This window comes from Tissierella sp. P1 (assembly GCF_002266425.1).
Taxonomy (GTDB): Bacteria; Bacillota; Clostridia; order Tissierellales; family Tissierellaceae; genus Tissierella; species Tissierella carlieri.
Window position 1 is genome coordinate 57672 of the sequence record NZ_NPMN01000010.1, and the last position, 86935, is coordinate 144606.

Genomic DNA, 86935 nt, shown 5'->3' on the forward strand with positions numbered 1-86935 from the left:
GATGACTATTTAACATTTGAAGTTGTGGGAGAAACTATTATTCCTTCATATAATGAGGTGACAGTAGAAGGAATAACAAGAAGAACTTACTATTTGGAATTCCAAGATAATATAAATCTTTCAGATGTACCGCTGAAAACTAGTTTTAACCTTCCAGGATATACTTTATATGTTGATGGAGTACCAACCACATCTGGAACAGTAAGAAACGTAGACTTTTCAACTGGTTATGTAGAATTCTTATTAGATAATGGATTGGGCAGCGAATATGAATATTATGTAAATGCTGGCGTAAATGGTGTTGATGTTCTAATATCTGTCAGCATTGATATTCATAATGTAAAAGATTGGCTCAATGGAACTTATGATGGTGCATTTCCAGCACCAAATCCTAATGCAGATTTAACTCTAAAGGATAGGATGCAGGATGCAGTAGATGGCTTTGAACAGTTGCCAGTAGTAATGCCAGTAGTGATGAAGGTAGGAGATTCAGCAATGGATGCTTTAATAGAAGCAAGAACTAACTATGGGTTCTATACAGTAGGAGCAGAAAGTAATTATATCTCCGCAATGGGAAAGACTTCATCCACAACATTATCTGCATTTGATATTAACAGCTATTCAGGCTGGATGTATAAGATGAATGGTGAGATGCCAAATGTAGGAGCGGGACAATATACTTTAACCAGTAGTGATGAAACTATGGAATGGGGATTCACCTTAGATTGGGGACAAGATTTAGGAGGAGCACCTTGGTAAGATTTATATAATAGTGGCTGATATAGCTTAAGGTTAGGAAATGCTATCTGGACTAAAGTATGATAGCATTTCCTAATTAAAATAATGGAGGAAAAAATGTATAAGAAAAATAAAATAAATTCTAAAATCATTATTTTTACAATATTATTATCAATTATTTTAAATACATTTGGTAATTTAGTGTTATATGCTGAAAAAATTGAATGGTCCTTATTTAAATTTACTACTATAAATGCCAAGGAATACAATAGAATTTTGAACGGAAATTTAGAAAGTATTAATATAAATTCAAATTTTTTAAATTCCCTGGCAATAGGTTTAGAAATCCAAGGACAAGGAGGAAATTATGTAGGTATTCCATCTGATAAAGATATTAATTCATATGAACTGACTCTTACAAAAGCAGTGGTGCCTTCTTATTATTCTAATCCAGGTGGTTTGCCATTAGATGGAAAAAAGACAGATTATTTTTTACCTGTACCTCATCAATATACTTGGACATATGATAATGGAAATAAATTAGATACAATGCCAATCTGGTTTATGCTTAAAATAAACAGAGGTGACGATCAGTCTAAATGGACAGATGTAAAGGATGTAGAAGACTTATGGACTCCTTTTGTAAATGCATATGATGATTTGATGACTTTAGCAGAAGAAATAGAAGCGCAAGGTTTACCAAGAAATGTAAACGACTATCACCCTAATCATGCTGGATACTTAAAGGCTGCGGCCAATGATTGGTCAAAGATTTTACAAAAAAATTATTTTGATCCTCGGTTAGATTTTGATGAGAAGGGTAATCCATACCCTAAAAAATTTGATCGTGATTTAAGAAGAGAACAAATAGAAGCTGCAATTGAAACTATGTATACCCATGCAGATTATGTAAAAAGCCATAGGGTAAATGAGCCTGAGATACTAGATTTTGAAGTAGATGGATATCACGGAATTATAGATAAAAAGAATAACAAAGTAACTCTATATGTTGGAGATGACACCTTATTAAGTTTAGATAATGTAAAGATAACTACTCCGGATTGGGTAGTAGCCAAGTATAAAAGCGGAGAATTGAAATCGGAAAAAATTGCCATATATAGCGTACAAGCCATAGATGCACTTTATGAAAAATATGGTGCAAAACCTTATGATAATATAAAAAAGGACTGGAAAATTCAAGTCGTTGAAGGAGAACCACAGGTTATTATAAATTCTGTTAGATATACTAGTCCTGAAGGAAAAAAAGTAGAAGGAATTATAGAAGATAATGAAATAACCTTAAATATCCCTTTTGGAGTGGATTTAGAGAAGCTTCCGTTGGAAATATACTATTCTGGAGATGAAATATACTACATAGATAAAAATGGAGATGAAGCAATCTTTAAAAATAAGGATAAACTTAATGCAAGGAATCCTATAACTTTAAAAGTAAAACAGAATGGAATAATAAAGGAGTATATATTAAATGTAAATACTTCTAAAGCCCAAGGAAATAAAATATTATCCTTTAAAATAGGAGAATATCTTGGAAGTATAAATCATGAAGAAGGGACCGTAGAAGTAAAGGTTCCTTATGGAACGGATTTAACAAAGTTAAAGCCTATCATAGAGATAGATTTTCGTGCAGCCATAAGTCCAAGGTCCAATGAGTTGCAAGATTTGTCTAAGGAAGTTCAATATAAGGTTACATCAGAATACGGCGATACCAAGACTTATAGGGTTAATGTAATATATGAAAATTCTGCAGAAGGAAATGAAATATTGTCCTTTAGAGTTGGTAGTATAGTGGGGATTATCAATGGGAAGGACATAACCTTGACTGTTCCTTCTAATAGAGATTTAAAAAATATAAAGCCATCAATAGAAATTTCTCCATACGCTAAGGTAGTGCCTGCCAGTGGAGAAGCTGTAAATTTTTCAAAGGGAAAGGTTACTTATACAGTAACAGCACAAAATGGGAGCTCTAAATTATATTATGTTGAGATAAAGTCAGATGGAGAAGAAAAACCAGGTCCTGATAAGGGATATTTAAATAAGTTAAAAACTATCAGAACTAATATAAAAAACAGATATGAGTCCAGTGCATCAGATGATTGGGAGTGGATGAATCTAGGGTTTTATGAGGGAATAGAGAATGGGTTTGAAGATGGCATAAGAAAAAATGCAGAAGATTTACCTAAAAGATTTGATTTATATAAGGAAATTAGAGATTTAAAAACTATAAAATTGACAGACATGGCAAGGGGAGTAATGATGCTTACCGCCATGGGAATAGATGCAAGTAATTTAGAACAGTATAAAATAAACGGAGAACCGTTTAAAACTGGAAATGGTGTGGAAACAGTAGATTTAACAGATAATATATATAATTATTCCCGTGACAGCGGGACAGTAAATGATTTCATATTTGGACTAATCTCGTTAGATATGGGAAATTATTCTGTTCCAGATAATGCAAGATATACTAGAGAAAATCTGTTGGATATTATTTTGGATCATAAGTACGGTACAGATGACTTTGGTATAGACATGGTTGCAATGCTTATGCAGTCCTTATACCCTTATAGAGATGATCCCACCTATGGAGAGAGAGTCAGAGACAAATTGGATGAGGGTTTAGATATCATATTAGGTCATAAAACAGTTCTAGGGGTAGAGTCAATGAGAGATGATTATATGTTCGAAGCTTGGGGAGCTATAAACAGTGAATCTGCGGACCAAGTAATTATAGCTCTATGTTCCATGGGAATAGACCCTTATTCTGATGAAAGATTTTCAAGTGGATCGGAAGATAATTTAATATATAATGTGATAGATAAATTTGTAACTAGAAATATGGATGGATTTGGTCATGACAGTAATGGTTATAATTTTATGGCAACTTACCAAGGAATGTATATGCTTCAATGGTATATAAACTTTATAGAAGAGGGAAGTAAGCCTTATTCCCTATATTATGATGGAGTGCCCTTTGATTTTAGCAAAAATTTTAGCAGTGAGACTGAAATTATCTATTTTGAACTTCTAGGCAAGAAGGGAAATATTCACCATGAAAATGGTATCATAAAAATCGAACTGCCAATAGGAACCACAGATGAGGAATTGAATACGATGCCTATTATAGAGATTTCTGAAAATGCATCCATTAGTCCTTCCATAGATATAGCTCAAGACTTTACAAAGGAGATTTCCTATACTGTAACTGCTGAAGACGGGAGTACAAGAAAGATATATAGGATTATAGTGGAGAAGAAAGAAGATGTATTAAGTGGGGAGAAAGAAATAGAATCCTTTATTATAAGGGAATTCTCTAAGGCTAAAGTCAATATAAATAAACAAAAAAGGGAAATAACTGTAATTCTCCCTAGTGATACGAAAGAATCCAAGCTGAAGAACCTAGTAGTATCTATGGAGTACAAAGGTGAAAGTATAACTCCTGATCCCAATGAACATCGAGATTATACTCAGGATGTAATATATACTGTAACAGCCAAGGATGGATCTACGGCTGACTATATTGTAAAGGTATCTATAGAAAAGGCAGATGAATATGAATTTACGAAGTTTGTACTTCGTGGTGTAGAGGGAGAAATAGATACTGTTTTCAATGAAATAAAGATAAATCTTCCCTTTGGAGCTTATGTAGAGAATATAAAGCCAAATGAAGTGGAGTATGAGCCTAAGAAGAGTACTACATCCATAGTGCCTGCACCTACTATTTTAAGAAGCTTTGAAGACGAAAATATATATAAAATAGTACCTTATCCGGCAGATAATACAGTGGAATACAATATAAAAATAAACTATGTGGAAGCAGGGGGAAACAGTGAGATTACTGGATTTTCTATAGAGGGACATACTGGGAAAATAGATAAAAATTCAATAACTCTCAATATACCAGAGGACAAGACTGAAAAGCAATTTAAAGAGGAATTAAAGGGTAAAATTCCAAAGATAAATTGGACAGGAAAATCAATAGACCCTATGCCTAATGGAAAAAATAACTCCCTGGAAGATTATTTAAAGGATTATGTCCTCTCAGATGAAGCAGGTAATGTGAATACCTATATTGTAAAATTCATCGGAGGCAACGGAGGGGTAGCCCCTGAGAATCCAGATAAAGATAAGATAGAGATTATCTCCTTTACTATAAATGGAATAAACGCAACTATAGACAACGAAAGTGGAAGGATTTTCATAGAGATTCCCTTTGAAATGGAAAATTATAGGGTGTTTCCTATAATCGTAGTAAGTAAGGATACTAGCATATATCCTGACTTAAGTCAGTCCATAGATCTAAGAAAAAATAATGTATATACCCTCCAAAAAGGAGATATCTATAAGCAGTATAGCCTCATAGTAAGAAGAACGGAACCAAAGCCTTCTACATTACTATGGAGGTATATGGAGGAAAATTTGGATATACCCTATTATCAAAGAGTTGATTAAAAAAGTATAAAGGATGATGTTAGATGAAAGAGAATATAAGAAAGATTCTTAGTTTATTTTTGACGGGAATATTGCTTTTTGGTAGTATTCCTACATATGCTAATTTCACAGAGGGAAATATAATCTTAAACAAAGAAGAATTAGGACCTCGTGGAATTACAACTCTCAGCAAAGAAGGATTTACATTAAAAATAAAAGTAACCATTGCAAATGGGCTTAAATCACAAGTATATGTAAATGATGAATTATATAGTTCAATTGTAACTATGACAGTGAAGAATGGAGATAAGATAAATCTAAAAGCAGGACAAGGAGAAAATGAAAGATTTGTTCAATGGACTGCTCAGTATAAAAAAGGAATGAATACCGTTAGACCAAATACTTCATTTGGGTCCCAGAAGGATTTAGAAACTACATTTACTGTAACTGATGATCTAAAGAATGCAAAGAATAATGAGCTTACAATAATTGGAAATTTTACAGCAGTTAAGCCTGTGAGTATAAGGGTTGAACCATTAGATGTAGAAGGATTGAGCGCTGAATCCGAACAGAATGGAGTGATAGTTGGGGAAGATATAGTATTATCGGCAAAATGTGAAAATGAAGACTATCAATTTTCATTTTGGGAATTGGATAAAGCTGCAATACATCCTGAACTTATAAATAAAGATGTGAATATAAATGCCCCAAACATGAAATTTATAATTGATCCAATCATAGGGAGATATAATGAATTTAATATTATTGCACATTTTGAAGAAAAATCAAATCCTAAAGTGAAGATAAAGGATATGACAACTAAAGATGTAGAAATATATTATGCAGAAGAATATAAATTACCTAAAACTGTTGAAGTGGAAATGACCGATGGAAAAAAAAAGAATTAGATGTAGAATGGACAATGAACCTTGTTGATTCTTACAGAATAGGAACACAAACCTTTTATGGAGCTATATTTGGATATGGCGGAAATCCATATGTTGTATTAAACCTAACAGTAAAGGAAAGAGATAAAACTAATTCTCAAATACAATTAAATATAAATAGTATTGACAAGGTTAAAGATCCCACATTAAAAATAGGAGTTGTTTCGGGAGAGGAATTAAAAGGAACTATAACTCTGGAGAAAGGTAAAAATGAAATAGCAGAGATAAAAGCAATAGATGGCGAAAAAACTAGGTTTAGAGAATGGAAGGCCAGTGGTCTACGAGCTTATGAAAATGAAGAGTTTAATGATCTTTTAGGGAATCGCTTAGATCCTATGACTACATTTAGAATAGATGATAGATTATTTGGGTTAGATAAAAATAGAGTTGATATTAAAGCAAATTTTGATTTTTTTAATAATATTAAGGTTGCAACTAATTATCCCGATATTCCTGAACTTAAGGCAACTTCTAGCCATGAAAAGGCGGTTAAAGGGGATAAGGTCAGATTAACAGCTACCTCTGACAATAAGAACTATAAGTTTTCAGGGTGGAAATTTTATCCTATTATTGTAGGAACAGGAACGCCTAATCCTGATGTAGATTTGAAAGCTTCAGAAATAGAATTTGAAATGATAGAGATACCTGGACTCGAATTAGAAATAACTGCATACTTTGAAGAAAAACAAGATTTGACAATAAAGCGAATAGATGGAATAAAGGCAGAAGCATATGTAGGAGAGGAGTATAAATTACCGGAAGAAGTAAAAGCAATAATGAGTGATGACAGTGAAGCCTTTGTAAAAGTAACAAGTTGGAATCCTGAGAAAGCAGATACAAGTAAAGCTGGAACTCTACCGTTTTTCGGGAAAGTAGATGGTTATAGTCCTGTTGTAAGTTTAAAATTGACAGTGAAGGAAAGGGAGCAGGAAACTATAATCTCCATAGAGGATATTGAAACAAGTATAGAAGTAGGTGAAGGCTATCAGCTTCCTAAAACAGTAACTGTAAAGATGAGTGACAAGACAAATAGAGAAATGCCAGTTATATGGACGCCAGATACTGTGGATTTAACAAAGATAGGAGAGCCACAGATATTTACTGGAACAGTAGCAGGATATGATAGAGAAGTTAAATTAACATTAACAATAAAAGAAAAAGAGCCTATAGAAGAGATTTTGGAAATAAAAGCAGTAGAACTTTTAAAAGATGGACAACTTGTTGCAAAAGGACAGATTAGTGGTAAAGAAATTACCATTCCCCTTCCAAAGGATATGAATCAAGAGGAAATAGATAGCATAGGTATAGGAGGATATGTTCTTAAAATTACAGCTACAGATGGAGTAACTATAGAGCAGGAAGATGGATATAAAGGGCCATTCTGGCAAGAGGGAAAGGCAATTAATATCATATATGCAGATACTCCGACTAAGTTCATACTTCATGGTGAAAACAGTACAGAAGAATATGTTCTAACTATTAAAGTTTCGGCAGAGGAAAAACAAAAATACACAATAAACTTCAACACCAATGGGGGAAATAGTATTTCATCTCAAGAAATAGAAGAAGGTAATAAAGCTATAAGACCTAGTAATCCCATTAAAAATGGTTATACATTTGTAGATTGGTATAAGAATTCAAACTTAACTCAAGTTTTTGACTTCAATACTCCTATAAATGAAAATATAACCTTGTATGCAGAATGGGAAGAGGTTAAGGCTGATCAGAATGAATTCATAATTATATTTGATAGTATGGGGGGAAGTAGTGTCAGTTCACAGAATGTAATAGAGGGACGAACAGCTATCCAGCCAAAGGACCCGATTAGAAACGGATATAGGTTTATAAACTGGTATACAGAATCCAGCTTAAATAATATATTCAATTTCAATACATCTATTACAAAGGATATAAGTCTATATGCAAAATGGGAGAAGGCAGAAGAACCTACAACAGAACTTCCTAGAATCATAAGATTTTCATTGCTAGGATATGAAGGTTCAATAGATGATAGAAATGAAAGAATTACAATAAGTCTTCCATATAATATAGAGCTTAGAAATTTAGTACCAAGTATAACTATATCAGAAGGAGTTACTATTTCACCAAGTAAAGACGTAGCACAAGATTTTAATAGAACTGTTTATTATACAGTATATGGAGCAAATAATACTCAGAAGACCTATAGGGTGGTAATAAATATGCCAACAGAAAGAGAAGAGTCTCGCTATTGGGATGATTATTATGAAAACTATAAGAAAGAGCGAGACGATTATTACAAAAAAAGGGGAGAAATTTCTTGGTGGGAATTAGCTAAGGAAGCTAAAGAAAAAAGAGCAGAAGAGGAATTAAAAATACAAGCAGAAAGAGATGAGAAGCTAATACTGAAAGAGAGGGCAAAGATTTTAAATGATGTAGGTAAGATTGGGTCAAGAGCTAGAAATAGTCGTAGCTCCTTGATGATAAATGATCGCTTTAACCATATAGAGATTATGCCTACTGTAGCTGACTTTAAACCAGAATTCAGCAATATAATAACTATACCTAAGGATGTTCTGACAGTATTGTCTAATGGAGAATATGAATTCATAAAATATAGCACTGGAGTTGTAAATATAGAGATATACCCCTTTATGGAAACAGCATCTGGATTAAAACTAAATCTATGTGATGTATCTAAGGATATACGAGATAAATGGAATAAAGTAAAGGGGAATGGCTATATATTTCAAGTAGAATCAGATTCTACTAAGGGCGGATTTTCCTATGAATTGAATTTGGAAAAACAATATCCGGCTGAAAAGCTTAGATTTGTAAAATATAATTATATGAAAGGCAACTTTGAAGATGTTCCTCCAGAAAAATGGTATGTATTCGGTGGAAAACTCCGTTGCGACAAAGTTTCAGCAGGGATTTACGGAATAATCTATAAAGACTAGAATATCAGTAATGCACAATTCACAGTTCACAATGCACAATTTAAAAGATATAAAGATTAAATTCGCTGTTTTAATTGGGCATTGTGAACTTTAAGCAAGGTACTAAAATGGTAGTTTCCAATTTTGTGTATATTGCTTAGCTATTTATAGTTGTCTCTCGGGATGTAATTCTGTAGTTCTTTATGGGTTTTTCATCTAATAAATTGTGAACTGTGCATTGTGAATTGTGAATTTAAATATGCAGATAAGGAAGGTTTTTATATGAAAAATAGAATAAAAAGATTATGGTCAATTATTTTCATTATAATAATAAGCACTAGCCTTATATCATGTGCTTCTCCAACATCTTCGACTGATTATAATATAGAAGAAAGAATAGCAGAAACAGCTAAGTTTATGCAGGAGATTATACCTAATCCAACAATATCCTCAATAGGAGGAGATTGGACTGTAATGTCTCTAGCAAGGGCGGATATAGAAATTGATGAAAGCTATTTCGAAAATTATTATGATAACGTTGTAAAGACTCTAGAAGAAAATCAAGGTATACTTCATGAAAGGAAATATACAGAATATTCTAGAGTTATCCTTGCTTTGACTGCCATTGGAAAAAATCCGGTAGATGTTGCAGGATATAATCTGCTTGAAAAGTTAGCAGATTATGAAAAGGTGATATTTCAAGGAATAAATGGTCCAACCTTTGCCCTATTAGCTTTAGATTCTAAAGACTATGAGATTCCTTTAACTCCAGAGGTGAAGATTCAAGCAACAAGAGAAATGTATATAGATAATATTTTAGAAAGACAATTAAAAGATGGGGGATTTTCCATAACAGGGGATGATAATGCAGATCCTGATATGACAGGAATGGTATTGCAGGCTTTAGCCAAATATGAGGATATCCCTAGAGTGAAAGAATCCATAGATAGAGCAGTTGAATGTTTGTCTCAGATTCAGTTAAAGGACGGAGGGTACGAGAGCTGGGGAGCTACTAATTCCGAATCTGTGGTACAGGTAATTATGGCATTGACAGAGTTGGGCATTGAGCCAAATGACAGCAGATTTATAAAAAATGGCAAAACCTTAATAGATAATCTGATGACCTTCTATGTAGATGGCGGAGGGTTTATGCATATAAGAGAAGGAGAAAAGGAAAACGGTGGAGCACAAGCAGGAGCAGTAGACCCTATGGCAACGGATCAGGGGATGTATGGAATAGTAGCATATGAAAGGTATATGAACAAGAGGAATAGCTTTTATAACATGACTGATGCCAATTAGCTATAAGTTAAGATATAGATTAGGGTGATAAAAAGATGAAAAATAGAAAATTTAAAATAGGAATATTTTTAATTTTTGTATTGACTATTACTTTCTTTTACGGTGGAAATAAGGAAATTCATCCCCTTGATTATACTGAAATCATAAATCAAGATAGAGTAAATGAAGAGCAAAAATCCGAGAAAGAAAAAGTAATAGGAGAAGACAATAATAAAGATAATAAGGATAAATATTTAACAGACCCAGTTCCAGAAGGAAAGCCGAAACCCGTTGAATGGCAAGATATAACCATAAATAAAGAAAAGCAGCTAACTACAACTTTGTCCGTCACATGTAAGACCATATTAAATAATATGGGGCTGTTTAATGAGGATAAGATGGAGGTATTACCAGAGGATGGAATTATTTATCCGCCTCAGGAAGTGAACTTCTATGAAGGAGAATCTGTATTTGATGTTCTTCTCAGAGAGATGAAAGAAAACAAGATTCATATGGAGTTTGTAATGACTCCAATATATAACAGCCATTATATAGAGGGAATAAATAATATATATGAGTTTGACTGTGGAGAATTAAGCGGATGGATGTATAAGGTCAATGATTGGTTTCCCAATTATGGAGCCAGCAGATATCTATTAAAGGACGGAGATGTAATAGAATGGATTTATACTTGTGATTTAGGCAGGGATATAGGCGGCAGCCTCACTGTTACAGGAGGAGAAGAATAATGTATGATAGTTTTTCTAGTTTTCATCCTATAGTAAATTTTTTATATTTTTTAGTTGTGTTAATCTTTAGTATGTTTTTTATGCATCCCATATTTCAAATCATAGCCTTAATATCGGCTATTACCTATTCAATGATGATAAAGGGATTAAGAAAAGGTATAAAAATCAATATTGTATATATGCTCCCTATGCTGTTGTTTATGGCATTTCTAAATCCTTTGTTCAATCATGAAGGAGTTACCATATTATTTTATCTAAAGGATGGAAATCCTATTACATTTGAATCCATACTCTACGGCATAGCTTCAGCAACCATGTTTATTACAGTTATTATATGGTTTTCCTGTTATAATGCAGTTATGACATCAGATAAGTTCATCTATCTCTTTGGTAGGATTATACCTTCATTATCTTTAATTTTTTCAATGATTCTCCGATTCGTCCCAAGATATTTAGAACAAATAAAGATAATTTCCAATGCTCAGAAATCCATTGGAAGAGATTTGTCTCAGGGAGGGATTATTAAAAGGGCTAAAAATGGAATAAAGATATTATCCATAATGACCACATGGGCATTGGAGAACTCCATTGAAACAGCAGATTCCATGAGAGCAAGGGGCTACGGATTATCTGGTAGGACTAGTTTTTCTATATTTTCTTTTGATAATAGGGATAAGATAGGAGTTTCGGCTATAATATTGTTGGTATCGATTATCCTGATGGGTGCTTTTAAAGGTGAAAATACAATTAAATTCTTCCCATCTATTAAATTTAGCGAAATAACAGAATTCAGCATATTCATATATATAGTATATTTAATATTATGTATGCTGCCAGTGATTATAAATATTCAGGAGGCAATTCGATGGAAATCTATAAAATCGAAAATTTAAGTTTTACATACCCTTTAATGGAGAAGAAGGCATTAGATAATATAAATCTTACAATCAATACAGGAGAATTTTTAACTATATGTGGGAAATCAGGCTCAGGGAAGAGTACCTTTATTAGACAATTAAAAAGCATACTTGCGCCTCATGGAAAAAAGGAAGGTGAAATATATTTTTTTGGACAAGTTTTATCAATGGTAGAAAATCGAATTCAGGCTTCTCAAATTGGATATGTACTTCAAAGTCCAGATAATCAAATAGTAACAGATAAAGTTTGGCATGAATTGGCATTTGGTCTTGAAAGTCTAGGCTATGATAATAGGACTATCCGAATTAGAGTAGCAGAGATGGCTAGTTTTTTTGGTATCCATACATGGTTTCATAAAAAGGTAACTGAGCTTTCAGGAGGACAAAAACAGATTTTAAATTTAGCAGGGATAATGACAATGCAGCCTTCTGTATTGATATTAGACGAACCTACCTCCCAGTTAGATCCTATTGGAGCCTCTGAATTCATCGGAATAATAAAAAAGATTAACCAAGAATTGGGGACAACCATAATAATAACAGAACATAGGCTAGAAGAAATAATTCCAATATCTGATAAGGTTATAGTTATGGATGAAGGACGTATTATCAGTGAAGGTATGCCAGAAGAAGTAGGTAAGGATTTACATAGAAATAATAATCCAATGTTTTACAGTATGACATCAGCTATGCAGATATACACGGGAGTGAAAAATCAATTGCCCTATCCTATTACTGTAAATGAGGGAAGAAGGTGGATTGATTCTTTTATGAAAGGAAAAAAAGATATAAGAGTTCAACCTTCAATGGAAGGGCAGGGGGAGAAAAAGAATACAGTAATAAGTCTCAAAGAGGTGTGGTTTAAGTATGATAAAGGTATGCCAGATACTATTAAGGGTATGTCTATAGAAGTAAAAGAGGGAGAAATCTATTGTATTTTAGGAGGAAATGGTACTGGTAAGACTACTACATTATCAATTATCTGTGGAATATTAACTCCCTATCGAGGTAAGGTATTTATATGGGATGAGAATTTAGCAAAGATGAGTACCAAGGAAAAATTTATCAACAATTTAGGAGTATTACCTCAAAATCCCCAAAGTCTATTTGTGAAAAAGACAGTTGAACTGGATTTATATGAGATATTGTCAGACTTAAAACTTTCTAAGGATGAGAAGTCTCATAAGATTAAAGAAATAGCAAAACTCACTGAAATTGAGAATTTACTGAATCAGCATCCCTATGATTTAAGCGGAGGAGAACAGCAGAGGGCTGCTCTTGCCAAAATACTATTATTAGAACCTAGAATACTACTGCTGGATGAACCTACTAAAGGCCTAGATAATTTTTTCAAAGATAAATTGGCAAGAATCTTAAAGGCTCTAAGTAATAAAGGAGTTACAACTGTAATGGTATCTCATGATATAGAGTTTTGTGCAAAGTATGGTGACACCTGTGCTATGGTCTTTGATGGAAATATAGTTAGTTCTAAGCCTACAAAGGAATTTTTCGCCGGAAACAGTTTCTATACCACATCTGCCAATCGTATTGTAAGACATATTTGTCCAGAGGCAGTAACTATAGAGGATGTGATTAAATTATGTCAAGAAAGTATCTAGAAAGTGATTCTTTAAATCCTAGAACCTTGGTCTCAGCAATGATTATTTTATTGCTGATTCCGATCACCATTTTTTTTGGAATGTACTTTTTAAATGACAGAAAATATTATTTTATCAGTGTTTTAATTATCATTTACACCATGATTCCATTCATAATGATATTTGAAAGTCAAGAGCCTCGGGCTAGAGAATTGGTTCTTATTGCAGCATTAACAGCTATAGCTGTAGCAGGAAGAGGTGCCTTTTATATGATCCCTCAATTTAAGCCTGTCGTGGCTATTGTAATTATTACTGGAGTATCACTTGGAGCAGAATCGGGTTTTCTTGTAGGTGCAATGACTGGATTTGTGTCTAATTTTTTCTTTGGGCAGGGTCCGTGGACACCATGGCAGATGTTTTGCTTTGGAATAATAGGATTTCTAGCAGGTATATTGTTTCAAAAGAGAATTATCAAGAAAACAAGATTTTCTTTATGTATTTATGGTGGATTATCTACACTTTTCATATACGGTGGAATTATAGATATTGGAAGTCTTTTAATATTTACTTTTAATTTTTCATGGAAAGCCTTATTAGCAACTTATATTTCAGGGTTTTGGTTCAATATTGTTCATTCTATTTCTACAGTTTTTTTCTTATTCTTTATTTCTCAGCCAATGATTGAAAAGCTAGATAGAGTCAAAATTAAATATGGTCTTATTGAGATAGAGTAGTATTGGAGATAAATTTTTATTAGTTTAGGACCGTGTATATTTGATAATAATAGGGAATATACACATTATTATTTCATATGTACGAGTTCATATGCTATTGATTTTATGCTCTCACTATGTTAAAATAGTAATGTTTTAGGGGATATGTTACTATCTACTATATTTGTAGGAGGTGTAAATATGACAACATTCTTTTCAGTATTAGTTCTTGCTTCAAGCTTATCTTTAATAGTTTCTGTAGTATTACAAGAGGGTAGTGAACAAGGGATGGGTACTTTAGCAGGTGGTTCAGCGGATTCATTATGGGGTAAGTCAAGAGGAACAAGCCGTGAAGACATGCTTAAGAGAATAACAGTAGTGTCAGCTGTTATTTTTATAATATCTACTTTAGTTTTAGCAGCTAAATAACAAAGGAGGAATAGGAGATGAATTTGGCATTAATTGCTGCGCCAGTAGTGGGTATATTGGCGTTATTATTTGCTTTGTATAAGGCAAACAGTATCAATAAAGTTAGCCCTGGAAATGATAGGATGAAAGAAATATCAACCTATATTCAAGAAGGTTCTATGGCTTTCTTAAGTAGGCAATACAGATCTTTAGCAATTTTCGTAGTAGTACTTTTTGTTATTTTAACAATTGTGCCTGGTCTTGGTTTTAAAACAGCTATTTGTTTCTTACTTGGAGCATTATTTTCAATATGTGCAGGTTACTTTGGTATGAAGGTAGCTACAAAAGCAAACGTAAGAACTGCAAATGCTGCAATGGAATCAGGTATGACTAAGGCGTTGAATGTAGCATTTTCAGGTGGAGCAGTAATGGGAATGTGCGTTGTAGGGTTAGGAATTTTAGGAGTAGGAGTACTTTACATAATATTTGGTGATGCAAATATTATAACAGGTTTTGGATTAGGGGCTTCATCCATAGCATTATTTGCTAGAGTAGGTGGAGGTATCTATACTAAGGCAGCAGACGTTGGTGCAGACCTAGTAGGTAAAGTAGAGGCAGGAATTCCAGAAGATGATCCAAGAAATCCAGCAGTTATTGCAGATAACGTTGGAGATAACGTTGGAGACGTAGCAGGAATGGGTGCGGACTTATTTGAATCATATGTAGGAGCAATTATATCAGCTATTACCTTAGGACTTGTAGCATATGGAGAAAAGGGAGTTTATTTTGCACTTGCACTTTCAGCAGTAGGAATTATCGCTTCAATCATCGGTGTTTATTTTGTTAGAGGAGATAAAGATCCTCAAAAGGCATTAAATAATGGTACATTAGTTAGTTCATTGATTACAGTAGTTGCAGGTTTTTTCTTGAGCAATTATATATTAGCATCATATAAGCCATTTATAGCAATATTATCTGGACTTGCAGTAGGACTTATCATAGCTAGAATAACTGAATATTATACATCTGGAGATCATAAACCAGTACAAAGAATAGCAACTGAATCAGAAACGGGAGCATCAACTAATATTATTGGTGGACTTTCAGTAGGTATGATGTCAACGGCTGGACCTATTGTTATAATAGCTATTGGTATTTTAGTAGCTTATTATATTTCTGGCGGATCAAGTGATGCTGCTCAAGGGCTATACGGAATTGCTTTAGCAGCAGTAGGTATGCTATCAACAGCAGGTATGACTATAGCAGTAGATGCTTATGGTCCAATAGCTGATAATGCTGGTGGTATTGCAGAAATGTGTGAATTACCAGATAACGTTAGAAATATAACAGATAAATTAGACTCAGTAGGTAATACTACAGCAGCTATAGGAAAAGGATTTGCAATAGGCTCAGCAGCACTTACAGCTCTTGCATTATTTGCTTCCTATACTCAAGCAGTAGGACTTTCTAGTATAGACATGACAAAACCAACTGTTATAGCAGGTGCATTTATAGGTGGTATGCTACCATTCCTATTCTCAGCAATGACTATGGATGCAGTAGGTAAAGCAGCTTTCTCTATGATTGAAGAAGTAAGAAGACAATTTAGAGAAATTCCAGGTATCATGGAAGGAAAAACAACTCCTGAATATGCTACTTGTGTAGATATCAGTACAAAAGCAGCACTTAGAGAAATGATAATCCCTGGACTATTAGCAGTAGTTGTACCTGTAGCTGTAGGTTTATTATTAGGAGCTGAAGCTTTAGGTGGGCTATTAGCTGGTTCATTGATTACAGGAGTATTAATGGCTATATTCATGTCAAATGCTGGTGGAGCATGGGATAATGCTAAGAAGTATATTGAGGAAGGAAATCATGGTGGCAAAGGTAGCGAAGCCCATAAAGCAGCAGTTACTGGAGATACTGTAGGAGACCCATTCAAAGATACTTCAGGACCATCATTAAATATCTTAATAAAACTAATGACAATAGTAGCATTAGTATTTGCACAAATATTTGGAAATGGAATTTTATTCTAATTAAAAAGGATTCTATCGAAGAATTATACGGATTATAAAAAGTCCCTCTTTTAGAGGGACTTTTTTATGCTGGAAAAATATATAATGAATAAAAATGTTTTAGTAGAAGAGCTTGTTTTACTGTAAATATATGTGTTTATATGATATAATCATATAGTTAAGGGCATAATAATATATAAAAGAGTTGAGGTATATTAGTATGAATATTGAAGGTATAAATCTAAATTATATAGTAGAAGGTGAAGGGAAAGATGTACTCGTACTTCATGGCTGGGGTGCAAATATCAATACGGTACTTCCAATAGTTAATATACTAAAGGAAAAATTTAAAGTACATGCACTGGATTTACCGGGTTTTGGTAAGTCTCAAGAACCAAAAGAACCTATTGATTCTTTTAAGTATGCAGATATAGTAAAAGCATATATGGATAGTATGGAAATTAAAAATGTGATTCTAATAGGTCATTCCTTTGGGGGAAAACTATCAATTATTTTAGGAAGCAAATATCCAGAGATGGTAGATAAGATTGTACTTGTAAATAGTGCAGGGTTAATACCAAGGAGAGGGGTTAAATACTATATAAAGGTTTATAGCTTTAAAACTTTAAAATTCTTATATAAAAGTCTTTTCTTTTGGATAAAAAATGAAGAAAAGATGGAGAAGTTTTATAAGAAATTTGGGTCAACAGATTATAAAGATTCATCAGGTATCATGAGGAAAATATTAGTTATAGTAGTCAATGAAAATTTATTACCTTTACTAAACAAAATAAAAGCACCTACGCTATTGATATGGGGAGATAAAGACACAGCTACGCCTTTATATATGGGAAAAATAATGGAAAAAGAAATAAAAGACTCAGGTTTAGTAGTACTAGAAAATACAGGACATTATTCATATCTAGATGATTATCAAAGATTTACATTAATACTAAGAAATTTTTTGCAATATAATAAATAGTAAAATCAGTTCACAGTTCACAATTCACAATTCACAGTTAAGGGAATAAAAAAATAACTATTTTATTTTTTAAAATTGTGCATTGTGCATCGTGCATTGTGCATTGAATTGTGGGGGGATTATTTTGTTAATTATAGTAATTATAATAGGTATTATGGCTTTAGTTTTTATAGCAAATAGATCAAAATATTTTTTACATATGCTCCAACTTGAGGGATATAACTCAGAGCAATTTCAGAAGTGGATAAATAGCAATAAAGAAAAAAGTTTTTTCTCTAAAAAATGATAATAACGAAATTAAAAAACCATTAGTATTTACTAATAGAGCAAAGAGATTATATCTAACTAATATGATATTTAATATAATATTAGTAGCATTATTTGTCTTGAAGACTCGTAATTTTCTTGAAGCTCCGCCTGCCTATGCATTCTTTGCATTAGTAATATTAATTGTCTTATTAGGGATACTCTATTATCTTCAAGCATTTCTTATGTTAATATCAAACAATTCACTGAAACCCATAGAAAAAAGAATTAATATGGGTTTTTATGAACAGGCTCAGGAAAAGATAAAAAGTAGAGCAGATTTAATCGTAGTAGGTATTACGGGAAGTTTTGGAAAGACTAGTACAAAGTTTATAGTTGGAAATATATTGGAAGAAAAATTTAAAGTACTTAATACTCCTGAATCTTATAATACTCCTATGGGACTATCAAAGGTAATAAATAATGATTTAACTCACGAACATAATGTGTTTATTGCAGAATTAGGAGCAAGAAATATTGGAGATATAAAGGAGGTAGCAGAATTAGTTCAACCTAAAATAGGAGTTATCACATCCATTGGGCCAACACATATAGAGACATTTAAAAATATAGATAATATAATGAAAACAAAATACGAATTAATTGAAGAATTGCCTACAGATGGAGTAGCCATATTTAATTACGATAATGAATATATAAAGAAATTAGCTGATAAAACATTTAAAGAAAAAATCCTTTATGGACTGGAAGATATAGAGAATCTGGATTTATATGCAGAGGATATAGAGGTATCCGAATTTGGATCTACTTTTACAATAAAAGACAAAGACGGTAATTCTATAAGATGTACTACTAAACTCCTAGGAAAGCATAATGTCTATAATATCTTAGCAGGTGTTGCAGTGGCTAGATTATTAGATTTATCCTTTGATGAAATAAAAAATGGAATAGAGAGTCTAGAACCAATACCACACAGATTAAATATAATAAATCCAGGTACGGGTGTTATCATAATAGATGATGCTTTTAATTCCAACCCAATAGGGTCTAAAGCAGCCTTAGAAGTATTATCACAGTTTAAAGAAGGGAGAAAGATAATAGTAACACCTGGCATGGTAGAATTAGGTGCAATGGAGATAGAAGCCAACAAAGAGTTTGGTACAAATATAGGGAAGGTCTGTGATTATGTAATACTTATTGGAGAAAAGAGGACTAAACCGATATATGATGGATTAATGGAAGTGAATTACAACAAGGATAACATATTTATAGTAAATACTTTAGATGAAGCGACATCTCATATTCAAAAATTGGCAAGACCAAAGGATATTGTTTTATTTGAAAATGATTTGCCAGATAATTATAGTGAGTAAAGTAAAGAATCGGAAGGGGGTTATCTCTTGTGAAAAAAATCGGGGTAATATTTGGAGGACTAAGTGTAGAGCATGAGGTATCTGTAATTACAGGAATGCAGGTAATAGAAAATATTGATAAGACAAAATATGAAGTGATACCGATTTATGTAAGCAAAGATGGAAAATGGCTGACAGGAAGTAGCTTAATGGATTTTAGAAACTACAAGGATGGAAATTTTAAGGATGCTAAAGAGATTATATTATCTCCTAACCATGGAGATAACAATATCTATTCACATCCTAAGACAGTAGGATTATTTGGAAAGAAGATTCTTGGAGAGATAGATATAGCGTTTCCAGCATTTCATGGAATGAATGGAGAAGATGGAACAGTGCAGGGAATATTTGAACTTATGGATATACCCTATGTAGGTTGTGGTGTATTAGGTTCATCAGTAGGTATGGATAAGATATTAATGAAAGATGTATATAAGGCTAATGAATTGCCTGTAGTAGATTATACCTGGTTCTATAGATCTAAATGGTTGAAAGATAAAGATTTAATTATAAAAGATATAGAAACAAAACTATCCTATCCATTATTTGTGAAACCAGCTAATTTAGGATCAAGTATAGGGATATCAAAGGCAAAAAATAGAGAAGACCTTGTTGATGCTATAGAGGTAGCTATTAGATATGATAGAAAGATAATAATAGAGCAAGCAGTGGAAAATTTAAGAGAAATAAATTGTGCAGTCTTAGGATTTGATGATGAAGTAATTACATCTTTATGTGAAGAACCAATTGGTTGGGAAGAGATTCTAAGTTTTGAAGATAAATATGTAAAAACTAATGAAAAAGGTGGAAAATCCAGTGGTGAAAGAAGAATAATACCAGCTGGAATTGAAGATAATATTAGACAAGAAATAGAACAATTAGCAAAGAAGGCGTTTATAACTATTGATGGTAGAGGAGTATCGAGAATAGACTTTTTATTAGATGCCAATAATAATGTATATATCAATGAAATAAATACTCTGCCTGGTTCAATTGCATTTTATTTATGGGAAGGCAAAGGATATTCTTTCAAAAAATTAATAGATGAATTAATATCTATTGCAATAAAAGTTCATGAAGAAAAGAAAGAAAATATGTACTCTTACGAGGCAAATTTATTTAATAGGACACAATATGGTTCAAAAGTAAAAAAAGTGTAAGATATTTTTAATATCTTACATTATTTTTATATAATATGGGTAAATACTAATGATAAAGAAAGAATATATAAAAATATAAACCCCAGATAGAGGAATAAAGATGAGTATTAGAGAAATGATTATAGAGTTTATGGAAGAAAAGAAATATAAACCTATGTTAAAAGAAGAATTAGCCGTACAATTTGATATAGAACGTAGGGATTTAGAGAGTTTTTATAAGATATTAGAGGGATTAGAAAGAGAAGGTATAGTAATAAAGGCCAAGAATGATAAATATGGTTTAATTGATAATGATTACTTAGTTGCTGGTATTTTAGAAGGAAATGAAAGAGGATTTGGATTTGTTATTCCTAATGATAAAATTAGAGAAGATATATTTATTCCTGCTGAGAATATGAATGGAGCAATGCATGGAGATAGAGTAATAGCCAATATTACTAGAAGGCAAGAAACGGATAGACGAGAAGAAGGAGAAATAATCAGAATTCTAGAAAGAAATAATAAAATCATTGTAGGTACCTTTGAAGACAATAGGAATTTTGGCTTTGTGGTACCAGATGATCATAAGATTGGATACGATATATTTATCCCAAAGGCAAAGACTCGCAATGCAAAGACAAATCAAAAGGTGGTTGTGGAGATAACTACATGGCCAGAGCCTAGGAGGAATCCAGAGGGCAAAGTAATAGAAGTTCTTGGATATTTAGATGAAAAGGGAACAGATATTTTATCAATTATTAGACAATTCAATTTGCCAGAGGAATTTCCAAATAAGGTACAAGAAGCAGCCAAGAATATTGAACAAGAGGTAGATCCTAAAGAAGCGAAGCGTAGAGTTGATCTAAGACATTTAAATACTTTTACAATAGATGGAATCGATGCAAAGGATATAGATGATGCTGTATCTATTGAAATGAAGGATAATGGAAACTATTATCTTGGAGTTCATATTGCAGATGTTGCTCACTATGTAAGAGAGAAATCAACTTTAGATAAAGAGGCATTGCAAAGAGGGAACTCAGTGTATCTAATAGATAGGGTAATACCTATGTTACCAAAGGAACTATCTAATGGAATATGTTCATTAAACCCTAATGTAGATAGACTTTCATTATCTGTATTTATGGAAATAGATAGAAAAGGTAAAGTAGTAGACCATGAAATAGTTGAAGGATTAATAAATAGTAAACAAAGATTAGTATATGATGATGTTTCTGATTTCTTAGAAAATGATGATGAAGTGGCTAAGGAAAAATTGTCTAAGGTTGCAGAGGATTTAAAGCTAATGGAAGAATTATGTCATATATTATATGAAAAGAGAGAAAGAAGAGGAAGTATAGACTTTGATTTTCCTGAAGCAAAGATTATCTTAGATGAAAAAGGAGTACCTATAGAAATAAGAAAAGAAGAGAGAAGAATAGCAAATAGATTAATAGAGGAATTTATGTTAGTTTGCAATGAAACAGTGGCAGAACGATTTTTCTGGTCACAAACTCCATTTTTATATAGAATACACGAAGAACCTTCAGCCGAAAAAATAGCTACTTTTAGTAAGCTAATACACAATTTTGGATATACATTAAAAGGGCAGCAAGAAGTCCATCCAAAAGAGTTACAGCTATTGACTAAGGAAATAAGAGGCAAGAAAGAAGAAACGCTAATTAGCACATTAATGTTGAGGTCATTGAAAAAGGCTATATACAGTAATGAGCCAGGTATACACTTTGGTCTTGCTGCGCAGTATTATTCTCATTTTACAGCACCTATTAGAAGATACCCAGATTTAGTAATACACAGAATAATAAAAGCATATTTAAATGGGAAACTAAGTGACCAAGTTCAAGGAAAACTAGAAGCAAACTTACCTGAGATAGCAGAACATACTTCTATGACTGAGAGGAGAGCAGAAGAAGCGGAAAGAGAAGTTGAAGATATGAAAAAAGCTCAATATATGACTAAACATATAGGAGAAGAATTTGAAGGTATAGTATCTTCACTAACTAATTTTGGTATGTTTGTGCAGCTGGAAAATACCATAGAAGGATTAGTTCATTTTAATAATATGCTAGATGATTATTATCATTTTGATGAAGAAAAATACTATATAATAGGAGAAAGAACAAATAAAATATATAGATTAGGAGATATGATTAAGATAAGAGTAATAGATGCTGATGTAATGAGGAGAAACATTGATTTTGAATTGCTATAGGAGATTGACATCACCATATATATTTGTTAAACTTAATCATAAGAAATTATAATGTGGTGATAGAATGAAAAAAATAGGAACTAAGGTAGTTGCAACTAATAGAAAAGCAAGATTTGAATATTTCATAGAGGATACTATGGAAGCTGGACTAATATTAACTGGAACAGAAGTAAAGTCCATTAGACAAGGGAAGTTAAATATTAAAGATAGCTATGCTTCCATAGAAAAGGGAGAATTATTTATAAATAATCTCCATATTAGCCCATATGAGCAGGGAAATATATATAATGTAGATCCTCTTAGAAAGAGAAAATTATTATTGCATAAAAGGGAAATCAGGAAGTTAATGGCTGCCATAACGCAAAAAGGCTATACCTTGGTTCCTTTGTCTGTATATATAAAGGATGGGCTAGTTAAAGTAGAACTAGCGACTGCAAAAGGAAAGAAGCTATATGATAAGAGAGATGATATAGCGAAGAAGGATGCAGAAAGAAGAATGCAACAACATTCATCTGAGAAATACAAGTAGACGATTCACAATTAAAAGGACTAGAAGATTATAAGTTTTGTGGTATTAATTGTGAACTGTGCATTGGTTAATGGTTGACATAATTCAATAAATTTGCTATAATTAATTGCTAATTAAATATGGGGGCGAATTTGGTTTCGACGGGGATGTGGAATCAGGAGTAGCGAGTCGTTGTCGCCAAGCAACGCTAAAAGTGGCAAACTAAATTAAACGCAAACGATAATTACGCATTTGCAGCTTAATTAAGCTGCTCGTCCTACTCGAGTAACCCACGGCTTGAGATAGGGCGTCAATCTAGTGGGGCACCGCACTTAGCAAAGCTTTGAGCTAAGGACGGAACTTATGAAGCTACTGAAACTTGAATCCTGTCAGTAGGGGTCAAGTAGAGGGAATGTCAAATTACTGACTGCACTCGGAGAAGCTCTTGTGGAAATGTTTTCGGACGTGGGTTCGACACCCACCGCCTCCACCATACATATTATAGAAAAAATAATAGGAGTGATCATATGAATAAAGAAGATCAGATATTTGACCTATTAGAGAGACTATATATAGAGTTACAAGATACAAAGAAAGAATTAAAAGAAGAAATTTCTAACGTAAGAACTGAACTTAAAGAAGAGATTTCCAATGTAAGAACTGGGCTAAAAGAAGAAATTTCTAATGTAAGGGTTGAATTAAAAGAGGATATAGGAGTTCTTAATGATAATCAAATGATTATATTTGATAAGTTAGAGAAAATGGGATCGGATATAGAGGGTATAAAAGAAGATATGTCAGATGTCCAGATGATTACTGCCAATAATTATAAAGATATAGTTAGACTTAAATCAGTCAGATAAAATAAAGCTCTAATGAATAAAATCATTAGAGCTTTTATAATGAAATAGTTTTTAGCTCTAGATTCACGATATCTATATTGTAAGAAACCTAGTAAAAATCTTTCATTGACTTTTCGTAATATATAATATAAAATCAACGATAATTAATAAAATTAGAAATTCTAGGAAGAGAAAAGTAATCATTTGAGTTTCTAACAGCGAGCAAGAACAGAGTGAGAGTCTTGTAAGAAAGCTGATGGTGAAAAGGGCCTCGGAGAATATGTCTGAGCAATTGCAAGGATAATACGTTACTGCGTTAAAGTATTTAAGTGGACTTATGTCAATTTGAGTGGTACCGCGGATTTAAACCCGTCTCAGTATATGAGACGGGTTTTTTTATCATTATATATATTTTGATATTTTAGTAATAATTTGATCTAATAAAATATCGAATATAGTCTAATTTAAGGAGGTAATTCATGGAAAAACTAATTAAAATATTAAGTAAAATGGTTGAGGATGCTTTTGAGCAATGTGGATATGAAAGAAATTTTGGAAATGTTACTATATCCAATCGTACTGATTTATGTCAATTTCAATGTAATGGAGCTTTACCTGCATCTAAGAAGTATAAGAAGTCACCTATACAAATTGCTAATGAGATATTAGAAATATTGAAGAATACTAATGTTTTTAAAGATGTTTCTTCTGCTGGACCTGGTTTTATAAACATAAATATAAAGGATAACTTCTTGGTTGATTACCTAAATGATATGAGTAAAGATAAGAAATATGGTTGTTCTGAGCCAGCAAAGCCTATGACAATTATAGTAGATTATGGTGGAGCAAATGTTGCGAAGCTCTTCATGTTGGTCATCTTAGAGCTGCAATTATTGGTGAAGCAATAAAGAGAATTTCTAGATTTCTAGGGCATAATGTAATAGGTGATGTTCATTTAGGTGATTGGGGCTTGCAAATAGGAATGGTAATATCTGAGCTTAGAAGACGTATGCCTGAGCTGTCTTATTTTGCTGAGGATTATAAAGGGGAATATCCTGAAGAAGCCCCTTTTACAATAGATGAACTTGAAGAAATATATCCAGCGGCAAGCTCCCTAGCAAAAAGCAATATTGAAGCGATGGAAGAAGCTAGAAAAGCTACCTTCGAGTTACAAAGCGGGAGGAAAGGATATATAGCACTTTGGAAGCACATTTTAAATGTTTCTGTAGAGGATTTGAAGAAAAATTATAGCGCTTTAAATGTAGAGTTTGACCTTTGGATGGGTGAAAGCGATAGTCAGAAGTATATTGATGAAATGATAAATTATCTAAAGGAAAACAACTATACCTATGAAAGCAAAGGAGCATTGGTTATAGATGTTGCCAAGGAAATTGATACTTATACGATTCCCCCAATAATAATATTAAAATCAGATGGTGCTATATTATATAGTACTACGGACCTTGCTACTATTTGGCAAAGAGTAAAGGATTATAATCCAGATCAGATAATATATGTTGTTGATAAAAGACAGGGACTACATTTTGAACAAGTTTTTAGATGTGCTAAAAAAACAAGAATTGTAAATGAGAATCTATTCTTTGATTTTATTGGCTTTGGAACAATGAATGGTAAAGATGGGAAACCTTTCAAAACTAGAGAAGGTGGTGTTATGAGACTACAGGATTTGATTAGAATAATTCAAGATAATGTAGTGAATAAACTCGATAACAATAAAGGTTTTAGTGAATCTGAAATATATGATATAGCAAGAAAGGTCGGACTGTCTGCATTAAAATATGGTGATTTATCTAATCAGGTTACTAAAGACTATATATTTGATATGGAAAAATTCTCATCCTTTGAAGGAAATACAGGGCCATATATTTTATATACTACTGTAAGAATTAAATCTATTTTGAGAAAAGCTAGTGAGGAAAAAATGAACAATATGGATGCAATACATGAGCCATATAGCCAAAGTGAAAGAGATTTAATGCTAAAGCTTTCAAAGTTTAATGAGGTCATAGAGTTTAGTTTCTTAGAAAAGGCACCAAACAAATTATGTGAATATATTTATGATTTATCTAATCTATTCAACAAATTTTATCATGAAAATAAAATTATAAGTGAGGAAAATATTGAAAAGAAAAATTCTTGGTTAAGTCTTATTACCTTAACAAAAAATATTTTAGAAACTTCCCTTGATTTACTTGGAATTGAAGTACCTGATAGAATGTAAATGAAAAAAGTGGGAATTAAATAAAACTTTAGTGATAATAAACAAGTTAAAAAATATAGCAAAATATCAAGCAGGGAAGTCCAACTTGACTTCCCTGTTAAAGTACTTAACTAGATTAATATCTATCCCTTTATTTTTAGCAATTTTATAAAGTTAGATTTTGATAGCTCATTTAAACGTGTTTTTTATTAAGAATAGTATGAAACTTATAAAGAAATCTTATAAAAGCAAGCTAATATCAAGAGATTCTTGGTAAATTTATGGTTAATAAATTATTCATGGTAAAGATATGATTTATATTAAGATATAAAAATATTAAAATCAATATATCTTCTTAACATATTTATGATAGTAATATTTTATTTTACCCCAATACTTTTTTAGTCGATTTTCCATAATGTTTTTATATTTTTCTAGTTCTAATACATCTTCATTCGAAGAAGGAAAGCTACTGTACTTACTTTTTACAAAGATTTCTGTAATTTCTTTTATTCCTATTTCATCATAGGAATAGAATTTATACGCAATACGATTTGCATATTCATAGTGAGTTTCTCCATATAGTTGGGGATAACCCATTAATTCCTTGATCCTTAGAATTTGTCGATATAGATAAATAACCCTTTTATTATTGGATAACTTTTTAGCTTTAGCTTCCCGATAGCTATATTGTAAAAATCCTACTAAAAATCTTAGAGGGATTATTAATAATAAAATGATTATAAATAAGTCAACAGTATTACTTGTTAAACCAGTAGATGTATCTTCATAGTCTTCCTCATAGTTTGGTTTCCTTCCATCGACAGTAGTTTGGTCGCCATCAATATTTTGATCATCAATATCATTTCTAGGACCTCTAATATTTTCCCTAGCTTCATTTAACTCCATATCCTTGTCGGAATCATTTAGCTGATAATTTTCTAATCTAGATTCTACAGGGTAAGCAGGTGTAGGCTCAAAGGTCATCCAACCAACTGGTTCAATAAATGCTTCTACCCATGCATGAGCATTTTCATGTTTTACCTCATATACACCAGTTTCAATAGAATCCTTAGCTAAGTAGCCTTCCACATATCTGCTTGGTATTCCTGATAGACGAAGCATCACAGCCATGGATGTTGCATAATAGGTGCAGTAACCCTCCTTTTTTTCAAATAGAAAATAATCTATAAACTCTTGATTTTCTGGTAAATATTCCACATCTAAGCTATATTTATAATTATTTCTAAGATAATTCTCAATAGCCACCGCTTTTTCAAAATCATCTTTAGTATCCTTTACTATTTCCCTTACTAGATCTTTTGTCCGTTCAGTTATTTTATCTTTAGGTATCTGTAAGTATATATTTAAGTCAGTCATATCTTTCTTTTTCTGGTCTATACCTAGAGATACTAACATCCCATATGGAAGAGGTTTTTGTACTAGGACAAGATAGCTTTCACCATTATAAACTCCATTGGAGAATACCAAAACATCATCACGGTTTACTTTTAGCATATGATTGTCTGAGAAGCTAACTTTAGCTGGTTTATAAGGACTAAAAAGGGTAGTTGATGCAAAATCATGATAGGTAATAGTAATATATTCTTGCTTGTAATAAATTTTCTGTTCTTCCTGCGAAAGACCACTGAAGTCTTGTTTCAATCCATAGTTTGCTGAAGGTTCAACTATAGTATCCCAAGAATTCCCCGTATAAACTTGCTTTACATTTCCCCTTAGATAAGTACTATCACTTACACGTACTGTCATAATTCTCTTATCACTTAAGTTTACAGGACCTCCTAATTTTGAGTTTTCACTTTGATATCCTGTAATTGAAAAATTGAATAGTGTAGCGTTTCCAGATTTCCGGCTATAGATATCATAGGAACGTAAGTCTTCGATAAATGGGAAGATGGTATAAACTTTTCGCTGCAACCAAGGCCATTCGATATAATTGTAACTCTTTGGCAATAGTAAAGCTATGAAAACAATTAATATGCTATAGGTAGTTAATGTGTGGAGCCATGGATTGTAAAGGTTCTGTATCTTTTTCTCATAATACTTATTTAATCCTATGAGAATAAAAAAGGCTAATAGGAATATGGAAATCATCCAATATGCTTGATTAAAAAAATTATACCAATAGTAAAGGAAGAAAACTATATAAATAGGAAGCAATAGATAAATATTTTTATTCCTAAATAAGATGAAAGCAGTAAACAATGATACTAAAATTATAAGCATTGCCCAAAATAACAACATATTATCTAATGCAATACTTTCTTTCCCTTGGAGATGAGCAATTATGTTACTGAATAAAGAAAGAATTCTTTCTATTATGTTAAATAAAATGGGAGAAACGAAACGGTGTATCAAGATAGTGATTAGAGAACTAATAGCTAAAAGTCCATATAGAATTAATGGATTTAGTAGAAAGAATTTAACTATCATACTTCCTAGCAATACTATTAATACTTGCAGCATAATATTTAGTTTTAATCCCATCCCCAAACCAAAAAGATATACTAGACAAAATACAAAAGAAGCATAAATCAGGTTTAAAAGTAACTTTTGACTTTTATTAGATGTTCTATCCATGATAAACCTCCAATGCTTCCTTGATACTATTGTTATAATCTAATATATATATGGGGATTCCTTCCTGTCTTAATCTTTTTTCAACTATTTGGTCTATATATCCTGTTCTGTTATCTAAATCAGTTATAACTATAAATAATGGATTAAGATTTCTGATTTTTAGTTGAATTCCTTGTGCACCAATAGCCTTATCTAAGTTTGGAGTAATAATTATAACTGTTGAATTTTTATTTAAAGTCTCAATCTTTGACGCGACAATAGATTTAAATTCAAGAGTTCCGTTACCCTTAAATCTAGCTAAGGTTTCCAAAAAAGGTTTTAAGTCAGACTTTTGTTGACCTTTTACTTCTACTTGGTTTTGATCATTCTGAGTTTCCAAGTTTACTTCTATATTTTGACTTAAACAATAATTTACTATGCTAAGAGCAACATCAGCAGTCTTATCTTCAAGACGACGATCTACATCATCTTTAAAGATATTTGCTTCATTGTCTAGGAAAATGATAACATATGTATCTCCTCGATTTTCATAGTCTTTAACTATAGGAATATCCTTTTTTGCAGATAGTTTCCAATGAATGGCTTTAACGGAATCACCTTCTCTATATTCCCTCAAAGAAGTAACTCGGCTTTTATCTTGAAAATCTGAGGTCTGCACTAGAAGTTCTCCAGATTGATGGCTGGCAGTTATTTTGAAAGTAGATAGGATAATGGTTTCTGGATAGACTAGTAGAGAGGTAGGACTTGTAATTTTTTTCTTAAAAGAATAAAATCCAAAAACATCTCCCACTGTTACCTCTATTTCTCCAAACTGGTAATAACCCCTTCTTCTTAGGATTAGAGATTCACTACTGCTGTAGGATTCCTTTTTTTTCAGTGCTAATGTCACTTTAGGAGAATTAATCCCTGTTAATTGTTTTGAAATATCAGATTGAATTTCTAAATAGGGTATGTGAAGAATACTATTATTTTTTACTTGATAATTTATATTGAGCATTTCGGCAATGAATAGAGATTCTCTTGGAATCTCTATAGAACCTTTTAGCCCTTTAAGGGTAATTAAACAGTGAATTAAAGGAAGAATGAATGTCAGCAATAGTATATAAAATAAAAAGTAAGGCAAGGTTCCTCCAACCAACAATACAAAGGCAATTATAATCATAAGGAAGATTAATGGAAGACCAATTTTCATATTATTCATCTGTCATCACCGGTACAAATACACGACTAAGAACTTCTTTTAATATATCTTCAATACCCTTTTGCTCTATTCTGGCCTCTGGGGAAAGAATTAGCCTATGTCCCAATACAGGTACTACCATTTTCTTTACATCATCATGAATAACATAGTCTCGACCTGCTAAAAATGCCTTTGATTTTGCAGCCTTCAACAAATCAATAGAAGCTCTAGGACTAGCTCCTAAACGCAAATCTTCATAAATTCTAGTTGTATTAGAAATATTAACAATATAATCTATAATATCACGGTGAACTGTTATTTCATCTACCATGGATTGCATTTCTAATATATCTTCCTGAGATACAACAGGCTCTATAAGATTAAGATTTTTTATGGACTGATAATTTTGGAGTATTTCTATTTCAGACTGTTTTTCTGGATATCCCAGAGATAAACGCATTAGAAAACGATCTAACTGTGCTTCTGGCAGAGGAAAAGTTCCTTGGTATTCTAGTGGATTTTGAGTTGCCAGTACCATAAAAGGTTTCTCTAAAATATAATGACTTTCTTCTGTAGACACTTCCCCTTCCTCCATAGCCTGTAATAAACTAGACTGAGTTTTGGGAGAAGTTCTGTTGATTTCGTCAGCTAAGAATACTTGATTAAATATTGGACCTTTTTTGAAAAAAAAGGCTCCAGTATTTTTATCATAGACACTAATACCTATAATATCAGAAGGCATCAGGTCTGGTGTAAACTGGACTCTTTTATATGATAAATCCATACTTCTAGCAAGTGCTTTAACTAAAGTAGTTTTTCCAACTCCAGGTACATCTTCAATTAAAAGATGGCCTCTGGCAAATAATGCTATTAAAACCTTCTCTAGAACTTCATCTTTTCCCATAATTACATTTTTTAAGTTTTCTAAAATATCTAATGCTTTTTTATTATCCATATTTACCTCCATTACTCTTTTATAGAGATTAAATTTATTAATAAATTTTATGGCTGCAGATAATTTATATGTTACATTAATTATACCATTAAAACTATTATATAATCTACAAAATATAAGGTAAAATATAATTTCAAAACTAGCCAAATAACTATTTTATAAACAATAGAGAATACTATCTATAAGAGATTAATGGGATGAAAGAAAATGGAAATAACTAACTGTAAGGTAATTGATGTTTTCATATTTTGCTGAAAAAGCCTTGATTAGAATCATATCTAATCAAGGCTTTCTATTATTTTTCCAATCCATATTCATTAATTTTATTAAAAAGTTGACGAGAACTAATATCAAGCCTGCGAGCTGCTTCAGCTACATTTCCATTTACTTGATTTAGAACCCATTGTAAATATTTAGATTCAGTATTTTTTCTAAACTCTTTCAAGCTAACGATAGATTCAAATCTATCACTGGTCGAACTAGGTTTCACTCTAACAATAGAATGCAAAATAGGAAGATCGTCTTTTTTAATAACGCCATCTTCTGATAATATCACTAATCTATCGATAGTATTTTTAAGTTCCCTGACGTTTCCAGGATAATCATAATTATATAGAAATTCATTAACCTCAGGTTCAATATAAGTGATTTCACGTCTATTTTCAATGCAGGACTGTTCTAGAAAAAAATTAATCATATCCATAAGATCCTCCTTACGTTCACGGAGAGGTGGGATTCTAATGGCGATAGTGCTAATCCTATAAAAAAAGTCTTCTCTAAAAGTAGCATTTAAGATGTTTTCTTCAAGATCTTTATTAGTAGCACAAATTAGTCTAAAATCTATTAGCATAGGTGTGTTAGAACCAATTCGTTCAAATTTTTTAGTTTCAATGACTCTTAAAAGCTTCACTTGAGTAAGTAGACTGGTATCTCCAATTTCATCTAAAAATAAAGTACCTTCATGTGCCAGTTCGAACTTCCCCTTTTTTGCTTTTAAAGCTCCCGTAAATGCTCCCTGTTCATATCCAAAAAGCTCAGATTCTAAAAGGGTTTCAGTGAAAGCACTGCAATTAACTGCTACTACATCATTAGAAGCCCTTTGGCTACATAAATGAATATATTTAGCAGCAACTTCTTTTCCGGTTCCAGATTCACCTATCAAAAGAACATTGGAATTAGAATTTGCAACCTTTTCACAGTATCTTAAGGTTTCTGCAAAAACTGGACTTTTAGTATTCAATAAAAACTTTTTATGCATATCATCTATATCTTTAACATCCATAGGTTCAATTGCTATGTTTTTTTTATTAAAGGCGTGGTTCATATACAACATCTCCTGACTATATTATAGATACATAATAAATGAAATTTATTTCTCGGTCAAGAACTAAATTTCGCGATAATATAATTAACAGTGTAAGATTAGCATTTGATAAAACTAAGAAGATAATACTTTGAATTATAAAATGGGCTTTTCATAAGCTTTCAATATTGTAATATTAAGAAATATAGCCTATATGTAAAAATTAGATTAAATTTAAATAAAAAGCAAAAGCTGGCAAGGTAATTGCAATTATTAATTGTATAAACAAAAAAACTAACAAATAGATTGATATTATTTAATATATAGGAGGGATATGTATGAAAGGTTTTGCAATGCTTGGATTAAATAATGTAGGATGGATTGAAAAAGAAAGACCAGTGGCAGGACCTTATGATGCAATACTTAGACCTTTAGCTTTAGCCCCATGTACTTCTGATATTCAAACAGTATATAAAGGTACATTAGGTGATAGACATAATTTGATTCTAGGTCATGAAGCTATAGGCGAGATTGTAGAAGTTGGCCGTAAGGTTAAAGATTTTAAACCAGGTGATAAAGTAATAGTACCAGCTGTAACACTTGATTGGAGAAATATTGATATGCACAGCAGCAGTCAACAATTAGTAGGAAGAAAATACTCAAATATAAAGGATGGAGTTTTTTCAGAGTATTTTCATGTAGATAATGTGGATATGAATGTTGCCTTACTTCCAGAGGGGATTTCATTAGAATCAGCTGTTATGTTGACAGATACAGTATCTACAGGATTTCATGCTGTAGAATTAGCGGAAGTAGAATATGGAGATACAGTGGCCGTTTTAGGCACTGCTTCTATAAGTTTGATGGGAGTTGCGGGTGCACATTTAAAGGGAGCAGAAAGGATTATTGTAGTTGGTTATAGTCCTGATTTAGTTAAAGCAGCTAAATTCTATGGCGCAACAGATATAATAAATCATAATGATGGGCCCATTGTGGAACAAATTTTAAAAATCACAAAAGGTACAGGAGTAGATAAAGTATTGGTTGCAGGGACTGATTCAGATGCAATTACCGATGCTGTGAAAATTGTTAAATTAGGTGGACGTATTGGAAATGTAAATCACTTTGGTAGCGGGGAGACATTTTCAATTCCAAAGATTGAATGGGGAGCTAATACGAGTCATGCTAACACCATTAATAAAGAAATTCCAGGCGGCAGAGCTAGAATGGAAAAACAAATTGAATTAGTTAAGTATGGTAAACTTGATCCGAGTAAGATAGTTACACACGTTTTTCATGGATTTGAAAAAATAGAGGATGCATTAGCAATGATAAAAACTAGACCATTTGATTTAATTAAACCAGTAGTAATTATGTAGCAAGAAAATAAAACTCTAATGATAATTTATCGTTGGAGTTTTATTTATTATTTTTGTATATCATTAACGTATCTTTGAACTCTCAATAAAAAACCTACTACCTATGTATATTTTACATTGCCATTTTATAGTATTTGTCAAATTTATTAACATATCTCTTTTAATTTTAATATGTTATAATTGTAAAGAATAATTTGTCGAAATTTAGCGAATTATGACTATAAATAAAGTGAGGGAATTATATGATCAAGATAATGGCTGATTCTACTTGTGAACTTATCAAAAAAAATAGTCGAGAAATATAATATAGGAGTTGCACCCCTTAATATTATCATAAGTGGTACAACCTATAGGGATAAAATAGATATTGAGACGGATGAATTCTTTAAAATTTTACCAACTTTAGAGGAATTACCTACTACATCAATGCCAAGTCCAGAAGAATATTTAAAAATAATAAATAAAGCCATTGAAGATGGATATAAGGAAATTTTATGCATTTGTATGTCTAGTGGTACAAGTGGCTCTTACCAATCAGCAGTTTTAGCAAAAGACTACTTTTTTGAAAATAATCCAAATTCAACTGTGAAAATATATGTAGTAGATTCATTATCTATGAGTCATGGAAGTGGATGGCTGATATTGAAAAGTGCTATGCTATTGGAATCAGGTTATAGCTTTGATGAATTAATTCAATTCAATGAAAATTATAAGACTAGGGTAAAACATTTTCTATGTGTAGATGATTTAAATAATTTGATTAAAAGTGGTAGATTAACCAATGCCAGTGCATTTATTGGTAAACTGCTAAGAGTAAAACCTATTATGTCCATGAAAAAGGGCAAGGGAGCCATAGTTGCTAAGGAAAGGGGACGAAATAGAGTATTTAAATTTTATATAGATGAGTTTATTAGAAGGGTTGATAATGAGATTACAGATTTTGTCATTATCGGATATACTTCAGATATGAATATTGCTAAGGATTTAGCGGAAAAAATTAGATTAGAGACAGATTTTAAAGATGAAATTTATATAATGCAAATGGGTGCGGCAGTAGGTACTCATGTAGGATTGGGAGGACTATCCATGTTCTTTGTAGAAAAAGAGCATCTGAAAGATGGTTTAGTTAAAAATGAAATAAGAAGTATTAAAAACAAGAAAGATGAATTAATTGAGAAGATAAGAGGTTAATACTAGTAGCATCAGGAGAGATTTAAACATATATGGCAAGTTGTTTTATAGAAAACTATAAAGTTAGCTCTAGTGAGGGAACTCATTGGGGCTTTTATTGTACTATGATATAGATAAGCAGCAAATCTTGAAAATAGTATAGAAGATTGATAAACTATTAATAAACTGCCAGGTATATTTCAAGTAATTATTATTAAAAAATTCTAAAGAACAAGCAGGAGTAACAGGTGGAGGTTATAAAATGAAATATAAAATAAGTGATGTAGCTAAACTATTAGATATAACACCAGAGGCGATACGTTACTATGAATCTAAAGGAATTATAGCTCCAGAAAGATCAGAAGCTACAGGCTATCGTTATTATGGCGGCTGGGAAATTCATATGTTAATTAGGGCAAGGATATATCGTCAATTAGGATATACACTAGACGAAACAGCCAAGCTTCTTAATAATTATGAAAATGATGATATCATTTCTAATTTATCTGATAGAAAAGAAGATATTAAGAAAGAGATAGTATGGAAGAGTAATATTCTCAAGCATATAGAGAAAGAAGAGCAAAGCATGATAGCTTCCAATGAGTTAATTGGAAAATATCGAATTGAATACCGTCCTGATATTTATCGTCTAGAAATGCAGAATGGATATGTATTACATCCAGATAAATACATACAGAAAATAATTTTTGATTGGCTAAATAAAATTCCCTTTGTATTTACAAGCACTTTATTCTCATTAGTAGAAGTGGAAAGTAGCGGAAAGAATTTTTCTGTTGGGCTTGGTGTTTATAAAGAGTATGCAGAGTTATTAGATATTGAGGAGTCTGATTATGTGAAATTGTATCCTTCTAGACTATGCATACAAACAGGAATTCAATCAAAATCTAATCGAACTATTACTCCGGAACTCTTGGCGCCTGCAATTGAATATATGAATTCACAGGGAATGGAATTATCAGGGGATGTTTTAACTAAAAGTGCTTTGATGCGTAAAGTAGGTGACGACTATATAAATTGGCACCAAGCTTGGTTACCATTTAATCAAAGTGAGTGATAAAAAAATATCATTGACTTTAAAGCTCCTTTAGACCTTATACTTATAAATGTAGATGAATTCAGCATTTATATAAAATAATTGAAGGGAGCATGAAATATGAAAAGAGTAATTGTTTTTGTTTTAATTTTGACAATAATCACGTCTGCATTAGTAGGATGTAGCCAAACTTCAGAACCGATGATTTCCGAAAAAACAGAGATGGTCTTTACTCCAGGTGTATATGATGGTGAGGCTAAAGGAATGAAAAGTGTTATTAAGGTTCAGGTTACTGTTGACGAAAAAAAGATAACAGAAGTAAAGGTAATTGAACAGGCTGAATCCGAGAGATTATTTAGCTATGCAAATGATTCTGTACCAGCGGCAATTGTTCAGCATCAAAGTGTTTCTGTTGATACTGTAGCTGGCGCTACGATGTCAAGCATTGGTATTATCCAAGCTACAAAAGATGCTTTAAAAAAATCTGGTGTGAATATGGATTTATTAAATATTAAACCAGAGAAACCAGAATTAGTCGAAGGTGAAGATGAGGAATATGACGTAGTAGTTGTTGGTGCAGGAGCTGCTGGACTATCAGCAGCCATCGAATTAGGGAAAAATGATAATATAAGTATTTTAGTTCTTGAAAAAATGCCATTTACTGGTGGATCGCTTGCTTTGTCAGGTGGATTATTTTGGACAGGTAATGGTTCTAAGTATGTACCAGAAGAAAGCTTCACTCCAGAATCACTTTTACAGTGGTTTGAAATGAGATCTGAAACAAAGTCAAATGAAGCATTGGTTAAACATATAGCAAATATTGCAGGAGAAACCTTTGACTATTTAATTGATAATGGTGCACCATGGGATGTTGAAAGTGCAACTGAAACATACCCTGATTCAGGAATATATAGATTTGAAACTAATAGAGGGGCTAAATTAACAAAATTTAGAGATGATGCTGCAGGTAATCAAGCTGCTGAATTCTTATTAAATTTTGCCAAAGAAAACGGAGCGGAAATAAGAGTAAATTCAAAAGTAACTTCTCTAATAGTTGATGATAATAACATTATCAAAGGTGTAAATGTTGAAGATAGAGAAAAGAAATATACAGTAAATGCTAGGAAAGTTATTTTAGCAACAGGAGGATTTGGAAATAATCGTAAATTACTTGAAGAATTTGATCCGGATTCAGCTGGAAAATGGCCATTCCTTGCGGCAGGTTCTACAGGAGATGGAATAGAAATGACTAGAGAACTTGGAGTGAAAATAGTTGGTAATGGTGTAATGTCCTATGAAGCACTTACTCCAAATATGGGATATAAAGGTGAGGTAGGAAGTCTTGTATGGGTACCAGAATTATTTGTAAACAAAGATGGTAAGAGGTTTGTAGATGAAACTGGACAAAGTACAGATATTGCGTTACAGATATATTTACAGCCTGAAGATATTGGATATGGTATAGACGATTCTAAGAGTGATAGAGTTGAAGATTATGAAAAAGGTGTTGAACAAGGACTTATACTTAAAGGAGAGACCTTGGAAGAACTAGCTGATTTAATGGGAGTAAATAAGGAAAACTTCCTAGTAACTGTTAAGAAATACAATGAAGCTGTTGAGAATGGTACTGAAGATGAATTTGGAAGTATTATCGAAAAAATGAAGCCACCAACTAAAGGGCCTTTCTATGCAGTTCCGACACGGGCATGTATTATTGGCACAATGCCAGGATTAATGGTAAATGAAAATTGTGAAGTCTTAGGTAGCAATGGACAGCCTATTGAAAATCTTTTTGCAGCAGGAGAATTAGTTTTCGGTAATATATTTAATAGAGTATATCCTGCAACAGGAACAGCTATAGCACAAGCAATATATACAGGTAAAATAGCTGGAGAAGCTGTAAACAGCCAATTAAAATAATTAGGAAATATCAAAGATTAAGATAGATACTCATTCTTATTTTAAATAGATTATTAAAGATGTTTTTCAATATAATTTAGAAACATAGTAAAAAGCAGAAAAGACTTTAATTAAGATAATTAAGGTCTTTTTTCTATTTAATGGAATACAATTATAAAAAATTAAGAAAATTATCAATTGTTCGTTAAATGATTCGCAAAGACTGTTAAAAACTAAACTTTCCCTGAAACTATTGACATATATATAAAGTTGTAATAAAATTTACAAGACTCAGAAAATATTGCATAAGGAGGATTTTTAACGTTGAAAAAGACAGCTCGAAAACCATATCTTTGGGAGGCGTTGCTATCATTCGCATTCTTAATTATTGTCATGGGGGTTAGTATTTCTATATACGAAGCTGATCCACATATTCCAATGCTTGTAGGTACATTATTTGCGGCACTTATAGCCGTTAAGATTGGATTTACTTGGAATGAAATTGAAAAAGCTATGTTTGATGGTATTTATCAAGCTTTACAAGCTATAATTATTTTAGCAATTATTGGTGTTCTTATTGGATTATGGCTATTATCTGGTGTTGTTCCAAGTATGATTTATTATGGATTAGGAATTCTAAAACCGGGAATTTTCCTAGTTGCTACTGTTCTAATATGTTCCATTACATCTTTAGCTACGGGGACTAGCTGGGGTACTGCAGGGACTATTGGTATTGCATTAATTGGAATTGCTAAAGGATTAGGCATACCTGCTCCAGTGGCTGCAGGAGCTATTATTTCAGGAGCATATTTAGGAGATAAGATGTCTCCATTATCAGATACAACCAATCTAGCACCAGCAGTGTCTGGAACTGACGTATTTACACATGTTAAAAATATGGTTCCAAGTACATTTACTGCATATGGTATTACATTGGTAATATTTTTAATTATGGGTTTCAAATATGGTGGAGGAAGCGTTGATATATCAGCTATAGATGCTATTAGAGATGGAATCACATCTTCGTTTAATGTGTCACCGTTATTACTAATACCACCTTTGGCTGTAATCGTAGCAATAGCCTTTAAGGTACCTGCTATACCAGGAATTACAATTGGTATAATATTAGGTGGAGTTCTTGGTGTAGTTATGCAAGGTGCACATTTAGGAGATTTATTAACTGCTGCATTTAGCGGATATACATCCCAAACAGGTGTTGAAATGATAGACGAACTATTAACAGCCGGTGGATTGGAGAATATGATGTTTTCTATTTCACTTACAATTATAGCCATGATGTTTGGTGGCATAATGGAAAAGACTGGTCAACTTGAAGTTATAGTAGGAGCACTATTAAAGAGAGTAAAGCGTGTAGGTACATTAGTTACTACTACAATATTAACTTGTGTATTCAGTAATGTGACAATGCCGGAGCAGTATATTTCAGTAGTGGTACCGGGAAGAATGTATGCTAAAGCATATAGAGAAAAAGGTCTTCACCCTAAGGTATTGTCCAATGCTTTAGAGGGTGCTGGAACTATTACTTCTGCTCTAATACCTTGGAATACATGTGGTGCTTTCCTTTACAGCGTTCTTGGAGTAGCTACTCAAGATTATGCTAAATATGCTTTTTTTAACTATATAACTCCGATAGTAATTATTATATTCGCATATATAGGGATTAATCTGCCTAAGATAGAAGATGACCCTGATACTGTAATAGGCTTAGAAAACTAAGATATTGAAAATTATATTATATATATGATAAATAAAAAGCTCTGATAGGGAAACTTATCAGAGCTTTTTAATACAAAAAATTACTTTCCACATTTCTAAATGATAATGTTTATCATTTAGAAATGTGGGCATATATATAATAAGCTAATAATAATAAAATTAATATAGATAAAAAAGGAGAGATACAATGAAATTTTTACTACCAGAATTAAAATATTCATATGATGCATTAGAACCACATATAGACCAGTTAACAATGGAGACTCATCATTCAAAACATCATCAAACTTATGTTGATAATTTAAATAAGGCTTTAGAAGGTCATGGAAAACTCCAAGAAATGGAAATAGAAGATATATTGAAATCTTTAGATGATTTACCAGAGAACATTAAAACTGCTGTAAGAAATAATGGTGGAGGTCATTATAATCATACATTATTTTGGGATATGATGTCACCAAATGGTGGAGGTAAACCAGAAGGAGAGCTTGGAAAGAAAATTGACGAAGAATTAGGAGGATTTGATAAATTAAAAGAAGATTTCAAAAAAGCTGCATTAGGTCAATTTGGTAGTGGTTGGGCATGGTTAGTACTTGATAATGGAAAACTTGCAATACTTTCTACACCAAATCAAGATAATCCAATCTCACAAGGAAAGATACCTCTTCTTGGTATAGATGTATGGGAGCATGCATATTATCTAAAATACAAAAATAAAAGAGCAGACTATATAGATTCTTGGTGGAATGTAGTTGATTGGAACAAGATAGAAGAAATATATAATAAAGCTAAATAATGAATAACAGGCCCTGCATATGCAGGGCCTTTAAATTTAGAAATTAAATTTGTAATATTTAACTAGATTGATAATATTGAAAAAACAATGTAATATATTACTTAGGTACTGGAACAAATATGGAGTTATAGAGAATAGTAAAATAATAGGTATTACAGATGGAGGGATATATGGAAAAGATTAAATTACTATTGAAAAAGAATGGAACAAAGATTTCAAGATTAATATTTATAATATTCATGATGGGAATTATAATCGCTGGAGGAGTGAAGGAATTAAAATCAATAGATTTTGCTAAGACAATATCTATAATTAGGGAATTTCCTATGTCTCTTATATTTATATTTACTATTTTAGGAATAGCAGCAGTATCATCAATGAGCTTGTATGATTTTGCAATAATAAAATATTTAAATCTTAATATTAAAAAAATAACTATATTTAGCATTACTTTTGTAACTAACACAATAAATAATATTTCAGGACTAGGAGGATTGACAGGAGCCTCTATTAGGTCTGTACTATTTAAAAAGAGCACCAGCAATAAAGAAGATATTATAGATTATAATTTATTATTAATTCCAGCAACGGGCATAGGACTTTCACTTATGACCATTATTGCATTGTTTAAATATCAATATATAGCTCCGCTTATAGAGAAATATAGATGGATAATTATAACCATTGTTGCTTTCATAATATACTTCATTATTTATTTTTTAATAGATAGGATTTTTAGTACTTTAAGAAAAAATTCAATAGAAACAAGCGATCATAATAAGATTATATTAAGAGTGAAACTATTATTTTTATCCTTTATAGAATGGATGGTTGCTTTCACTTTATTTTTTGTTATCGTGAGACAATTTAGTCAAAGTGTAGATCCTTATATTATATTTATCGTATTTACCTTAGGCTCCATAGCTGGTATTCTAAGCTTATTGCCTAGTGGAGTTGGGTCTTTTGATTTAGTTGTATTACTTGGATTTCAATATTATGGTATAGGAACTGAAAATGTTTTAGCCATATTGATATTATATAGAACTTTTTATTATATATTGCCTTTGATAATAGGAATAGTTTTTACTTTGATAGTACAATCTCAAAGTGAAAATAAATTAATTCAATTTATTGGCTTCTCAAAGATAAAAGATTTTATCAATAAAACATCTAGCATTACAAACCTATTGTTAGCTATATTGATATTAGCATCTGGAGTAACCTTATTATTATCTGCATTAGTTCCGGGAGTAATTGAACGAATTAAAATAGCTTCAAGACTTTTATCATTTCCAATTTTACAGTTATCAAGGCAGTTATCAATATGTATAGGAATACTATTGATAGTTATTTCTAGGGAAATAAGAATGAAAGTAAAACGCAGCTACAAAATTACTATGTGGTTATTGTTTTTTGGTGCTATATTTGCTTTCATTAAGGGTTTTGCCTATGAAGAAGCAATTTTTTTGATTTTAGTTCTGATAATATTAAAAATGTCTAAGCATAGCTTTTATAGAAAAAGTTTACCAATTGATTGGTTTAAAGCCATTATGACTTTGCTATTGGCCTTTATCGGAATTTTAGCTTATATGAAAATGTCTCATATAATATTGAGAGATTTTATAAAAATTAAATATTTCAAGTCCTTGATCTCAAAGGGAATTTCTTGGCCTATATCTAGTGGTGTTATTGCTTATGGCTTTCTCATTGTTTTTGTTATCTACTATGAATTTACAAAGGAGAAGATAACAAATGATAAGATGTATGAAACTGTTAATGAAGAAAGGGTAAATAAATTTCTGCAGGAATATGATGGGAATTTCTTAACTCACCTTATATTTTTAAAGGATAAACATTTATTTTGGTCTAAAAATAATAGTATTTTGATCCAATATGAGATAAGTCATGGTCTTGCAGTAGTTTTGGGAGATCCTATTGGAAACCCAAAATACTTCGGAGAAGCTTTAACAGAATTTCAGACATTCATAGATGAATATGGATATAAATCAGTTTTTTATCAATCCAGTGAGAAATTATTACCTTTTTATCATGATCATGGGTATTATTTCTTTAAATTAGGTGAGACAGGATTAGTGGAACTTGATAATTTTGATATAAATAGTTCAAAAAGTAGAGATTTTAGAAATACACTTAGACGATTTGAAAAGGATGGTTTTACTTTTGAGATGTATTATGATAACTCTATAGATGAAAATCTATTTTTAGACCTAAAGAAAGTTTCTGATGAATGGTTAGCTGATAGAGAGGAAATGGGCTTTTCACTTGGATGGTTTAGTAGGGAATATTTAAACAAATCTAAAATAGGAGTTGTAAAGAAGGAAGAAACAGGAGAAATAATAGCATTTGCTTCTATAAGTCCTAGTTATGATGATCATAAATCAGCTTCTATTGATTTAATGCGTTTTAAAAAGGAAGTACCTAATAATACCATGACTTTTCTTATACTAAATTTGATTTTGGCATTTAAAGAGGATAATTATAAAATATTCAATCTGGGAATGGCACCACTTTCAAATGTAGGGATAGCGCAGAGTGCACATATTCAAGAAAGGATTGCACATTTAGTATTTAAATATGGTAAACATTTTTATAGCTTTGATGGACTAAGGAAATATAAAAATAAATTTGATCCAAGGTGGGAAGGGAAATATTTGGTTTATGAGGATATTATATTGCTTCCATCTTCTTTGATAGAAGTAACCTGGCTGATTCATTCAAAGAAGAAAAAATCTTAAAGAAATGAGTGAAGATATGGAGAGAAAAATATTAAAAACTATAAGTACTATAGATAGCTTAAATATAGAAGAATTTAAAAGACTCAATATAGGTATTGAAATGCAGGATTTTACAGAGCCTAATTTATCCTTGGATGAAGTTAATATGATAATTCACGGATATAAAGCTAAACTTAAAGGGTTTAAAAATATAAAAGCTTTACATGGACCTTTTTTAGATTTAAAGCCTTCAAGTCCTGATAAATTAATTAGAGAAGTAAGCTATAATAGATATTTATATACTATGAATGCGGCTAAGGAATTAAATATAGATTACTTAATATTTCATAGTCAGATTAATCCATATTTAAATCAACCATCACTAATAAAATTAAACAATAAGCAAAGTAGGGAATTCTGGGAACAAATACTAAAAGAAGTACCAGATTATAATGGAATAATACTTCTGGAAAATATATTTGAAGAAACTCCCAGTATGTTAAAAGACCTAATAGAAACTATAAATTTACCTAATATTAAAATTAATTTAGATATAGGACATGCTAAATTAGGGAAAGTGAAATTGGAAGAATGGATAAAAGAACTTAAAGATTATATTTTCTATATTCATATCCATTCTAATAATGGTCTATATGATGATCACAAAGCTCCAATTAGAAATGAAATCGAAGATTTATATTATTTATTGGATAAATACAATCTAGATCCAGTATTATCCTTAGAATATAAAGTAGATAATTTAGAAGAAGAAATGGAAAAATACAAATAGGGGGAAAATAATATGACAAATATCATGATACAAGGCACCACATCTTCAGCAGGTAAGAGTCTTATGTGTACAGGATTATGTAGAATATTTAAAGAAGATGGATATAAGGTATACCCATTTAAATCTCAGAACATGTCCTCAAAATATTATACTACTAGTGAAGGATATAAGATAAGTACAGCTCAAACCTTACAAGCAATAGCTGCAGGACTTAAACCACATCCAAATATGAATCCAATCTTACTTATACCGAAGTCAGATAAAGGTTCTATGGTTGTTATAAGAGGTGAAGATAAAGAGGATATGGAAGCAGTGGAATACTTCAAGTATAAAAATACTCTTAGACCAATGATATTAGACATATATAAAGAGATAGAGAAAGAAAATGATATCGTAGTTATAGAAGGTGCAGGAAGTCCAGCAGAAATAAACTTGAAACAAAATGATATAGTCAATATGGGAATGGCTGAAATGGCAGATGCTCCAGTACTTTTAGTAGCAGATATAGATAGGGGAGGAGTATTTGCTTCTCTTTATGGTACTGTGATGCTGTTAGAGGAACATGAAAGAAAAAGAATAAAAGGACTCATAATCAATAAATTTAGAGGAGATAAAACTTTATTAGATCCAGGAATTAAAATGATTGAAGAAATATTAAGTATACCAGTTGTAGGGACAATACCTTTTGCACATTTAGAATTAGTAGATGAAGATAGTTTAGTAGACTATGACAAGGAATGTAATACAAATCCACAAACAGAAGAAGAATTGGAAAGAGAATTAAACAAATTAGCAATGATACTTCGTGAAAATATGGATATGGATTATATTTATAAAATAATGGGGTTAGGTAAATCAATTAACGATTAACAAAGGACAATTAACAATATAGGGTCGACCTGTGGTCGCTCATTAAGGAGAAATTAATATGCTAATTAGTGTAATACTTGCAGTTATAATAGATTTTATTATAGGGGATCCCTATAGTTTTCCTCATCCTGTGAAACTTATGGGGAGAATGATTTCTTCTGAAGAAAAGTTAGCGAGAAAAATTACTAGATCAAAAAAAGGACTTAAGCTTGCTGGATTCATTATTGTTATAATTAATATTTCACTTGCTTTATTACGCCATATTTGTTATTAAAACTTATAAAAGAATATAAAGTTATTTATATTATAGTGAATACTTACTTAATCTATACATGTATAGCTGCAAGATGTCTGCATTATGAAGCCATGAAGGTATCAAAAGCTCTAGACATAGGTATAGAAGAAGCTAGGATAAGACTTTCTTATATTGTTGGAAGGGAAACCAAAAATCTTTCAGAAGAGGAAATTATAAGGGCAACAGTAGAAACTGTGGCAGAGAATACATCTGATGGGGTCATTGCTCCACTATTTTATATAATCCTATTTGGAGCATCTGGAGGACTAGCATATAAATTTATCAATACTATGGATTCTATGTTAGGTTATATGAATGATAAATATATTGATCTAGGATATTTTCCTGCAAAGGTAGACGATATATTTAATTATATTCCATCAAGAATTACAGGAATTCTTATGTGCTTAGGTTCATTAGGGAGATTTCATATAAAAAATGGTTTTAAGATAATGATCAGGGATAGAAAAAATCATAAGAGTCCAAATTGTGCATATCCAGAGGGTGCTGTTGCAGGGCTTCTAGATATTCAATTAGGTGGAAATAATTATTATCATGGAAAGCTTGTAGAGAAACCTACAATAGGTGATAAGGTTGAGGAAATTAGAAAAATAGATATAAAAAACACTATAGAAATTATGTATCGTAGTGAAGTATTATTATTAATAATCTATATTGTGATCCAATTAGTTAGCTAAGTAAAAGATGGACATAACAACCTTTGGTATAATATTATATCTTTTAGTTGCAAAAATATCTTGTATTAAATATTATTTTATGATAGCATTAGAATGAAAATTGAATATAGTACATTAGGTTCTATAAGAATAATAGGGAAATGGGTGAAAATCCCATACAGCCCCCGCTACTGTAAGTGATGATAGAATCAGCTTATGCCACTGGAGAAATCTGGGAAGGTGCTGAGAGTAAAATGAGTCACAAGTCAGGAGACCTGCCTAATAGTATTGAAGTGACCTTCGGAGGGAAGGAAAAACTTATAATTGTACTATTATATAGTTAATATTAGTATAAGTTCCATCCCTAATCTGCTTCAGGTTAGGGATTTTTATTTTCCTTTTAGGTCACCTAGTTTAGATATAAAGGAGTATTCCTTTAAAAATAAATGTGAGGTGATTTTATGAAAAAGAAATTATTAATGTGGGGTATATTATTGACTTTAATTATAACTCCACAGCTTGCACAAGCAATGCATATTATGGAAGGTTTCCTACCTATTAAATGGGCAATTATTTGGTCAATATTAACTTTACCATTTTTAGTCATAGGATTTAGAAAGGTAGGAAAAGGTTTGAAAGAAGGACAGGATCATAAAATGATTCTAGGATTAGTAGGAGGATTTGCATTTGTTTTATCTGCCTTAAGATTCCATCTGTTACTGGATCTTGCTCTCATCCAACGGGAGTAGGATTAGGTGCAATACTATTTGGACCAACAACTATGACTGTTATAGGGACTATAGTATTGTTATTCCAAGCCTTATTATTAGCCCATGGTGGGATTACTACATTAGGAGCTAATTCCTTTTCTATGGCTGTAGTAGGTCCACTTGTTTCCTATGGTATATATAAAATGGGTAAAGAAGGGAAAAATAAAAGTTTGGCAGTCTTCTTAGCGGCAGCATTAGGAGATTTAGCTACTTATGTAATTACATCAATTCAGCTTTCTTTAGCATTCCCAGATGCTACAGGAGGAGTTGCCGCATCTCTTACAAAGTTTCTATCTGTATTTGCAGTTACACAAATACCGCTAGCAATTGTTGAGGGAATTATAACTGTAATGGTATTTAATCTTATTCAAGAATATAGAAAAGAAGGAGTGATTAAACTTGAAGAGTCTATTTAAGCAAAATATTATTCTTTTATTTTTGATAATTGTAATCGTAATTACTCCATTAATTATTAAAAGAGATTCTGAATTCGGCGGAGCAGATGGAGAGGCTGAAGGAGTTATTCAGGAAATAAATCCAGATTATGAACCATGGTTTGAATCATTTTGGGAACCACCAAGTGGTGAAATAGAGAGTTTATTATTTTCTCTTCAAGTAGCTATAGGAGCAGGTCTTATAGGGTATATCTTTGGTGTATTAAAGGAAAGACGCAAAATTGTTGCTGATAGATAAATATGCATATACTAACAAATTAAGAAATTATCCTCCACAGGTAAAGATTCTTCTTTCCTGTGGAGGCATAGTATTGTCAAGATTAATCAATAGTTATTATCTTGATTTATTGATTACTATTCTTATGATCATATTAGTTATTGGAATAGCTAAAGTTCCCTTTAGAACCTATTTTAAGATGCTTTTATTACCTGTATCATTTCTATTCATTAGTATAATTACTATAATGATTTCAGTAAATGGTGATTTTTATCTTTACTATTTCAAGATTATGAATATCTGTATTGGTATAACTATGGAGTCTATGTCTAAAGGAATAAAACTGTTTACAACAGTATTATCATCTTTAACATCAGTATATTTTCTGATATTAACTACCCCAATGATTGATATTATTAGGATTTTAAAGAAATTAAAGGTACCTAAGCTGTTTATAGAATTAATGGTACTTATTTATAGGAGTATATTTATTTTCATTGAAGAAGCGAACAATATTCATTTAGCCCAAGCTATGAAATTTGGTTACGAAAACAAGAGAAATTCATTAAGATCTATAGCATTACTTATTAGAAACCTTTTTACCAGAGTATTTATAAGACATAATGAGATGAATATATCCTTGGAATGTAAGTTATATAGCGGAGAATTTAAATTAGGTGATTAAATGTTAAAAATAAACAATTTATACTATAAATATGAAGATGGAACGAAGGCATTAAATGATATAAATATAGATACATCAAAGGGAAAAGTAATAGGTGTTATTGGAGCTAATGGTTCTGGAAAGTCAACCTTGTTCCTAAATATAATGGGAATTTTAAAACCAAGTAAAGGCTCGATAATATATAATGATACTCCTATAAAGTATGATAAAGCCTATTTAAAGGAATATAGAAAGCAAGTCAATATTGTATTTCAAAATCCTGACCAACAATTATTCTATTCAAATGTATTCGATGATATAGCTTTTTCCTTAAGAAATATTGGTATCAGCGAAGATATAATAGGAAAAAAGGTAGCTAATGCACTTGAGTTAGTTGCTGGTTCTGACTTAGTAGACAAGCCAGTACATTTTTTAAGCTATGGTCAGAAGAAAAGAATTGCTATTGCTGGAGTTTTGGTTATGGAATCTAGTATACTCCTATTAGATGAGCCAACATCTGGACTTGATCCTTATATGACTAAACAAATGAAAGAAATAATCAATGAAATAAGTAATGATAAAACCATTATAATATCCAGCCATGATATGGATTTAATCTATGATATTTGTGATTATATCTATATACTTAGCAAAGGCAGTATCATTGGGGAAGGCGAAACACAAAAGATTTTTTGTGAAGATAAATTAATAGAAGAAGCTTGTTTAACAAAACCTTGGCTTGTTAGAATTCACGAAAAGTTTAATACTGTTTTATTTAGGAATGAAGAAGAATTTTTATTATATGAAAGAAAGGAGATTTTATGAAAAAAGGAATAATAGTAGCTAGCTTTGGAACTACCTATGAGGATACGCGGAAATTATGTATAGAAAGCATAGAAGATATAATTAGAGAAAAGTATAGAGATTACTTAGTTTTAAGGGCATTTACATCTCAAATGGTTATCAACATATTAAAGAAAAGAGATAATATTCATGTATTTAATCTTGAGGAAGCAATAAGAGATATGGAAAATCAAGGTATAGAAGATATATATATTCAACCCCTCCATATAATCCCTGGCCATGAATATGAGAAACTTACTAAATATAATTTAAAAGTAGGCTTGCCATTATTAAGTTTAGAAGAAGATTATATGAAAATTGTTGAAAATATTGGAATTAGTGAATTAGGAAATAACGAAGCCCTAGTATTCATGGGGCATGGCTCTGATCATGAAGCAGATGAATCCTATGAAATACTAGAAAATCTTTATCATAAGAAAGGTTTTACAAATGTATTTATTGGTACAGTAGAAGGGAGTAAAACCATAGAAGATATAATAAAGGAACTAAAAGAAAAAAACATAAAAAAGGTAAAACTTAAACCATTTATGCTAGTAGCAGGAGATCATGCAGTAAATGATATGGCGTCTGAAGATGATGATTCTTGGAAATCAATACTTGAAAGGGAAGGATTTCAAGTTGAGATATGTCTCAAAGGTCTAGGTGAATATAAGATTACCCAAGAAATATTTCTAGAACATCTTGAAAAGATAATAGGAGAGAAATAATGAAAAAATTATATGGCATTGGAACAGGTCCAGGAGATAAGGAACTATTAACCCTTAAGGCTGTTAAGGCAATGGAAAATTCATCAGTTATATTTGCTCCAAATAACAAGGGGAAAAATATGGCTGTGGATACTGCAAGAGATTTTATTGGAAACAAAAAAATAGTATTTATAGATTTTCCTATGGGACATGTACTGAAAGAAGATTATAAAAAAGCTGCAGAAACTATATTCAAAGAGATACCTGAAGGTGAGATAGGTTCATTTCTTACAATAGGGGACCCTATGGTATATAGCACATTTATATATATCATGGAAGAATTAGAAGGAAGAGACATAGATATAGAAATAATATCAGGGATTCCATCTTTTGTAGCAGCAGCTGGTGAAAGTAAGACTCCCCTAACTGTAAAGGGAGAAAGTTTTTTATTATGTGATGAGCTGAACGAAGAGTTACTAGAAAAGATAACCTCTATAGCTATATTGAAAACTTTCAAGGGAAAAGAGAAGATATTAAACATATTAGATAGTAATGACTATTGCTACAAATATATTAAAAGAGCAACGTTAGAAGAACAAGAAATCATAATAGATAAAGAAGAAATATTAAACGATAAAGATTATATATCATTAATTATAGCTAGAAAGAATTAGGAGGATTACAATGAAAAGCAAAAAGATATTACCACTACTACTAATACTTGTATTGATTGCAACAACATTGGCAGCATGTAAGACTAAAGAAAATGATAAGCCAGTAGTACAAACAGAAGATACTTCACAACCAATAGAAACAAATAAAGATATAGATGAGGATGCAAAAGAAGAGTATGGGATAAAAATTACTGATAAAACTGTATCTTTTATAGATAGTAGAGGAGAAGAAGTTACTTTAAATAAGAATCCTGAAAGAGTAGTAGTACTATTTAACTCTTATTTAGATATCTGGATGAAAAATGGAGGCAGTATCGTAGGTAAATTGGAAGAATCTATAGGTCAAGATGAAATACCTGGAACAGAAAATGCTGAGATAGTAGGGGCTCTTGGATCTATAAGTGCAGAAAAAGTATTGGAATTAGAACCAGATTTAGTAGTTTTAATCTCAACACAAAAATCTCAAATGGAATTAGTGCCTATTTTTGAAGAAAATAAAATACCATTTATAGCATTAGAATATTATGGTAAAGAGGATTATTTTAAATTAGCAAGATTATTTTCTGCTCTTAATGAAAGAGAAGATTTATATGAAGAAAATGTTTTAAATGTTAAAAATCAAATAGACAGTATAATTGATAAGGCACCAAAAGATAAAGCGAATAAAGTACTTATAATGATGGCTAGTGCAAAATCTGTTACTGCCAGAGGTTCTGATTCTACAGTTGGAGAAATGTTAAAGGATTTGCATACTATAAATATAGCAGATACATCAAATGATATGCTAAGTGATAAAAACTTTAGCATTGAAAAGATTCTAGAAGAAGACCCAGATTTCATATTTGTACAAACTACAGGAAATGATATGGACAAGGTAATAGAGAGAATAAAGGAAGACGTAGAATCTAATCCCGCATGGTCATCTCTTTCTGCAGTAAAAAATGATAGATATATAATTTTACCAAAGGATCTCTATATGTTCAAAGCAAATCATAGATATGCAGAAGCATATGAAGGGTTAGCTAAGATTCTATATCCAGAAGTATTTAAATAAAAAGGAGTAGGCTATGATTAAATATATAAAAGAAGGACCTAAAAAAAGTACAATGATTACTATCTTTATTATCTTATTCATAGCCAGTTTTTTCTTTAGTGTTGGCAATGGAGCGGTAAAAATAAACCCTTTACAAATAATTAAATCTATTTTATATGAGAAGGATACTGTAAAATATCAAATAATATGGAATGTAAGATTACCAAGAACTATAGTCGCAGCCTTAGTGGGCATATGTCTGTCATTATCTGGTGCTATACTTCAAGGAATAATGAGAAATCCTTTGGCAGGACCAAATATTATAGGAGTTTCCTCTGGAGGAGGCTTCTTTGCTCTTATTATTCTTATAATTTTTCCAAAGTATTATTATCTAGTGCCAATAGGTGCATTTATTGGTGCTTTATCTGCGACCTTATTTATATATTCTTTGGCATGGAAAGAAGGTGTACTTCCCACAAGGTTAGTCTTAGCGGGAGTAGCAGTATCATCTTTATTTAGTGCAGGTACTAATGGTCTAATGACATTTTTTCCTGATAGAGTCCATGGAGTTTTAGGATTTATGGTTGGAGGCCTTTCAGCTATAACTTGGAAGGATGTAAGAATAATCTTACCATATGCAGTGTTAGGAACGATACTAATATTATTTCTACCAGATAAATTAAATATCCTTATGCTGGGAGATGAGGTTGCTACAGGATTAGGTGTGAAGGTTGAAAGAACTAGATTTGTTTTTATAATAATTTCCTCCTTATTAGCAGGAGCAGCAGTATCTGTAGTAGGATTATTAGGTTTTGTTGGACTTATTGTACCTCATATGACAAGATTGTTTATTGGTTCGGATTATAGATATCTTTTTCCTGGAACTATATTTTTTGGTTCATCGATTGTTATGATTTGTGATACTCTGTCAAGAATATTATTTGCACCAATGGAGATTCCAGTAGGTATTATAATGTCAGCACTTGGAGCACCGTTTTTTCTTTATTTATTAAGAAAAAAGGAGGCAATGAAATAATGGGTATGGAAACCAAAAATTTACAAGTTAAATATGGAGATAAGGTAGTATTAAAAGATGCCAATTTTAAGGTGAATAATGGTGAGATAGTTGCTATCATTGGACCAAATGGATCAGGCAAAACTACACTCATTAAGGCATTGTCAAGGTGTATCAAATCCCATTCAGGGGATATATATCTTGATGGAAAAGATATATATCAAATACCTACAAAAAAAATAGCAAGGGAAGTGGCTATATTGCCACAAGTAAAGAATGTATCAGCTGATGTTACTATAGAGAATCTTGTATCCTATGGAAGATATCCCCATTTAGGATTTGGAAAAAGAATAAAAAAAGATGATAGAGATATTATCCATTGGGCAATTGAAAAAACTGGGCTGATAAAACTTAGAGATAGATATATAGCAACTCTATCAGGCGGAGAGAGACAAAGAGCTTGGATAGCAATGGCACTAGCACAGAAACCGAAGATACTAATTCTTGATGAACCTACTACATATTTAGATATATCCTATCAATTAGAAGTATTAGAGTTGGTAAAGGAGTTAAATGAATCTTTAGGTATTACAGTTATAATGGTTTTACATGATTTAAATCAAGCTGCCAGATATTCAGATAATATCTATGTATTAAGAGATGGACAGATATGTGAGTGTGGAAAACCGAATAATATATTACAAACTAAGATGCTAAAGGATGTATTTAGAATAGAAGCTCATATATATCAAGATGAAATAAACGATTGTCCATACTTTATACCACATAAGTTAAAACATAGTGAATAGTGAACAACTAATGGTGAATAGTTTAAAGATAGTTAATAGCTAATAGTAAATAATTGAGAACATAGTGAATAATTAAAAGACCTAAAAATTTTACTAAAAACTATTCACTCTTAACTATTGGCTATTCACTGCTTTTAAAACTATTCACTATTCATTATTATATAAGGAAGGTGATAAAATGGAGCATGGAGGAGATTTATTATCCTATGAAAAGTATTATGATGGAGAATTAATAGATTATAGTAGTAATATAAATCCATTGGGACCACCTAAAGGATTAGAAAAAGCCTTAATAGATGGTTTTAAGAATATTCAATCATATCCAGATATTAAATATAGAAGACTAAAAAAATCTATAGCTAACTACCTAAGCTGTAGTGAGAATAATACTATAATAGGAAATGGAGCAGTAGAATTAATAGATAATTTTATAATTTTAGCTAATAGAGTATTGGTTTCCACCCCTTCTTTTTCGGAATATGAAAAAAGGGCAATCATACATGGAAAAGAAATAATTAGAATTCCATATAATCTTGATTTTACAATAGATATTTTAACTATAGGAAACAAAATACAAAAAGGTGATTTAATAATATTGGGGAATCCCAACAATCCTACTGGGCTTAGGATAGATAAAATAGAATTAATAATGTTATACAATGTTATTAATAAATCTGGAGCATATTTACTATTAGATGAAGCTTTTTTCGAGTTTTGTCCTATAGATTATGACAGTATAGAATTGTTTAGGCAAACTAATTATGAAAATTTAGGGATTATAAGGGCTGCTACAAAATTTTTTGCACTACCTGGGATTAGACTAGGATATGGATGTACATCTACAGAATTGGTAGAAAAAATATCTAAGATAGAACTGCCATGGAGCATAAATTCCTTTGCGGAGGCAGCAGGTAATTTTATATTTAGTGATAAGGGATATATAGAAGAAAGTAAAAGATATGTTGAAAAAGAAAGACAATATATGCACCAAGAGTTATCGAAACTTTCTAATATAAAAGTATTTTTGACAGAGACTAATTATATTTTGATTAAATTATTAAAATGGAATGAAGAATATGTATTTAATTTTTTCTTAAGAGAGGAATAGTCATAAGAAAATGTTCGAGTTTTATAGGACTTAATCATCATTATATTAGAGTTGCCATAAAGAACAGAGAAAATAATAAGAGACTTATAGAAATCTTTAATGAATTGGAGTGTATGTAAATGAAATCCATAATGATTACAGCTCCGTCTAGCAATACTGGAAAGACAACAATTACACTTGGTATTATTAGGGCAGTTAAAAATAGGGGATTAGATGTATCTGCATTCAAAACAGGACCAGATTTCATCGATACTAAATATCTGGAACTTGCGTCAGGAAAGAGATCAGGAAACCTTGATATTCACTTAATGGGAAGGAAGGGAATAAGAGAATCCTTATCCATGAATTGTGGAGAATATGGAATTATAGAAGGTGTTATGGGATATTTTGATGGTATATATAACACCTTTGAAAATTCCAGCTTTGATATATCAAAGGAATTAGATATTCCTGCAATATTAGTATATAAACCTCAAGGTGAAATGTTTTCAGCTATACCCAAAATGAAAGGTATGGTAGAGTTCCATAGTTCAAAGATAAAGGGGATTATACTTAATAAGGTTAGTAAGGATATATATCAATTACTAAAGGAAAAAATAGAAGAGTATATAAATATTGAAGTATTAGGATATCTACCTCAAGATACATCCCTAGAAGTAGAAAGTAGATATCTGGGACTAATGCAAATCTATGAAAATGATGATTGTGAGGAATTAATATCTAAAGCAGCAGAAGCTGTGGAAAAAACAATAGATATAGATAGAGTAATTGAATTAGCTAGTTCAGTTGATATTTCCCCCTATGAATATCAGGAGAAAAGAGATATAGAAGTAGCAATAGCCTATGATGAGGCATTTAACTTTTATTATAATGAAAATCTAAATTTATTAGAGAATATCTGTAAAGTAAAATATTTTTCTCCAATTAGAGATAAAAATGTTCCAAAGGCAGACCTTATATATATTGGCGGGGGATATCCAGAGCTATATAGATATGAACTATCATCAAATATAGATATGATAAGCTCCATAAGAGAAAATGCCTTGAGAGGGAAAACCATTATAGCTGAGGCTGGAGGACTTATGTACTTGGTATCTTCAATAGAAAATTGTCCTATGTGTAATCTATTTAATGGCAATGCTATTATGACAGATAAATTACAGAGATTTGGATATGTGAATATGGAATTAAATCAGGATACTATAATAGGAAGACAAGGTAGCATAATCACTGGAAATGAATACCATCGTTCTACAATAGATATAAATGGGGATTCAGTATTTCATATTACAAAGCCAATGAATGATAAAAAAGTTTGGCAGTGTGGATATACCTATAAAAACGTTTTAGCATATTATCAGCATATTAATTTCCTTGGAAATATTGAAAATTTTAATTATCTACTGGATATTGTAGAGAAAATAAGAAAAGAGGGATAAAATTGTATATTAAAAACCCTATGGAAATAGAGAATAAAAGTATGGATATTATAGATGAAGTTATGGGAGATACTAATTTCTCAGAAGAAGAAAAGATAATAGCTAAGAGAATGATACACACAACTGGAGATTTTGATTATAGGAATATAATTATATTTAAAAATGATTTTATTGGAGAGGCTAAAAAATCTATTTTAGAAAAAGTAACTATATTTACGGATACTAAAATGGCATATACAGGGATTAATAAATCTGCCTTAGAAAAAGCTGGTTGTGAGCTAAAATGTTATATAGATGATGAGAGAGTATTTTCATTATCTAAAGAATTAGGAACTACGAGATCAGCTTGTGCAGTAGACTTAGCTGTTCAAGATGGTATAGATATATTTGTAATAGGCAATGCACCTACTGCATTGTTTAGAATACTAGAACTAGTCAAGGAAGGTAAAGCTAATCCACGATTTATAGTAGGAGTGCCTGTAGGGTTTGTTGGGGCAGCAGAGTCTAAGGAATATTTAAGAGAATTTGATATACCATCTATATCCACAGTAGGTAATAAAGGTGGAAGTAATGTAGCTGCTTCTATTATTAATGCCTTATTATATATGGTGGTAGGTAGATGACTTTAGATTTATATATAATAAAAGAAGGAAAACATCTAAGATGTGGATATACCACAGGATCTTGTGCGACGGGAGCAGCTAAGGCGGCAGCTACTATGCTTGATACAGGTAAGATAATAAAATATATAGAGATAGATACGCCAGCAAATATTAGATTAAAACTTGAGGTAAATAATCCATCGATTGAAGGGAATAGAGCAACATGTTCAATCATAAAGGATGCTGGAGATGATCCGGATAATACAGACGGGATAGAAATATATGCAACGGTATCTAAACGAGATGATGGACAAATTTTTATAGAAGGTGGTAGGGGGATCGGAAGAATAAAGAGAAAAGGTTTATTTGGAGAAATTGATGAAGCGGCCATTAATCCTGTACCAAGAGAAATGATTCAAAAAGAGGTAAAAGAGGTTTCAAATAGTGGATATGATATTTTAATATTTGCACCTCAAGGAGAAGAAATAGGGAAAAAAACTTTTAATAAAAATATTGGCATTGAAGGTGGAATATCTATTATAGGCACAAAAGGGATAGTATATCCAATGTCAGAGGAAGCTCTTGTAAAAACCATATATATGGAAGTGGATATGCTGGCTGAAAGTCAGGGGAAAGATAATATAATCTTAGTACCGGGAAATTATGGGGAAAAATTATCAGAAGAATTGGGGCTAAAGGAAGGAAAAGTAAAGATATCTAACTTTATAGGGGATAGTCTGCTGTATGTATATAACAAAGGTTTTAAGTCTGTGACCTTAATAGGACATATTGGCAAATTTGCAAAGCTATCTATAGGTGTTTTCAATACCCATAGTAAAATATGTGATGGAAGAATGGAAGCTTTTATATATTATTTGGCTCTGATGGGAGCACCAATGGAATTACTCAATAGAGTAAATGATACCATTACGGCAGAAGAAGGATTAAACATATGCATAGACTCTGGTTATGGTGAAGTTATAAGACATATGGAAAAAGGGGCAGAGGATAGGATTAGGAAATATCTAAAGGATGAAAATTATAAAGTAAAGGTAATCATATATTCCATGGAAAAAGGGGTGGATATATGTTAATTGTAGCAGGAGTAGGACCAGGGAATCCAAAGTATTTAACCTATGATGTCAGAACGAAAATAGAAGAAGCAAGGCATATTTTAGCCTTTGGGAGAGTGGTAAATTCCCTTAAAATCATTAGGGAGGATATTATAGAAGTAAATAAGGTAGAAGAAATATTAAATTATATAGATGGGAAAAAGGAAATACTATTACTTGCTTCTGGAGATCCAAACTTTTTTGGAATAGTCGATTTTCTAAAGAAGAAAGGTCTTGATATACAAGAAGTACTACCTGGACTATCTTCATTTCAATATATGATGGGAAAGCTTCAGAAGTCATGGCAGAATGCAAATTTTTTATCTCTTCATGGAAGAGATGAGAATCTAGAAAATATCAAATCACATAAGCTTAGTATATTGTTAATAGATAAGGAAAATACCCCTAATAAGATATCAAAGGAGTTATATGAATTAGACATTAGAGGAAAGATTTATGCAGGATTTAATTTGTCCTATGAGAATGAAAAAATAATTATGAAAAATATTGGAGAAGAAATAGAAAATATTTCATCTCTTGGAGTGGTGGTAGTTGAAAATGAAATGGATTAAAGATGAAGAGTTTATAAGAGGCAATATCCCTATGACTAAGTTCAATATTAGGCTACTTACATTGGGATATTTAGCCATAGAAGAAGGAGATAGATTATTGGATATAGGAGCAGGGACAGGATCTATATCTATAGAAGCATCACTTCATGGTGCTAAGGTGTGGGCAATAGAAAGAGAAGTTGAAGGCATAGAATTAATAAGAACAAATAGTGAAAAATTCAACGCAGGAGTTAATATAATCCATGGACAAGCTCCAGATAGCCTTCCAAATGAGAGCTTTAATAAGTGCTTCATAGGAGGATCTGGAGGAAAACTAGAAGACATATTTTTGTATCTGCAAAAAAAATTAGAGAATGATGGGATAATATGCGGAAATTTTATAACCTTAAAAAATGTAACTCAGTTCATTCAACTATTAAATAAATATAATTACAAAGATATAGAAGTACAATTAATTCAAGTGTCATCTATGGATAAAATAGGACTTTTAAAAGGGCAAAATCCAATTTTTATAGCAAAAGGAGTGAAGGAGTATGATTAGCTTTGTAGGGGCAGGACCAGGAAATGTTGACTTAATAACAATTAAAGGTAGGAGACTTTTGGAAGAGGCTGATGTAGTCATATATGCAGGATCATTAGTATCTAAGGAACATTTAGAATTTTGTAAAGAAGAAACTGAATTCCATAATTCAGCTTCAATGACTTTGGAAGAGGTAGTTGAGGTAATAGAAAGATCTGTAAAAGATAATTTAAAGGTAGTTAGATTGCATACGGGAGATCCTACAATATATGGAGCAATAAGGGAACAAATGGATTTATTAGATGCTAAAGGTATTTCCTATGAAGTGGTACCAGGTGTTAGTTCCTTTACAGCAGCTTGTGCATCTATTAAGAAAGAGTTTACACTTCCGGATGTAAGTCAAACCATAATCTTGACTCGAATAGAGGGACGTACTCCAGTACCAGAAGAAGAAGATTTAGAATCCTTGGCTAAGCATAAAGCTTCAATGGCGATATTTCTGTCAGTACAAGAAATAGATAGAGTAGTAGAAAAATTAGTAAAAGGGTATGTAAATGACAATGTACCAGTTGCTATAGTATACAAGGCTACTTGGGAAGATGAAAAAATAATATTTGGCACACTTAAGGATATTGAAGAAAAGGTAAAAAAAGAAAACATTAATAAGATGGCTCAAATTTTAGTGGGTAATTTCATAGAAGGTGAATATGAAAGGTCAAAGCTATATGACCCAAGTTTTACCCATAAATTCAGGAGTGCATCAAAATGAAAATAGCTTGTTTATCATTTACTGAGAATGGAAAAAAACTAGGTGATAAACTAAAAAGATTAGATAAAGAAAGTAAATCATATATAATCCACCATTATGCCAATGAAGATATATATGGTGGAATAAAAAACTTATTAAATTATGCTTGGAAAGAATATGATGGGTTTGTATTTATTTCATCTACTGGAATAGCCATAAGGATGATAAATCCATATATAAAGCATAAAACAATAGATCCTGCTGTTGTGGTAGTAGATGACTATGGAAGATTTTCCATATCATTATTGTCAGGACATTTAGGCGGAGCAAATGAATTGTCTAAATGGATAGGAGAAAAGATAAATGCAATCCCAGTTATTACTACAGCCTCAGATAATAGGAGAATAGAGTCAATCGATTTATTTGCCCAAAAAAACAACTATTATATAGAAGATATAAAATCGGTGACAAAGATTACAGCAATGATGGTAAATGAAAGAACTATTGGATTCTATTCAGAGGATAATGCAATTATAGATTATCCTAATATTATAACTTTAGAAGATTTAGATTATATACATCCTAATGTAAAAGGAATAATTATAGTTAGTTCACAAAATTTTAAGCTAGAGGACATAGATATTCCAACTACATATTTAAGGCCAAGAAATATTAATATTGGTATAGGATGTAGGAAAGGAATGGAAGGGGTACGGATTATAGAGGCGATAGAAACAGCTCTTATGGAGATAAATCTATCTAGTCAAAGTATAAAAGCTATTGGTACAGTTGAAGTAAAAAAAGATGAAGATGGAATTATCGAAGCAGCAAAACATTTCCATTGTCCAATGAAGATATTTACTATAGACGAAATACAAAAAGTAGAAGACAAATTTGATAAATCTCAATTTGTTAAAGACACTATAGGTGTTTATTCCGTATCAGAGCCTTCTGCATATTTACTGGGAGGAAGATTAATCACAAATAAATCAAAACATAATGGGATCACAATATCAATATCGAAGGAGATGAAAAATGGCTAAATTATATGTAGTAGGAATAGGACCAGGTGGAAGAGAGCATATGACTTATAGAGCGGTAGAAGCAATTAAAGTTAGTGATGTAATAGTAGGATATACACCATATATAGAATATATTGGAGAATTAGTAGAGGATAAAGAATTATTTTCTACAGGAATGAAGGGTGAAATAGAAAGGTGTAAAGCAGCCATAGATATGGTTAGGAGTGGAAAAAACACAGCGATTATAAGTACAGGAGATGCAGGACTTTATGGAATGGCGGGACCAATACTTGAATTAGCAGAAGATATAGAGGTGGAAATAATACCGGGAGTGACAGCATCATTCTCAGCAGCAGCAGAACTAGGATCTCCAATTATGCATGATTATGCTTCTATAAGTTTATCAGATTTACTTACACCTTGGGAAGTAATCGAAAATAGATTAGAAAAAGCAGCAGATGCAGATTTTGTTATTGCTATATATAATCCAAAATCAAAGGGAAGAAAAGAACATTTAGAAAAAGCAGTGAATATAATTTTAAACTATAGAAAAGGAGAAACTCCAGTAGGTATAGTCAAGAATTCTGGTAGAGCAGGCAGAGAAATAATTATCACTACTTTAGATAATATAGACTATAAAAAGGTGGACATGTTATCAGTACTTATTATAGGAAACTCCAATTCCTATATAAAAAATAATAAAATTATTACACCGAGGGGATATAATATAAAATGATTTGGATAATAGGTGGTACTAGTGAAGCTAGGGAAATAGTAGATAGGATAAAAGATCTAAATAACTACATTGTAACTATAGCCACAGATGGGGGGAAAGAGTTTGTAAATAGTGACAAGCTACTAGTAGGTAGAATGAGTTATAAGGATATGGTTAAATTCTGTGAAGAAAATAAAATATCACTAATAGTAGATTTAACCCATCCCTATGCTAAGATAGTATCAGAAAATGCAAAACAAGTAGCAAAGGATTTAGAAATATATTATATTAGATATATGAGGGACAAGATAGAGCTGAAAATAAATGCTATTTATTTAAATAGCTATGATGAGGCTTATGATTATTTATCAAAAATTTCAGGGACTGTATTTTTTACAACGGGATCTAAAAATATCGGTGATTTTGAAAAGGTACGAGACAAGAATAGATTTATCTATAGAATACTTCCAGCTATGGAAAGCATAGAGGAGTGTAAAAAACATAATGTTCATATGAAGGATATAGTGGCAGTATTGGGTCCATTTTCTAAAGAATATAATAAGGTTATGCTTGACGAATATAAAGCTAAATATTGTATAATGAAAGATAGTGGACATAAGGGTGGTACTCTAGAAAAATTACAAGCCTGTGAGGAATTAGGTGTAATACCAATAGTAATAGGGAGAGAAACTGAAAATGGAGTTAAGGATCTAGATTTAATTGAGAAAATAATCAGAGAAAAAAATAAGGGGGGGAAAATAAATGGAGCATTCATATAGATTTTACAGGAATACCGCTTGCGACTATTTTCCATGTCATAAAGTGAATAATGAAGAAGAATTTAATTGCATGTTTTGTTATTGTCCATTATATTTCTTAGAAAATTGTGGTGGCAACCATATAGATAACCGTGGTATAAAAGACTGTTCAAACTGCCTTGTACCTCATAAACCAAATGGTTATGATTATATAAATAAGAAGATAATGGAGCATAATGACAAGAAAATTAGAGACAACAAATAGGAAAGGCGGAATACAAATGAATCTATTAAAGGAAACTATAAATTCAATAACACCTCCAAATGAGGAAGCAAAAAAATTAGCAAGGGATAAATGGGATGGCTTAGTAAAACCTGTTGGTAGTTTAGGTACATTAGAAGAAGCTACTATAAAAATAGCAGGTATGACTGGTAAAGTGGCTAATAAAATAGATAAAAGAGCTATAGTTGTAATGTGTGGTGATAATGGAGTAGCAGACGAGGGAGTAAGTTCAGCACCTCAAATTTTTACAAAGGTTTTAACGGAAAGTATGACAAAAGGATTGACAGGAGTTGCAACTTTAGGTAAATATGCAAATACAGACATTGTTACAGTAAATGTAGGAGTAATAGGAGAAATAGATGATCCGAAGATAATAAATAGAAAAATTGCAAATGGAACAAAAAACTTTGTAAATGGACCTGCAATGACTTATGAGGAGGCAATTAAATCTATAGAGATAGGTATTGAAATAGGGGATAAACTATACGGTGAAGGATATGATATTTTAGGTACTGGAGAAGTTGGTATAGGTAATACTACTACTTCAGCAGCAGTTCTATCAGCTTTGACAAATTTAGATGTAGATATAACCTGTGGAAAAGGAGCAGGTCTTACAGATGAGCAACATTCCAATAAAAAAGATGTAATAAGAAGAGGAATAGAAATAAATAAGCCTAATAAGGAAGATCCTATTGATGCAATAGCAAAGGTAGGGGGATTTGATATAGGTGGAATGTGTGGATTGTTTTATCAGCTGCTAAAAACAAAAAGCCTATAGTAGTAGATGGTTTTATATCTTCGACTGCAGCTCTTTGTGCTGTTAAATTAAATCCTTTAGTTAAAGAATATATAATTCCATCTCATTTATCAAGAGAACCAGGAGCAAAGTATGTAATGGATGAACTACAATTAAAACCTATGCTGAATCTAGGAATGAGATTAGGAGAAGGAACAGGATGTCCATTGGCATTTCAAATCATAGAAGCCGGAATGTATACATTGGAACATATGGGAACATTTGAATCATTATCATTAGATGGTGGTGCATTAGTAGATATAAGAGAAGAATAAAAGGTCGTGATAAAATGATTACATTAGTCACAGGCGGAGCTAGATCAGGAAAAAGCCGATTTGCAGAAAATCTATATAAAGATGGAAAAGATGTAGTATATATAGCCACATCTAAGATAACAGATGCTGAAATGAGGGAAAGGGTAAAACTTCACCAAGAATCTAGACCAAGTGAATGGAGAACTTATGAGGGGAACTATGATCTTCAGAACTCCATAGGTAAAGAGGTGAATTACTTACTTGATTGTATCACTGTCCTTACATCTAATATAATGTTCGATATATCAAAAGATGTGGAATATATAGATTATGATATGCAAAGGCGAATAGAAGATACAGTAATTCGAGAGATACAAAATTTAATCAACGGTATTAGGCTAAAAGATTATAATCTGGTTTTAGTAACAAATGAAGTAGGAGATTCCATAGTGCCAGAACACCATATATCTAGGGTTTTTAGAGATATTCAAGGAAGGATAAACCAAAGAATCGCTTCATTAGCAGATGAGGTTTATTTGGTATGTTGTGGCATACCAGTGAAAATCAAATGATAAAAGGGCTCATACTTTCTTTACAGTTCTTTTCAAGAATACCTATTAATATTAATGTAGATTTTAATGAAAAGAATATTAGATACAGTATATTCTTTCTTCCTTTAGTTGGAGCTATAATAGGAGGCTTTGGAGGATTAATCTATTATTTGATTTCTCCATACAATAGACTTGTTGCTTCCTTTTTGGCACTACTCGCCGCTATAATATTAACAGGCGGTCTACATATAGACGGCCTTTCCGATACCTTTGATGGATTTTTATCCAATAGAGATAAGGAAAGAACATTAGAAATAATGAAGGATAGTAGAATTGGTGCCTTTGGAGTTCTGAGCCTTGTACTTCTGATTCTATTTAAATTCATATTGATATATAGCATTGAAAACTTGCCTCTAGCTATAATCTTATCCTTTGCGAATAGTAGATTGGTGGTTGCAAGAATAATATCATATAAGAAGAATGCTAGACCTGGTGGATTAGGTGACTTATTTCATAAAAGTAATCCTAAGAGTTTAATGATTGCAAGTGGGATTATTTATATGGCTATTTTGATATTATTAGACATAAGGTATTTAATTCCATTACTAATTACATTTTTAGCTGGAGAATACATATCAAGCATATCCTATAAAAAGATAGATGGATTGACTGGAGATGTATATGGTGCAATTATAGAATTAGGAGAGGTTGTTTCCTTACTTAGCTTTTGGAGTGTGATGTTATGGATATAATTATGATACGCCATGGAGAATCAGAGGATAATATACAAAGGATTTTTAGCAGGGATGATACTAGGCTTACAGAGAAGGGTATAGAACAGATAAAGAAGACTAAGGAATTAATAAATAAATTTAGCTATGACAAAGTATATTATAGTCCGTTAAAAAGAACGGTGGAGACATTGGAGAACCTAGGATTAATAGGCACTGAGGATATAAGAATTAGGGAAATTAACTTTGGAATATTCACTGGAAAAACCTTTGAAGAAATATCAGAGATTTATCCTGATGAAACTAAATCCTGGTTAGATGATACACAAAGCTATATTATTCCTGAAGGGGAAAGCTTATTAGATGTATATAATAGGGTAAGGGAATTTTTAGATGAAGTATCTCAATATAAGGAGAACATATTACTCGTCACCCATGATTGTGTTATTCGCTTGGCATTATCTTGGATATTCGATAATCCAGATTATTTCTTTAAGTTTAAAGTAGATAATGGAAGTATAAACATAATATCAATAGAAGATGGATTTAAATATATAAAGAAAATAAATTGACATAAGAGGATAGTTTTTTTGAAATTGACACAAGGGGACGGTTCTTCTGTGCGGTTGTACAGAAGAGCTGTCTTTTTTTACATATAAGATAACTTTCATTTTAAGATATTAAAATTATTTTTAATTTTTGGACAAAAGTTAGCTGACTTTAAGATTTAAAGATTATATGATTAGTATAAAAAATTTAATATATTTGTTTTAAATATTATAGGAGGCGAATCATATGCAAATTAAAGCATGGATAAAGCGTACATTAATTTATACTCTTATTTTAGCATTTGGTTTTTCATTAGGATTAGCAGGCCAGGTATCAGCAAATTCATATCTTAATCAAAGTTTTATGCCAGCACCGGAATATCCTAAGAACGAGTCCGGCGAGACATACGGCTCTGCGTTAAAAGCAACTTCGCCCGCTAACGAACCAGATCTTATTCAAGCAATTGGCGAAGATGGAACTGTTGGATATGTGAGAAATTCAGATCTTATTGATAAACAGCCTAAGACTCCAGAAGAGGCTCTAAAAATGAATACAGAAACTTGTGAAAAAGAGATTACTCTTTATGCTTCAGACGGTAAGACAGTCATAGGTAATTTTAAAATTACAAAAGGAATAGTAGTAGAAAGGTAGTAAAATACCATAACTCGGCGCATGTCGATTTGAAGTGAACCCTTTTTGATAGATAAAAAAACAAAATCTAATGAAAAGGGTTATTTTTATTCCAAAAGCAATTTATACTACGGGAAATAATATAACCTCGGCTAATGTCAAAGTATTTGATGTGCGGTATCCACTTTCCATTTATGAATTTGTTAATAATCTAACAAGTGGTGGAGAATTAGAATGTCGAAAGATAAAAAATATATGTTGCTTCACGATAAGGAACATATGAAGAACTGTATTAATAAAAAACAAAATAAACCTGACAAGCCTCCTGTGAATTTAGTCCTTACCTTCTCTTAGCTACATAGATTTTTGAAGTCAATCATACCTATGGTGAATGTAAACAGAAAAAGTTGTAACAATGGAATAACAATTTATCGTTTACATTTTGTCCCATCCCACCTCTCTATCATATAGAAAGGTGGGATGTTCTATGTTGAAAGATATAATTCTCAATGCGCAGGCAGGAAACGATGACTCCATTCTTATTATGGTAGATAAGTTTAATCCTTTGCTCAAAAAGTACTCCTATAAACTTAGTTATGATGATGCATACAACGACCTATTAGCAGATTTTTTAGACCTGATTAAAAACATTGACATGAGCAGGCTTCGTCATAATTGTGAAGTGGGCATAGTTTCATACATATGTAAATCCGTATATTCGAGCTATATTAATAAATCTAAGACTAACTGCAAATATTTCCAATCAACAATTCCATTTTCAGGACTAAATGAGAATGAAAAGTATTACGCAGAACTATCTTTGTCAACAGTTGATAGAGACGATGCTTTGTTAGTATCCAGCCTTAATGAAATTTTGAACCAGCATGAGTTTTGTATCATATATACGATTTATTTTTTGGGATACTCATCAGCGGATATTGCTCAATCAAGTGGTACGTCACGTCAAGCAGTTAACCAAACAAAACGTAGGGCTTTAGAAAAATTACGAAAAGCCTTTGTTGTTTAGTATCTATTTGTGTGGACTAAACCCACCCGCCTTTAGCTGTATACACTTTAAGCCTTACCTTTGAATTGAAATATTTCTTTATAAGTTTACAAATTACAAACGTTTTTCTCCTTATTTTTTGTATTCAACCCAAGTTTTCCAGACTTTCGACGCCGTCAACCTTCCTGGGTTACTCTTTTCGAGGCTCAGTTACTTTCAGGCCTACTACCTGACTAGCTACGCTTAGTGGCTGCGATTACTCCCAGACACCCAAGACTCGCTATTGGTGACTCGGCTGGTGTCTTCCCAAGCAAGGTTTCCACTTGCTAAACTTCACAACATGGGCTTAGTCGCATAATTATTTGTATAGCGTTTACAAATCATTTATCGGGATCTCTTTAGTAAGTAAGCTTGCAAGCCAACATCATTAAAGTGGGGGAGACTTTATCGAATACTCAGCGCAGGGTCCCGGCTGAACTCGACCCACAGGAAGAAGACGCAAAATACGAGATGAAAGGGGGTAATTCCAATGTTTCCATAAATGCGCTCATACACAGCAGATTTATAACACTTCTATCATTATCCAAATAAAAAGAAAAGGAGAATTACAATGAAAAAGTCTATTAAATCAATCATGACTCTGGCCCTGGTCATTACCATTCTGTCCGTAAGTGCGATGTCAGCTTTCGCTGCTTCAAGTTTTTCTACCTCTACTCAGAAAAACGGCACACTTAGTGGAGGAACGTATTGCGGAGTCGGAGGCTCACCTAATCTTAGTTTCTCAGAAACACTTCTAGCTTCCCCTACCTCAAGCTCCTATATCAAAGCATCTCACCAAGTGGTAAATTATTCTACTGGAGCTACTGTTGCAACACCAAGTTCTGGTTCTGGGTATAATACGAGCTACGTTTCGTCATATGTCTATTTGAACGCTGGAAAATACACTTCTTACGGTACGCATGATTTCTATAACGGCTCTGAGACAATATCCAAATATACAAATCTTGTCGGATTTACCGTCTATTAGCATTTATGTAGTCTGGCAGGAACGCGCGTTGCGCGTTCCTGCCAAATAACCAAAAGAAGATATTCCGCATAGATAATCCAGCATACAAAAATCTTCATAATTTGAAAGGAATGATCATTAACATGAGAAAGATAGCAGTATTTCTGGTGATAGGCATATTATTTTTGTTTTCATCTTGCGCGAAGGAACCCATTCCGGCGGAATCACTGCCGACGGGTATAGATCCCCTTAATACTTCGGAGAGTAGTAATTATGGTCAATTATCGGCAATAGGAAAACCACTGCCGGAGGGTACGATATCGCGTAAAAGGGTAAACTCTCCGCATACCTTGGGATACGATGTATACAACGGCGAGCCTATCGAAGTTTCACTCGAAGTCTTAGCAAGCGAAACTCCAACTTATACAGAGGGTTACATGGTTTTTGTCGAGGGTATACCTGTACTTTCCAGAATTAAGGTAGACGGTGTTATGCACGAAAAAGAGAAATATATGCACATTGTTGACCATCGCGAGGAAACCACGACAAATGTGAATTTATATTTTGAGCCGCTTGGATTTCAAAAAAAAGAAATTGTGGAGTTTTATATTGCGTATATATTTACTCCTTCCTATATTCTATACGAGTATTATCCTTTATATGGAAACACACATAAGATAATGAACGCTCCTTCGATCCCTGTTAAAATAGAAAGAGGAAGCGATTCCACAACGAAAAAAATGGCATTGTTCCCCTCAAGAACATATGAGATTCCTAATGAAATATATAAAATGTATGAGCATGAAGATGGGACGAATTATTTAGACTCAGACCCAATTGTCGAATTATACGATGGCAGCGGGAATCAGATTGTACAACAAATGGGTGCAAACGGCTATACAGATTTAAAGATCAAACTATATGGAGCAAATTCAACCCAATATAGACTTACACTATTAATCGACCAACAGCCGGTTTTGATTTCGGGTAAAGACTATCTTGAGGTTACGCTTGAGAAAATCACGACGGCAGAATTTGATTTTACGATAGACATATCTGAACTTGATAGAAAAAGTACAATTATGGCAGTTGCTGTTCCTTATGGAGATACATTTCAGAGGTATATTACACATTCTGTTCCGGTGTTGCTGATAAATCTGGACAAACCACAAGCAGAAGAGGACATCGTCCCGCCTGAATATAAATATGCTGAATGAGACGACTGAGCCAGTTGTGATTTGAAAGTCCGTCACACCAATGTTACTGAGACTTCTGTTCAACCATTCTACAACGTACGCCCGGCTTCGCTATCAACAGCTCCCAATCGTAGTTATTATTCTACGATTGGGAGCTTCTTCGTGATGGTCGTTTTTTACGACGCAGTGCAAGATTACCGCAGGCTTTCTGATTGTTATATTGAAACTAAGCAGAAACTGCTTGTGGGGATCAACCATTTTTTTAATGCCTATGAATATCGAGTAGTGGACCAATAAACCCATGCCTGCAAATTTCTGTATTATTTCTCTTGACATCACCACGCGTTCGTAGTAATATAAAATCACTACATGAGTGTAGTAAAATTATCACAGACGTACGGCAATAAACGGAGGTGTACACCATGACCAATTTTCAAAAACTATCGGAAACGGAAATGGAAGTGATGCAAATTATCTGGGCATCTGGCCATCCCATGACTTCCAGCGAACTGCTTGACATATTTGCACGGAACAAAGGTAAGGAATGGAAAGGGCAGACAATGGCAACCTTTCTGGCAAGGCTGGTTGAGAAAGGCGTTCTGATTTCCACAAGGCAGCAGGGCCGCACGAATATCTATGAGCCTCATATGTCGCCGGAGGAATACCGGAGCCGGGAAGCAAAAAGCCTGCTGGAAACACTGTATGAGGGTTCGGTCAAAAACTTCCTGGCAACACTTTATGACGGCAAAGAACTGACAAAGGATGAAATAGCTGATTTGAGACGCTGGTTCGCGGAAAAGGCAGGTGTGAAGAATGAGTAATCTGTTTTCAAATCTCCTTGCCATGTCCATTGCGGGAAGTGTGGTTGTCGGGTTGATGCTGTTACTTCGGCCTGTAACTGCTAAAATCTTTCCCGCCAAGTGGCAATACGGAATTGGGAAAATGGCAATTGCTTTTTATCTCTTGCCTGTTTCCCTTATTGTAGGAAAGGTTTCTTTTGTTTTGCCAAAGACAATAACGCCAAGGCATCCTTCTGGAACGCCACCTATGGCTATCCCTGAAACATTACAGCCAAACGGTTTTGTGGATGCAGTAGATACCCTGATGGAGAAACATCTTCCTGCTGCTATGGAAAAACACCTGTCTTTAGAAGTAATGGGAGCCGTTTTGCTCATTTGGTTTGTGGGTGCGATGGTATTTGCCGGATGGCATTTCTATTGCTACCGCAGATTTAGCAAGCGGCTTCTGGAAAACAGTATCCCCATACCGGAGGATATGCCCGCCACCCTGCTTTCCTCACGCAAAGCGGCTTTGGGCGTCCACGGTGATGTAAAACTGATGCTGAACCACAAAATTACAAGCCCTATGCTTGTGGGGCTGCGCCGCCCCATGATACTGCTGCCAGCATCCAGCATATCGGAAACGGACTTAAAGCTGGTTCTGACCCATGAACTCATGCACCTGAAACGGAAGGATTTATGGGTGAAAGTGCTTGCGCTGATTGCGGGAACGCTGCATTGGTTTAACCCCTTCGTCCATGTTCTCCGCAAGGATGTAAGCATATGGGGCGAGTTGTCCTGCGACGAGGCATTGGCATCCGAAATGTCCCATGAGGAAAGAAAGAATTATGGCGAAGCATTTTGAACGCGCTGGACAACCATTCCGGCATGAACACGGCTTTTTATTCTCCCTTATGCGAGAGTAAGAAGCACATTAAAAGGAGATTGATAAGAATGTTGAACGTTAAGAAAACTAAGAAGTCTATTACGGTTTTAGCCGTTGCAGCAATCCTGGCAATCGGCGGTATAGGATTGGCATTGGCTGCCAGTTCGACAGGGAACGACATTAACAATGTTATCGATACCAGTTCGACAGGGAACGACATTGACAATGTTATCAATGTCAGTGCTGATAAACAGAACGATAGCAATATCGACGTGAAATATCTGTGGCCTGTAACGGGGCGTAATCATATTACCGCTGCATATGGTAACCACATGCATCCCGTGAAGAAGGAAATGGTGTTTTGTAACGGGATTGATATTCCGGCACCTGAAGGCACACCTGTACTTACTGCTGACAAGGGAACAGTCGCTGAGATAGGAGATAATGAAACGGATGGTAATTATGTCATTTTGAATCACGGTGGGGGTATTCAGACTTTTTACTCGAAATTGTTTGGATTTGCAGAAGGACTTGCAGAGGGAGATACCGTGCAGCAAGGCGACGTTATCGGCTATATTGGCTCGACAGGCGAAGCAACAGGCCCTCATCTACATTTTCGCCTGATTATTGACGGTGAGTACATTGACCCGACGAGCGTTTTTGCATCGGAAGATTGGTCGGATGGCAGGGGGGCGAAGGCCTGGGGTGATTGATTTTTCCGTAGTGTCACGGATGGTGTATTTACCTGATAACCCTTCTTGAAGACATTCTGGCGATGTGGTAGTTGTTAAATATGTGTGGGTTCCGTGAAAATGCGGAGCCCACATTTTTGTGCGCCCAGCATCGTGTGATTTAACAAATTTTAATCAGCACCAAAAACAGTTGAAACCCCCAAGCCTTCACAGTTTTTCTTCACGGTGCTGATTAAAAACTCTTGATGATAACCGGTATAATCATCACGTGCTGATTATTGTGGTTATCAGGAAAAAACAACTTATCAGGAATTTTAGAAAAAACCTTAGAACAAGTAGGTATTCGCAGAAAAGTTCCTGATAAGTTTTAGTGTATTTAGGCTTGATTTATACAAATCATATATTAAGATAAAAATGTTTTTCCTGATAAGTTTGAGCAATGATTTTTAAAGTTAGTTGAAATTCCTGATAAGTTTAGTTATACCGACTTTTTAGTTATCCCGATAAATTTAAAAATGGTTGTAAATATAACAATTACAGATATAAAAATCGGGATAACATTACTTTAATCCATATAATCGTTTTAATACCTCATCATCACTCACATCAAACTGAGGAACAGCAGACCTATCATTCAATGGGCTTTGCATAGAAGTTGCTTTTTCAATAGCTTTTCGTTTGAGTTCTGCATCTGCATGGGCATAAATCATTGTGGTTTCTAAATGAGCATGCCCCAACCATTGAGATACAAGTGTCAAATCCATGAAATTTAACAATTGGAAGGTAATAGCTACCATAACTATTCCAGACGGTATGAGTAGCCAACCCCAATTCCAGTAACTCTTCTGCTGTCTTTTTAATAAGGTTACTGATTATTATTTCTTCTGTCATATTGTTCACTCTCCAATAGATAAAGTCGGGATTAACACCGTTATATCTATTGTTGCCATAATGCTAATAAAATAGAAATATTTTGATGATGTTATACCGACTTTTTTAGATACAGATTAATAGTTCATCTAAACTAGTCTAATTTATTTTAAAAGTTATCCCGATTTTCTCAGCATCAATACCTTAGTTTTTTGGGAATTTATCCTACAGTCGGGATAACTAAAAAGTCGGTATAACCAATAGTATCCAGAATTCCTGATACAAGTGGCAAGTGGCAAGCAGGGCAAGGTGGTACACACCTTGCGATTTCGCTCAAAATTCCCTTACGGGAGTTTTGGCAAATCTGCTTGTTGGGGAGTATCCCCAATCCCCATTGAACGCACAATAAATTGTACGGCTACGCTCCCTTTGGGAGCTTATAAATCACATGAGAAATCATCTCTGATCCTGTGATTTTTCTTTTTCTTTCTCCGCTATATCTTGACCTAAAAGACGGTCAACATTTGCCTTTGCAGTTAGTACATTCTGCATTTCTTTTTTTGCTGAATGATACTTTGCATAGGCTTTTTTCTTTTCAGAAAGTAGTACAGAATATTCCGTTTGCAGAGCCTTAACAGTAGGTAATTTCTTACTGTCTAATTCATCAAAAGCTGCCTTTGCTGCTTTATGCAAAAGCAAATCAGAAGTATGTTTTTCATAGAACTTTTTAGAGTATCCCGCCTTACGGTAAGCGGTGTAAACCTCACGAGTTTTTGAATAGTTTATGATATGATTTTTAAGTTTTCCTATCTCCGTCATACGCTTTTCGGCAGTTTTAATTTGAGCCGATAGCTCATGGAAATTATCACTGACAGTCTGTGCTTTTTTCTCTAAATCTTCATAGAAAAGCAGATTGTTTTCCGTCAAAAAATTGATAGTCTGTGCCATTTGTTTTAGGTTAAAAATCTTTGCCCACCGTTCATAGCCAGCACCTTTTCCAGCCTGTAATTTTGCCTGTATATCCACTAAAAGATTGACATGGGATTGTGTCTTTTCAGTTGCTTTTTTTCTGTTAGCAAAAGGCTTTTTACCGTCAATAACTGCCTTGATTTCTTTCTCAGAGTATCCACTCCCCAAAGAACGTAGGCGAATGAATTTTTTTTGCTCTTTGCTTTTAAAGGCAAGATATTTTCCTTGTTTAATAGAGTAACCTGCCTGTTCCATTTGCAATAAGAAAGTATCAAAATCGGCAGGCTTTTTTCTAAGGATTTCATCTATGGCAATCCTTAATTTTTCAGAATGAGAAACAGGTTTTTTATCTCCAAGCCATTTGCCATAATGGTTTTTCCCACGCTTTGGATTTTCAACAATAGACAGTCCGTTTTCAAGACAAATACGGTCAGATATTTTACGGACAGCTCTACCTGAACCTAAGAAATCACGGAACTTTTTGGTGCAGTCCAGTGATGTAGAATTAAAAATGATGTGGTTATGAATATGAGCCTTATCTATGTGAGTAGCAACGAAAAAAGCATGATTGCCTTTTGTAAACCGCATACCCAATTCATAGCCTACTTGATTGGCAAGCTCCGGGGTAATCTCTCTCGGCTTAAAGGACTGGCGTATCTGATAAGCTATCACATCGTTTGTTTGTTCTCTGCCTGTAATGTCGAGATAAATTCTCTTAGATAAAAGAAATTCTCCCTGTACGGTTTTAGGGTCACACTCATAAGAGCTGATGTATTCGCCATCATTTGTTTTATCGGGATTTTTTGCGTAATCAGTTCGATCTGCAAGGCAATCTGCAATGGATTTTCCTTTGTTCTGGTGCATGGAAATTAATCGTGTAGTTGCCATGAAAACCTCCTTTCCAAATATTGACACAAGGGGACGGTTCTTCTGTGCGGTTGTACAGAAGGGCTGTCCTTTTTTACATATAAAATAACTTTCATTTTAAGATGTTAAAATTATTTTTAATTTTTGGACAAAAGTTAGCTGACTTTAAGATTTAAAGATTATATGATTAGTATAGTATAAAAAAATTAATATATTTAATATAAAAAAAATTAAAATTCTGGATTTAGGGCATCAAATAGATGAAGATGAATATGAGGGGTATGTAACAAATGATAATATAGTAGAGTCTATTAAATAAAAATAGATTCTAATTGATATCAATCTGCGTTATTTTAATAGAATTTATATGTTTAGTTGTATTTAGATTCGAAAGGAGTGATTATATGAATAAGAAAATATTGATGTTGGTTATTTCAATTGTATTATCTTTTTCTTTATTAGGATGTGAGAAAAAAAGTCAAATAATAACAGAAGAATTCAATAATACAATTTGGGAAGAGAAAAATGGGAAAACATCTCTATTATTTATTGACAATAATTTAACCGTAAATTCCGGAGAAATTAAACCTGATATGGAACTAGAAGATATAGAGAATGTAAAATATGAAAGTGGAAAATACGAAGATATTGAAATAAATTTGAAGGATGAAACAATATCAATTAAAAATGAAGATAATATACATAATGGAATTTAAAAAAATATCTGATACTAAAATAGAGAATGAAGATGGAATCATTTTTATAAAAAAACAGATATAGATAATCCATAAAAATAGAAAAAATTAAGTCTCATAATTCAGAAATAATACTTCGTTCTGTAAGGACTTAATTTTTTAAATTATTTTAAGATTTTGGACAAAAGTTAGCTGACTTTAAGATTTTAAAACTATATAATTAATTTATCGAATATAAGATTACCAAATAATTCATACAGAAACAGATATGAACACTGAAATAATCCATCGTTAAAGTTTGATATCCATGGAAAACCAATGTATGCCTTAGTCTATAAAGAACATAATTAAATCAACATAACGGGGATCTGAAACAAATGATTATACCCTATACCTTACTTAAATAACAGATAGAGAGATTATGGATAGGATGTATAAGAAAAAAGGGGGGATATCATGAAACTGAAAAAGACTAAGAAGTTTAATACAGTAGAGTCTTATGCAGCATGTATCTGCATTGCTACTACTTGTACTTGTAGTTGTGATTCAACATCAGTATATTCATCAAACGGAAGTAGAGTATTCAATAATAAGCACTATGATGCTAACAATTCATCAGTGAGAGGTTAATCATTGCTAAGGCATACAGGTTTAGTGAGCCTAGGTAGTTAAACTACCTAGGCTTACAATTAATTAAAGATAGACGAATAATTGTTTTTTAGATAAAAGTTAGATGACTTTCAAATTTTAAAACTATATAATTAAATTATCGAATATAAAATTACAAAATACTTTATGTATAGAAATGGGTGTAGATATTGGAGAAATATAAAAAAAATCAATTTGAAGGTTATGTAAGAAGCTATTTAGATAAATATCTGGAAGGACAGAGTAAGGAGGATTTTAGTGTAGAGTTTTATGATTACTTATTAAACGAAATCCTTTCTAACTCCATAAAAACATTGTTAATCCTATTTTTCGCATTTAAAAAAGAAAGCTTATTAAAGGGTGATTCTTCGGAAGAAAGATATAGGTATTTCGATAATTACTCATCTACAGAGGAATTTCATGATTTGGTCAATAGGATGTATCCTCTACTTAAGCAGAGATTAGATAGCATCCTACATAACCATATAATAAATTATAATGATTTAAATATTAGAGTAAAAAGAGATAAGGAAGAAATCCATAAAAAATTTGGGTTCAATATGGAAGATTTAACAGATTGTCATATAAAATATGGGGTTTCGGATTATCATAGAGGATTAAAATCCATTTGTATAATTGAAAAAGATAATAGAAGAATAATTTATAAGCCTCGCTCCGGTAAAATAGATATATATTGGAGAACTTTTATCGATTGGTTCAATTCCAAAGAACCATCCTTAAGGCTTGCTAATATTGAAATATTAGATAAAGGAGAGTATCATTGGCAGGAATTTGTGGATAACAAGCTATGTAAATCAGAGCGAGAGATTCAAAAGCTATATTATAGAATAGGTATTTTAGCTGCCATATCCTATATTTTTAAGATAGAAGATTTACATATGGAAAATATTGTAGTTAATGGGGAATTCCCCCATATAATAGATTTAGAAACAATTTTTCAAGTGGATGGGTTTCAAAATAGTAATTTAGAGCTGAAAAGTGCTACTGATATCCTGAATAAAAATATAAGACAATCAATTCTAGGTACACAGCTTTTTCCTACATCTGTCAAATTCCATAATTCAAATATGGATATTTCAGGTATAACGGGAAAAGGTGGACAAGTAATAGAGAATGGTAAAGTTAAGATTAAGAATCAATTTACTGATGAAATAGAAGTCGTTAAAGAAGACGCTATTATAGAGAATAAGTATAATATTGGATGTATAGAGGATATTCTTGTTGACCCTAAAGATTATATTAAAGAGATAATAGCAGGATTTGAAGAAGGATACCTCTTACTTAAAAACAATAAAGAAGAGCTTTTGAAGCTAATAAATTCAGGTGAATTATTTTATGATGTTCGTCCAAGATATCTTTTTAGAAATACAAATTTATATGCTATGATTCTTGAAATGGGTAAGAATCCTAAATATTTAAAGGACAAATCAGAATTAAATAGATTGTATCATCTTCTTTTCAAAACAGCTAATGACCGTAATACTAAAATAATATATCAATCAGAACTGGAAGATTTATTTAATGATGATATTCCCTATTTCTATGGAAATATTGATGATAAAACCGTATATAACTCCAATGGAGATAGTTGTTTTGTACTGGATAAAACCCCTTTGATGGAAACAAATGAAAGGATAAAAAATTTAAATCAAAGGGATTTGCGTACCCAAATATATCTTATAGAAAAGGTAATGGCAAAGCAAAAAAAGACTTGGAACACAGTTAGAGAAAAAAGAGATTATAATATGATAAAAAATGAAAGGAATTCATTGATAAAGGCAGCAGAGGGAATAGGAGATATTCTGATTGATAAAGCCATGATTGATGAAAAAACAGAGACTATTAGTTGGTTAGACTTGCAAAATACATTTCCTACTTGGACTATCAAAGCTCAAGATATTTATCTATATGGTGGATTAACAGGTAATGCTATATTTTTTTTCCTGTTTATATCAGGAAACGAAAGATGTAAAATATCGGAATATATTGCAAAAAATATTAAATACCATAAAGATTGACCTTCAGGGGACAAATAATAAATCTTCATCAGCATTTAATGGAATGGTTTCATTAGCATATTTATATGCTTTCTTATATAATCAAACAAAAGATAAGGACATGCTTTATCAAAGTCTTTCCATTATAAATAATTGTAAAGCTGAGATATTTCAAAATACATCATATGATATAATCGATGGGTTATCAGGTATTCTTGTAGTCACTTTAAATATATTTGAATTAACTAAAGATAGAGAGCTGGAAGACTTATCAATAGGTATTGGAATAGATATAATAAAAAATATTCATATAGAGAAAGACAGAGCTTACTGGAAGAAAAATAATGGCAATGAACTTATAATAACTGGATTTGCCCATGGTTTAGCCGGAATATCCTATGCACTGGGTAAATTATACAGGCTGACTAACTATAAAAATCATATATCTATAATTGAAAATCTCATAAAGATAGAAAATAACTATTATAGTGATAATATTGAGAATTGGATAGATTTGAGAAGTGAAGAAGTTACAAGCTTAGATACTTCACCTATACATTGGTGCCATGGAGCAACTGGTATAGGGCTATCAAGGTTAAAAGGTAAGGATATAATAGATACTTCCAATGATATGGCTAAAGCATTGAGAGCTGTGGAGAAAAATGGTCTATATCGTGATAGTGACTGCTTATGTCATGGAAATCTAGGAAATATAGAATTATTGTTAGAAGTCTATAAAGAAAATGGTGATTTAAATTTATATAATAAAGCTATTGTCAGAGCAAATGAAATAATTGAAAATCAATATACAAATGGCTATATAAATGGCATAGGACAGGAATTTGACAGCTCTGGATTTATGTTAGGATTATCGGGAATAGGATATGAAATGCTTAGGATATCAGACCCAAGCAAATATCCTTCTGTATTGCTGCTGGAGGTTTAAGATGAAAAAATCAGTATTAAAATTTTTTGGTACATATATTGATAAGAAAGTAGTTCTTACAAGCTATATTTTTATTCAGATGCTGCTGCATTTTTTAGCATTTAAAGTATTAAACAGGCGTGAATACAATATAATAGAATATTTAACTATATTTTCAGCCTTAGTCCACGGCTTTATCGTTTATGTGGTTCTATTATTAAATGATAAAAGTAAATTGATGATATACTATTATTCTATATCAGCTACTATGTTAAATTTTTTTCTGATAATTGATATAGGTTACTTAAAATATAGTGATATAAGATATATATATGCTCAAAGCATAGTTATGTTTATTATACTGGATATAACTCTGAAGATTTCAACACAGAATATTAGCAGAAAGTTGTTCTATAAGTATATTATAGTTGCTTTATGGGCTGTAGGGATAATGTTTGGAATATTTAAAATTGAGATTTATATGTTAGTTTATCAGATTACATTTATAATCATTATTATTTATCCGAGTATATTCTTAGTATTAAATTATAAAAAGCTTAGAAATTATGGCAGGCATTTGCTTCCCATAATTTCATTATTTGCTATTGTAAATATTATATATTTTATATTGACTTTCGTTATTTTTCAGGAATATAGCGGAATGCATAACTACGACTTATATATATACCTAAATTTAATAGAAATGTTTCTGAGCTATCTAGTTTTATCGGCTATAGGATTTTGGAAGCTTGTAAAGAATAAAAAAAGTACCATAAATAGAAGTATAATAATTAATTGCATTTTTATAATAGGATATTTATATTGTATCAAGGATAATAAAGAGAATTTTAAATTAATTATCTTTTCACTCCTTAGCTTTTTTACGATATTAAAGCAATCTCAGCTATTAAATCATTATATAAAGCTCAAAGATAACAGAATAAATCATAAACAAAATGGATTGGTATCTCCCAGTATATTTAAAGAAATATTAGAAACCAGTATATCAGACTTCAGAAAGGAAGAAATATATAAGGAACAGGTGGCGGATTTTTTACATGATGAGATTTTACAAGATGCCATATATATAAAGAAGGAGCTTCGTGACAACTATGAAATATCAATAAATGATAAAATATTTGAAATCGTGGATAATATGATAAATACGACAAGAGGACAAATTAGTCTGCATAGACCCTATATAAATTATAATATAAGTTTGGTGGAAAACTATTACAATCTGATACAATCCTTAAAAAAGAGATTTGGAAATGATAATATACTGGTAGATTTTATATGTGACGACAAATTATTTTTAAGTTCACCATATGATTTAGTAATTTATAGAATGATTCATGAATTAATTACCAATATTTTCAAACATTCAAAAGGATATTTTTCTTCTATAGAATTGAAGATTCAAGATAAAATAATTTCATTAACAGTAACTAACTATGGAGACTATTTGAGCAATGAAAATAGTAACAATACCGATAGCAGAGGTCTTAAGATTATAAAAAGAGAAGTCGATAGGTTTGGTGGTACATTGGATATAAATTCATCAATAGATACTGATATGTTAATGAATACAGATATATTTAATAATTCCATAGTTAACATAAGTATTAAAATACCAATTAAGGGAGAGATAACCTATGAACATTTTATTAATAGATGACCATGGAATGTTTTGTGAAAGTCTAAAGCTCACTTTGGAGAGAGATGAATGTATTGAAAATGTTCATATATTACAGGACGTGGGTGAAGCAAAACGAAAAATACTAAACAAAGAATATGACATTATTTTAATGGATATCAATATCAAAAAGATTACAGGGAAGGAAGACGGTCTTACAATAGCAAAAAAACTTTTAGAGAGAGATAATACATTGAAAATAGTAATGCTAACAGGATTTGATATGCCGGGATATGAAGCAGAAGCGCAACAGATAGGAGCTAAAGGCTTTATATGTAAAGATGAGTATACAGAAGTATTAATTGAAAAGCTTAAAAAGGTATATAATGGAGAAACCATATTTAGAAAAATAACCAGCCATATAAATGAACTGACGGAAAGAGAAAAGGAGATATTGCAATTATATAGTTCAGGATGTTCAAGAAAGGAAGTTGCAGATAAATGTAATATATCAGTTAGTTCATTAGCAGTAGCCTTAAATAGAATTTATGAAAAATTAGATGTAAAAAACTATCAGGAAATGATAAACAAAGCACTGGAATTGGGATATATAAAGCCAAATTTTTTTTTAGAATATTTAAAACATAGAATAGATAATTCTATGTTTTTATTTTTTGAAAAATTTTCAAATATGTACAAAAGTTAGCTGACAAGAATTTTATTATAAAATATACTTTAATTAAAATAATAAAGGGGGTAGACAAGCATGAATATATTATTAGAAAAAATAGACAAGACTGTGGATGAAATGATTGACAAAAATTTAATTATGGACATGACTGAGCAACAAATGATGAACCTAATTTATGAAGATGAATTATTCACAAGAACTATAACAAGCCCATGTCCTACAAGCTTTTTAGTATGTTGCTAGAAAAGTATATAGAATAATAACCAGAATATAAATACCATAAAGAATATTTTATGGAGGTGATTGGATGAATAAACCGATAATACAGTTATTTAAAACAATCAACAATTATTATCTCCTAGATGGAGTGAAATGTGAAATTCTTCCTATAAATAAAGAATCATTTCAATATTTAGATGGGGTACTAAAGGGGAAAGATGATTTTTCAACAGATAAATTACCTACAGAAGAGTTAATTCAGCTTCATCATCATGGATATCTGTCAACAAAAAATAACGTAGAAAAACTTCAGCATTCCTATGCAAATTACTTACCTTATTTTATGCAGCGTAAATTAAATAAAATAACATTACAAGTTACTCAAGGCTGCAATTTTCGATGTAAATACTGCGTATATTCCGATGAAACAAATAAGAAGCAAAGAACCCATAGTCAGGAAAGTATGTCCTTAGAAACAGCAAAAGAAGCAATAGATTTTTTGTTAGCTCATTCAATTGATAGCAAGCATATAAATATAAGCTTTTATGGAGGAGAACCGCTATTAGCCTTTGGTTTAATTAAAGATGTTGTTGATTATGCAGAAAACATATTTAAAGGAAAAAAGATTTCATATAATATGACCAGCAATGGTACTCTTTTAGATGAAGAAAAAATTGAATTTTTAATAGAGCATGATTTTAGTCTAATGATAAGCCTAGATGGTCCAAAGGAAATCAATGACCTAAATAGAGTATATCCAGATGGCAGTGGTACCTATGATTCTGTTATGAAAAAAATTCAGCTTATTCAAGAAAAATATCCTGATTTTGGTGAGAAGCTAAGTATCAGTATGGTTATGGATCCAAGTAATGACTTTGACTGTATAAACTCAGTCACATTAGGTGGCAGGGATTTTAAGCCTCTAAACCTAAACGCAACTGTAATAGATACTGATTATGACTATGATAAGCCATTAAACTATTCAGAAGATTATATTTGGAAATTTGAATATAATATATTTTTAGCCCTTATGTCCTATTGGAAAAGATATCCAATAGAGAAGATATCCTCAATATCAAAGTCAGTGGTACAGAAAACAGTAAATGATTTATATAAATTTGAAGAATCACCGGCTATAAAAGCCTATGATGCACCTTCAGGACCTTGTATTCCAGGACAAATGAGATTATTCTCCGATATAAATGGAAATTTATTTCCCTGTGAGAGAGTAAGCGAAACCTCAAAAGCAATGAAAATAGGGACTCTAAAAGAGGAATTTGACATTGAACAAATAGAAAGATTACTCAATTTTAGTCAATTAACGGAGGAAGAGTGTAAGGGTTGCTGGGCTTTTAGATATTGTAATCAATGTGCAAAAAAGGCTGATAACGGAACTAAGAATATGTCTAAAGAATTAAAGCTGTCACATTGCAGAGCCTCTAAATCTACTGCTTATTCAGAGATAATGGAGTACTTAATAATGAAGGAAATTCCTGAATATTATGGGGAGCAAGTACGGAATGTATAAAAAAGGAGAAGATATAAATGGGAGAAAAAGCTGCTATATATCCATTTTATCCTAGACTATTACCATATATTAAACATTATAACAAATTGCAGGACAGGTATGAAATAACCGAGGTCTATGCTCCGCAAGGGCTGGGACTGAAGGATAAGGATTTGTCCTTCGCCTGCAATCATCCGTCAATAGGGAAAAAGGGGAACTTAATAGATAATATAAATAAATCTGATGCTGATATACTTGTATTGGTTGACGATATAGAAGATGATTTTGACAATGAGGATTTTTTTGATATTGCAAATATTGCTTTGCAGAAGGGAATGAAAGTCAATTATTATGCCAAATCAATATTTGCAGTAAGGGATGAGATGAGAAGACTATCTGAAGACTATAAAGATAATATGAAAATAATCATAGAAGAGCATAAGAATAATGAACTGGGACAGACGAAGGGCTCTTTGCAGACTCCTGTTATCTTAGTCGGAGGGATGCTTGATGAGCCGGACGTATTGGAGGTTTTACTTCAGGTTTATTTGAATCTGGTTGAATTGGGATTGAAAGTAAGTGTATTTACTAAAACACCATTTTCATTAGGTACAAATTTTCACAGCATAAATGCTTTGTTTAGCAATAGATTTGATGAAAAGACAACTATATCATATTTAAAAGAAACATTAAAGGAAGTAGAACATATAGAACAGCCGGATATTATATTAATAGAAACACCTGACCCAATTATGGAATACAATGAATTTGCACATAACGGATATGGTATAAGAACTTATATGCTGTCCTTGGCAGTAATTCCAGATTCTATGATAAATGTCATACCTGTTGAATTATGTGTAGCTGAGTATGTAGAGATGGTCAGTAAGTTTGTTGAGGAAAAATATAATACCAAATTAGATGGTGTCCATGCCAGCAATTCTATAATAGATTCCTTATATGTGGTTCAGTCACAAGAACTTTCATGGGTTCATATACCTACTGAAGAAGTAAATAAAAGTTTACAATCTAATCAGGGTCAATCTAAGATTCCAATTACCAATGTAATACAGGCTGGTACAAATATGATTACAAATAATATCATCAATAGATTATCTTATTGAAGGAGATGAATAGATGATTACAAAAGAATTAACCACAGTATTATTGGAAATCTTAGAGGAAGATTATTTGATTTCACATGATAGGCTAAAAGAAGAGTATTGGGATATGGCATTGACAGGAAAACACTTCAGATTATCAGGATTTGAACTAGCAGCCTTAGTATTAGAATTTGAAAAGAGAACAGGAATCATGATTGATATCAATGAAAAACCAATGTATGCCTTAGCCAGCATAAATGACATACTTAAATCAATATCACAAGGGGAGTTTGCAACAAATAATTGACATTGGATTATGAATAGAGTGTATAAAAAAGAAGGGGGGATACTATGAAACTTCGTAAAGCTAAGAGATTCAATACAGTAGAATCATATGCAATATGTGCTTGTGCGTTGGCCGGATGCACGTGTGCATGTCCAAATGCTATAGCTCTATCACTTAAAACTTCGCAAAATCTAACTTCCTACGATGCGGACGCTTCATATAATAGAGGTTAATCTTTGCTAAGGTATACAGGTTTAGTAAGTCTAGGTAGCTTGGCTACCTAGACTTACAATTAATTAAAGCTAGCCTAACAATCGTCTTCAATTATAGGATAATAACGTAATTACATATTATTTTGCTCAATATAGTAAAATATAAGGAAGGTAAAATCCAGAAAAAATCTTATTATAAAATCCAATCTAAGAAGACCTTTGAAAGGGATACTTCTCTTAAGTATACTTCTAATAGCATCAAACCTTTTTATATCCAGCATCAGTCAGTTTTACATAGTCAATAGATAGATAATATTGGAAAATATTATAGAAGTATTGGAACAATACGACCAAGCTTCCATTTGCAATAATGCTGTTCCTTAGAGTAAAACAGCTTAGAAACTCATCGGTAATAGATTTAATCAATAACAATAAAAAGAAGAGATTTGTGCAAAAGAAAGTAAGGATATAGAATGTAGCAGAAGAACTGGATTGTATATGGAGAATTAAGTATGGAATTATCATAATGGAATCATTATTGATATCAATGAAAAACCAATGTATGCCTTAGCCAGCATAAATGACATAATTAAATCAATATCATAAGAGCAAGTTTGAAACAAATAATTATATACTCTATACTTCATTTAAGCAATTAGCATTTATGGATAGAGTGTATAAAAAGAAGGGAGGAATACTATGAAATTCAAAAAAGCTAAGAGATTTAACACAGTAGAATCATACGCAGTATGTGCTTGCCCGATGGCTTTATGCTCTTGCGGAGGTTGTACATGCTCATGTGGAGATAGTAAAGTATACCAATCAAATCTTGACTCTACAAGTACTAGAAATTGGCAAAGTTCATACGATAGAAATCGCTATGATACTGCTACTTTATCTATATAATGCTGATGTTTCATATATGAGAAATTAATCATTGCTAAGGCATACAGGTTAAGTAAGTCTAGGTAGTATAGCTACCTAGACTTACAATTATTATTGAACTATTGAGCAATTATACATATATATTATAATAGATTGGTTTATTCATATAATTAATAATAAATAAAGTATAAGGAGAGTGAAATAAAATGAAAAATCCAATTAACAAGTCTAATATGAGAAGACCTCTAAGGATAATACTACTTCTAATTATACTATTAGTTGCATCAAACCTCTTTATATCCAGTATCAGTCAATTTTTCATAGTTAATAGGGAAATTGATAATATTGGTAAATATTTTAGAAGTATTGGAAAAATATTACCCTTAGATGAGAATAACTATGATGTAAAAGAAGCTCAGGAACTCATTACCGGTGATCCAATGATAGATTTTGAAGATAATATAAGGCATACTACAGGAATAATAGATGGGCTATATAGAAACAAAAGAAAGGATAATGTCTCTTTTGCAGGGAATTTAAGTTCAAATGTATATGACCTTATATTTATTGGAGAGATACGAGAAGTGTATAAATATCAATATGCTGAGAACATTTATGAAGGGTCAGCATTAGCTGTTAAGGTTACAGATATATTGGCAGGAATTCCAGACTATATAGAAGGAGATTTTCGCTACAAAAATAATCAGGAACATCGTTTCCTTTTTTTGTCCCACTCCATAGTAACGGGAGAAAAATTTGAATATATCAATGATGATGTAATAGACGAGCTATTTCAAATGGAACCCGGAAAAAAGTATTTATTTAGAACGTTTATTCATCCAGAGGCTGACACTGGATCCTTCGCTAAACCACTTTATAATGATGGACCTCTCTATATAGAACTAGATGATAATGGACATATAGATTGGGATGATTCACAGTTTAAAATCATCAAAGAGGAAATGGACTTTATCAATGAAAATATTTTTTCATATTATCTTACAGGTACTAAGGATATGACAGCAATGCCGGAAGTACAAGATAGTGCAAAGGATTACTATCTAGTAGAAGGACGTTGGTTTAGCAAGGAGGATGATGAAAACCAAAACCATGTAGTTATAATACATGAGAATATTGCCAAAAACTATAAAATAAATATTGGAGATAAGCTTAATATTAAAATGAGAGATAATGAATATGGTACATCAGAACTATTTACAGAAAAGGACCATAAAGAATGGAAAACATATTATGTCAGTGAACCTAAACCCTTTAAAGTAGTAGGTATATTTAATTCCAATGTTTACCCCCAATCTCGATACGTTTATATGTATGTTCCCAATAGTACCATACCTGTAGAACTTGGCAGATATGCTGAAGGGATGGATGAACCAGTATCTGTTAATATTTTTTCATATACTTTTGTTTTAAAAAATGCAAGGGATGAATCAGCTTTTATAGAGAAATATAAAGAGTCATTAAAAGAATTAGGATATGAGTTATCTTTTTTAATAAATAATGTGGAAAGCTTTTTAGAGTCTTCTGCTCCAATTAAAAGAGCTACAGCAATAAACTTTGTGCTTTTTAGTGTACTTTTAATATTAATACAAGGGTTTGTGATATATGTATATATAGAAGGACACAAGCTTAATTATGCAATAGAAAGGGCTTTGGGAATTCCATCAAAGATTAGTGGAAGACATTTAATACAGCCTTTAGTTATATATGGTATGATAGCATCGGGAATTGGAGGCTATATAGGTTTTAATAATGCTATGGAGAAGTCGATGGAATTGTTAGGAAGTGTTCCTGCTACTACACAGACTACTGTTAATTCAGGATTAGATATAAAATACTTTATACTGTTTATCCTATTATCTATGCTTCCCTTTGTGATAATGTTGATGCTTAAAACAAATAAGCTTAAAAATTCTTCTATTATAGATTTAATTAACAACAATAAAAAGAGAAAAACGATTCAAGGGAAAACTGAAAGCTTGGAAGTGGCTAAAGCTACTAATGCAATGACAATAGAAAGTAAAGTGATTACGAAACAATTAGAAGATGATAAAGAGAAAGATATAAAAGATGATAAATTGATAGGGAAAAAGGACAGCAAAAAAGCATTAAGAAGATTTTCATTAAAGCATAATTTGCGTTCCAAAGCTACATCTATTCTTCTAATAGTATTAGCAGGAATATTTACTTTTTCATTATTATGGATGAATTACGTAACCATTAAAAATAATGAACTTATAGAGAAGGCATATAGAGACCACATAATAACAGCAGATATAATAGCACAAGGAAATTTAGTTTCAGATACAAGAACAGGTCCAATTAGTGGAAGACATATAATTAACTTAATGGAAACAGAATTAGTTGAAGATTATTCTGCTATAGCATTAATGATTTATGATGAACTATATATAGATAGGGACGGTGTTATAGAAAGGTATGAAGTTGGAGAAAAGGATAAGG

77 protein-coding genes, 1 other RNA gene, 3 pseudogenes, 1 riboswitch and 1 other annotated feature (1 of these 83 running past the window's edge) are annotated in these 86935 nt (G+C 32.0%); of the genes and pseudogenes, 75 read left to right on the plus strand and 6 right to left on the minus strand.

The genetic code is table 11. The features are described 5' to 3' along the window. From CIW83_RS08870 to argS, 21 genes are all read left to right on the plus strand, one after another. Positions 1-759, plus strand: the 3' portion of a protein-coding gene (locus CIW83_RS08870; RefSeq protein ID WP_094900485.1) for a DUF4430 domain-containing protein. Its footprint begins 87 nt before the window's first position; only the last 759 of its 846 coding nucleotides appear in the window; the start codon falls outside the window, past its left edge; the stop codon is at positions 757-759. Positions 760-855: 96 nt separating this feature from the next. Beyond that, the gene (locus CIW83_RS08875) at positions 856-5208 is read left to right on the plus strand and encodes a hypothetical protein (protein WP_094900486.1); all 4353 of its coding nucleotides are present in this window, start codon (positions 856-858) and stop codon (positions 5206-5208) included. A gap of 23 nt (positions 5209-5231) precedes the next feature. Continuing rightward, complete coding sequence (locus CIW83_RS08880) at positions 5232-6095, plus strand: hypothetical protein (RefSeq protein ID WP_094900487.1); 864 nt, start codon at positions 5232-5234, stop codon at positions 6093-6095. A 14-nt stretch (positions 6096-6109) separates the two neighbouring features. After that, a complete protein-coding gene (locus CIW83_RS08885; RefSeq protein ID WP_094900488.1) occupies positions 6110-9073 on the plus strand; it encodes an InlB B-repeat-containing protein in 2964 nt (987 codons plus the stop codon). A gap of 261 nt (positions 9074-9334) precedes the next feature. Continuing rightward, complete coding sequence (locus CIW83_RS08890; protein WP_094900489.1) at positions 9335-10354, plus strand: prenyltransferase/squalene oxidase repeat-containing protein; 1020 nt, start codon at positions 9335-9337, stop codon at positions 10352-10354. A gap of 35 nt (positions 10355-10389) precedes the next feature. Next, the gene (locus CIW83_RS08895; protein WP_094900490.1) at positions 10390-11082 is read left to right on the plus strand and encodes a DUF4430 domain-containing protein; all 693 of its coding nucleotides are present in this window, start codon (positions 10390-10392) and stop codon (positions 11080-11082) included. Further along, positions 11082-11975 (plus strand): energy-coupling factor transporter transmembrane component T, encoded by an 894-nt coding sequence (locus CIW83_RS08900; protein WP_094900491.1) that lies wholly within the window; start codon positions 11082-11084, stop codon positions 11973-11975. The genes CIW83_RS08895 and CIW83_RS08900 overlap by 1 nt, the downstream gene beginning before the upstream one ends. Further along, entirely contained in the window at positions 11948-13618 is a 1671-nt protein-coding gene (locus tag CIW83_RS08905) for an ABC transporter ATP-binding protein (protein WP_094900492.1), read from the plus strand. The genes CIW83_RS08900 and CIW83_RS08905 overlap by 28 nt, the downstream gene beginning before the upstream one ends. Next, the gene (locus CIW83_RS08910; protein ID WP_094900493.1) at positions 13600-14331 is read left to right on the plus strand and encodes an ECF transporter S component; all 732 of its coding nucleotides are present in this window, start codon (positions 13600-13602) and stop codon (positions 14329-14331) included. The genes CIW83_RS08905 and CIW83_RS08910 overlap by 19 nt, the downstream gene beginning before the upstream one ends. 180 nt (positions 14332-14511) lie before the next feature. Then, positions 14512-14739: a preprotein translocase subunit SecG gene (gene secG, locus CIW83_RS08915; RefSeq protein ID WP_094900494.1), complete on the plus strand. Its 228-nt coding sequence runs from the start codon at positions 14512-14514 to the stop codon at positions 14737-14739. A 17-nt stretch (positions 14740-14756) separates the two neighbouring features. After that, positions 14757-16757 carry a sodium-translocating pyrophosphatase gene (locus CIW83_RS08920; protein WP_094900495.1) on the plus strand — a complete coding sequence of 667 codons (2001 nt, stop codon included), beginning with the start codon at positions 14757-14759 and terminating at the stop codon, positions 16755-16757. 199 nt (positions 16758-16956) lie between these two features. Continuing rightward, positions 16957-17718 carry an alpha/beta fold hydrolase gene (locus CIW83_RS08925; RefSeq protein ID WP_201259754.1) on the plus strand — a complete coding sequence of 254 codons (762 nt, stop codon included), beginning with the start codon at positions 16957-16959 and terminating at the stop codon, positions 17716-17718. Between the two features lie 124 nt (positions 17719-17842). Then, positions 17843-18004: a hypothetical protein gene (locus CIW83_RS23675; RefSeq protein ID WP_235601275.1), complete on the plus strand. Its 162-nt coding sequence runs from the start codon at positions 17843-17845 to the stop codon at positions 18002-18004. Positions 18005-18068: 64 nt separating this feature from the next. Further along, on the plus strand, positions 18069-19358 hold the full coding sequence (gene murF / locus CIW83_RS08930; protein ID WP_235601276.1) for a UDP-N-acetylmuramoyl-tripeptide--D-alanyl-D-alanine ligase: 1290 nt from the start codon (positions 18069-18071) through the stop codon (positions 19356-19358). A 29-nt stretch (positions 19359-19387) separates the two neighbouring features. Beyond that, positions 19388-20557 carry a D-alanine--D-alanine ligase family protein gene (locus tag CIW83_RS08935; protein ID WP_094900496.1) on the plus strand — a complete coding sequence of 390 codons (1170 nt, stop codon included), beginning with the start codon at positions 19388-19390 and terminating at the stop codon, positions 20555-20557. A 100-nt stretch (positions 20558-20657) separates the two neighbouring features. Continuing rightward, positions 20658-22769 (plus strand): ribonuclease R, encoded by a 2112-nt coding sequence (gene rnr, locus CIW83_RS08940; RefSeq protein ID WP_094900497.1) that lies wholly within the window; start codon positions 20658-20660, stop codon positions 22767-22769. A gap of 64 nt (positions 22770-22833) precedes the next feature. Then, positions 22834-23298 (plus strand): SsrA-binding protein SmpB, encoded by a 465-nt coding sequence (gene smpB / locus CIW83_RS08945; protein WP_094900498.1) that lies wholly within the window; start codon positions 22834-22836, stop codon positions 23296-23298. Between the two features lie 121 nt (positions 23299-23419). Further along, positions 23420-23770: a transfer-messenger RNA gene (gene ssrA, locus CIW83_RS08950) on the plus strand. A 34-nt stretch (positions 23771-23804) separates the two neighbouring features. Then, positions 23805-24140: a hypothetical protein gene (locus tag CIW83_RS08955; RefSeq protein ID WP_094900499.1), complete on the plus strand. Its 336-nt coding sequence runs from the start codon at positions 23805-23807 to the stop codon at positions 24138-24140. A 154-nt stretch (positions 24141-24294) separates the two neighbouring features. Beyond that, positions 24295-24499: a binding site (T-box leader), on the plus strand. Between the two features lie 99 nt (positions 24500-24598). Continuing rightward, positions 24599-25027, plus strand: coding sequence for a hypothetical protein (locus CIW83_RS22805; RefSeq protein WP_201259755.1), 429 nt, complete (start codon positions 24599-24601; stop codon positions 25025-25027). A gap of 5 nt (positions 25028-25032) precedes the next feature. Further along, positions 25033-26361 carry an arginine--tRNA ligase gene (gene argS, locus CIW83_RS08960; protein WP_235601281.1) on the plus strand — a complete coding sequence of 443 codons (1329 nt, stop codon included), beginning with the start codon at positions 25033-25035 and terminating at the stop codon, positions 26359-26361. A 321-nt stretch (positions 26362-26682) separates the two neighbouring features. Here argS and CIW83_RS08965 read toward each other — a convergent pair whose 3' ends face one another. The 4 genes from CIW83_RS08965 to CIW83_RS08980 all read right to left on the minus strand — a co-directional run bounded on the left by CIW83_RS08965 (position 26683) and on the right by CIW83_RS08980 (position 32400). Further along, positions 26683-28941: a transglutaminase-like domain-containing protein gene (locus tag CIW83_RS08965; protein ID WP_094900500.1), complete on the minus strand. Its 2259-nt coding sequence runs from the start codon at positions 28939-28941 to the stop codon at positions 26683-26685. After that, a complete protein-coding gene (locus CIW83_RS08970; RefSeq protein ID WP_094900501.1) occupies positions 28934-30142 on the minus strand; it encodes a DUF58 domain-containing protein in 1209 nt (402 codons plus the stop codon). The genes CIW83_RS08965 and CIW83_RS08970 overlap by 8 nt, the downstream gene beginning before the upstream one ends. Beyond that, a complete protein-coding gene (locus CIW83_RS08975; RefSeq protein ID WP_094900502.1) occupies positions 30135-31076 on the minus strand; it encodes a MoxR family ATPase in 942 nt (313 codons plus the stop codon). The genes CIW83_RS08970 and CIW83_RS08975 overlap by 8 nt, the downstream gene beginning before the upstream one ends. A 295-nt stretch (positions 31077-31371) precedes the next feature. Further along, complete coding sequence (locus CIW83_RS08980; RefSeq protein ID WP_201259756.1) at positions 31372-32400, minus strand: sigma-54-dependent Fis family transcriptional regulator; 1029 nt, start codon at positions 32398-32400, stop codon at positions 31372-31374. Between the two features lie 317 nt (positions 32401-32717). Between CIW83_RS08980 and CIW83_RS08985 the strand changes: the two genes are divergently transcribed. From CIW83_RS08985 to CIW83_RS09185, 41 genes and pseudogenes are all read left to right on the plus strand, one after another. Then, positions 32718-33758 (plus strand): zinc-binding dehydrogenase, encoded by a 1041-nt coding sequence (locus CIW83_RS08985; protein ID WP_094900503.1) that lies wholly within the window; start codon positions 32718-32720, stop codon positions 33756-33758. 270 nt (positions 33759-34028) lie between these two features. Next, positions 34029-34949, plus strand: coding sequence for a DegV family protein (locus CIW83_RS08990; RefSeq protein WP_201259757.1), 921 nt, complete (start codon positions 34029-34031; stop codon positions 34947-34949). A 241-nt stretch (positions 34950-35190) separates the two neighbouring features. Next, positions 35191-36003 (plus strand): MerR family transcriptional regulator, encoded by an 813-nt coding sequence (locus CIW83_RS08995; RefSeq protein ID WP_094900504.1) that lies wholly within the window; start codon positions 35191-35193, stop codon positions 36001-36003. Between the two features lie 99 nt (positions 36004-36102). After that, positions 36103-37902: an FAD-dependent oxidoreductase gene (locus CIW83_RS09000; RefSeq protein ID WP_094900505.1), complete on the plus strand. Its 1800-nt coding sequence runs from the start codon at positions 36103-36105 to the stop codon at positions 37900-37902. A gap of 303 nt (positions 37903-38205) precedes the next feature. Further along, positions 38206-39618 (plus strand): Na+/H+ antiporter NhaC, encoded by a 1413-nt coding sequence (gene nhaC, locus CIW83_RS09005; RefSeq protein ID WP_094900506.1) that lies wholly within the window; start codon positions 38206-38208, stop codon positions 39616-39618. Between the two features lie 187 nt (positions 39619-39805). Further along, the gene (locus CIW83_RS09010) at positions 39806-40414 is read left to right on the plus strand and encodes a superoxide dismutase (protein ID WP_094900507.1); all 609 of its coding nucleotides are present in this window, start codon (positions 39806-39808) and stop codon (positions 40412-40414) included. A 170-nt stretch (positions 40415-40584) separates the two neighbouring features. Next, the gene (mprF, locus tag CIW83_RS09015) at positions 40585-43170 is read left to right on the plus strand and encodes a bifunctional lysylphosphatidylglycerol flippase/synthetase MprF (RefSeq protein WP_158220063.1); all 2586 of its coding nucleotides are present in this window, start codon (positions 40585-40587) and stop codon (positions 43168-43170) included. Between the two features lie 16 nt (positions 43171-43186). Next, entirely contained in the window at positions 43187-43939 is a 753-nt protein-coding gene (locus CIW83_RS09020) for a sugar phosphate isomerase/epimerase (protein ID WP_158220064.1), read from the plus strand. Between the two features lie 12 nt (positions 43940-43951). After that, a complete protein-coding gene (locus tag CIW83_RS09025; RefSeq protein ID WP_094900510.1) occupies positions 43952-44809 on the plus strand; it encodes a cobyric acid synthase in 858 nt (285 codons plus the stop codon). A gap of 58 nt (positions 44810-44867) precedes the next feature. Then, a pseudogene (cbiB, locus tag CIW83_RS09030) lies at positions 44868-45802 on the plus strand (adenosylcobinamide-phosphate synthase CbiB). Positions 45803-45901: 99 nt separating this feature from the next. Continuing rightward, positions 45902-46079: riboswitch (cobalamin riboswitch) on the plus strand. Between the two features lie 241 nt (positions 46080-46320). Continuing rightward, a pseudogene (locus tag CIW83_RS09035) lies at positions 46321-46967 on the plus strand (energy-coupling factor ABC transporter permease). Further along, positions 46951-47244 (plus strand): energy-coupling factor ABC transporter substrate-binding protein, encoded by a 294-nt coding sequence (locus CIW83_RS09040; RefSeq protein ID WP_094900511.1) that lies wholly within the window; start codon positions 46951-46953, stop codon positions 47242-47244. Before CIW83_RS09035 ends, CIW83_RS09040 begins: the two are co-directional and overlap by 17 nt. Continuing rightward, positions 47231-47908: a cobalt ECF transporter T component CbiQ gene (cbiQ, locus tag CIW83_RS09045; protein ID WP_255374338.1), complete on the plus strand. Its 678-nt coding sequence runs from the start codon at positions 47231-47233 to the stop codon at positions 47906-47908. Before CIW83_RS09040 ends, cbiQ begins: the two co-directional genes overlap by 14 nt. Further along, complete coding sequence (locus CIW83_RS09050; RefSeq protein WP_094900513.1) at positions 47909-48712, plus strand: energy-coupling factor ABC transporter ATP-binding protein; 804 nt, start codon at positions 47909-47911, stop codon at positions 48710-48712. After that, on the plus strand, positions 48709-49458 hold the full coding sequence (locus tag CIW83_RS09055) for a sirohydrochlorin cobaltochelatase (RefSeq protein WP_094900514.1): 750 nt from the start codon (positions 48709-48711) through the stop codon (positions 49456-49458). Before CIW83_RS09050 ends, CIW83_RS09055 begins: the two co-directional genes overlap by 4 nt. Then, positions 49458-50111 carry a precorrin-2 C(20)-methyltransferase gene (locus CIW83_RS09060; protein WP_094900515.1) on the plus strand — a complete coding sequence of 218 codons (654 nt, stop codon included), beginning with the start codon at positions 49458-49460 and terminating at the stop codon, positions 50109-50111. The genes CIW83_RS09055 and CIW83_RS09060 overlap by 1 nt, the downstream gene beginning before the upstream one ends. Positions 50112-50121: 10 nt before the next feature. Then, positions 50122-51165: an ABC transporter substrate-binding protein gene (locus CIW83_RS09065; protein ID WP_094900516.1), complete on the plus strand. Its 1044-nt coding sequence runs from the start codon at positions 50122-50124 to the stop codon at positions 51163-51165. A 13-nt stretch (positions 51166-51178) separates the two neighbouring features. Next, complete coding sequence (locus tag CIW83_RS09070) at positions 51179-52180, plus strand: iron ABC transporter permease (protein WP_094900517.1); 1002 nt, start codon at positions 51179-51181, stop codon at positions 52178-52180. Next, complete coding sequence (locus CIW83_RS09075) at positions 52180-52968, plus strand: ABC transporter ATP-binding protein (protein WP_094900518.1); 789 nt, start codon at positions 52180-52182, stop codon at positions 52966-52968. Before CIW83_RS09070 ends, CIW83_RS09075 begins: the two co-directional genes overlap by 1 nt. A 178-nt stretch (positions 52969-53146) precedes the next feature. Next, positions 53147-54076, plus strand: coding sequence for a histidinol-phosphate transaminase (locus tag CIW83_RS09080; RefSeq protein WP_235601278.1), 930 nt, complete (start codon positions 53147-53149; stop codon positions 54074-54076). Positions 54077-54195: 119 nt separating this feature from the next. Then, positions 54196-55515 (plus strand): cobyrinate a,c-diamide synthase, encoded by a 1320-nt coding sequence (locus tag CIW83_RS09085; RefSeq protein ID WP_094900519.1) that lies wholly within the window; start codon positions 54196-54198, stop codon positions 55513-55515. Positions 55516-55517: 2 nt separating this feature from the next. After that, on the plus strand, positions 55518-56138 hold the full coding sequence (locus CIW83_RS09090) for a precorrin-8X methylmutase (RefSeq protein WP_094900520.1): 621 nt from the start codon (positions 55518-55520) through the stop codon (positions 56136-56138). After that, a complete protein-coding gene (gene cbiD / locus CIW83_RS09095; protein ID WP_094900521.1) occupies positions 56135-57211 on the plus strand; it encodes a cobalt-precorrin-5B (C(1))-methyltransferase CbiD in 1077 nt (358 codons plus the stop codon). Before CIW83_RS09090 ends, cbiD begins: the two co-directional genes overlap by 4 nt. Further along, positions 57205-57801 carry a precorrin-6y C5,15-methyltransferase (decarboxylating) subunit CbiE gene (cbiE, locus tag CIW83_RS09100; RefSeq protein ID WP_094900522.1) on the plus strand — a complete coding sequence of 199 codons (597 nt, stop codon included), beginning with the start codon at positions 57205-57207 and terminating at the stop codon, positions 57799-57801. Before cbiD ends, cbiE begins: the two co-directional genes overlap by 7 nt. Next, on the plus strand, positions 57788-58342 hold the full coding sequence (gene cbiT, locus CIW83_RS09105; protein ID WP_094900523.1) for a precorrin-6Y C5,15-methyltransferase (decarboxylating) subunit CbiT: 555 nt from the start codon (positions 57788-57790) through the stop codon (positions 58340-58342). The genes cbiE and cbiT overlap by 14 nt, the downstream gene beginning before the upstream one ends. Continuing rightward, complete coding sequence (cobM, locus tag CIW83_RS09110) at positions 58335-59090, plus strand: precorrin-4 C(11)-methyltransferase (protein WP_094900524.1); 756 nt, start codon at positions 58335-58337, stop codon at positions 59088-59090. The genes cbiT and cobM overlap by 8 nt, the downstream gene beginning before the upstream one ends. Then, positions 59087-60112 carry a cobalt-precorrin 5A hydrolase gene (gene cbiG, locus CIW83_RS09115; RefSeq protein ID WP_094900525.1) on the plus strand — a complete coding sequence of 342 codons (1026 nt, stop codon included), beginning with the start codon at positions 59087-59089 and terminating at the stop codon, positions 60110-60112. Before cobM ends, cbiG begins: the two co-directional genes overlap by 4 nt. Beyond that, positions 60105-60827: a precorrin-3B C(17)-methyltransferase gene (cobJ, locus tag CIW83_RS09120; protein WP_094900526.1), complete on the plus strand. Its 723-nt coding sequence runs from the start codon at positions 60105-60107 to the stop codon at positions 60825-60827. The genes cbiG and cobJ overlap by 8 nt, the downstream gene beginning before the upstream one ends. Further along, positions 60824-61585, plus strand: a complete 762-nt coding sequence (gene cobK, locus CIW83_RS09125; RefSeq protein WP_094900527.1) for a precorrin-6A reductase — start codon at positions 60824-60826, stop codon at positions 61583-61585. The genes cobJ and cobK overlap by 4 nt, the downstream gene beginning before the upstream one ends. Continuing rightward, on the plus strand, positions 61569-61829 hold the full coding sequence (locus CIW83_RS09130; RefSeq protein WP_094900528.1) for a cysteine-rich small domain-containing protein: 261 nt from the start codon (positions 61569-61571) through the stop codon (positions 61827-61829). Before cobK ends, CIW83_RS09130 begins: the two co-directional genes overlap by 17 nt. 16 nt (positions 61830-61845) lie before the next feature. Beyond that, positions 61846-62918 (plus strand): annotated as a pseudogene (cobT, locus tag CIW83_RS09135) (nicotinate-nucleotide--dimethylbenzimidazole phosphoribosyltransferase). A 14-nt stretch (positions 62919-62932) separates the two neighbouring features. Then, on the plus strand, positions 62933-63469 hold the full coding sequence (gene cobU / locus CIW83_RS09140) for a bifunctional adenosylcobinamide kinase/adenosylcobinamide-phosphate guanylyltransferase (RefSeq protein WP_094900529.1): 537 nt from the start codon (positions 62933-62935) through the stop codon (positions 63467-63469). Continuing rightward, complete coding sequence (gene cobS, locus CIW83_RS09145) at positions 63439-64200, plus strand: adenosylcobinamide-GDP ribazoletransferase (protein ID WP_094900530.1); 762 nt, start codon at positions 63439-63441, stop codon at positions 64198-64200. The genes cobU and cobS overlap by 31 nt, the downstream gene beginning before the upstream one ends. After that, positions 64191-64751: a histidine phosphatase family protein gene (locus tag CIW83_RS09150; RefSeq protein WP_094900531.1), complete on the plus strand. Its 561-nt coding sequence runs from the start codon at positions 64191-64193 to the stop codon at positions 64749-64751. Before cobS ends, CIW83_RS09150 begins: the two co-directional genes overlap by 10 nt. Positions 64752-64974: 223 nt before the next feature. After that, on the plus strand, positions 64975-65379 hold the full coding sequence (locus CIW83_RS09155; protein WP_094900532.1) for a hypothetical protein: 405 nt from the start codon (positions 64975-64977) through the stop codon (positions 65377-65379). 466 nt (positions 65380-65845) lie between these two features. Further along, positions 65846-66385: a sigma-70 family RNA polymerase sigma factor gene (locus tag CIW83_RS09160; protein ID WP_094900533.1), complete on the plus strand. Its 540-nt coding sequence runs from the start codon at positions 65846-65848 to the stop codon at positions 66383-66385. Positions 66386-66974: 589 nt separating this feature from the next. Then, a complete protein-coding gene (locus CIW83_RS09165) occupies positions 66975-67391 on the plus strand; it encodes a hypothetical protein (RefSeq protein ID WP_094900534.1) in 417 nt (138 codons plus the stop codon). Between the two features lie 122 nt (positions 67392-67513). Beyond that, positions 67514-68587: a hypothetical protein gene (locus CIW83_RS09170; RefSeq protein WP_094900535.1), complete on the plus strand. Its 1074-nt coding sequence runs from the start codon at positions 67514-67516 to the stop codon at positions 68585-68587. Between the two features lie 401 nt (positions 68588-68988). Beyond that, positions 68989-69387: a BlaI/MecI/CopY family transcriptional regulator gene (locus tag CIW83_RS09175; protein WP_094900536.1), complete on the plus strand. Its 399-nt coding sequence runs from the start codon at positions 68989-68991 to the stop codon at positions 69385-69387. Next, positions 69380-70210 carry a M56 family metallopeptidase gene (locus CIW83_RS09180; RefSeq protein WP_094900537.1) on the plus strand — a complete coding sequence of 277 codons (831 nt, stop codon included), beginning with the start codon at positions 69380-69382 and terminating at the stop codon, positions 70208-70210. Before CIW83_RS09175 ends, CIW83_RS09180 begins: the two co-directional genes overlap by 8 nt. A gap of 89 nt (positions 70211-70299) precedes the next feature. Beyond that, positions 70300-70944 (plus strand): M23 family metallopeptidase, encoded by a 645-nt coding sequence (locus CIW83_RS09185; RefSeq protein ID WP_158220065.1) that lies wholly within the window; start codon positions 70300-70302, stop codon positions 70942-70944. A gap of 539 nt (positions 70945-71483) precedes the next feature. Here CIW83_RS09185 and CIW83_RS09190 read toward each other — a convergent pair. Together CIW83_RS09190 and CIW83_RS09195 are read right to left on the minus strand one after the other, a co-directional pair. Continuing rightward, positions 71484-71720 carry a hypothetical protein gene (locus CIW83_RS09190; RefSeq protein ID WP_094900539.1) on the minus strand — a complete coding sequence of 79 codons (237 nt, stop codon included), beginning with the start codon at positions 71718-71720 and terminating at the stop codon, positions 71484-71486. Positions 71721-72249: 529 nt separating this feature from the next. After that, positions 72250-73650 carry a relaxase/mobilization nuclease domain-containing protein gene (locus CIW83_RS09195; protein WP_094900540.1) on the minus strand — a complete coding sequence of 467 codons (1401 nt, stop codon included), beginning with the start codon at positions 73648-73650 and terminating at the stop codon, positions 72250-72252. A 383-nt stretch (positions 73651-74033) separates the two neighbouring features. Between CIW83_RS09195 and CIW83_RS09200 the strand changes: the two genes are divergently transcribed. From CIW83_RS09200 to CIW83_RS09245, 13 genes are all read left to right on the plus strand, one after another. Continuing rightward, on the plus strand, positions 74034-74345 hold the full coding sequence (locus CIW83_RS09200) for a hypothetical protein (protein ID WP_094900541.1): 312 nt from the start codon (positions 74034-74036) through the stop codon (positions 74343-74345). A 435-nt stretch (positions 74346-74780) separates the two neighbouring features. Further along, complete coding sequence (locus CIW83_RS22180; RefSeq protein ID WP_158220066.1) at positions 74781-74954, plus strand: hypothetical protein; 174 nt, start codon at positions 74781-74783, stop codon at positions 74952-74954. A gap of 188 nt (positions 74955-75142) precedes the next feature. Then, the gene (gene lanM, locus CIW83_RS09205; protein ID WP_158220067.1) at positions 75143-77011 is read left to right on the plus strand and encodes a type 2 lanthipeptide synthetase LanM; all 1869 of its coding nucleotides are present in this window, start codon (positions 75143-75145) and stop codon (positions 77009-77011) included. Beyond that, complete coding sequence (locus tag CIW83_RS09210) at positions 76980-77936, plus strand: lanthionine synthetase LanC family protein (RefSeq protein ID WP_235601279.1); 957 nt, start codon at positions 76980-76982, stop codon at positions 77934-77936. The genes lanM and CIW83_RS09210 overlap by 32 nt, the downstream gene beginning before the upstream one ends. A gap of 1 nt (position 77937) precedes the next feature. Continuing rightward, positions 77938-79593: a hypothetical protein gene (locus CIW83_RS09215; protein WP_094900544.1), complete on the plus strand. Its 1656-nt coding sequence runs from the start codon at positions 77938-77940 to the stop codon at positions 79591-79593. Continuing rightward, positions 79571-80257 (plus strand): response regulator transcription factor, encoded by a 687-nt coding sequence (locus CIW83_RS09220; protein ID WP_094900545.1) that lies wholly within the window; start codon positions 79571-79573, stop codon positions 80255-80257. The genes CIW83_RS09215 and CIW83_RS09220 overlap by 23 nt, the downstream gene beginning before the upstream one ends. 60 nt (positions 80258-80317) lie before the next feature. After that, positions 80318-80485, plus strand: a complete 168-nt coding sequence (locus tag CIW83_RS22185; protein WP_158220068.1) for a hypothetical protein — start codon at positions 80318-80320, stop codon at positions 80483-80485. 64 nt (positions 80486-80549) lie between these two features. Then, complete coding sequence (locus CIW83_RS09225; protein ID WP_094900546.1) at positions 80550-81989, plus strand: radical SAM protein; 1440 nt, start codon at positions 80550-80552, stop codon at positions 81987-81989. Between the two features lie 17 nt (positions 81990-82006). Then, positions 82007-83092, plus strand: coding sequence for a hypothetical protein (locus tag CIW83_RS09230; RefSeq protein WP_094900547.1), 1086 nt, complete (start codon positions 82007-82009; stop codon positions 83090-83092). Positions 83093-83105: 13 nt separating this feature from the next. Continuing rightward, on the plus strand, positions 83106-83378 hold the full coding sequence (locus CIW83_RS09235; RefSeq protein ID WP_094900548.1) for a hypothetical protein: 273 nt from the start codon (positions 83106-83108) through the stop codon (positions 83376-83378). Positions 83379-83422: 44 nt separating this feature from the next. After that, positions 83423-83590 carry a hypothetical protein gene (locus CIW83_RS22190; protein ID WP_158220069.1) on the plus strand — a complete coding sequence of 56 codons (168 nt, stop codon included), beginning with the start codon at positions 83423-83425 and terminating at the stop codon, positions 83588-83590. Between the two features lie 678 nt (positions 83591-84268). Then, positions 84269-84475, plus strand: coding sequence for a hypothetical protein (locus CIW83_RS09240; RefSeq protein WP_094900549.1), 207 nt, complete (start codon positions 84269-84271; stop codon positions 84473-84475). A 185-nt stretch (positions 84476-84660) separates the two neighbouring features. Continuing rightward, positions 84661-86935 (plus strand): ABC transporter permease (locus CIW83_RS09245; protein ID WP_143598542.1); only part of this gene is annotated, 2275 nt, incomplete at its 3' end.

Coding starts and splice junctions, on each gene's coding strand:
- CIW83_RS09065 (WP_094900516.1), top strand. CDS start 50,122: ATGAAAAGCAAAAAGATATTACCACTACTACTAATACTTGTATTGATT.
- CIW83_RS22805 (WP_201259755.1), top strand. CDS start 24,599: ATGGAAAAACTAATTAAAATATTAAGTAAAATGGTTGAGGATGCTTTT.
- CIW83_RS08890 (WP_094900489.1), top strand. CDS start 9,335: ATGAAAAATAGAATAAAAAGATTATGGTCAATTATTTTCATTATAATA.
- CIW83_RS08880 (WP_094900487.1), top strand. CDS start 5,232: ATGAAAGAGAATATAAGAAAGATTCTTAGTTTATTTTTGACGGGAATA.
- rnr (WP_094900497.1), top strand. CDS start 20,658: ATGAGTATTAGAGAAATGATTATAGAGTTTATGGAAGAAAAGAAATAT.
- CIW83_RS09150 (WP_094900531.1), top strand. CDS start 64,191: ATGGATATAATTATGATACGCCATGGAGAATCAGAGGATAATATACAA.
- CIW83_RS09230 (WP_094900547.1), top strand. CDS start 82,007: ATGGGAGAAAAAGCTGCTATATATCCATTTTATCCTAGACTATTACCA.
- cbiD (WP_094900521.1), top strand. CDS start 56,135: ATGACTTTAGATTTATATATAATAAAAGAAGGAAAACATCTAAGATGT.
- cobS (WP_094900530.1), top strand. CDS start 63,439: ATGTTGTGGCATACCAGTGAAAATCAAATGATAAAAGGGCTCATACTT.
- CIW83_RS09060 (WP_094900515.1), top strand. CDS start 49,458: ATGAAAAAATTATATGGCATTGGAACAGGTCCAGGAGATAAGGAACTA.
- CIW83_RS22185 (WP_158220068.1), top strand. CDS start 80,318: ATGAATATATTATTAGAAAAAATAGACAAGACTGTGGATGAAATGATT.
- CIW83_RS22180 (WP_158220066.1), top strand. CDS start 74,781: ATGAAACTGAAAAAGACTAAGAAGTTTAATACAGTAGAGTCTTATGCA.
- CIW83_RS09000 (WP_094900505.1), top strand. CDS start 36,103: ATGAAAAGAGTAATTGTTTTTGTTTTAATTTTGACAATAATCACGTCT.
- CIW83_RS09220 (WP_094900545.1), top strand. CDS start 79,571: ATGAACATTTTATTAATAGATGACCATGGAATGTTTTGTGAAAGTCTA.
- CIW83_RS08980 (WP_201259756.1), bottom strand. CDS start 32,400: ATGAACCACGCCTTTAATAAAAAAAACATAGCAATTGAACCTATGGAT.
- murF (WP_235601276.1), top strand. CDS start 18,069: ATGATATTTAATATAATATTAGTAGCATTATTTGTCTTGAAGACTCGT.
- CIW83_RS09055 (WP_094900514.1), top strand. CDS start 48,709: ATGAAAAAAGGAATAATAGTAGCTAGCTTTGGAACTACCTATGAGGAT.
- CIW83_RS09175 (WP_094900536.1), top strand. CDS start 68,989: ATGACCAATTTTCAAAAACTATCGGAAACGGAAATGGAAGTGATGCAA.
- CIW83_RS22190 (WP_158220069.1), top strand. CDS start 83,423: ATGAAACTTCGTAAAGCTAAGAGATTCAATACAGTAGAATCATATGCA.
- CIW83_RS09180 (WP_094900537.1), top strand. CDS start 69,380: ATGAGTAATCTGTTTTCAAATCTCCTTGCCATGTCCATTGCGGGAAGT.
- CIW83_RS09085 (WP_094900519.1), top strand. CDS start 54,196: ATGAAATCCATAATGATTACAGCTCCGTCTAGCAATACTGGAAAGACA.
- cbiT (WP_094900523.1), top strand. CDS start 57,788: ATGAAATGGATTAAAGATGAAGAGTTTATAAGAGGCAATATCCCTATG.
- CIW83_RS09160 (WP_094900533.1), top strand. CDS start 65,846: ATGTTGAAAGATATAATTCTCAATGCGCAGGCAGGAAACGATGACTCC.
- CIW83_RS08995 (WP_094900504.1), top strand. CDS start 35,191: ATGAAATATAAAATAAGTGATGTAGCTAAACTATTAGATATAACACCA.
- cobK (WP_094900527.1), top strand. CDS start 60,824: ATGATTTGGATAATAGGTGGTACTAGTGAAGCTAGGGAAATAGTAGAT.
- CIW83_RS08955 (WP_094900499.1), top strand. CDS start 23,805: ATGAATAAAGAAGATCAGATATTTGACCTATTAGAGAGACTATATATA.
- smpB (WP_094900498.1), top strand. CDS start 22,834: ATGAAAAAAATAGGAACTAAGGTAGTTGCAACTAATAGAAAAGCAAGA.
- cobM (WP_094900524.1), top strand. CDS start 58,335: ATGATTAGCTTTGTAGGGGCAGGACCAGGAAATGTTGACTTAATAACA.
- CIW83_RS08905 (WP_094900492.1), top strand. CDS start 11,948: ATGGAAATCTATAAAATCGAAAATTTAAGTTTTACATACCCTTTAATG.
- CIW83_RS09200 (WP_094900541.1), top strand. CDS start 74,034: ATGAATAAGAAAATATTGATGTTGGTTATTTCAATTGTATTATCTTTT.
- cbiE (WP_094900522.1), top strand. CDS start 57,205: ATGTTAATTGTAGCAGGAGTAGGACCAGGGAATCCAAAGTATTTAACC.
- CIW83_RS09020 (WP_158220064.1), top strand. CDS start 43,187: ATGGAGAGAAAAATATTAAAAACTATAAGTACTATAGATAGCTTAAAT.
- CIW83_RS09165 (WP_094900534.1), top strand. CDS start 66,975: ATGAAAAAGTCTATTAAATCAATCATGACTCTGGCCCTGGTCATTACC.
- CIW83_RS09195 (WP_094900540.1), bottom strand. CDS start 73,650: ATGGCAACTACACGATTAATTTCCATGCACCAGAACAAAGGAAAATCC.
- CIW83_RS08900 (WP_094900491.1), top strand. CDS start 11,082: ATGTATGATAGTTTTTCTAGTTTTCATCCTATAGTAAATTTTTTATAT.
- CIW83_RS08885 (WP_094900488.1), top strand. CDS start 6,110: ATGAACCTTGTTGATTCTTACAGAATAGGAACACAAACCTTTTATGGA.
- CIW83_RS08920 (WP_094900495.1), top strand. CDS start 14,757: ATGAATTTGGCATTAATTGCTGCGCCAGTAGTGGGTATATTGGCGTTA.
- CIW83_RS08910 (WP_094900493.1), top strand. CDS start 13,600: ATGTCAAGAAAGTATCTAGAAAGTGATTCTTTAAATCCTAGAACCTTG.
- CIW83_RS08875 (WP_094900486.1), top strand. CDS start 856: ATGTATAAGAAAAATAAAATAAATTCTAAAATCATTATTTTTACAATA.
- CIW83_RS09155 (WP_094900532.1), top strand. CDS start 64,975: ATGCAAATTAAAGCATGGATAAAGCGTACATTAATTTATACTCTTATT.
- cbiG (WP_094900525.1), top strand. CDS start 59,087: ATGAAAATAGCTTGTTTATCATTTACTGAGAATGGAAAAAAACTAGGT.
- CIW83_RS09170 (WP_094900535.1), top strand. CDS start 67,514: ATGAGAAAGATAGCAGTATTTCTGGTGATAGGCATATTATTTTTGTTT.
- CIW83_RS09050 (WP_094900513.1), top strand. CDS start 47,909: ATGTTAAAAATAAACAATTTATACTATAAATATGAAGATGGAACGAAG.
- CIW83_RS09240 (WP_094900549.1), top strand. CDS start 84,269: ATGAAATTCAAAAAAGCTAAGAGATTTAACACAGTAGAATCATACGCA.
- CIW83_RS09130 (WP_094900528.1), top strand. CDS start 61,569: ATGGAGCATTCATATAGATTTTACAGGAATACCGCTTGCGACTATTTT.
- CIW83_RS09235 (WP_094900548.1), top strand. CDS start 83,106: ATGATTACAAAAGAATTAACCACAGTATTATTGGAAATCTTAGAGGAA.
- CIW83_RS09070 (WP_094900517.1), top strand. CDS start 51,179: ATGATTAAATATATAAAAGAAGGACCTAAAAAAAGTACAATGATTACT.
- cobU (WP_094900529.1), top strand. CDS start 62,933: ATGATTACATTAGTCACAGGCGGAGCTAGATCAGGAAAAAGCCGATTT.
- CIW83_RS09025 (WP_094900510.1), top strand. CDS start 43,952: ATGACAAATATCATGATACAAGGCACCACATCTTCAGCAGGTAAGAGT.
- CIW83_RS09075 (WP_094900518.1), top strand. CDS start 52,180: ATGGGTATGGAAACCAAAAATTTACAAGTTAAATATGGAGATAAGGTA.
- CIW83_RS08925 (WP_201259754.1), top strand. CDS start 16,957: ATGAATATTGAAGGTATAAATCTAAATTATATAGTAGAAGGTGAAGGG.
- CIW83_RS09225 (WP_094900546.1), top strand. CDS start 80,550: ATGAATAAACCGATAATACAGTTATTTAAAACAATCAACAATTATTAT.
- CIW83_RS08970 (WP_094900501.1), bottom strand. CDS start 30,142: ATGAATAATATGAAAATTGGTCTTCCATTAATCTTCCTTATGATTATA.
- CIW83_RS09080 (WP_235601278.1), top strand. CDS start 53,147: ATGGAGCATGGAGGAGATTTATTATCCTATGAAAAGTATTATGATGGA.
- CIW83_RS09215 (WP_094900544.1), top strand. CDS start 77,938: ATGAAAAAATCAGTATTAAAATTTTTTGGTACATATATTGATAAGAAA.
- CIW83_RS09010 (WP_094900507.1), top strand. CDS start 39,806: ATGAAATTTTTACTACCAGAATTAAAATATTCATATGATGCATTAGAA.
- CIW83_RS08965 (WP_094900500.1), bottom strand. CDS start 28,941: ATGGATAGAACATCTAATAAAAGTCAAAAGTTACTTTTAAACCTGATT.
- CIW83_RS08985 (WP_094900503.1), top strand. CDS start 32,718: ATGAAAGGTTTTGCAATGCTTGGATTAAATAATGTAGGATGGATTGAA.
- cobJ (WP_094900526.1), top strand. CDS start 60,105: ATGGCTAAATTATATGTAGTAGGAATAGGACCAGGTGGAAGAGAGCAT.
- CIW83_RS08895 (WP_094900490.1), top strand. CDS start 10,390: ATGAAAAATAGAAAATTTAAAATAGGAATATTTTTAATTTTTGTATTG.
- CIW83_RS08975 (WP_094900502.1), bottom strand. CDS start 31,076: ATGGATAATAAAAAAGCATTAGATATTTTAGAAAACTTAAAAAATGTA.
- mprF (WP_158220063.1), top strand. CDS start 40,585: ATGGAAAAGATTAAATTACTATTGAAAAAGAATGGAACAAAGATTTCA.
- CIW83_RS09185 (WP_158220065.1), top strand. CDS start 70,300: ATGTTGAACGTTAAGAAAACTAAGAAGTCTATTACGGTTTTAGCCGTT.
- secG (WP_094900494.1), top strand. CDS start 14,512: ATGACAACATTCTTTTCAGTATTAGTTCTTGCTTCAAGCTTATCTTTA.
- CIW83_RS09190 (WP_094900539.1), bottom strand. CDS start 71,720: ATGGTAGCTATTACCTTCCAATTGTTAAATTTCATGGATTTGACACTT.